This is a genomic window from Enterobacter sp. 301B, from assembly GCF_003850715.1.
Classification (GTDB): Bacteria; Pseudomonadota; Gammaproteobacteria; order Enterobacterales; family Enterobacteriaceae; genus Enterobacter; species Enterobacter intestinihominis.
The window spans coordinates 168,633-250,281 of sequence record NZ_PQTC01000006.1 but is presented as its reverse complement, the minus strand read 5'-3'; the positions used below and the strand labels follow the sequence as shown (position 1 = coordinate 250,281).

The window sequence follows — 81,649 nt, the reverse complement described above, 5'->3', positions numbered from 1 at the left end:
CGCGATCAACAACCTGTTTGACTGCTTCAGTTTTAAACTCTTCGGGATAACGCTTACCGCTCATGGGCACCTCTCTTTAAGCCATCTTAAATGACTCTGAGGTGTCTGTTAAACCCGTGGCGATTCAGAGGCAGATATAAATTTCCGCGTCAGGAAAGCGCAGTTTGGTGATGGATATGAGCAGGTTTCAGGGGATGGATTGAATACCAGAACCCAGCAGTGGACGCTCAACTTTACTGGCAACGAAACCTACATTTCCGCCATTAAATCTTTTCTCGACAGGCATGAAGGGACGAAAGCCTTTCAGTGGAAGCCACCGCTCGAACCTTTGGGTTTGTATCGTTGCGAAACGTATAAACCCACCGGGCTCGGCGCTGGGAAATTCAACCTTGAAGCAACATTCATCCAGGCATTTAAACCATGAGCTTAAACGCAGACTATCAGAAGCTGGAATCAGGAAACGACGTTCGTCTGATTGAGGTGGACGGTTCTTCTTTTGGACTGACGGACGTTCTCCGGTTTCACAATTACAACATTCCCCACACCGAAGCGGAAATAGTCGCCGCCGGCGGGGATGAGGCCAAGCTCCCGGCGAAACCAATCTGGTGGCAGGGTAATGAATATTCTGCCTGGCCTTATCAGCTGGAAGGGCTGGAGAAATCGACCAGTGGCAGCAATGCGACGCCATCACTGACGGTCGCGAACATCGAAAGCTCTATTTCTGCCCTGTGTCTTGCGTATGACGATTTGCTACAGGCTAAGGTCACTATTCACGACACAAAGGCAAAATATCTCGATGCGAAAAACTTCGCAGGCGGTAACCCTACAGCAGATCCGACTCAGGAGAAAATTCAGGTCTGGTATATCGACGGGAAAACGACCGAGCTTGCCGGCGAAACCATCGAGTTTGTACTGTCCAGCCCTATGGATCTTCAGGGGCAAATGATCCCGACACGGCAGCTTCATTCCCTGTGTACATGGTGCATTCGTAATAAGTACCGCACCGGCGATGGTTGCGACTATGCCGGTACGCGTTATTTCGACAAAAACAACAACCCGGTAAGCGATCCGTCACTGGATGAATGCAACGGAACGCTGACGGCCTGCAAACTTCGGTTCGGTGAAAACAACGAGCTCTCGTTTGGTGGGTTCCCGGGTACGTCGCTGATCAGGAGCTGATATGCGTCAGAAAACAATTGATGCGATTATGGCGCATGCTGCCACTGAATATCCTCGTGAGTGCTGTGGTGTGGTGGCGCAGAAAAGCCGCGTTGAACGTTATTTTCCTTGCCGGAATCTTGCCGCGGCGCCGGAGGACAATTTTGTCCTTTGCCCCGAAGATTACGCATCCGCTGAGGACTGGGGTACGGTGATCGCCATCGTTCACAGCCACCCTGACGCCACTACGCAGCCGAGCGAACTGGATAAAGCGCAATGCGACGCAATGCTTTTACCCTGGCATATCGTGAGCTGGCCGGAGGGGGATTTACGCACCATCCAGCCGCGCGGAGAGCTGCCGTTGCTGGAGCGTCCTTTTGTGCTTGGTCACTTTGACTGCTGGGGGCTGGTAATGAGCTATTTCCGGCAAACGCATGGTATCGAACTCCACGATTACCGGGTTGATTATCCCTGGTGGGAAAACGACTATCCGGACAACTTCTATCAGGATTGCTGGTACGAGTGCGGATTCCGTGAATTCGACGGGCCGCCGAAACCTGGCGATATGGTGATCATGCAGGTGCAGGCTGATAAGTGGAACCACGCGGGTATATTGCTGGAGGGCAATATGCTGCTGCACCACCTGTACGGTCACCTGAGTCAGCGAGTACCATATGGCGGTTACTGGCAGGAACGAACGATGAAGATTCTCCGTTACAAATCTCTGTGCTAACCTTTTGCAAAACGAAAAAAGGGGTTAGGGATATGAGGAAATTTCTTTCGATATTAGCGTGTAGCCTGATTATTGTTGGTTGCACACCTTCTGAAAAGGATTTTATTGACATGGGGGAGTCCTTGGTCAAAGACACCCTTAAAGATCCGGACAGTGCCAAGTTTGAATCATTTTTCCGTGATTTTGGTGAAAATTCTGGATATGTTTGCGGTTATGTGAATGCTAAAAATTCATACGGCGCATACACGGGTAAAAAACCATATTATGTGCGGATTGAGGTCAAAGATGGAAAGGTCAATAATCATGGACCAATCATCATTATTAATGACCAAGACCAGAAGAAAATTGATTCCTATGAGTCAATCTGTCAAAGGGACTGATGTGCCATGAAAAAGATTATCCTCCCAATTTTTATCTTCCTGCTGATGGGATGTTCTGTTTCTTCACTAGAAGAACAAAAACCTATCCTATCAGAGCATTCAACAAAAACTGTTGATGAGGTTAATCGTTGCCTTGCTCCTAAATGGGTGGAGCTACGATCTTCAAGCTCAAGCATACCCACTGAATCAGGATACAAAATCACAGCATCAGACGATATATTCGGTGCTCTTTCAGTGGTGAATATCGATAAATCAGCGACAGGCGGAAGCGATATAAAGGTTTATGCCGTCGCGAAAGGATGGAACGACCACTGGGCTACGGCCGCCAGATCATGTCTTTGAAAACCCTAAAATAATCTAAGCCACCTTCGGGTGGCTTTTTTTATGGAGAATGAAAATGTCAGAGGTTATGACCAGAATTGAGCTCGGCGGTGTTTTGGGTAAAACCTACGGGAAGGTTCACCATCGTCTAATAAGAACAACCGCAGAAGCGATAAACTCACTTACAAAAACAATAGACGGGCTGGAGAAATTTTTGATAACCAGCAAAGCAAGGGGCCTGACCTACGCCGTCTTTAAAGATAAAAAAAATATCGGAAAAGATGATTTTGGTTTTCCGGTAACAGGTGAAGTTATTCGAATTGTCCCTGTAGTGATCGGAAGTAAAAAAGCTGGAGTTTTACAGACAATTCTTGGAGCTGTTCTTGTCGTTGCGGGGATTGCAGTTGGAATGCTTTCTGGTGGAACACTATCTGCTGTTGGTTACGGAGCCGCGAAGTTTGGTGCAGCTATGATCGCTGGTGGAGTTGTTCAGATGCTTTCGCCTCAACCCGGTGGCCTGGCCAGCAAACAAAGCGCAGATAACCGTGCATCGTATGCGTTCGGTGGGGTGACAAACACCGCCGCACAGGGTTACCCGGTTCCGCTCCTTTACGGCCGCCGGCGAATCGGCGGGGCAATTATTTCCGCCGGGATTTATGTCGAAGATCAGCAGTAGATAACAAACCTTTTTACAAGCCACCTTCGGGTGGCTTTTTTTATGGGCGCGATATGGCGAATAAAATTACCGGACGAAAAGGGGGGAGCTCCAGTTCCCGAACTCCTACCGAACAGCCTGATGATCTGCAATCTGTAGCGAAGGCAAAGATTCTCGTTGCGCTTGGGGAAGGGGAGTTTGCTGGACAGCTCACCGGGAAGGATATCTACCTGGACGGAACGGCGCTGGAGAACGCCGACGGCTCCCAAAACTTCAGCGGCGTTACGTGGGAATTTCGCGCGGGTACACAGGCCCAGAAGTACATTCAGGGCATTCCCGGTACCGAAAACGAAATCAGCGTGGGAACCGAGGTAACGAGCGCTACAGCGTGGACACGAACCTTCACCAATACACAGCTTTCAGCGGTTCGTTTACGCCTGAAATGGCCATCGCTTTTCAAGCAGGAGGACGATGGCGATCTGGTTGGTTACTCGGTTAATTATGCGATTGACTTGCAGACGGACGGCGGGACATGGCAGACAGTCCTCAATACCAGTGTGACCGGGAAAACGACCTCAGGTTATGAGCGTAGCCATCGTATTGATTTACCTCAGGCGGGCAGCACCTGGACAATCAGACTACGCAAAATTACCGCTGACGCCAACAGCGCGAAAATCGGCGACACGATGACGCTACAGAGCTTCACTGAGGTGATTGATGCGAAATTGCGATATCCGAACACCGCGCTGCTGTACATCGAATTCGACTCCAGCCAGTTTAATGGCTCTATACCTCAGATCTCCTGTGAGCCTCGTGGCCGCGTTATTCGGGTTCCTGATACTTACGACCCAGAAACCCGCTCTTACAGCGGGACATGGACCGGGGCGTTTAAGTGGGCATGGACGGATAACCCTGCGTGGATATTTTACGATCTGGTTGTTTCTGACCGGTTCGGACTCGGTCACCGTTTGACTGCTGCTAACATCGATAAATGGACGCTTTATCAGGTCGCCCAGTATTGCGATCAGATGGTTCCGGACGGTAAGGGTGGCGATGGAACAGAACCACGCTATACCTGCAACGTGTACATCCAGGACCGAAACGACGCTTACACAGTCCTGCGTGATTTTGCGGCCATATTCCGTGGCATGACGTACTGGGGTGGCGATCAGATCGTTGCTCTGGCCGATATGCCCCGTGATGTGGATTACAGCTACACGCGCGCTAATGTTGTTGGCGGTCGCTTCACCTATTCAAGCAGCACCACGAAAACCCGCTACACTACAGCGCTGGTTTCATGGTCCGATCCCGGTAACGCCTATGCTGACGCGATGGAACCCGTATTCGAGCAGGCGCTGGTGGCGCGGTACGGCTTCAATCAGCTGGAAATGACAGCCATCGGCTGTACCAGGCAGTCAGAAGCGAACAGAAAGGGGCGCTGGGGTATTCTCACCAACAACAAGGATCGCGTTGTTTCGTTTGATGTCGGGCTGGACGGAAACATACCGCAGCCAGGCTATATCATCGCTGTGGCAGACGAGCTGCTTTCCGGAAAGGTTATGGGCGGTCGCATCAGCGCCGTTAACGGTCGCGTTATCAAACTTGACCGTGTAGCTGATGCAGCAGCAGGTGATCGTCTTATCCTTAACCTTCCCTCCGGAGCGTCACAGAGCAGGACCATTCAGGCGGTTAACGGGGAATCGGTCACAGTCACCACCGCGTACAGTGAGACGCCTCAGGCCGAAGCTGTCTGGGTTGTTGAGTCAAACGAACTCTACGCGCAGCAGTATCGTGTTGTGAGTGTCGCTGATAACGATGATGGCACTTTCACCATTACCGGTGCATGGCACGATCCGGATAAATATGCCCGAATCGATACCGGAGCCATCATTGACCAGCGGCCGGTGAGCGTGATCCCTCCGGGCAACCAGTCGCCGCCTGCGAACATCGTGATCAGCTCGTTTTCGGTGGTGCAGCAAAATATCAGCGTCGAAACGATGCGCGTGAGCTGGGACCAGGCGCAGAACGCTATCGCCTATGAAGCGCAATGGCGCCGCAATGATGGGAACTGGGTTAACGTGCCGCGCAGCTCCACCACGTCATTCGACGTCCCCGGGATTTATGCCGGGCGCTACCTGGTGCGCGTGCGCGCAATCAATGCCGCAGAAATCTCGTCCGGATGGGGCTATTCAGAAGAGAAAACGCTGACGGGGAAAGTGGGCAATCCACCGAAGCCGGTCGGCTTCATTGCTTCTGAAAACGTGGTATTCGGTATTGAGCTGAACTGGGGATTCCCCGCGAATACCGACGACACGCTGAAGACGGAAATTCAGTACAGCCTGACCGGTACCGAAGACGATGCGATGCTGCTGGCAGATGTACCCTATCCGCAGCGCAAGTATCAGCAGATGGGCCTTAAGGCAGGGCAAATTTTCTGGTACCGCGCGCAGCTGGTGGACCGCAGCGGAAACGAATCAGGGTATACAGACTTTGTGCGCGGACAGGCCAGCATTGATGTATCCGATATCACCGATGCCATTCTGGAGGACATGAAAGGCTCCGATACGTTCAAAGACCTGATCGAGAACGCGGTGGACAGCAATGAAAAAATTGCTGGCATGGCAAACGACATCAAACAGGCCAACGACGAACTGGAGCAACAGGCGCAGAAAATTGCCCAAAATGCCCAGGATATCGGGAAGGTTCAGACCAGCGTTACAAACCTGTCGAGCAAGGTCGGAGATGTGTCTTCTTCTTTGAGCGAGCTTGAGCAGACAGTGGCAACGGCTGATACCGCGCTGGGCCAGCGCATCGATAACATCAGCGTGTCTGTGGACGGCATGGCGGGGGGGGTGAAGAACTCCGCCATCGCGATTATTCAGGGCAACCTGGCGCAGGTGGCCGCGCGCAAAACACTGTCTGCATCGGTCGCCGGTAACAGCGCGCAGCTGGACCGCATTGATGAGGTGATCGTCAACGAGAAGGAGGCAACGGCGCGTTCGCTGCTGAGTTTGCAGACTGACGTGAACGGCAACAAGGCATCCATCAACAGCCTGAACCAGACGTTCTCCGATTACCAGCAGGCCACGGCCACGCAGATAAACGGCATCACAGCGACCATCAACGGGCATACGTCAGCCATTACCACTAACGCTCAGGCCATCGCGAACGTTAACGGGGACCTGAAGGCGATGTACAGCATCAAGGTCGGGTTATCCAGCAACGGCCAGTACTACGCCGCAGGGATGGGGATAGGCGTGGAGAATACGCCGTCCGGCATGCAGTCGCAGGTTATCTTCCTGGCTGACCGCTTCGCCGTAACGCACCAGGCCGGAGCGACCGTTACGCTTCCTTTCGTTATCCAGAATGGGCAGACCATAATTCGGGACACGGTCATTGGAGACGGGACGATTGGAAACGCCAAGATCGGCAGCTACATTCAGTCGACAACCTGGGACGGCACCGGGAACGTTGGCTGGCACATCAACAAATCAGGCTACGCGACGTTCAACAACGTGACCGTTCGCGGCTCGATTTACGCCACAAACGGTAATTTTTCTTTCAATGGCTCCGGCAACACAACGGTGATCAATGGCAACGGTGTAACCGTCAACATTCCCGGTGGTGGTCGGATCGTTCTGGGGACGTGGACATAAAATGCCAACAGGATTATTGATAGAGCTTAATGATGGTGGAAAGCGCATGGAGATAACGGCGGGCCTGCGGTGCCCGTCGTTTGGAGCCAACTTTGACAGTGGCTACCAGAAAGCCAAGTACGCTGATATTGCCGGTTATGTTTCCGGGGCGCAGGTGCTGTTTATCCCGCATGCGACAGCTTACCTTGATTCAGGGCTGCTTCATAAAATGAACTCGGTCACCATATCCGGTGGCCGTGTGACGCAGAACTCCACGATGAAGGATGTAAGCATCAGTGAGCGTGAGAGTACTTACACGTTTCCCGGAAGCATCTGGCAGATATTTCCGCCAGGCCAACGTAAAGGCGAAGGCCTGCTTATTGGTGACAGCACCGACTTCCTGGCGATTACCAATGCCACGCAGTCAGGGCAGTGTATCTGGAAGGGTACCGTCAATGTCCCCACAGGCGGCTGGGCAGTTCCCACGATAGCGGGGTACGACAAGTCCAAATATATCGTCTTTGGGCGCTGCAATAGCGGTAACACAGTCGATTTCGATGGCAACACGGTCAGATTCTTCAGCCCTCCTTCCACGAATGATGACGCTCCGACGACCGGCACGATAGATATTGTCATTTTCGCCAGTGGCGTGGCGCCGCAGCCGGGCGCGGGGCTCAATATCTTCAATGCTGCCGGAGTCTGCACGTTTTCAACGACGAGACGGCCTTTCGTCTACCTCAATCAGCTCTGGACGCCTTCAAAAAATGCCGTGAGCATCGGCAGCGGGTATGTTCCGCTGGGCAGATTCGGGCTGATGGCTCACGAAGTTAATGGCATGTACGTGTATCGAATGTTCGGAATAAAAATACAGAACGGCAGCGCTTCAGTTCAGGGTGGGAAATATCTGGGGCGCGAGCGGTATGCAATTTTTGGTAATGACACGGTAACGCCACTGAACCTTCCCGTTCTCCCCGATATGTACGTCTGAATAAACTGTCTTTTTAATCAACCTCGCTCCGGCGGGGTTTTTTATTGCCTGGAGAAAATATGCTTTATAACACTGGCACCATCGCCATTAACGGAAATACAGCCACCGGCACCGGCACGAACTGGACGGCACCAGCCAGCCAGATTCGGGTTGGCCAGACGTTGTTTGTTCTATCTAACCCGGTACAGATGTTTCAGATCACCGCCATCAACAGTGCGACATCACTGACGGTTACGCCTGCCGCGTCTCCGGCGTTGAGCGGCCAGAAGTACGGCATTCTTGTTACTGATAGTCTCTCGGTCGACGGCCTGGCGCAGAGCATATCTCAGCTCATTAACGAGTACGACGAGAATATCGGCGCCTGGGAGACGTTCGCCACCACCTCAGCAAACCAGAGCATCACCGTGACCATCAACGGCGCTCGTGTAACTATTCCGGCGATCGGTAAACTGGTCCAGAAAGGGAGCAATGGGGCGGTTGGAGTTTCGGACGGCGGGACCGGGGCAACGAATGCCGCTGACGCTCGCACAAACCTCGGTTTGGGAAGTAGCGCCACGAAGGACGTTGGAACAGCCGCAGGAAACGTCATGCAGGTAGGCGCATTCAACCTTGGCGCTATCCAAGGGGACGGTCCAACCCTCGATAATATGGACGGGTTCACGCCTACCGGATTTACCTCACATCAAAATGATGGTCTGACTCAGTTGGGCCTGACATCGAATACAGGACTAACTTCCATCATTCTCAATCGGGGCAACAGGCCAACCAGAATACATCAGGCATACTCTCTACGTCGTACCTGGTTTTCATATTACAGCGGGATCGCATGGGCCTATCACGAAGCTTACACGACTGGTAATACGACAAAATCAAGCGATGGTACTTTGAAGGCGGCGTCCCCTGTCGCCCGTATTGTAAAATCCCGTGAGGACTGCCAGCGTGAGGACATTGATTCTGACGGTTTCAGCTGGTGTGGAGGTGGAACTGCCAATGAAGAAGCTGAAGGGATCAAGATTTCAAGACTGGATGTTGGTGTTTATGTCCTGACTGGTTCAGCGGGACTGGCCTCTGAGGGCTGGCAGTTATTGCCACCAATGGACCCTGGCGGCATGGGGGAACTGGGTGTAGTTGAAGCTGAGCAGACAGAAGGCGGTGGGCTGACGATTCGGCTTTTTAAGCGGAAATACATACTCAACGAAGAAGGCGAAATTGTTAAAACGAAAGGGGCTCCTATAGATGTTCCTGCCAACAGCTGGATCGACGTTCGCCTCGATATGCCTGATGATTCTGCCTTTAATCAGAGGATGAGTCAGGGACTTGAGCCATAGCCGCACGTTGATTCCAGATACTGTTTTGCGGCATCTCTACACGGACACTGACAAACTGATCGGCCGGAATGTCGGCCGCTTCGCCATCTGCGAGACCTTCCCGGGAGTTCCTCGCAAATATCGGTGCCGTCGAGTATTCCCGGTGGAATGTTTTCACGAGCACTGACCCGTCGGCATTTACCTCATAGTCAAGCCAGATCAGGGCCTGCCCGTTGCGATCTTTAGGAATATCAAAACCGCCATCAATCCCACCCCACGCCGCATCAGAGTTCATACCCATGCAGCCCTCGATCAGATACTCTCCGGCTTTCAAACGAGTTACAGAACAGCCTTCTGATTCGTCATTAGTTTCAAACGAACCGTCTGCAAAAAGCTTAACTACTGGGGATGCTGCCTTAAGAGTTCCGTCGCTGGCTTTTGTAGTGTTCTGCGTCGAATAAAGGGTATGCGTCGTGGAGAACCCGACGTTAGCATTGCCCTGAATTGTTCCATTACCCTGACGATACTTGAGCCCCTGAGAGGTTGAGGCAAGCTGCCACGACACATAGCCACCACCTGACGGATCATGCCACCCACGTAGCGTTAGCATGCCCGTATATGTATCTACTCCACTACCTCCTCCCCACGCATTGCCACCGGACTGAATACCGAAGGACATACCGAGAGGATATTGGGCTATAGCGTCGTAAGAGGCGAGACTGCGATAATCACGATGACATTGCGCCATTACAGCGGCGCCATTAAGGTACGAAATTCCTGGGGCAAACTGACTATCAACATCTCGTGTAGCGCTGTTTCCTAAACCGACGTTTTATAGATTGCCCTGCGGCAGCCATGCCGATAACTTCACCTGATTTTTTTGCAGAAATAACTGGGTGGAAAATATGCAAATTGGCTATGTAAGGGTGTCAACAAATGACCAAAATACGGATCTTCAGCAGCAAGCACTCGAACGCGCAGGATGTGAACAGATTTTCGAAGAAAAAATGAGCGGTACCGTGGCAAACCGACCAGCGCTTAAAAAGCTTCTGAGAACGCTGAATGAGGGCGATACGCTTGTGGTCTGGAAGCTGGATCGTCTTGGTTGTAGCATGCGTAATTTGGTGCTGCTGGTGGATGAACTACGTCAGCGTGGCATCCACTTCAAGAGCCTCACGGACAGCATTGATACATCAAGCCCGATGGGCCGCTTCATCTTTCATATCATGTCAGCTCTGGCTGAAATGGAGAGGGAGTTGATAGTGGAGCGCACTCGGGCTGGGTTGGCCGCAGCCCGTGAGAAAGGGCGAATCGGTGGGAGGCGGCCAAAATTGACACCTGAGCAATGGGCTCAGGCTGGCAGGTTGATCGCAAACGGAGTGGATCGGAAGCAGGTGGCGATCATTTACGATGTGGCCGTTTGTACTCTATATAAAAAATTCCCAGTAAATAAAGACGTTACACGAACTTCAACACATTAAAATTCATCCGGGTTATTCGATGTGCTTATGCCAATTTTGATCAGGCTCAATACTATCAAGCCAAGAGCAACAACTACGGTACTTGCGATTATAAACGTTGCCATGTTGAACCTTTTTTATGAACTTTTCATTTAGACAATACGGAACTGCAAACGTTCAGAACAAAAAATTCTTAGTATGAGAGCAGGATGTTTGATGTTTCGGACAGCCATATGTAAAAATGAGCTACGGTTGCTGGGCACTGTTCGGTAATTCGAATATTGAATGTTACAACCATGAAGATTCTGTTTGTACATAAGCTTCATGTAACAAGAGGATCTACTGAAAGGAATGATGAGAGATGTGTGGGGGCTTACCGTAGTTGAATTTATTGCTATCAAGCGGAATCTTGAGAATATTTCTGATACATGGTCAGATCTCTGGGCAATGTTGTATCTGAGTCAGGCTAAGCCCGGACAGCTTCTTGGGGCAAAGTTTGATGATGTGAGCCATGATATTCTTGTTCTTTCAGCCACAAAAGGACTGAGGGAAAGATGCATTGCTCTTAAGCCAGGAGTTAAAAGAATTCTCCACTCCCGCAGGGAGAAGTATCCTGAAGATGTGTTTTTGTTTCAGAGCCATTCACATCGTACCAAGACAACTCCAAGACCGGTAACGTTAGTTGCATTTAATGCGGCACTGAAAAGGGCATCTATTGGAGTGACCGCAAAAACAGTGAGTAGTAAAAGTGCTTATTATTTAACGCCACTAAGATGAAGTGCCGTTCAATATCGGAAAAGTACGATGGGTAGTGGTGCATGTCTGCGTAGTTGAAGGTATGCACGAAGCGAACACGGGCTTTGCTAATCATTCACCAGCCACATATTTGCGTCTTCAAACATTTCCTCCAGCATGCGGTTCAGCTTTTCCCGATCGCTTTTGCTGGCATCGCTATTCAAGCCGTTCGCCTGCATCGGCTTCACCCTCACTTCGGCATCAGGGAAGATCTGGTGCACTCGCTTCGTCAGCTCTGCCAGAATAATCTCTCTGGCGCCAACCAAACCATCAACATTACGCTTGTCATAGACCAGCTCAACGAACATAAAGACCTCCGGAAACGACTGTATTTTTAAAGAGAATTTATACTGGTTATTTGTACAGTGTCAACGGTTAGGTATATAGCATTTCAGAAGAGAGCTATGGGGCATGGATGGGGCAAAAAAATTGTTTTTGAGACGGTTTGGGGCATGAGTGGGACATTTTTACTCATATGAACTTTGGTGATTTTCATATGAAGTTAATTTTATGTCATTGATAATCATAAAGAATACACATGCTCTTGGGCGTTCTTTAGTGATTTTTAAAATTGCCGCGTCACGCAGTTAAAGTGTCGGGCATACTCTTCAAGGCCAGTAATACCCAGGCGCACCCATTTCGGGTGCGACCACTGGGGCAAACCCACGTACATCATAGCGCGCTGAGGATCTCATCCGTGCTGCGCACGCGACCAATACGCGGGAAGATATGGGTCATGCTGCCCTGATGCTGATCCGCAGAGGCTGCGCTGCACGCATCTTCCGCTATCACCAGGTTAAAGCCCAGCTCCCAGGCGTTACGGGCGGTGGATTCCACACCGATGTTGGTTGAGATCCCGCACAGAATAATAGTGTCTATCCCGCGACGGCGCAGCTGGAGCTCCAGGTCAGTGCCATAGAATGCGCCCCACTGGCGTTTGGTGACTTCTAAATCGCTGTCGCGTTTACCGAGCGAGACCGGGTATGTCCACCAGTTGTCCGGCAGCGCATGCGCCGGGGCCTGAGCATCAACTGGCTGCTTTAGCGCTTCGGCGAAATCAGTGGACCAGCCGACGCGCACCATGACGACAGGCGCACCGCTGGCCCGGCATTTTTCCGCCAGACGCGCAGCACGGCTTACAACATCGTCAGCGGTGTGTGGACCACCGGCAAAAGGCAGGATCCCTTCCTGTAAATCAATGACCACAAGGGCGGTTTTGGTGGCATCAAGCGTTAACATTGTCACTCCAGTAAAATTAATTGCTTTTTTACACCTTACGACGGGATGGCCTGTTATCGGTCGGATAATTTTGTTAATTTTTGTGAGAATAGACAATAAGAGCACAGCAAACACGCGTCAGGCCGTGCTTCGCTCTTATCGTGCGGCAGAATTTCCAGTATAATAGCCGCCTTTTTTCATCCAGTTGTGACATACAGAAAGCTGCGACATCGTAGCCTGTAAGACAGGCGACAATCAGCCTGCGGCTAATTAAGGGATATCTCATGCGTACAGAATATTGCGGGCAGCTGCGTCAGTCCCACGTCGGGCAGCAGGTCACCCTGTGTGGTTGGGTCAATCGTCGTCGCGATCTTGGTAGCCTTATCTTTATTGATATGCGTGACCGCGAAGGTATCGTTCAGGTGTTCTTCGATCCGGATCGCGCTGATGCGTTGAAGCTGGCCTCTGAGCTGCGTAATGAGTTCTGCATTCAGGTGACGGGCACCGTGCGTGCGCGTGACGAGAAAAACATCAACGCCGATATGGCGACCGGTGCTATCGAAGTGCTGGCGTCCGATCTGGTGATTATCAATCGCGCAGAAGCGTTGCCGCTGGACTCCAACCACGTCAACACCGAAGAAGCGCGTCTTAAATACCGCTACCTGGATCTGCGTCGCCCGGAGATGGCTCAGCGCCTGAAAACCCGTGCGAAAATCACCAGCCTGGTGCGTCGCTTTATGGATGACCACGGTTTCCTCGATATCGAAACCCCGATGCTGACCAAAGCCACGCCGGAAGGCGCGCGCGACTACCTGGTGCCATCCCGCGTCCATAAGGGCAAATTCTACGCGCTGCCACAGTCACCACAGCTGTTCAAGCAGCTGCTGATGATGTCCGGCTTCGACCGCTACTATCAGATCGTGAAATGCTTCCGCGATGAAGATCTGCGTGCAGACCGTCAGCCAGAATTTACCCAGATCGATGTGGAAACCTCCTTCATGACCGCCGAGCAGGTGCGTGAGGTGATGGAAGCCCTGGTGCGTAGCCTGTGGAACGACGTGAAAGGCGTTGAGCTGGGCGATTTCCCAATCATGACCTTCGCGGAAGCCGAGCGTCGCTACGGCTCCGACAAACCAGACCTGCGTAACCCGATGGAGCTGGTGGACGTGGCAGACCTGGTGAAAGCCGTTGAGTTTGCGGTCTTTGCTGGTCCGGCTAACGATCCGAAAGGCCGCGTGGCTGCCCTGCGCGTACCGGGCGGTGCTGCGCTGAGCCGTAAGCAGATTGACGACTACGGCAACTTCATCAAGATCTACGGTGCGAAGGGTCTGGCCTATATTAAAGTAACCGAGCGTGCTAAAGGTCTGGAAGGCATTACCAGCCCTGTTGCGAAATTCCTGAATGCGGACATCGTGGAAGCTATTCTGGAGCGCACCGGCGCGCAGGACGGCGACATGATCTTCTTCGGCGCAGACAACAAGAAAGTCGTTGCGGATGCGATGGGCGCGCTGCGTCTGAAGCTCGGCAAAGACCTGAACCTGACCGATGAAAGCAAATGGGCGCCGCTGTGGGTGATCGACTTCCCGATGTTTGAAGACGACGGTGAAGGCGGCCTGACCGCGATGCACCACCCGTTCACCTCGCCAAAAGACATGACGGCGGCGGAACTGAAGGCTGCACCGGAAGATGCGGTAGCGAATGCCTACGATATGGTTATCAACGGCTACGAAGTGGGCGGCGGCTCCGTGCGTATTCACAGCGGTGAAATGCAGCAGACCGTGTTCGGCATTCTGGGCATTAACGAGCAGGAGCAGCGCGAGAAGTTTGGCTTCCTGCTGGACGCCCTGAAATACGGTACGCCTCCGCACGCGGGTCTGGCCTTTGGTCTTGACCGTCTGACCATGCTGCTGACCGGCACCGACAACATCCGTGATGTTATCGCCTTCCCGAAAACCACCGCAGCGGCGTGTCTGATGACTGAAGCGCCAAGCTTTGCCAACCCGGCCGCGCTGGCTGAGCTGGGCATTGAGGTGGTGAAGAAGGAAGAGAAAAACTGATATGGCATATAAGCGTCCCGTTTCGGTTCTGGTGGTCATTTATGCAGAAGACTCGAAGCGGGTGCTGATGTTGCAGCGGCGCGACGATCCGGATTTCTGGCAGTCGGTTACCGGCAGTCTGGAAGAGGGGGAGTCCGCGCCGCAGGCCGCCGCGCGTGAAGTAAAGGAAGAGGTCGCCATTGACGTTGCTCGCGAGCAACTGACCCTGAAGGACTGTCAGCGCACGGTGGAGTTTGAAATTTTTAGCCATTTACGTCATCGCTATGCACCGGGAATTGAGCGCAATACGGAATCGTGGTTCTGCCTTGCGCTTCCCCATGAGCGGGAGATCGTGTTCACGGAACACCTGACCTACCGCTGGGTGGATGCGGCGGATGCCGCTGCACTGACCAAGTCATGGAGCAACCGGCAGGCGATAGAAGAATTTGTAATTAACGCTGCCTGAGAAGGCGCGATTTTTGGAGAACTTTTTATGGCAGGTCATAGTAAGTGGGCCAACACCAAACACCGTAAAGCGGCACAGGATGCCAAACGCGGTAAAATCTTTACCAAAATCATTCGTGAGCTGGTAACAGCGGCGCGTCTGGGTGGCGGCGATCCGGCCTCTAACCCACGTCTGCGCGCGGCGGTGGATAAAGCCCTGTCCAACAACATGACGCGAGACACCCTGAACCGTGCAATCGCACGTGGCGTGGGCGGTGATGAAGACGCGAACATGGAAACCATCATTTATGAAGGTTACGGTCCTGGCGGTACGGCGGTGATGGTAGAGTGCCTGTCCGACAACCGTAACCGTACCGTCGCGGAAGTGCGCCACGCGTTCACCAAAACCGGTGGTAATCTGGGCACTGACGGTTCCGTTGCTTACCTGTTCAGCAAAAAAGGCGTCATCTCCTTCGAGAAAGGCGACGAAGATGCGATCATGGAAGCGGCGCTGGAAGCCGGTGCGGAAGACGTTGTGACCTACGACGACGGCGCTATCGATGTCTACACCGCATGGGAAGAGATGGGTGCCGTGCGCGATGCGCTGGAAGCGGCAGGTCTGAAAGCGGATAACGCTGAAGTGTCCATGATCCCTTCCACAAAAGCGGACATGGATGCAGAAACCGCACCGAAACTGCTGCGTCTGATCGACATGCTCGAAGACTGCGACGACGTGCAGGAAGTGTATCACAACGGTGAAATCTCTGATGAGGTTGCAGCGACTCTCTAATGAGAGCCTGTAAACCGTTTACGGGAGACGCGTGATGTCGATTATCCTCGGGATTGACCCCGGCTCACGCGTCACCGGGTATGGCGTTATCCGTCAGGTGGGACGCCAGCTAACCTACCTCGGCAGCGGCTGTATTCGTACCAAAGTGGACGATCTGCCGTCGCGCCTGAAGCTCATTTATGCGGGCGTGTCGGAGATCATCACCCAGTTTCAGCCGGACTTTTTCGCCATCGAGCAGGTCTTTATGGCGAAGAACGCTGACTCGGCGTTAAAGCTCGGGCAGGCGCGCGGCGTGGCGATAGTTGCCGCCGTGAACCAGGACCTGCCAGTGTTTGAATACTCGGCCCGTCAGGTTAAGCAGACGGTGGTGGGCATAGGTAGCGCGGAGAAAAGCCAGGTGCAGCACATGGTGCGTACCCTGCTGAAGCTCCCGGCGAACCCGCAGGCCGACGCCGCCGATGCGCTGGCCATTGCGATTACCCACTGCCACGTCAGCCAGAACGCGATGCAAATGAGTGAGTCGCGGCTCAATCTGGCGCGAGGCAGATTACGATAATGACAAATCAGGCTGGATGTTTATCCAGCCTTTTTTTATTATGTCGGCAGTTAATTTCATCCAGAACGCAGGAGCGTCACGTGATAGGCAGACTCAGAGGCATCATCATTGAAAAACAACCCCCGTTAGTGCTGCTGGAAGTGGGTGGCGTGGGCTATGAAGTCCATATGCCGATGACCTGCTTCTACGAGTTGCCGGAGGCGGGCAAAGAGGCGGTTGTCTTTACCCAGTTTGTGGTGCGTGAGGACGCTCAGCTGCTGTACGGATTCAATAACAAACAGGAACGCACCCTGTTCCGCGAATTAATCAAAACCAACGGCGTCGGGCCCAAGCTGGCGCTGGCGATTCTGTCCGGTATGTCAGCGCCACAGTTTGTGAATGCCGTTGAGCGCGAAGATCCGGCTGCGTTAATTAAACTTCCGGGCATCGGCAAGAAAACCGCCGAGCGCCTGATTGTCGAGATGAAGGACCGCTTTAAAGGTTTGCATGGCGATCTGTTCACTCCGGCGGCCGATCTGGTGCTGACTTCACCGGGCGGGCCAGCGACGGATGATGATGCCGAGCAGGAAGCGGTTGCCGCGCTGGTGGCGCTGGGCTATAAACCTCAGGAGGCCAGCCGTATGGTGAGTAAAGTTGCCAAACCGGATGCCAGCAGTGAAACTCTGATTCGTGAAGCGCTGCGCGCTGCATTGTGAGGTAAAGGATGATTGAAGCAGACCGCCTGGTATCGGCAGGCACCATTCAGCCAGATGACGTGGTGGATCGCGCGATCCGTCCAAAACTGCTGGATGAGTACATTGGCCAGCCGCAGGTTCGTTCTCAGATGGAGATTTTCATCCAGGCGGCAAAGCTGCGCGGCGATGCGCTCGATCACCTGCTGATTTTTGGTCCGCCGGGGTTAGGTAAAACCACCCTGGCGAATATCGTCGCCAACGAAATGGGCGTTAACCTGCGTACCACCTCCGGCCCGGTGCTGGAGAAAGCAGGGGACCTGGCGGCGATGCTGACCAACCTCGAACCGCATGACGTGCTGTTTATCGATGAAATCCACCGCCTGTCCCCGGTGGTGGAGGAAGTGCTCTATCCGGCGATGGAGGATTACCAGCTGGATATCATGATCGGCGAAGGCCCGGCCGCGCGCTCGATCAAAATCGATCTGCCACCGTTTACCCTGATTGGTGCCACGACCCGCGCCGGCTCGCTGACCTCACCGCTACGCGACCGTTTTGGTATCGTGCAGCGTCTGGAGTTTTATCAGGTGCCCGACCTTCAGCATATTGTGGGGCGCAGCGCGCGCTACATGGGGCTGGATATGAGCGAAGAGGGAGCGTTTGAAGTGGCAAAACGTTCCCGCGGTACGCCGCGTATCGCCAACCGCCTGCTGCGTCGCGTGCGTGATTTTGCCGAGGTGAAGCACGATGGCACCATTTCGGCTGACATTGCTGCGCAGGCGCTGGATATGCTGAACGTTGATGCCGAAGGCTTTGACTATATGGACCGTAAGCTGCTGCTGGCGGTGCTGGATAAGTTCTTTGGCGGGCCGGTGGGGTTGGATAACCTGGCGGCGGCAATTGGCGAAGAGCGTGAGACTATCGAGGACGTGCTGGAGCCGTATCTAATCCAGCAGGGCTTCTTGCAGCGTACCCCGCGTGGTCGTATGGCGACGGTGCGGGCGTGGAATCATTTCGGCATTACGCCGCCCGCGATGCCGTAAGTAGCGATTAATGGTAGCCCCGGTAAGCGAAGCGCCACCGGGGACATGCTGACTACTGCGCGGTTTTTTTCATCATACTGAAAATAAACAACACCGCCGCGCACAATACCACCGACGGCCCCGCTGGCGTGTCATAAAACGCCGAGAAGGTTAATCCGCCCGTCACTGCGATCATCCCGATTATCACCGCGATACCGGCCATTTGCTCCGGCGTACGCGCAAAACGACGCGCCGTGGCGGCAGGGATTATCAACAGCGACGTGATGATCAGCGCGCCAACAAATTTCATCGCCACCCCGATGGTTAACGCCGTCACCAGCATCAAGAGCAGCTTCACGCGCTGAAGCTTCACGCCGTCGACAAAGGCCAGATCGGGGCTGACGGTCATTGCCAGTAAATTCCGCCACTGCCACAGCAGGATCCCGAGTACCACCACCACGCCAATGGCAATGGAAATCAGATCTTCGGGCGTGACGGCCAGCAGATCGCCGAACAGATAGGCCATCAGGTCTACGCGTATGTTTGACATCAGGCTCACCACCACCAGGCCCAGCGACAAGGCGCTGTGCGCCATAATGCCGAGCAGGGTATCAATTGCCAGATGAGGGCGTTTTTCCAGCCAGACCAGACCGGCGGCCAGCAGCAGCGTGACGACAATCACCGCATAAAACGGGTTTACGTCCAGCAACAAACCAAACGCGACACCCAGCAATGACGCATGGGCCAGCGTATCGCCGAAATAGGACATTCTGCGCCAGACGACAAACGAGCCGAGTGGACCCGCGGCGCAGGCAAGCATAATCCCGGCCAGCCAGCCGGGCAGTAACAGTTCAATCATGAGTGTCCATTTCCCCGACGCAGGACAATTCGTCCCTGTAAATCATGGCGGTGATTGTGATTATGGCGATAGATGCCCAGCTGTTCGGCGCCACGATGGCCAAACATGGAGATAAATTCGGGATGCATTGACACCACTTCCGGCGTGCCGGAACAACAGATGTGATGGTTCAGGCACAGCACTTCGTCGGTTTTGGCCATTACCAGATGCAGATCGTGGGAGACCATCAGCACCGCGCAGTTAAGCTCCCGACGGAGCTGGTCGATAAGATCGTACAGCGCAACCTGACCGTTGACGTCGACACCCTGCGTCGGCTCGTCCAGGACCAGCAGCTGAGGGCTGCTGAGCAGGGCGCGGGCAAGCAATACGCGCTGGGTTTCACCGCCCGACAGCTTTTGCAAAGGCGCCTCAACAAGATGTCCCGCCTGAACGCGTTTTAGCGCCGGTAGGATATCCGCTTTACGCGTACCGGGACGGAGACGCAGGAAGCGGCTCACCGTCAGGGGCAGGGTGGCATCAAGATGTAATTTTTGCGGCACATAGCCGATACGCAATTTGTCCTCGCGGACGATAACACCTGCGTCAGGGGCTACCAGGCCTAATACGACGCGCACCAGCGTCGATTTGCCTGCACCGTTAGGGCCGAGCAGCGTGAGTATTTTGCCGGGCTTCAGATTCAGCGACACGTCAGAAAGGACGCGGCGCTGGCCGAATGAGACCGAAACATTTTCAAGAGAAACTAAAGTCGTCATGTCAATTTAAGCTTGCAGAAGTCATCGAATGTTATAATATCACATTCCACGCATTCATTACGATGATTAGTCGCATTATGTTACAGAAAAATACGCTTCTTTTCGCAGCTTTATCCGCTGCTCTTTGGGGGACAACAGCACAAGATGTTAACGCTGCCGTTGTCGCTTCGCTTAAACCACTTGGCTTTATCGCCGCTGCCATCGCCGACGGTGTGACGGACACAGAGGTTCTTCTGCCTGACGGGGCCTCCGAGCATGATTATTCTCTGCGTCCGTCTGATGTAAAACGCTTACAGAACGCGGACTTAGTCGTCTGGATTGGTCCTGAGATGGAAGCGTTCATGCAGAAATCCGCTAAACAGGTCCCTGCGGAGAAACAGGTGACGATTGGTGAGCTGTCCGCTGTGAAACCGTTGCTGATGAAAGGGGCTGAGGACGAGGGCGACGAACACGACCACGACCATGCTCATGGCGAAAAAGGTGACGACCATCACCATCACGGTGAATACAACATGCATCTCTGGCTCTCCCCAGAGATAGCGCGGCTTACAGCGGTTGCAATCCACGACAAATTAGTGGAACTTATGCCGCAAAGTCGAATCAAACTCGACGCCAACCTGAAGGATTTTGAGGCTCAATTAGCTGCAACCGACAAACAGGTAGGTAACGAGCTCGCACCGCTTAAAGGAAAAGGGTACTTCGTTTTTCATGATGCCTACGGGTATTACGAGAAACATTACGGTCTGACCCCATTGGGGCATTTTACCGTCAACCCTGAAATTCAGCCTGGTGCGCAGCGTTTACATGAAATCAGAACACAGTTGGTTGAGCAAAAAGCGACATGCGTTTTTGCTGAGCCACAGTTCAGGCCAGCGGTCGTAGAAGCCGTGGCCAGGGGAACATCCGTGCGCATGGGAACCCTTGACCCGCTAGGTACGAACATCCAGTTGAGCAAAGCGAGCTATTCGCAGTTCCTCAGCCAACTGGCGAATCAGTATGCGAGCTGCCTGAAAGGAGATTAACGAGGAAGTGAATACGTGCAACAGATAGCCCGCTCTGTCGCCCTGGCATTTAACAATCTGCCTCGACCCCACCGCGTTATGCTGGGGTCGCTTACAGTTCTCACGTTAGCGGTCGCCGTCTGGCGGCCCTATGTTTACCACCCGAGTTCTGCCCCTATTATTAAAACCATCGAACTGGAGAAGAGCGAGATCCGCTCTCTGCTGCCTGAGGCCAGCGAGCCTATCGATCAGGCCGCACAGGAAGATGAAGCTATTCCCCAGGATGAGCTGGATGACAAGATCCAGAATGAAACCGGCATTCATGAATATGTTGTTTCTACTGGCGATACGCTGAGCAGCGTCCTGAACCAGTACGGTATCGACATGGGCAACATTAGCCAGCTTGCCGCATCCGATAAAGAGCTGCGTAACCTGAAAATTGGTCAGCAGCTTTCCTGGACCTTAACGCCCGACGGCGATCTGCAACGTCTGACCTGGGAGATGTCCCGTCGCGAAACCCGTACCTACGATCGCACCGCAAACGGTTTCAAAATGACCAGTGAAATGCAGCAGGGCGACTGGGTTAACAGCGTGATGAAAGGGACCGTCGGCGGCAGCTTTGTTTCCAGTGCCCGCGATGCTGGCCTGACCAGCGCTGAAATCAGCTCGGTGATCAAAGCCATGCAGTGGCAGATGGATTTCCGCAAACTGAAAAAAGGCGATCAGTTCTCTGTCCTGATGTCCCGCGAAATGCTGGACGGTAAGCGCGAGCAGAGCCAGCTGGTGGGTGTTCGTCTGCGTTCAGACGGCAAAGACTACTACGCCATTCGCGCGGAAGACGGTAAGTTCTATGACCGCAGCGGTACGGGCCTGGCAAAAGGCTTCCTGCGTTTCCCAACGGCGAAACAGTTCCGTGTCTCCTCCAACTTTAACCCGCGTCGTCTGAACCCGGTAACGGGTCGCGTAGCGCCGCACCGTGGCGTTGACTTCGCCATGCCGCAGGGCACGCCAGTGCTGGCGGTAGGGGATGGTGAAGTGGTCATGGCGAAACGCAGCGGTGCTGCTGGCTATTACGTTGCTATTCGTCACGGTCGCACGTACACCACCCGCTACATGCACCTGCGTAAACTGCTGGTCAAACCGGGCCAGAAGGTGAAACGTGGCGATCGCATCGCGCTGTCTGGTAACACCGGCCGGTCGACGGGCCCGCACCTGCACTACGAAGTGTGGATCAACCAGCAGGCGGTTAACCCGCTGACGGCGAAACTGCCGCGCACCGAAGGGCTGACCGGGAAAGATCGCAAAGATTACCTGGCGCAGGTGAAAGAGGTGATGCCACAGCTGCGCTTCGACTAAGCTAACACCCTCAAAAATAAGCCGGCGTCAGTGTGCGCCGGCTTTTTCTTTTGTACGCGGACGGCTGCCTCGCTACACTATCTGAATATATTTTTGCGTCACCAGACCCTGGAACCCGCATGGAAACCAAAAAAAACAATATTGAGTACATTCCCGAGTTTGAAAAATCCTTTCGCCACCCGCGTAACTGGGGCGCCTGGCTTGGCGTATACGCGTTTGCTGGCATGGCGTTGCTACCTGCTTCCCTCCGCGATCCGGTGCTCGGCAATGTGGGGCGCCTGGCAGGGCGCTTAGGTAAAAGCGCACGCCGCCGGGCGCAAATAAACCTTCTGTACTGTTTTCCGGATAAAAGCGACGCTGAACGCGAAGCAATCATTGATGACATGTATACCACCGCGCCACAGGCCATGGCGATGATGGCGGAACTGGCGCTAAAAGGGCCGGAAAAGATCGTCGACCGCGTTGACTGGAAAGGGCTGGAAATCATCGACGAGATGCGTCGCAATGATGAAAAAGTGATTTTCCTGGTGCCGCACGGTTGGGGGGTCGACATTCCGGCAATGTTAATGGCATCGCAGGGCCAGAAAATGGCGGCGATGTTCCATAATCAGGGAAACAAAATCTACGATTTCGTCTGGAATACCGTGCGCCGTCGCTTTGGCGGACGTCTGCACGCCCGAAACGATGGCATTAAGCCTTTCATTCAGTCGGTACGTCAGGGTTACTGGGGCTACTATCTGCCCGATCAGGACCACGGTCCTGAGCACAGCGAGTTTGTCGATTTCTTCGCGACCTATAAAGCTACGCTACCCGCGATTGGTCGCCTGATGAAAGTCTGCCGCGCCCGCGTGATCCCGCTGTTCCCGGTTTATGACGGTAAAACGCATCGCCTGAGCATTGAGGTACGTCCGCCGATGGATGATCTGCAGACCGCGGACGATCGCACCATTGCACGCCGCATGAATGAAGAGGTGGAAGTGCTGGTGGGGCCACATAAGGAGCAATATACGTGGATCCTGAAGTTGCTCAAAACGCGTAAACCTGGCGAAACAGAGCCGTACAAGCGTAAGGAGCTTTTCCCGAAGAAATAGGAAACCTTCACCCCTCTCCCCTTAGGGGAGAGGGGATCGGAGCTTACTCTACGGTCAGTACGCGGGTGGTATTGGTTGAGCCGATGGTGCTCATCACGTCACCCTGCGTCACGATAACGATATCACCGGATACCAGATAACCTTTGTCGCGCAGCAGGTTCACAGCATCGTGCGCGGCGGCCACACCGTCATTGGTGCTGTCGAAGTAGACTGGCGTCACGCCGCGATACAGCGCCGTCAGGTTCAGCGTACGCTCGTGACGGGACATGGCGAAGATCGGCAGACCGGAGCTGATGCGAGACGTCATTAGCGCGGTACGGCCAGATTCGGTCATGGTGATGATCGCCGTGACCCCTTTCAGGTGGTTGGCTGCGTACATCGCGGACATCGCAATCGCTTCTTCCACATTGTCGAACTGGATATCCAGGCGGTGCTTGGAGACGTTAATGCTTGGGATCTTCTCCGCACCCAGGCAGACGCGCGCCATGGCGGCCACGGTTTCCGCCGGATACTGACCCGCAGCGGTTTCTGCTGACAGCATCACCGCGTCAGTACCATCCAGCACGGCGTTCGCCACGTCCATGACTTCCGCACGGGTTGGCATTGGGTTGGTGATCATGGATTCCATCATCTGGGTGGCGGTGATCACCGCGCGGTTCAGCTGACGCGCGCGACGGATCAGCGCTTTCTGGATACCGACCAGTTCAGGGTCGCCAATTTCCACGCCCAGATCACCACGGGCAACCATCACCACGTCAGACGCCAGGATCACGTCGTCCATCGCGTCCTGATCGCAGACCGCTTCAGCGCGTTCCACTTTCGCAACGATTTTCGCATCGCAGCCTGCATCACGCGCCAGGCGGCGAGCATAGTTCAGATCTTCGCCGCAGCGGGGGAAGGAGACGGCCAGATAATCCACGCCGATCTGCGCTGCGGTCACGATATCCGCTTTGTCTTTATCGGTCAGCGCTTCGGCAGACAGGCCACCGCCGAGTTTGTTGATGCCTTTGTTGTTGGAGAGCGGGCCGCCGACGGTCACTTCGGTGAACACCTTCATACCCTGAACTTCCAGCACTTTCAGCTGTACGCGTCCGTCGTCCAGCAGCAGGATGTCGCCAGGCACAACGTCAGCAGGCAGACCTTTGTAGTCGATACCCACTTTTTCCTTATCGCCTTCGCCTTTGCTCAGGTTGGCATCCAGCAGGAATTTATCGCCGATGTTGAGGAAGACTTTGCCTTCTTTAAAGGTCGATACGCGGATTTTTGGACCTTGCAGGTCACCGAGGATAGCAACATGGCGGCCCAGTTTAGCTGCGATTTCACGCACTTTGTCGGCACGTAATTTATGGTCTTCTGGCGTACCGTGAGAGAAGTTCATGCGCACCACGTTGGCACCCGCGGCGATAATCTTTTCGAGGTTATTATCGCGGTCGGTGGCCGGGCCTAGGGTGGTGACGATCTTGGTTCTGCGAAGCCTTCTGGACATGTAATACTCCGTTGACTGAAACAACTTTGGTGTTGCGTGAACATAGAATCGGCCTTCATCTATCGCAAGGCAGTAGCGAGGGGACCGAATGCCGTAAATCGTACATCGTCGTTATTAGGGAACATCGCTCTTTATAAGCAATTCTTTATCAAAACGCGATTCTTTCAGGGCTTCCTTGACCCGCTTCAAGTTATCCCGGAATTTTGCGCCCCGGCGTAAAGTAAAACCGGTCGCCAGCACGTCGATGACCGTCAGCTGCGCCAGGCGGGAGACCATCGGCATGTACATGTCGGTGTCTTCCGGTACGTCCAGGGTAATGGCGAGCGTTGCTTCCCGGGCCAGCGGCGTACCTGCCGTCGTCAGGGCGATGACCATCGCATCGTTGTCACGCGCGAGTTGCGCCAGCTCCACCTGGCTCTTGGTGCGGCCCGTATGGGAGATGAGTACCACGACATCATCTTCGCTACAATTCATACAGCTCATGCGTTGCAGCACAATGTCATCGGAGTAAATCACCGGCACGTTAAAGCGAAAGAACTTATTCATGGCGTCATGCGCCACGGCGGCGGACGAGCCAAGGCCAAAGAAGGCAATCCGTTTGGCCTGCGTAAGAAGATCGACCGCGCGATTCACTGAACTCATGTCCAGAGACTGGCGAACATGGTCGAGCGTGGCCATTGCCGATTCAAATATTTTTGCGGTGTAAGCATCAACACTGTCGTCTTCATCTACATTGCGATTAACATACGGGGTACCGTTTGCCAGACTTTGTGCCAGATGCAGTTTAAAATCAGGAAAGCCGCGGGTGTCCAGACTACGACAGAATCGATTGACCGTCGGTTCGCTGACGCCCGATTCCTGTGCCAGAGCGGCGATGCTTGAATGAATCGCCTGAGCGGGCGCGGCGAGAATAACTTCGGCCACTTTGCGCTCGGATTTGCTAAGGTGTTCCAGTTGAAACTGGATTTTTTCCAGCATGTTCATTGTTAACAAGACGCTCATGAGGGCATAAACGATTTCATAGAGATGAAACCTTGATTCGATTTAGCCGATATTACCCCCGGGACACCCGAAAGGGTAATCGTCGACAAGAAATGTTGTTGTTTTTTTTCATTACTTGATCGACGTCGGGTTTTGCTCTGACCCTGTTGCGCAAAGAATCGACGTTTGTTGCGTCACCAGACGGGCGTAATGGCCCGCGCGACGAAAAATCACCGTATCGCACGCGTCGTTAAGCGCTAATGGTTTCAGGAAACGCGTAAAAGCAGTACAGTGCATTGTAATAAAATTACAACGATACCTGGCAGAGTACCAGGAGATCTAACTGAGGAGAATGACATGGCGGTAACGCAAACAGCCCAGGCATGTGACCTGGTCATTTTCGGCGCGAAAGGCGATCTTGCACGCCGAAAATTGCTGCCTTCCCTGTATCAGCTCGAAAAAGCGGGCCAGATCCATCCCGATACCCGAATCCTTGGGGTAGGGCGCGCCGACTGGGATAAGGAGGCTTATACCAAAGTCGTGCGCGAGGCGCTCGAAACCTTCATGAAAGAGAAAATCGATGAAAGCCTTTGGGATAAGCTGAGCGGGCGTCTCGATTTCTGCAATCTGGACGTCAACGATGTAAGCGCCTTTACCCGTCTGGGTGAAATGCTGGACCAGGAAAATCGCGTCACCATTAACTATTTCGCCATGCCGCCAAGCACCTTCGGCGCCATCTGCAAAGGTCTGGGCGAAGCGAAGCTGAACGCCAAACCGGCGCGCGTGGTGATGGAGAAGCCGCTGGGTACGTCGCTTGCAACCTCGCGTGAAATCAACGACCAGGTGGGCGAGTTCTTTGAGGAGTGTCAGGTTTACCGTATTGACCACTATCTGGGTAAAGAGACGGTTCTGAACCTGCTGGCGCTGCGTTTTGCCAACTCCTTGTTTGTGAACAACTGGGACAACCGCACTATCGACCACGTGGAAATTACCGTGGCGGAAGAGGTGGGCATCGAAGGCCGCTGGGGCTACTTCGACCAGGCCGGCCAGATGCGTGACATGATCCAGAACCACCTGCTGCAAATTCTGTGCATGATTGCCATGTCTCCACCGTCAGATCTGACGGCCGACAGCATTCGTGACGCCAAAGTGAAAGTGCTGAAATCACTGCGCCGTATTGACCGCTCCAACGTGCGTGAGAAAACCGTGCGCGGCCAGTACACCGCAGGTTTTGCCCAGGGGAAAAAAGTCCCTGGCTATCTGGAAGAAGAGGGCGCGAACAAGTCCAGCAACACCGAGACGTTTGTGGCGATCCGCGTGGATATCGACGACTGGCGCTGGGCCGGCGTGCCGTTCTACCTGCGTACCGGGAAACGTCTGCCGGCAAAATGTTCCGAAGTGGTGGTCTACTTCAAAAATCCGGAACTGAACCTGTTCAAAGAATCCTGGCAGGAACTGCCGCAGAACAAACTGACCATCCGTTTACAGCCGGACGAGGGTGTGGATATTCAGATCCTGAACAAAGTGCCGGGTCTTGATCACAAACACAACCTGCAAACCACCAAGCTCGACCTGAGTTACTCTGAAACTTTCAACCAGACGCATCTGGCCGATGCTTACGAGCGTCTGCTGCTGGAAACCATGCGTGGTATCCAGGCGCTGTTCGTCCGCCGCGATGAAGTGGAAGAGGCGTGGAAGTGGGTGGACTCAATCACCGAAGCGTGGGCAGCCGACCAGGACGCGCCAAAACCGTATCAGGCGGGAACATGGGGACCTGTCGCCTCCGTTGCGATGATCACCCGTGATGGCCGCTCCTGGAACGAGTTTGAATAACCCCTATCTCTAGCCCAAAGGTGTTATTTTACCGGTAACATGATCTAACACAGCAAGTGGCATAATTTTTAATCTTTTAAGCTCCGCGTGGATTCACCCGCGGAGCTTTTTTTATTACACTCCCTTCAGACATTTTGCCCCTGTGCTCCGGATATCAGGCGTTTCAGCGTTGTTAACAACCGTCAGAAACTGTGTAAACTCCCGAGCCTGGACAGATAAATTAGAGGAGCTTTTATGAATCCGACATTGTTACGCGTAACACAACGCATCGTTGAACGCTCGAAAGAGACCCGTGCTGCCTACCTTGCCCGCATCGAACAGGCGAAGAGTGAAACGGTACATCGCTCACAGCTGGCCTGCGGGAATCTGGCCCACGGCTTTGCCGCCTGCCAGCCTGGTGATAAAGACGCGCTGAAAAGCATGCTGCGTAACAATATCGCCATCATTACCTCCTATAACGACATGCTTTCAGCCCACCAGCCGTATGAGGTTTACCCGTCTATCATCCGCAATGCGCTGCACAGCGTGAACGCGGTGGGCCAGGTTGCAGGCGGCGTGCCGGCCATGTGTGATGGCGTGACTCAGGGACAGGACGGTATGGAGCTGTCTCTGTTGAGCCGCGAAGTGATCGCCATGTCGGCGGCAGTGGGCCTCTCTCACAATATGTTTGATGGCGCGCTCTACCTGGGCGTATGCGACAAAATCGTCCCGGGGCTGGTGATGGCCGCGCTGTCGTTTGGCCATCTGCCAGCGATTTTTGTGCCGTCAGGCCCGATGGCAAGCGGTCTGCCAAACAAGGAAAAAGTCCGTATCCGCCAGCTGTATGCCGAAGGAAAAGCGGACCGTCAGGCGCTGCTGGAAGCGGAAGCCGCGTCCTATCACGCGCCGGGCACCTGTACGTTCTACGGTACGGCTAACACCAACCAGATGGTGGTGGAGTTTATGGGGATGCAGCTGCCGGGCTCGTCGTTCATCCAGCCGGATGCGCCACTGCGTAAAGCGCTGACCGAAGCCGCAGCCCGTCAGGTGACGCGCCTGACCGGTAACGGCAACGAGTGGATGCCAATGGGCAAAATGGTCGATGAAAAAGTCATCGTCAACGGGATTGTCGCCCTGCTGGCGACCGGCGGTTCAACCAACCATACCATGCACCTTGTCGCGATGGCGCGCGCGGCGGGCATTCTGATCAACTGGGATGACTTCTCCGATATCTCCTCCGTGGTACCGCTGATGGCGCGTCTGTACCCGAACGGTCCGGCGGACATCAACCACTTCCAGGCCGCGGGCGGCGTGCCGGTGCTGATGCGCGAGCTGCTGAAAGGCGGCCTGCTGCATGAGGATGTCAACACGGTGGCGGGCTTTGGCCTGCATCGCTATACCCTTGAGCCGTGGCTGAACAACGGTGAGCTGGACTGGCGCGAGGGGGCGAGCAACTCGCTCGATCCTCAGGTTATCGCGACCTTCGAACAGCCGTTCTCTCCTCACGGCGGCACCAAAGTGCTGAGCGGTAACCTTGGGCGTGCCGTAATGAAAACTTCTGCCGTGCCGGAAGAGAATCAGGTTATCGAAGCCCCGGCGGTGGTGTTTGAAAGCCAGCACGACGTTTTACCTGCCTTCGACGCGGGTCTGCTTGATAAAGACTGCGTAGTCGTGGTGCGTCATCAGGGACCAAAAGCGAACGGGATGCCAGAATTACATAAACTTATGCCGCCGCTTGGTGTATTATTGGACCGCCGTTTCAAAATTGCGCTGGTGACCGATGGACGCCTCTCGGGGGCATCCGGTAAAGTGCCTTCAGCGATTCATGTCACCCCGGAAGCCTACGACGGCGGCCTGCTGGCGAAAGTCCATGATGGAGACATGATCCGCGTTAACGGTCAGACAGGCGAGTTAACCCTGCTGGTGGACGAAGCAGAGCTGGCGGCGCGTCAGCCATATATTCCTGACCTGAGCGCATCCCGCGTGGGTACCGGACGCGAAATGTTTGGTGCGTTGCGTGAGAAACTCTCTGGTGCGGAGCAGGGCGCAACCTGTATTACGTTTTAAGACGACTTGATTTTAACGATCTGGCGAGAGAAAACTCTGATGAAAAACTGGAAAACAAGTGCAGAAGCAATCCTGACTACTGGCCCTGTCGTGCCGGTTATTGTGGTAAACAAACTGGAGCACGCTGTCCCAATGGCGAAGGCGCTGGTTGCGGGTGGCGTTCGTGTTCTGGAAGTGACCCTGCGTACTGCCTGTGCGATGGATGCGATTCGCGCTATCGCCAAAGAAGTGCCGGAAGCGATCATCGGTGCTGGTACGGTTCTGAATGCGCAGCAGCTGGCGGAAGTGACCGAAGCGGGCGCACAGTTTGCCATCAGCCCGGGCCTGACCGAGCCGCTGCTGAAAGCCGCAACCGAAGGTACTATTCCGCTGATCCCGGGTATCAGCACCGTTTCTGAACTGATGCTGGGCATGGACTACGGCCTGAAAGAGTTTAAATTCTTCCCGGCTGAAGCGAACGGCGGCACCAAAGCGTTGCAGGCGATTGCAGGCCCATTCTCCCAGGTGCGTTTCTGCCCAACGGGTGGCATCTCTCCGGCCAACTACCGCGACTACCTGGCGCTGAAAAGCGTGCTGTGCATCGGTGGCTCCTGGCTGGTTCCGGCGGATGCGCTGGAAGCAGGCGACTGGGATCGCATTACTAAACTGGCTCGCGAAGCGGTAGAAGGCGCGAAACAGTAACAAATGCTCAATGCATAAAGCAGGCCCTCTGGCCTGATGCTGGTCACTTTATGTGACCAGCATGTATAAGTTCTTCTTCTTCTCCCCACAAACATTTTTAATATCCCTAACCCCAGGCGTATCATTCTTCATTATTAAATAATCCCTCACTTATATATTTGATGAATAATTCATTCTTAATTTATCTGTGATGAGATTGCCTGGGCTCTTTTTATTTATTCTGTGAATAATATTACTTCCTTTGAGTCAATTCAACTTGAGGTTGGGTATTTTAATAGGAAAGCGATAGGTGTATTGTTTTTAATAAACGGAATGTTTGTTAAAAGGATAGATAATAATGTCAGGGGAATCTGAGGTGGCTCAACGGTGGGACACGTTAAACAGATATTTATTGTATTTCCCGCGTAGCAAAAATGTTATTTCTGATGTTCATTCTTTTACAGGAAAAGAGATATTAAGCGAGCCTTATCGCTATACCATTCGCTTTACCAGTCCGGATCAAAACATTGCCATTAATGCTGTTCTTAATCAAAGGGCTGAGTTTATTCTGCGTGCACCCAATCTGGAAGCCTCATGGCATGGGCAAACCTCCTGGCTGCCGGTTCGCCAGATTAATGGCACGATCACCCAATTTTCCCGGCTGATGTCTTCAGGTGACGAAGCACTGTATGAATGCGTGCTGGAGCATGAGCTGGCGCTGCTGGATCAAAATTACCGTTCTGCGGTTTACATGAACATGACAGTCCCGGAGCTCGTTACAAAGCTGATGAAGGACAGTGGTCACTTTGACGGCTACAACATTGATTTTGACCAACTGAGCCACAGTTATCCACGACGGGAAATGATCGTTCAGTGGAAAGAAACCGATTTGCGGTTCATCCGTCGGCTGCTGGCAGAGATAGGGATCTGGTTCCGTTTTGAGAATCACAACAAAGTGAAAACGGAAACCGTCGTTATTTTTGGGGATTCTGCGCGTCGTTACAACTTCAGCGACAAACAGATGCCTTATGTCCGACATTCAGGCATGACCAGTTATAACGAATACATCACCGATCTGGAGGAGCAGCACGGCCTGATCCCAAAAAATGTGTTGGTTCGCACCTATAACTACCGTGACCCGCAATCGCCGCAGACGGATAAGACCGTTAAAACGAGCGATATTCCCGAAGGTGTAACGACAGGCCAACACTATCACTATGCCGATCACTATCTTGCTGCGGGGGATTTTCACGGTGAAGAGGCGGAAACCGCCGCATTTTACGCCCGTCTGCGTTATGAACGCCTGTTGAACGGACAGAGTATTCTGGGGGCGACAACCAGTGATCCCGAGCTTCAGCCAGGCATTATGTTTTATCCTGCAGGGCCTGTACCTGACGGGTTTAAGTCCGGGTTTGTGATAACTGCGATGATTATCCGCGGCAGCCGTGCTGAACACTATCGCGCCGTACTTTCTGGGATCCCCTATATCCACGGCTATAGCTTCCGTTCTGAATACATATCCCGGCCGGTGATAGCCGGAACGGTGCCCGCCAGAGTGATGGCTATCGGGGGAAATAAAACCTATGCCGGACTTGATGCGGTTGGACGCTACCGGGTTAAGTTCGATTTTGACCTTGATGAAAAACGGGTCGGATTTGAAAGCGCCCTGGTACGCCTCGGCAGGCCGTACGCCGGTGACACTTTTGGTATTCACTTTCCGTTGCTGGAGGGGACTGAAGTTGCCGTTGGTTTTGAAGGCGGCGACCCGGACAGACCTTTTATCGCCCATGTCATGCACGACGGCAGCCACCCGGATTTAGTCACAAACCGTAACGATACCCGAAACGTGATCCGCACGGCCGCGTTGAACAAGATCCGTCTTGAAGATCGTCGCGGGCAGGAACACATCAAAATCTCTACCGAGTACGGCAAAGGGCAAGTGAGTGTGGGCCACCTGGTTGATGCTGAGGGCAAAAAGCGCGGGGAAGGTGTGGAGGCTCGCACCGACGACTGGATGGCGCTGCGTGCTGCCAAAGGCGTGATGATCACCACGGAAGCACAGCCCTGCGCGGGGGGTAAGCAACTGGATATGACAGCGGCTATTGCACAACTCGAAAAGGCGTTATCGCTGGCGATGACCCTACAACAAAGTGCGCTTACGGCAGGTGCGAGTAATGTGGAAACCGATCGGCAAAATGCGCTCAGCCAGACGCTGAGTCATCTCGCGGAGCCCGGTATTTTGGCATATGGAAAAAGTGGAATTGCGCAGGTTACGCCGGACAGCCTGCAATTGTCAGCCGGGAAAGACCTGATTGCCACAGCGGGCGGGAATGCCAGCGTGAATGTGGTGAAAAAATTCTCGCTGGCCGTAGGGGAAAAACTGTCGCTGTTTGCCCGCAAACTCGGCATCCAGATGATTGCCGGTGCGGGGGATATTACGACGCAGGCGCAGCGGGGCGAAATGCACATGCTGTCGCAGCAGGATTTCACGCTGACGAGCACCGCCGGGAAAATGAACGGCAGTGCCAGAAAGGGAATGCAGTTTGTCTGCGGGGGCGGCGGGATCCGGATCAGCCCGACCGGACTGGTCACGATTTTCTCGCCGACGGGCATTGAACTCAAAGCGCCGAGCCTGAAATACGACGGTCCGGAAAGTGTGTCGGTACCGACGCCATCCTTTGACAAAGGCGCCTTTAAACTTCGCTACAAACTGCACGCCGGCGATGATCCGGAGCAAATTCTGGCAAACAAAAAATTCAGGCTGACCAGTGCATCCGGACAGGTGGTGGAAGGCGTGACGGACAGCTGCGGTCGTTCACCCCTGCTCGATGCTGACGACCTCGACAGCTATAAAATGGAGATAATGGAATGACGGAGGCGAAGACAAAACCCTACGCTCCACGGGTGGTATCAGAAGGCGATATTCCGGTACACAAAACCCTGGGCGAAGTCGCCCAGACGCGCAACGTCGGGATACCGCGTCCGATGCCCGGCATTGTGATCCTCGTCCATGGCGTGAACGACGTGGGTGAAGCTTACCAGAATCAAGAGAAAGGAATACTTGTCGGGCTGGGTAAGCGACTCAACCGGCAGGATTTTTACGCCCACGAATGGAAAGACTACAGAATTATCACTCCCGGGCGTTCCCCCATCATCCCGTTTTACTGGGGATATAAACCGGTTACGCATGCTGACTACCGGGCGGACCAGAAGCGCTACCGGGAGGAAGTCGGGAAGCTGAGTGACAAAGCGCATCTTCCCTATGATGCGTACCAGGAAGATAACGAGACGAATAAAAAGTCGCTGGGTAATGACGGAAAAGGGCCGTTTCAGTACCAGAACGATAACTTTAAGAACGCACTTGATAAGAGTTTTGCCAAGGGGGGCGGGACCTTTGCCAACGCGACGACGACGATCCCGGATATGCTGGGGCCCGGCGCCGGTGGCTTCGGCGTTGCCGCTGCGGGATTTGCCTCGCTGCACTTCAATGATGGCGATTTTACCCATCCCATTTATGAAAACCCGCACCGCATTTACCAGTTTTTTGCCGCTCAACGGCTGGCGGATTTGATTATTCAGATTCGTCAGCCGTTAGTAACTCAAAACGATGTTATCAATATCGTCGCTCACAGTCAGGGCACGATTATTACTATGCTGGCAAATATGCTGGTGAAACAGGCCGGATACGATCCGGTAAATTGTGTGATTCTTAATCACTCACCATATTCTCTTGAGTCGCGCGTGGCTGAAAATATTCAGCCGGGCTATCAACAGACCGACGACGCCAGACAGCAGACATTTAAAAATTTCTGTCGCCTGATGCATACGCAATGGAAAGGGGGTGGGAAAATGGCAGAGAGCGAATTACTTGCTCTGGAGGCCTCCTGTACCCTGCGTAAACCTTCCGATAATCCGCTGCGAACGGATGGCAGATATTGCCGAAGCAACGACGGTAAAGTGTATAACTACTTTTGCCCGAACGATGGCGTCGTGTCGCTGGAGAATGTGCAGGGGTTTGGCTGGCGGGGCATTCCTCAGAATATTGCCAGTGATATACCGAATCTGTTTCAGCGTGTGTTTTACCAGCATGGTGAAGTAGGAAACATCCCTGACGCTAACCCCTTTGAGTTACAGCCGCGAAATGAGGGGGATGCAAAATATGCCTTTCTCACGAACGCCAGTTACAGCGCTCGCGATGTGGTGATAAATGGTGAGGAGTTACCGGAACCTTTTATTTTCAAACTTCAGGGGGAGGATAATCACCCGGATAACGATCCTAAAACCAGTGATAAACCGTATACCTATTATGTCGATCCGGACAGCCCGGACGCCTACATTTCCTATTCCGCCAAAGCCAGCGCCATTAAGCGCACAGTAACGACAACCTTTGCTGTGAACCGCTATCAAAATATTGGCTGGCAGCCTGGTCACGTTTTATCTGCTTCAGAGCTTAAAGAAGAGAGTTTTGAACGCAAGCATGAAGTTATTTATGGTGAGGTGTCAGGTTCGCGTGATTTTCAGTTAGTTACCCTTACCTGGAAGAAAACACCGGAAGAACTGCAAGCGGAATGGCAGAAAATTGACCCGGTAGGCTACAGCCAGCACTCCTCTATTGTGATGAGTGAATTTGTGCCATCGCACGCTATGGCGTTTGATTTGGCTATTGGGCAGTGCAAATCATTCGATTATCAGGCGGGGAAATTTTGGGAAGGGTTGCTACATCGGGCAGACTGGCGCGATCCGCAGAACGGTTATCCTGCCGCTAAAGAATATTACCGTACCGGAATGCTAGATGAACAGCGTACGAAATGGTTTATGAATAAGCCTGATGAGGTGCTTCCAAAAGGGGAGTACGGTGTGGAAAACCACTTTAATAATGCCTCGCCAGCCATGCCGTCACGCGAACTGTCCATCAGAAATCAGGATGTGGCAAATTTGCAATGGGATATGCCAAAGCCCATGAGTGATAGTCAACTGGCTAAAGGATAGAGCATGAAAATATTTTTTATCGGCCTGACGACCTTAGCTGTTTTGCTTGTGACCGGATGCCTGGCTAAAGAACCGCCGACGCAGGTAGTTTATCGATTCGATGATCATCGTTATCTCGAACTGAAAGGGTGGGATTGTGAAGGCGAACTCTGGTACACGGATACTAAGCGAGGCATTCACACCGAACCAGTTAGTCAGTTTTATCGACTCTTTACCCGTAAATTTATTCATCCATCAGAGCGATATATTGCACTGACGGGATGGGGAGTGAGTGGATTCATAGTATCTAAGGACTATGGGAAAACGTGGCGCTCAGTAGCGTTTTCACCAAATCATAATGAACCCAATGGTGATGACTACGCGCCGTATGAGGATATTATTTCTTTCACCGTCGTCAACGATCAGGGCTTTTTACTAACCAAGCACCGGCTGTATATGTCATCAAAGCCATTTGAAGACCCGCGCATTCTGCCCGGTGGGCCGGGGATTGCCTATACCGTGGATGACGGAATGGGAAATAAAGTCAGCGGGAAGCTGGAACCCCGTTCCCCTGGCTGGGCTTGGGGAATGGTCTACATGACTAAACAGGGGCTTGAGGGCAGCACGCAGCAACTTAAGGCAAACTGGCAAGATTTACCCGACAGCGTACCCGAAGTGAAGGAGTACACCGGCTGGGATCATATGCGCTGTGATATGGATGCGGGGCGATAACTGATGAAAGGATTATGTACCGTTCTCGCAGCTACGTCCGTTGTGCTGGCAACCGGATGCCAGGCGAAAGAACCGCCGACACAGGTTGTTTACCGGTTCGATGATCATCGTTATCTTGAGTTAAAAGGCTGTGGCTGTGAAGGCCAGCTCTGGTATACAGATACGAAAAGGGGTATTCATTCACAGCCTTATTTTCAATTTTATCGAGTATTTACCCGTAAGTTTATTCATCCATCAGAACGATATATCTCAATTCCTAACTGGGAGGTGGATGGGTTTCATGTATCGAAAGACTATGGCGAAACATGGAAAGCTGTCGGTTTTTCCCCAGCGGGTAATGAACCAAATGGAGATAACAGAGCACCCGCAGAAGATGCAGTGTCTTTCACCGTCGTCAACGATCAGGGCTTTTTACTAACCAAGCACCGGCTGTACATGTCGTCAAAACCATTTGAAGACCCGCGCATTCTGCCCGGTGGGCCGGGGATTACCTATACCGTGGATGACGGAATGGGAAATAAAGTCAGCGGGAAGCTGGAACCCCGTTCCCCTGGCTGGGCCTGGGGAATGGTCTACATGACTAAGCAGGGGCTTGAGGGCAGCACGCAGCAACTTAAGGCTAACTGGCAAGATTTACCCGACAGCGTACCCGATGTGAAAGGCTATACCGGCTGGGATCATATGCGCTGTGATATGGATGCGGGGCGATAACTGATGAAAGGATTATGTACCGTTCTCGCAGCGACGTCCGTTGTGCTGGCAACCGGATGCCAGGCGAAAGAACCACCCACACAGGTTGTTTATCGGTTCGATGATCATCGTTATCTTGAGTTAAAAGGCTGGAGCTGTGAAGGCCAGCTCTGGTATACAGATACGAAAAGGGGTATTCATTCACAGCCTTATTTTCAATTTTATCGAGTATTTACCCGTAAGTTTATTCATCCATCAGAACGATATATCTCAATTCCTAACTGGGAGGTGGATGGGTTTCATGTATCGAAAGACTATGGCGAAACATGGAAAGCTGTCGGTTTTTCCCCAGCGGGTAATGAACCAAATGGAGATAACAGAGCACCCGCAGAAGATGCAGTGTCTTTTACCGTCGTCAACGATCAGGGCTTTTTACTGACCAAGCACCGGCTGTACATGTCGTCAAAACCATTTGAAGACCCGCGCATTCTGCCCGGTGGGCCGGGGATTACCTATACCGTGGATGACGGAATGGGAAATAAAGTCAGAGGTAAGCTGGAACCCGGTTCTTCTGGCCCTGCTTGGGGGCTGGATTACATCACCAAAGAAGGTCTGCACGAAGATATAGCTCAATTTAAGACAAACTATCAGGACCTACCCGACAGCGTACCCGAGGTGAAGGGCTATTCCGGCTGGGATCATATGCGCTGTGATATGGATGCGGGGCGATAACTGATGAAAGGATTATGTACCGTTCTCGCAGCTACGTCCGTTGTGCTGGCAACCGGATGCCAGGCGAAAGAACCGCCGACACAGGTTGTTTACCGGTTCGATGATCATCGTTATCTTGAGTTAAAAGGCTGGGGCTGTGAAGGCCAGCTCTGGTATACAGATACGAAAAGGGGTATTCATTCACAGCCTTATTTTCAATTTTATCGAGTATTTACCCGTAAGTTTATTCATCCATCAGAACGATATATCTCAATTCCTAACTGGGAGGTGGATGGGTTTCATGGATCGAAAGACTATGGCGAAACATGGAAAGCTGTCGGTTTTTCCCCAGCGGGTAATGAACCAAATGGAGATAACAGAGCACCCGCAGAAGATGCAGTGTCTTTCACCGTCGTCAACGATCAGGGTTTTTACTAACCAAGCACCGGCTGTACATGTCGTCAAAACCATTTGAAGACCCGCGCATTCTGCCCGGTGGGCCGGGGATTGCCTATACCGTGGATGACGGAATGGGAAATAAAGTAAGCGATACGCTGGACCCCCGTTTCCCTGGCTGGGCCTGGGGAATGGTCTATATGACTAAGCAGGGGCTTAAGCACAGCACGCAGCAATTTAAGGCTAACTGGCAAGATTTACCCGACAGCGTACCCGAAGTGAAGGAGTACACCGGCTGGGATCATATGCGCTGTGATATGGATGCGGGAAAATAGGGAGATAAAGCGATGAAAGGCGTCATTAGGTTAAACGATCCGCTGATAAGCGGAGGAAAAGTCACTAAGGCCTCTGGGGCAGACTTTATGGGTCAGCCCGTGGCCTTGAAAGATGATCTTGTGCAGTGTCCGCTCCATAAAGGGACGTTCCCAATCACTGAATGTCACCCAACCTGGACCATGCATGGCCGTGGGGTTGTGGTAGATGGCTGTCGCGCGGCGTGTGGATGTGAAATCAAAAGTACCTTACCTGTGGCGGGAGCTTCGTAATGCGCGCGTGGTGGTTATACAAAAAACAGCCAGACCCGGATTCCACTGTGCCAGTCGTCATGATTGTTTTCCTCTATGTGATAGCCGTCGCAATGGGCCTCGCGATCCGGGCTCTAACCTGGCCTGAACAGGAACACGTTACGGCTCTCTTTTTTGTGCCTTCAGTTATTCTGCCCATCTGTGTTGTGTCGTTGTTAGTTTTTACAAGTTTCATATTTCATGACGCCAACATTCATTATGCTGAAACCCGAAAATTCATAGCAAAAGAGCAGGAGATTAATTTAAAGGCGTATGCGCGGAAAAATATGGCTATCGCAGCATGGTCTTCAATAACCCCCCTGGAGCAACCCGCGCTGAATATGTTGAAACTGGAAGGCGAATTTCCGCTGGCACCGAAAACGCCGGTTAACATTCAGCTGGAAGATCGCTTCGACCAGACCAGGAATGAACAGATGTTTTACCGCTTACTGGACCCGATGGCAGAAAAATTGAAGGGCTATAACTACCGTATTTTTGAAACCGTTGTCTGGGTTCGCGGAGGGAGTGGATCCTGCATTGATGAACTGAGACGCACTCTGGAGCGGTTGGGTATTGAAACGGCCAGCACGTGTAAAATTGAGTACAGCACAGAATGCCCTGACTACGCGATCGTTAGCCAATGGATGAACTTATCTGATTACAGAGTTGAAAACCGGCTGATTGTTATCGTTCATTTACATGAAGAAAGCGGCGAATCAAAGAGCATGGAAAATGCATGTGCATTCCTGCTGACCAGTCATTATGTCCGGGAGGAGGGCGAAAAACCGGTATATTTATATCAGCCTATGTCTGATGTGACCGATGTAGAGGACAAAATGGCGGTCTTCCTTGAGACGGGTTCGGTACTTACGCCGAAAAGTCTCTGGTATACCGGGCTGTCCCGTATTGAAAAATATCCATTAATGCAGGCACTGGACAAAAAAGCGCTCACGGTGGAACGGCTGGATATCGATGCCTCTCTGGGCGCAAAGAGTGCCGGGTATCGGTGGCTGGCTCTGGCATTTGCGGCGGATGCGGTAAAATATGCCCAGGGGGAGCAACTGGTAGCATATTCAGACAAAAACAAATTTTGTATTACTGCGCTTTCCTCCATGAAGACAGCTATCCCAAAAAAACTTACCTGGTGTAACTGGAGTAATCCCCTTTATCCTGCGGGGATGGCGGCTTTATTCTGCGTGTTATCCCTCATTGCCTATCGTATCAGTTTCCTGGCGCAAAACGATCCGCCAGCAATCTGGGAACTGATTGCGAGCATAATCATTCCCTTCGTTATTTTTATAGGCCTCGGTAGTTTTGTTTTCATCTCGAAAACGAATGAAGCCTACGAGGACATGGAATACGAATGGAAGCGATAGAAACGAAACAACGTTAATCATGCTATGTGGCTGGTCGCTTACTTGACCAGCCTTTAGTTATTTACCCTGTCACTTTCACCGCAGTGGCCGCTTTTTTCGCTCTCGCGACGGCTTCGTCCACGTTTTCCCCGGTCGCTAATGCCACGCCCAGACGACGGCTTCCGTCGATCTCCGGTTTGCCGAACAGCCGAACCTGCAAGCCTGCGCCTACCGCACCTTCGACGTTATCAAAGGTGACATTCTGGCTGGTCAGCTGCGGCAGGATCACCGCCGAGGCTGCCGGGCCGTACTGACGGATGCCGCCAACCGGCAGGCCGAGGAAAGCACGTACGTGCAGCGCGAACTCAGAGAGATCCTGCGAAATCAGCGTGACCATCCCGGTATCGTGCGGGCGAGGGGAGACTTCGCTGAAGATCACCTCGTCGCCGCAAACAAACAATTCCACGCCGAACAGGCCGTAGCCGCCCAGCGCCAGCACCGTTTTGCGGGCGATCTCCTGCGCGCGTGCCAGCGCCAGCGCGCTCATCTGCTGCGGCTGCCAGGATTCGCGATAATCGCCGTCTTCCTGGCGATGACCAATCGGGTCGCAGAAATAAACGCCATCCACGGCGCTGACGGTGAGCAGGGTAATTTCAAAATCAAACTTCACCACGCCTTCTACGATGACGCGCCCGGCACCGGCACGGCCGCCCTGCTGGGCATAGTCCCAGGCTTTGTCCAGCGTGCTGCTGTCGCGGATAAAGCTCTGCCCTTTGCCAGAGGAGCTCATTACCGGCTTAATGATGCACGGGTAGCCAATCTCCTCTACGGCCTGGAGAAACGCAGCTTTATCCCCGGCAAAACGGTAGCTGGAGGTCGGGAGCTGTAATTCTTCTGCCGCCAGGCGACGAATGCCTTCCCGGTTCATGGTCAGTTTTGCCGCTGTGGCACAGGGCACCACGCGCTGGCCTTCCTGTTCAAGGGCAACCAACATCTCAGTGGCAATGGCCTCAATTTCAGGTACCACGAAATCCGGTTTTTCGTCGGCAATTAACGCCCGCAGGGCATTACCGTCAAGCATATCGATGACGTGCGAGCGATGCGCGACGTGCATGGCGGGCGCATTCGCGTAACGGTCCACCGCAATCACTTCCACACCCAAACGCTGGCATTCAATGGCCACTTCTTTACCCAGTTCACCCGATCCCAACAGCATGACGCGCGTCGCGGCAGGACGCAGCGCGGTTCCTAAACGAGTCATAAAAATCCCCCTGAAAAAGATGCGGGCAGTATAAACGAAAACGTTTGCGTATGTCTTGTATGGCAATAACCGGACACGGGGGAAATTTGCGCTTCTTTAGCACTGACAGACATTTCCTGACACCCGCTCGCTTAGGCTGTGAAGGTTACGCACTGTTACGTGAGGAAAAATATGTCAGGTTGGATGAATCAACTGCAATCCCTGTTGGGACAAAAAGGCTCGTCGTCCGGCGAACAGGGTCTGAGCAAGCTGCTTGTGCCGGGTGCGCTCGGCGGGCTGGCCGGTTTGCTGGTTGCCAATAAATCATCGCGGAAACTGCTTACCAAATACGGTACCGGCGCGCTGCTGGCGGGCGGAGGGGCTATTGCAGGCTCCGTCTTATGGAACAAATACAAAGACAAGGTGCGCAACGCGCATCAGGATGAACCGCAGTACGGGAAGCAGGTATCTCCGTTAGATTTACGCACCGAGCGTCTGATCCTCGCCCTGGTCTTTGCAGCCAAGAGCGACGGGCATATTGATGCCAGTGAACGTGCCGCAATTGAACAGCAGATGCGGGAAGCGGGCGTTGAGGAGCAGGGCAGGGCGCTGGTGGCGCAGGCCATCGAACAGCCGCTCGATCCGCAGCGTCTGGCGCAAAGCGTGAAAAACGAAGAAGAGGCACTGGAACTCTATTTTCTGAGCTGTGCTGCCATCGATATCGATCACTTTATGGAGCGCAGCTACCTGAACGCCCTGGGTGATGCGCTGAAGATCCCACAGGACGTTCGTGAGGGAATTGAGCAGGATATTCAGCAGCAGAAGCAGACCCTCGCGGGCTAGAAGGCCATGTTTCGCTTGCATCATACGCGTGTTTTGCCAACCTTATAGGATGTAAAACGAAAAAGTAAGAATGCCATGCCTCCAAAAGCCCGACGTACTCCTTATGCGATCACCACGCATGGCGATACGCGTATCGATAACTACTACTGGCTGCGGGACGATTCTCGTTCCCGGCCAGAGGTGCTCGACTATCTGCACGAGGAAAACGACTATGGCCGCCAGGTCATGGCCAGCCAGCAGGCGCTTCAGGATCAGCTCCTGAACGAAATGGTGCAGCGTATCCCCCAGCGTGATGTCTCTGCCCCGTGGTGCAAAAACGGTTATCGCTATCGCCATATTTATGAGCCGGGAAACGAATATCCCATCTACCAGCGCCAGTCTGCGCTGAGCGCCGAGTGGGACGAATGGGAGATCCTGCTGGATGCTAACAAACGTGCTGCCCACAGTGAGTTTTATACGCTGGGCGGCATGTCCATTTCCCCCGATAACGCCATTATGGCGCTGGCTGAGGATTACCTCTCCCGCCGCCAGTACGGTTTGCGTTTCCGCAATCTTGAAACGGGAAACTGGTATCCCGAAATGCTGGATAATGTCTCCCCCGATTTCGTCTGGGGTAACGATTCAGAAACGGTCTACTACGTTAAAAAGCATGCCTCAACGCTGCTACCTTATCAGGTCTGGCGTCATACGGTGGGGACCGATTCCGCCGATGATGAGCTTGTGTATGAAGAAAAAGACGAGACGTTCTACGTCAGCCTGCATAAAACCTCGTCTCGCCACTACGTGATTATCTTCCTTGCCAGCGCCACCACCTCTGAGGTGCTGCTGCTGGATGCCGAACTGCCGGATGCCCAGCCGCTGTGCTTCCTGCCGCGCCGTAAAGATCATGAGTACAGTCTGGATCACTTCCAGCACAGCTTTTACCTGCGTTCGAACCGCGAGGGCAAAAACTTTGGCCTTTATAAAACCAAAGTGCGCGATGAACGGAAGTGGGAAGTGTTAATTCCTGCGCGCGATCAGGTGATGCTGGAGGGGTTCACCCTGTTTACCGACTGGCTGGTGGTGGAAGAGCGTCAGCGCGGACTGACCAGTATCCGCCAAATCAACCGCAAAACCCGCGAAGTGGTGGGCATTGCGTTCGATGACCCGGCTTACGTGACGTGGATCGGCTTTAACCCGGAACCGGAATCGTCCCGCCTGCGGTACGGCTATTCGTCAATGACTACCCCGGACACGTTGTTTGAGCTAGATATGGACACCGGGCAGCGTCAGGTGATTAAACAGGCTGAGGTCCGGGGATTTGAGTCGGAAAATTATCGCAGTGAACACCTGTGGGTGACCGCGCGCGACGGCGTTGAAGTCCCCGTGTCTCTCGTCTACCACAAGGATCACTTCAACAAAGGTAAAAACCCCATCCTCGTCTACGGTTACGGCTCCTACGGATCCAGCATGGACGCCGATTTCAGCAGCAGCAGGCTGAGCCTGCTCGACCGCGGTTTTGTTTATGCGATTGCCCATATTCGCGGCGGCGGCGAGCTGGGTCAGCACTGGTATGAAGACGGAAAATTTCTCAAAAAGAAAAATACCTTCAATGACTACCTTGATGTCTGCGATGCGCTGATCGCGCAGGGTTATGGCGATCCGCAACTCTGCTTTGGCATGGGGGGCAGCGCCGGAGGCATGTTAATGGGAGCCGTGGTAAACCAGCGGCCTGAACTGTTTAAAGGCGTTATCGCTCAGGTGCCGTTTGTGGACGTGGTGACGACCATGCTGGACGAAACCATTCCGCTGACCACCGGGGAGTTTGAGGAGTGGGGGAACCCGCAGGATGAAACCTATTACCGCTACATGAAAGAGTACAGCCCGTACGATAACGTCGAGGCGAAAGCCTATCCGCATATGCTGGTGACCACCGGCCTGCACGATTCCCAGGTGCAGTACTGGGAGCCCGCGAAATGGGTGGCGAAGCTGCGTGAGCTAAAAACTGACGATAATCTGCTGCTGCTGTGTACCGATATGGACTCGGGGCACGGAGGGAAATCAGGGCGATTTAAATCCTATGAAGGGGTGGCGCTGGAGTACGCCTTTTTGATTGGCCTGGCGCAGGATACGCTGCCAGGCCGCGCGGGAACTCAGGCTTCGCCTAAATAATGCTTCAGCGTCAGGCGCAGTTCCGGGCTCATTCTGTCGAGGTTGTTGTACAGCCAGCGCAGATAGCCCGGATCGTTGTCCGCCACTTCCGATACCGGTTTTCCACGATATTTACCGAACGTGAAGGTGGTCAGTAGGGCGGGGCGGCCGGTAATGGTCGCCATATCGTCCGGCGTCCAGCCGGAAGTATTCATGATATCAATCAGGAGCGCTGCGGTGATGTAGCAGTCATAGAGGGCGCGGTGATGATGCAGCCCTTCCGGCGTCCGCACGCTTAGTTTGCGCGACTTATACAGCGCCATATTGCTGTATTTGATCCCCGGCCACAGACGGCGCGCCAGCTTCATGGTGCAAATCCATTCACCGGGCATCTCCGGCAGCACGCGGCGGTCAAAGCTGGCGTTATGGGCGACATACCACTGGCTACCGTGGTAAAGAGGGATGATCTCTTCAATCCACGGCTTATCCGCCACCATCGATTCCGTAATGCGATGAATTGCCATCGCCTGCGCACTGATGGGACGGTCCGGGCGCACCAGGTGGCTCATTGGATTGACTATCTTTCCGTCAACCACGTCGACAGAGGCGACTTCCACAATTCCACCCTGCAAATCGCAGGTTTCGGTATCGATAACGCGCAGCATTGATCGCTCCTGATCCTAAAATGCCTAGCCTAATGGAATGATATCCCCTTGCCAACCCTGTCGGCCCAAAGAACCGGTTAACAGCAACTCTCCCTTATCGGCACGCACGATCAGCTGACCTTTTTCATCCCATAACGCGCTACCGCTGCGCGCGTTCGCCATTAATACCGCGATGGCGTACTTATGCGCGAAGCGTTGTAACGAACTGATGGATTGCCGCCAGCGTTGCTCACCCACCGCCAGGCTGCTGGTGAACAGCGTTGCCTCTGGGTCCAGTTCCGGGGCGTCAGCCTGATTATCAACGATGGTTAACCGTTTATTGCCAGGAATAACACCCGCACCGTTACCCTGCGGATAACGCCGGATGGTCGACAGGTTAGGGGTGAATAGCGCGAGTCCTTTCTGTTGCTGGAGCGTAATACCGGCAATCACCGTGATGAAACGTGACTGCGCCGCGTGAAGGAGGGGGGCAAGCTGCAAATCGTCAGGGGGTGGGGGTAAGGTTGTTCCGCCAGGGCCAGTAAGCGAAAGCTCCGGAAAGACGACTAAATCGCACCCATGCGAGGCAGCCTCGTCAATAAAGTGCAGGTGATGTTTTACGTGCTCATCAACACAGTTGTGCCGCGGAGCATACTGAGCCGCGGCAATAGTCCATCGTGACATCGTGACTTCTTATACACTAAGTCGCTGGGATTTTAAGATTACACCTAAATTTATCAGGGTTTTCTTATCCTGCCACATAACGCGTAAGGAAGTGTAACGGGACGTTAAGCTTATTTAACTTTAGGTTCGTACGGCAGGCGCGAGAGATTAACGGAGGCGAGGCGATGCGCAATAAGACGTTCGCGGAACCAGTCGCGCAGATGCGCGGGTTGTTCACGCTCTACCACTTCAGCCACGACGGGCATGTTGTAACGCTCTTTGAATGCGACCCCCGCGGCGGCGAGATCGACATTCACTTTGTCCATCTCGTCCTGAGGAAGGGCGGCCAGGTTAACGTTCATTTCCTTCTCCTTTTTCTGCGGCGGCAACGTTACCGCGATTGTTCAACGATGACAAGGGAGCAAATGATGTTCCTCGACTCGTTAATTATACAGAGTTATTCTTTAGCATTCAGGCATAACGAAAAGGAATGATTGTGATGCACTTTACCCCTTCCCGCGTCGCGTGTGCGCTGGTGTTTCTGCTCTCTTCGGCAATCGCGCCATCAGCTCTGGCCCATGCGCACCTTAAGCAACAATCCCCGCAGGAAAATACCGTCGCGACGGCACCCGACGTCATTACCCTGAATTTCTCGGAAGGCATTGAACCTGCCTTCAGCGGCGTCGTGGTGACGGACGCGCAGCAGCACAAAATCCAGACCGGCGCGGTGAAGCGTGACGAGAAGGATAACGCAAAGCTGATTGTTCCTCTTGAGAAACCGTTGACGACCGGCACCTATACGGTGGACTGGCATGTGGTCTCCGTGGACGGCCACAAAACCAAGGGCAGCTATCACTTTAGCGTGAAATAGTATGCTGGCCCTGAGCTACGTAGCGTTTCGCTTTATCCATTTTGTTGCGCTGATACTACTGTTCGGCAACGCGCTATACAGTGTCTGGTTTGCACCGTCTTCGTTGCAGCGCCTCATGACGCAGCGTTTCCAGCGCCAGCAGAATATCGCGGCCTTAATCAGCCTGATGGCTGCTCTGCTGATGTTCGGCCTGCAAAGTGGGTTAATGGGCAACGGCTGGGGTGATGTCATTCGCCCGGCGGTCTGGCGCAGCGTGCTGGGCACGCAGTTTGGTGGCGTCTGGCTGTGGCAAATGGTGCTGGCCGCTGTGACCGCGGGTGCTGCATGGCTTACCCCACAAAAGGGCTCACGGCTGTTACTGCTCGCGATGGGGCAAATGGTGGTGCTGGCGGGCGTGGGACATGCCGCGATGAACGGTGGCGCGCCGGGTGCGTTGCATCGTCTGAACCATGCGCTTCACCTGCTCTGCGCCGCCACCTGGGTGGGCGGTTTACTGCCGCTGCTGTTCTGTATGCGGCTGGCGAAAGGCCGCTGGCAGCCAGCCGCTATCTTTACCATGATGCGCTTCTCCCGCGTGGGGCATTATGCCGTGGCGGGCGTGCTGCTGACCGGGATAATCAATACGCTCTTTATTGTGGGCATAGACGTGCCGTGGGAAGCGCCTTATGTACGGCTGTTGTTGTTCAAATGTGCGCTGGTCATCATGATGGTGGCAATTGCGCTGGCGAATCGGTATTTTCTTGTGCCACGCTTTCGCCCTGATGCCGGGCGGGAACAACAGATTTTTATCAGGATGACACAGGCAGAAGTGGTGCTGGGCGCGCTGGTACTGGCGGCCGTCAGCCTGTTCGCGACCTGGGAACCCTTCTGACAAGGTTTAATAACTTATGAAAAAGACACTGCTTTCTCTTTTACTTCTCACCTGTGCCAGCAGTGCGCTGGCCGCGCCGCAGGTCATCACCGTCAGCCGGTTTGAAGTGGGTAAGGACAACTGGGCATTTAATCGTGAAGAGGTCATGCTCACCTGCCGTCCCGGTAACGCGCTGTATGTCATCAATCCCAGTACGCTCGTGCAGTATCCGTTAAATGACGTAGCGGAGCAGCAGGTTGCCAGCGGGAAAAGTAACGGACAGCCTGTCAGCGTGATCCAGGTGGATGACCCGGCAAACCCCGGGCAGAAGAAAAGTCTGGCACCGTTTATTGAGCGCGCTAAAAAGCTCTGCTAGCCGTCAGGTTTCCAGTAAAAAAAAACCGCAGGTGCTTGTAAAAGCTCTGCGGTTTTTCACATTTAGTGATGTTCTGACGCTTTTTTTCAGACCACTTTTACTGTGGACTGGAAAACCTGACGTCGTCATCTATTCTTAAAGGGCAAGGCGATTGAGCCTGCATTAATGCCAACTTTTAGCGCACGGCTCTCTCCCAAGAGCCATTTCCCTGGACCGAATACAGGAATCGTATTCGGTCTCTTTTTATCTGCATGAAAATAAACGATAAAATCCGGTTTTCGTCTCAGCAGAAGGTTCACTTCCTGTGCGCCTGCTTCAAACATACCACAACCCGGCAGGCGTAAGTCCAGTCCTTTTTGGCTGTTTTGTTAAATTTTTGTTTGTATTTTGCCTGAGACGACTGCGGGATCAATGCGCGCATGTACGGAAGCCGCAATATCATCAAGTAACGCAAAGCGGCGACGGTATTCGGCGCGTTTTTTGCTGGCAATCTCCTCCAGTGCTTTACGCTCCATCTGGAGCGGCAACTGCCAGCAGAAGGGGGAGAGTTTCTTTCCGTTCAGGCCTTCCCAGAACTCGTCGTAGCTGGCGTGAAAATGACGCCCTTTGCTCAGACGGTAGCGCAGCGCGCGGAAAACATGGCCTTCATCGCTGACGGCAAAAATCGCGCTGATGTTCGAGCGTGAGGCAAGCTGGAAGATCACCTCCATCAGCACGCGTTTCGGGAAAAGCCCATGGCAGGCACGGGTAGCCTGCTTAATCACCTCCCGTGAAACATGACGACGGGGACCCTGGAGGCCGCCGATCACCAGCACCATACGGCCGTTACTGCGTGCGACACAGAACGTCAGGCTGGCAAGCAGCGTGTTGTCATTGTCATGCAGCCAAAGCGTGCTTTCGCCTTCACGTTCAGCCTTACCTGCGGACGAGGCGTGGACGGTATAGATTTCGCCGTTTTTTGCCTCGAACCGGACAACCGGCACCTCTTGCGGATTGGTCAGCGCGTGGGCGAGGGCGGTATTTGTCAGACTATCAATCCACTGATAGTGGCTGACGATAGCATCGGCCCGGTCGTTTGAGTTCAGGCCACGCATCAGATACTGGCGGTGAGTTTTGCTCGGCAAGGTAATTTGAGAGGTGATCAGCCTGTCGAAATCATCGCGCCCGGATAGCGCCTCCAGCATGCGATGGGTGGAGGACCAGAATAAAAGCGAGCGCAGAAGGAACTTTAACCGGTAATCACGTTTGTGCCAGATTGGGCCGGGAACGCGTTTCCCTCTCACCAGTTCAGAAATAATATTTGTGCGATGCGGATAAAAAACATCGTTTTGCAGGTGTATGTTTGACACGTGAAAATCCCTCTTTTTATTCCGCATTATTTTAAAGGCCAGGGAATAAGGGATTAATAGCGCAGCGATCTTTATTTCCGGCTGGTTTATGGTTTGTTTGGATTCGCGATATCGATCGTCGGCTCATGACATTTTCTGTGGCAGCTATACTTCTTACAGGAGGCGTTATGTATCAGAAAATAGAGGGAGAACACTGGCGTCATGTCTGGGTTGTCAGCGATATTCATGGTTGTTATCAGTGGCTTATGGATGAACTGAAACGACGGCATTTTAATCCTGATGCGGATCTGCTTATCTCGGTGGGGGATATTATCGACCGCGGTCCCGACAGCATGAAATGTTTACAGCTGATGCAGGAAAAGTGGTTTTATGCGGTACGCGGTAATCACGAGCAAATGGCGTTAGATGCGCTTGAAAATAATGATTTTAGTCTCTGGAAGATAAATGGCGGTAACTGGTTTACCGGGCTTACGGTCGCTCAACAAAAGCAGGCGAAGGATTTACTCGACGCGTGTCGGGACTTACCGCACATTATTGAAATAACCTGCAAAAACGGTCTGAACGTGATTGCTCATGCGGATTATCCCGCCGCCGAATATGCCTGGCATAAGCCGGTAGATGCCCAGCGGGTGCTGTGGGATCGCGACCGGTTAATGGGCTTTATGGTGGGTAGAGGGCAGGGCATTAGCGGCGCGGATCACTTCTGGTTCGGACATACGCCTGTGGACAAGCGCTACGATTTCAACAATCTGCACTACATTGATACGGGAGCGGTGTTCGGGGGCTTTCTGACGCTGGCGCAGCTTCAGTAATAAATAACCCGCCTTCGGGCGGGTTCTCTTTGGGTTATGCAAGACGCAAGACCCAGGCATCGGTTTTACTGTCGTAATGTTCACGGTACAGAACGGAATGTTCCCCATCAAGGATCGCCGGGACGCTGGTATCTGCATCCCAGGCGTCCAGTTGCATGCACAAATCCGGATCGGATTTGCAGGGAATACTTAACGTTCGTTCGCCTTGTGCTTCGCCGCGCAATTCAGCGTCGTCGATTTCAAAAGCGCCAATGCGTACGCTGGTTTTCGTCATAATGCTCTCCGATTTGTTGCCCAAAATCTGGTATGACCAGTGCAGTCATCCATTTTTGATCCTAGACAAGGAGAGAGAAATCGCCAGTAAAAAAATGCGTTTTTTCAGTCAGTGCGGCTGTTACCGGTAAACAGGCGACCATCGCGTACCAGTTCACGCGGATAGCTATTTTTCAGCCGCGAGCCGACTTTTTTCGCCAGCCCGAGCGGATAGCCCTGATACGTCACGATGACTTCATCCTGTGACGGGCCGTCTTCCGGGTAAACGTCACGACCGCGATACCACTCTTCCGCTTCATGATGCGTCAGGGCGAAGGTGTTCTCATTGCCTGCCAGCGCAATGACCGCTTCGTGCTGCCAGCGATAGCCTTTGTTGTGGATCTCCGCCAGGCGAATACCGAGGCGGGAGAAACGCACCTTACCAATCAGCGGTTCGATGTTGACCGGGAACAGCCACAGCTCTTTGTCACGCATCCAGAGGCGCAGGCTCTCATCCCAGTGCAGTCCCACTTTGTTGGCAGCCGCTTGCGCCTGTGCCGCCTCACGGCCTTTGACCGGCGCGAACGGGAAGTTGCCGACCTTAAACTTAGGGACAGGCAGCGGATCGACGGCGCGGGTTTTACGCAGTCGTGCGACAAAGAACCCCTCGCAATCGTAAATCTGCGGGAAGACGTGCAGGAAGCCTTCAGGGGTGGCCGCGTGACTGGCCGAATCGAAGAGGGTGTCCAGCGGCAGAAACTCGACGGCATCCGCATAGCGTTGCCTGAGCCATAGGCAGACGTCCTCGTTTTCATCGCGGTTCAGCGTGCAGGTGGAGTAAACCAGCGTTCCACCGGGGCGCAGGGCATGAAACGCACTGTCGATCAGTTCACGCTGCGTGGCGGCGATCTCCAGATTGCTTTCAACGGACCAGTTTTTTAACGCATCAGGATCTTTACGCACTACGCCTTCGCCGGAGCAGGGCGCGTCGAGCAGGATGGCATCAAAAGCTTCCGGCAAGGCAGCGCCAAACACGCGACCGTCGAAGTGTGTTAACGCGACGTTGTGGATCCCGCAGCGGCTGATATTGGCGTGCAGGACTTTGACGCGGCTGGCGGAAAATTCGTTGGCGAGGATCGCGCCGCGGTTGTTCATCCGGGCGGCAATTTGCGTGGTTTTAGAGCCCGGCGCCGCCGCGACATCCATCACCCGCTCAGGCTGGTTTCCGTCGGCAAACAGCGCGGCAACCGGCAGCATGGAGCTGGCTTCCTGAATATAAAACAGCCCGCTCAGGTGCTCGGCGGTGCTGCCGAGCGGCAGGCTCTCCTCGTCATCCCGCTCGATCCAGAACCCTTCCTCACACCACGGCACCGGCGTCAGCTGCCAGCCGTAGGAGGAGACGAGATCCAGAAACGCTCCGACGCTGATTTTCAGCGTATTGACGCGAATACTTCGACGCAAAGGGCGCTGGCAGGCGGCGACGAAATCGTCGAAAGAGAGATGAGCAGGAAGCGCCTCGCGCATCTGTGCGAGGAATTGTTCAGGAAGAAATACGGAGTTTTGAGCCACGGGCACACCACAGGGAAACATTCAGGCGCGCAGTGTAACATAAAGGCTCCGGCGCGTTGACACCGGAGCCTGCGAGATTAACGCGGCAGCGCCGTTCCCCATTCGCGCCACTCTTTCGGTTCACTTTCCAGCAGCAGGAAGTGTTTTCCTGCCTGCGCCTTAGGCGCCAGAGGCGTGCCAGGCGGCGTCGCGAAGGCAATGCCGCCGCGAATGAACTGGTTAAAGGTCCCCGTTTTGACCACGCCACCGGTCAGGCCGAAGTCCAGCGAGTAGCCTGAAGCGAGCCAGAACACTGAGTTGTTGCGAACCAGATGCTGATAACGCTGGCTGATGCGCAGGCCGACCATCACGCGGTCGGACAGATTACCCAGCGTCAGGCTTGTTACTGTCCCCACTTCAATACCGCGGAACAGGACCGGCGTACCGATGCCCAGCGAACCGGCTTCCGGTACTTCAACCACAATGCTCAGACCGTCCAGATAACGGGAATCGGTGATGGTCGCCTCCTGCAACTCAAACTCACGACGCGCGTTGCCCCGACCCGGTTCAACGTTAATGTACGGCTGAAGTATGGTGTCGAGATGCTCAACCCCTGCGGCAGAAATTTGCGGCGTAACCACCGAGAAGCGCGAGCCTGCCCGGGCGAACGTCTGTACATATTCCGGATAAAGCACGGCGGTAGCCTGAACTTCATTGCGCGCGGTGATCAGCGTCAGCTTCTGAACCTGCCCGATATCAATTCCGAGATAGCGGATAGGCATGCCTTCTGCCAGTTTACCGGCATCAAAGGTGTGCAGGGTAATCTGTCCCCCGACGGCGCGCGCCGCGGTTTCAGACGGGAAGAGGATCCGCTTGTCACCTTTACGCATGTTGCCGCCCGCGCCGCTCAGGTTATCGAAGCTGATCGCACCGCGCAGGGCACGGGAGAGGGGAGACGCCTGTACGGTCAGCCCGTTGCCATTGAGCTGCACTTTCGCGCCGCCTTCAGCCCAGAACACGCTGTTTGGCGTGAGCAGCTTGCGATACTCCGGCTTGATATGCAGTTCGATATCAAACGCGTCCGCACGAGGACGAACGGTGATCACTTCTCCGACCTCAAACTTACGATAAAGCACGACGGAGCCTGCCTGGACATCCGGCAGCGTTTCAGCGCTTAAGGTCAGCGTGGTGGTCGGCAGGTCGCCGAGGCTGTTTTCAATGGCTTTGTCCAGATTGGCGAACAGTGGATAGCTCTCACGCAGCGCGCCTTTGCTGCCCGGCAGAATGCGGATCCCGCCGTTAACCCACTCGCTGGCGCTGGCGCCGAGGAACTCAACGCCGTCCAGACCCACCTTCACGTCGACCCGGCTGTTCACCACAAATTTACTGTCGCCGTGCACAAGGTTGCCGTACTGCGGATCGATGGCGGCGGAGAAGGAGACCCCTTTTTCCGTCAGCTTTCGTTCCAGAACCTGACCCACCTGCACACCGTGCAGGATTAGCGGTTGACCGGCTTCGATACCATAGCTTTCCGGCGCATTCAGCTTAACCGTCAACACGCCCGGTTTTTGCAGCAGAGCTTTATCCGCCGGCGCGATGACAAAGTTTTTATTCGGCGCACCTTCACCGGGGATCAGCTCAAAGGTGCTTCCCGTCAGCAGGGAACTGATGCTGGCGTCGCTGAGGGAGAGCTTCGGATTACGCAGCTCGATGCGTGTTTTTTCCCGCAGGAGGTCCACAACGCTCGGATCCACCGTCATTTCGCCGGTAACGGAGCCGCCCGCGTTGAGGGTTAATTTTGTCAGTTGCCCGACCTCTAAACCCTGGTACATCAGCGGGGTCGAACCGGCTTTCAGGCCTTTGGCATCCGGCAGGGTCAACTTGACGATGACACCGCGCTGGCTGTGCGCCAGGTCGGCGTACAGACCAAAGGTATCCTCTGCGGCGGCAGGGCTGGAGTCAGCAGGTGAGTCGAAGGCGATAGCGCCATTCACCAGCGCCGCCAGGCTCTCAAGCTTCACTTTCGCACCGCTTAAGCTCAGGTCAGCATCGACGCCGGAGACGTTCCAGAAGCGGCTGCCTTTTTTTACCAGGTTGGTAAAACGGCGATCGATCAGTACATCAATGGTCACGCCATCTTTGTTCGGGTTAATGGCGTAGTCGTAAACGCGGCCAACCGGAATTTTGCGGAAATAGACCAGAGAACCACTGTTCAGCGAGCCCAAATCCGGCGCGCGGAGGTGGATCATCAGATCGCCGTTATTCAGCCGATATTTCGGCTGGGTATCCAGCGCAACAAAGTGATCCTGTGGCTCACCTTTGCCAGGCATCATGCCGATATAGTTACCGCCCACAAGCGCATCCAGCCCGGAAACGCCGGCCAGCGAGGCTTTAGGCGTGACCAGCCAGAACTGCGTTTCGGCGCGCAGGGCATCCTGCATGTCAGACTTAATGCTCGCCCGGACCTGGATTTTGTTCAGCCCTTTGCCGAGGGAAATATCCTGCACGGTACCCACTTCCACCCCCTGAAAGCGAACGGGGGTACGTCCGGCGACAATGCCGTCCGCAGACTGGAAATCAATCGTGATGGTACTTCCGCGATCTTCATAGCTCGTCCAGATAAGCCAGCCTGCGATCATCAGCGCGATGACAGGCAGCAACCAGAATGGCGAAATGCGGCGTTTTGTTTTAATTCTCGCTTCAGTCGGCGAAGCGGGCGTTTCCTGACTCATGTGCGTCCCAAAGTAAGCGGCTGTCCAGCCATTCCACTGCAAGAATAGTCAATATCACCGCAGAGCCGAAATAAAAAGCTGCGGGTCCCATGGTAAAAGCAAGTAACTGATCGCGATTGATGAGCGACATCATCAGCGAAATCACGAACAGATCCAACATCGACCAGCGACCAATCCAGGTCACGAATCGCAGAAGCAGGATGCGGGTGCGTAGTCCTTGTTCGCATTTAAAGTGAATGCTGATAAGTAGCGTAAACATCACCACCACTTTGGTAAAGGGCACCAGAATACTGGCGATGAACACAATGGCGGCAACCCCCACGTTACTGTGCGCCAGAGAGATAATCCCCGAAAGGATAGTATCTTCCTGTCGGGCGCCGTTCACATAAATTACGGAGATCGGCAGCATATTGGCCGGGAATAAAAATATCAGTGAGGCGATAAGCGCCGCCCAGCATTTTTGCAGGCTGTTGTTGCGCCGCAATCTTAACGGAATGTGGCAGCGAGGACACCTTCCGCGTTTATCCGGAAAACCGGTGTAATGGCACCCCAGGCAGACGCGCAGGTTTTCATCAGGCCGGGTCGCGGGACGCTGAGGGTAAAATCGCTCCCAAAGCTGTTCAACATTCAGATGAATCAGGGTCAAAATACTCAGCAGGACCAGTGAAATAAACGCAAAAAGGCCAATGCCGGGTTGTAAAAACGCATAATCCTGCACCTTAATGGAGGCCACGCCGACGCCCACCAGGTAGATGTCCAGCATCACCCACTCCTTGAGCTTTTCCAGCATGAGCAGGACAGGGCGCAGGTTCATCCCCAGAATGTTGCCAAACCACAGGTAGGCAATTGCCGCGACCAGCACCAGCGGTGCGCCGACGACGCAGAACAGCACCATAGCGCCGGTGAGCGGATCGCCCTCGCGCGTCATCTGCCAGATCCCCTGCAATACGTTAGCGTCAATACGCACGCCAAGCAGGTAGAGCTTTAACAGCGGCTCGGTCCAGGCGAACGGCATCAGCAGCAGCATGGTAACCGCCATTGCCGCCAGACGCGTCAATGACCAGTCCCGGCCGTCGCGAATTTTGGCATCGCAGCAAGGGCAAAAAGCACTTTGGTGCGATTTCATCTTCGGCAACATAAAAAGCGTATCGCACTGGGGACAACGCTGATAATGTGCACGAGGCAGAGCCTGGCTTACCGTACGGACAACGATCTTTCTTGTCGGCGTAATTTGGGGTGTTTTTAGGGCCATCAGTCGCACACAGATAAGTATTGTTGAAAGTTATAATAACTCATGAACGGATTCATCTTGAGCATGAGCGCATTTAATGCTTATTTTAATAGGCTATGCGGTAATTATGTAAGATAACTAAGTGATTGAATAATGAACAAAACAGAATTCTACGCGGATCTGAATCGCGATTTTAAGGCATTAATGGCAGGGGAAACCAGTTTCTTAGCCACTCTGGCAAATACCAGTGCGTTACTGTTCGAACGCCTTTCTGACGTGAACTGGGCGGGCTTTTATCTGCTGGAAGGCGACACGCTGGTGCTGGGGCCTTTCCAGGGGAAACTCGCCTGCGTACGCATCCCGGTAGGTCGCGGCGTGTGCGGTACCGCAGTGGCGACCCGTCAGGTTCAGCGTGTCGAAGATGTACATGCGTTTGACGGCCACATTGCCTGCGATGCCAGCAGCAATTCTGAAATCGTACTGCCGCTGGTGGTTAAAAATCAGATTATTGGCGTTCTGGATATCGACAGCACGGTCTTCAGCCGCTTTACTGCCGAGGATGAGCAGGGGCTGCGCGCGTTGGCCGCAAACCTGGAAAATGTTCTGGCAGAGACCGATTATCATAAATTCTTTGCGAGCGTCGCAGGATAATCAACGGATAACGTAGCATTTACTGATAGCGTCATTATAATGTCGCCTGTTCATGCCTGCGCTTGTTGGCAACGTCCGTTGTAATCAGGAAATTTCATGGAAAATCAACCTAAGTTGAATAGCAGTAAAGAAGTTATCGCATATCTGGCCGAGCGTTTCCCGCAGTGCTTCAGCGCTGAAGGTGAAGCGCGTCCTCTGAAAGTCGGTATCTTTCAGGATCTGGTCGCGCGCGTTGAGGGGGAGATGAACCTCAGCAAAACGCAGCTTCGTTCTGCCTTGCGCCTTTATACCTCGAGCTGGCGTTACCTGTACGGTATCAAGCCGGGTGCGACCCGTGTCGACCTTGACGGCAACCCGTGTGGTGAGCTGGACGAGCAGCACGTAGAACATGCGCGTAAGCAGCTTGAAGAAGCCAAAGCTCGCGTTCAGGCACAGCGTGCTGAACAGCAGGCCAAAAAACGCGAAGCCGCAGCGGCAAACGGTCAGGAAGACGCCCCTCGTCGCGAGCGTAAACCGCGTCCGGCACCGCGTCGTACTGAAAATAACGATCGCAAACCGCGTGCTGACAAACCAGCAGCTAAAGCCCCACGTGCGCCGCGCGAAGAGCCGCGCCACACCCCAGTTTCGGACATCAACGCCCTGAGCGTAGGTCAGTCTCTGAAGGTTAAAGCGGGTAACAATGCGATGGATGCCACCGTACTGGAAATCACCAAAGATGGCGTTCGTGTACAGCTGACTTCTGGTATGTCAATGATTGTACGCGCAGAACACTTGTTGTTCTGAAACGGAGGCCGAGCCTGGCATGAACACTTTTTTTAAGCTCACCGCGCTGGCTGGCCTGTTTGCTATAACAGGCCACGCTTTCGCTGTGGACGATATTACGCGTGTTGATCAAATTCCGGTTCTTAAGGAAGAAACTCAGCACGCGACGGTGAGTGAGCGCGTGACGTCGCGCTTTACTCGTTCGCACTATCGTCAGTTCGATCTCGATCAGGCCTTTTCGGCCAAAATCTTTGACCGTTATCTGAACTTGCTGGATTACAGCCATAACGTACTGCTGGCCAGCGATGTCGAACAGTTCGCTAAACGCAAATCCGAAGTGGGTGATGAGCTGCGCTCCGGAAAGCTGGATCTTTTCTACGATCTGTACAACTTATCGCAAAAGAGCCGTTTTGAGCGTTATCAATACGCGCTGAAAGTGCTGGAACGTCCGATGGACTTCAGCGGCAACGACACCTTTAATCTGGACCGCAGCAAAGCGCCATGGCCGAAAGATGAGGCTGAACTGAATGCGCTGTGGGACGGAAAAGTCAAATATGACGAACTGAGCCTCAAGCTCACAGGCAAAGACGAGAAAGAGATCCGTGAGACGTTAAACCGTCGCTACAAATTCGCAATTCGTCGTCTGGCGCAGACCAACAGTGAAGATGTTTTCTCGCTGGCGATGACCGCGTTTGCGCACGAAATTGATCCGCACACTAATTATCTCTCTCCACGTAACACCGAACAGTTCAATACCGAAATGAGCCTGTCTCTGGAAGGTATCGGTGCTGTGCTTCAGATGGATGATGACTACACCGTTATCAACTCCATGGTGGCCGGTGGCCCTGCGTCGAAAAGCAAAGCGATCAGCGTAGGCGACCGTATTGTCGGTGTAGGTCAAACCGGAAAGAGCATGGTGGACGTGATTGGCTGGCGACTTGATGACGTAGTTGCGTTGATCAAAGGGCCGAAGGGCAGCAAAGTTCGCCTGGAGATCCTGCCAGCCGGAAAGGGGACCAAAACCCGTATCGTTACTCTGACACGTGAGCGTATCCGTCTGGAAGATCGCGCGGTGAAAATGTCGGTGAAAACCGTGGGTAAAGAGAAGGTTGGCGTTCTGGATATCCCTGGCTTCTACGTTGGCCTGACCGATGATGTAAAAGTGCAGCTCCAGAAGCTTGAAAAGCAGAATGTCAGCAGTGTGATCATCGACCTGCGCAGCAACGGCGGCGGGGCATTGACCGAGGCCGTCTCGCTCTCAGGGCTGTTTATCCCGTCTGGCCCGGTGGTTCAGGTGCGCGATAACAACGGTAAAGTGCGTGAAGATGCCGATACCGATGGCGTGGTCTACTATAAGGGTCCGCTGGTGGTGCTGGTCGATCGCTTCAGCGCCTCTGCATCGGAAATCTTCGCTGCTGCCATGCAGGATTACGGCCGGGCGTTAATCGTCGGCGAACCGACGTTTGGCAAGGGCACCGTTCAGCAGTACCGCTCTCTGAACCGTATTTACGACCAGATGCTGCGTCCTGAATGGCCGGCGCTGGGCTCAGTACAGTACACCATTCAGAAGTTTTACCGTGTTAACGGCGGCAGTACGCAGCGCAAAGGCGTGACGCCGGACATCATGATGCCGACAGGTACCGAAGAGACGGAAACGGGCGAGAAGTTTGAAGATAACGCGCTGCCGTGGGATAGCATTGATGCCGCGACATTCGTGAAATCGGGTGATATGAATCAGTTCGGTCCGGAACTGCTGAAAAATCACAACGACCGCATCGGGAAGGATCCGGAATTCCAGTACATCATGAAGGACATCGCGCGTTTCAACGCTCTGAAAGCGAAACGGAACATTGTCTCTCTGAACTACGCCCAGCGTGAGAAAGAGAACAATGAAGATGACGCGACACGTCTGGCGCGTATCAACGATCGCTTCAAACGTGAAGGCAAGCCTCTGCTCAAAAAACTGGACGATCTGCCTAAGGATTACCAGGAGCCCGATCCGTATCTGGACGAGACGGTGCATATCGCGCTTGATCTCGCGAAGCTGGAAAAAGAGAAACCTGCCGTACAACCTGCTCCGACAAAATAATCCCCCAACAGGCACAAGAAATTGTGCCTGTTTCTTTTTGTTCCTCATCCTTCCGTCAGGCAGATTTCCAATTGTGTAAAGTTGTGTCTTTCTGGTGACTTACGCCGTCTGGATGCTTGAAAATAGCCGCAATACCCATACGATGTGGGTAATCGCATAGTGCGTTTTGTTAAACTGAGGTTAAAAGAATATTATGATGCGAATCGCGCTCTTCCTGCTCACCAACCTGGCGGTGATGGTGGTATTCGGGCTGGTGCTAAGCCTGACGGGAATTCAGTCGAGCAGCGTTCAGGGTCTGTTGATTATGGCGCTGCTGTTTGGTTTCGGCGGCTCTTTCATTTCACTGCTGATGTCGAAGTGGATGGCACTGAAATCCGTGGGCGGTGAAGTTATTGAGCAGCCGCGTAACGATATGGAACAGTGGTTGATGAGCACGGTTGCTCAGCAGTCAAAGCAGGCGGGCATAGCCATGCCGCAGGTGGCGATCTACCACGCGCCGGATATCAACGCGTTTGCTACCGGTGCGCGTCGTGACGCGTCCCTGGTGGCCGTCAGTACCGGTCTGCTGCAAAACATGAGCCGTGACGAAGCGGAAGCGGTTATTGCTCACGAGATCAGCCACATCGCTAACGGCGATATGGTCACCATGACCTTGATCCAGGGCGTGGTGAACACCTTCGTTATCTTTATTTCCCGTATTCTGGCGCAGATTGCTGCCGGATTTATGGGTGGCAACCGTGATGAGGGTGAAGAGAGCAACGGTAACCCGCTGATCTATTTTGCTGTTTCAATGGTGCTGGAGCTGGTGTTCGGTATCCTGGCAAGCATCATTACCATGTGGTTCTCCCGTCATCGTGAGTTCCACGCGGATGCCGGTTCTGCGAAACTGGTGGGTCGTGAGAAGATGATTGCTGCGCTGCAACGTCTGAAAACCAGCTACGAGCCGCAGGAAGCAAACAGCATGATGGCCTTCTGCATCAATGGTAAATCAAAGTCGCTGAGCGAGCTGTTTATGTCACACCCGCCGCTGGATAAACGTATTGAAGCGCTGCGAAGCGGCGAATACCTGAAGTAATACCCGCCGGATGAAAAAAAACCGGGCAGGAGACAATCTCCGCCCGGTTTTTTTATGCCTGCGCCTTTGGCTGGGTCACACGAAGGCCGCTAATGATAGCCGCGAGGGTCGCCAGTGTCCCTGCGGTAATCAGCGCAACGTGTGTCGCATTTTGCCCGGCAAGGTTAAACATCAACGCCACCATTGCGGCCCCGGTGCTTTGCCCTAACAGTCTTGCCGTACCCAGCATCCCGCTGGCACCACCGCTGCGATGACGTGGGGCAGAGGTGATAATTGTGTGGTTGTTAGGTGACTGGAACAGACCGAAACCTGCCCCGCACAGGATCATGCGCCAGATAATATCCAGATCCCCCGGCGAGGAGGGCAGGAGCGACAGCGCAAACAGTCCTGCTGCCATGACGATCAGCCCGATAGCCCCCAGCAGTCCGGCATGAACGCGCTCAATAAGGTACCCGGCCAGCGGGGCCATCACCATGGTTGCCAAAGGCCAGGGTGTGAGCAGCAAGCCTGTTTCCACTTCCGAACGGCCAAGCACGCTCTGCAAAAAGAATGGCAGCGCAACCAGCGCCAGCATCTGGGCGCAGAACGAGCAAATGGAGGTACAAATTGATAGCGAAAACAGCGGAATACGCAGCAAATCGACCGGCAGTAACGGCACGGGCAGCGCCAGCTGGCGTCGTACAAAGAAAAAGCCGATGATAAGCAGGGCAACGATTTCTGCGGCAATGAGCGACAAAGACTGTCCCTGCGCAAATCCGCTCAGCGCAGTAATCAGCAGGCCAAAGGTCAGCGCGTTCATCACAGCGCTGGGCAGGTCAAAACGTGGCATGGTGTTTTTCGGACCATTTTCCGGAAGATAGCGCAGGGCGAAGAAGATCGCCACAATGCCCAGCGGCACGTTAATGGCAAACAGCCACTGCCACGAGGCAACGGACAGAATGGCGGCGGCAATCGTCGGCCCGGCGGCGGACGACACGGCCACAATAAAGGAGTTAATGCCCATGCCGCGCCCCAGATGGCGATGAGGATAGATAAGCCGTATCAGGGCCGTGTTCACGCTCATTAGCGCCGCACCGCCAAAACCCTGTGCGATACGCGCAAGCGTAAGGGTGTGCAGTGAATCGGAAAGGGCACAGAAGAGCGAGGTGAGAGTAAAGACCACCAGCCCGCACTGATAAACCCGGCGATAACCAAACATATCGCCCAGGAAAGAGAGTGACAAAAGGGAAATCACAATCGCTATCTGGTACGCGTTCACAATCCAGATGGAGCTTGCCGGAGAAGCATTAAGGTCTTTGGCAATGGTAGGAAGAGCCACATTGGCAATCGCACCGTCAAGGACAGCCATCGAAATGCCGATGACAATAGTGGCAATTGCCCCGTACCGCTGTGGTAAGGGCAGGCCATCAGAAACGTTTTTTTGCATGGGAAAAGAATGACTCAGTGTGAAATTATTTTCAGAGTAACTATTTTAGCATCGTTATTTCGGTTTTATGTCGCAGATTTGTAACGAAGTAAACCCAGATAGATTGCAGCGCGCATCACACGAATTTATAATAAAAACCGGTTCTGATTTTTATAAAACACTCTCCATGAGGTGATAAATGGCAATCGCAGATTTGGATAAGCAGCCAGATTCTGTTTCTTCCGTGCTGAAGGTGTTTGGCATCTTGCAGGCGCTCGGAGAAGAGCGTGAAATTGGTATTACAGAGTTGTCGCAGCGTGTGATGATGTCGAAAAGCACCGTTTATCGCTTTTTGCAGACGATGAAATCATTGGGTTATGTCGCGCAGGAAGGAGAATCAGAAAAATATTCTCTGACCCTGAAATTGTTTGAATTGGGCGCCCGCGCCTTGCAGAACGTGGATCTGATCCGCAGCGCTGACATTCAGATGCGTGAACTTTCGCGGTTGACGAAAGAGACCATTCACCTCGGCGCACTGGATGAAGACAGCATCGTTTACATCCACAAAATTGACTCCATGTACAACCTGCGCATGTATTCACGCATCGGTCGTCGTAACCCGCTGTACAGTACCGCAATTGGTAAAGTCCTGCTGGCCTGGCGCGATCGTGAAGAGGTTAAGCAAATCCTTGACGGTGTGGAATACAAACGCAGCACCGATCGCACGATTACCAGTACGGATGAACTGCTGAGCGTGCTGGATAAAGTGCGTGAGCAGGGTTATGGGGAAGATAACGAAGAGCAGGAAGAAGGGTTGCGCTGCATCGGTGTGCCGGTGTTTGACCGCTTCGGCGTTGTCATTGCGGGACTGAGCATCTCTTTCCCAACGCTGCGTTTCTCCGAAGAGCGTCTTCATGAGTATGTGGCAATTCTGCATACCGCAGCGCGCAAAATATCAGAGCAGATGGGCTATAACGAATACCCGTTCTGATCAATGCCTCCAATAAAAACGCCGCACTCTTGCGGCGTTTTTGTAAGCGAAATTTAGCTCTGATTAGCCGTTATCAACCACAACAGATGATTTACGCAGCACAGGACAGTTGGTTAACCCGATGATCCCGCTGTCGGAATGGATGTACTGAGCCGTGCTTACCCCCTGGGCGGTGAGATATTTACACTGAATACCCAAACCCGCGGCATTCTCTTTGCTTCCCATTAATACGCCATACCCACTTAACAGCAGGCCGATCCACACAAGTGCCAGTACAATTATCGTACGAACGAGTAAACGCATCGATGCCTCTTTTTTCTTTGTTGTCATGGAGTAAGCGTAACGGGTTTACGCAGTGAAACAAGTGCACGATTCCGAAAAGCGTCTGTTGAAGGTACAGTTAGCCCCTGTTTAAGATAGCCGTGATAACCTGGCTACATCAGGTCATAAGACGGAGTGTGGAGTGAAAAAAATACGCTGGGTAATTCTGATTATAGTGCTGATAGCATGCGTGGTGCTGTGGACGCAGACTATCAATGTGATGTGCGATCAGGATGTACAGTTCTTTAGCGGCATTTGTTCAATCAATAAGTTTATCCCCTGGTAGTGGCTATTTTTGCACTGAGCGATGTCCTTACGTGGCTGCAGTGGTAAAATGACTGTTTTTACTGAGGTGGTGAAATGGGTGAGTTAATGAATTCGGGGCTGCTGAGCATTGCATCCCTGGTAATGTCTTTAGTGGTGCTGGTTGTTGGACTGGTGCTGTGGTTCTTCGTTAATCGCGCCAGCTCCCGCACAAACGAGCAGATTGAGCTGCTGGAAGCATTGCTCGATCAGCAGAAACGGCAGACTGCGTTGCTGCGTCGTCTGTGCGAAGCCAACGAGCCGGAGGAGAAAGCGGTGCCGAAGGAAGCTGATGCTCAAAAACAAGACGAGGAAGAGTTCATTCGCCTGGTGGCCGAACGATAGTCTGCCCGGAACGGGGAGGTGGCCTGACGTGCGGCGTAAATCTCCTCCCTTATCAAATGTGACCCATAACATCCCAACATATAATTAAGCAGCAGTTAACTACTGTTTCAGTATACTGAAAACTGGCGAATATTTATCCTTATACAAGTCGTACCGTTTCGTTGAATAAATTGTGAGCTTTAACTTTCCTGAAGTGTTTTATTTTTATCGAAACGTTTTGCTTGCCTTGTTTTGAGGCAGAGTCATAAAAATTTCATTATTTTGGTGCAGAATAACGCTTATTAAATGGTGGATTTTAATACAGTTAGCAAAATGTATTTAACATTGTTTATTCACTGTCACACTCTGGTGCATTGCGATGTTTTCAGCATAACTTTTCACAAAATGTTCTAACTCAGTCATTCCTTTAAAGAAAATCAGGGATTGGGATGGACGCTTTGAAATGATTGAGCTATGTTTAAAAAGTCTTTGATTACAGGGCGCGCCAGCGCACCCTGTGGGCGGTGAGGTCAGGTGGCGCTTCATTTGACAATTCGCATAACTGTGCAGATTGTTATGGAGTAACGCCTGAATTTGTGCGGCGGATCGAGACACGTTTAAAAATGGCTTGCCATATTAAACGTTGTGTGTGATAACACGTTTTGGGTCAAACGAGGTACAGTTCTGTTTATGTGTGGCATTTTCAGTAAAGAAGTCCTGAGTAAACACGTTGTCGTTGAATACCGCTTCTCTGCCGAACCTTATATTAGTGCCTCAAGCAGTAATGTCTCAGTTTTATCTATGTTAAAGCCTGCGGGCTAAGAAAACACTCTAAGGAATTTTGCAAATGGCAAAGATTAAAGGTCAAGTTAAGTGGTTCAACGAGTCTAAAGGTTTTGGTTTCATTACTCCTGCTGACGGCAGCAAAGACGTGTTCGTACACTTCTCTGCAATCCAGGGTAACGGCTTCAAAACTCTGGCTGAAGGCCAGAACGTTGAGTTCGAAATTCAGGACGGCCAGAAAGGCCCAGCTGCGGTTAACGTAACTGCTATCTGATCGAATCACTGCTGACTGAAGCGCTTAGCGCTTCGATCTCAGACATAAGCCTCGCCGATGCGGGGCTTTTTTATTCACTTATTTTTCAAAATGTTACGTATTCCTCCTCTGTTATTATCTTGTTGCAAACCCGCGAGATTATTAGCATTGTTTTCCCGCCTTATTATCCCTTTTTCCCGTTAAATCAGGGCGTTGATTAACAGCCCTGGGGTTAAAGTGAAAAAAAAGACAATAACGGCCAACGGAAACTTTACACCGGCACGTTTTGCACTTCTGTGTCTCGCCATCTTTTGTAGCCTTGCTTTTCTGTTAGGCCGCGTGGCATGGCTACAAATTATCAAACCGGATAATCTGGTGAAGCAGGAGGATATGCGTTCTCTGCGCGAAGTGGCGATAGACGCCCCGCGTGGGATGATTGTTGACCGTGAAGGGCGTCCCCTTGCGGTAAGCGTACCTGTCCAGGCCGTCTGGGCCGATCCCAAAACTGTGCTTGATAAAGGGGGGATCGGCTTTGATTCGCGCTGGCAGGCCCTGGCAAATGCTTTACACCTTTCTCTGAGCACGCTCGCATCGCGAATAAACAGCAATCCGCACGGGCGATTCATTTATCTAGCTCGTCAGGTTGATCCCTCCCAGGCAAAGTGGATTGATAAGCTGCGTCTTCCCGGTATCAACCTACGCGATGAGTCCCGTCGCTTTTATCCTGCCGGACACGTGGCGGCAAACCTGATTGGCTTCACTAATATTGATGGTCAGGGTATTGAGGGCGTCGAGAAAAGCTTTAACACGCAGCTCACCGGGAAGGCAGGCGTGCGGCTGGTCAGGAAAGATCGCTACGGGCATGTGGTTGAGAACCTCACGGAGGTGGCGCCCGTACCGGCACATAATATCCAGCTTAGTATCGATGAACGCCTGCAAACTATCACCGAAGACGCGCTGGATAATGCCGTGGCGTGGAATAAAGCCGAGTCAGGCGCGTCGGTGCTGATTAATATCCAGACGGGCGAAATTCTGGCGATGGCGAGCTTCCCTGACTTCAACCCCAACAATCGGGAAGGGGCAACGCTGGATGACTTTCGTAATCGCGCGATCAGCGACACCTTTGAACCGGGTTCGACCGTTAAGCCTCTGGTGCTGATGACGGCGCTACAGCAGGGGCTGGTGCAGCCTGACAGCGTGATAGACACGCATCCCTACACCATTGATGGTCATCGTATTCGCGATGTGGGTTACTACCCCGAGCTGACCATGACCGGGATCCTGCAAAAATCCAGCGACACGGGCGTATCCCGTCTTTCTCTCGCGATGCCCGTGCAACGGTTACTTGATACCTATAAAAACTTTGGTTTTGGCGAGAGTACCGGGCTTGGCTTAACGGGAGAAAGCTCAGGTTTACTGCCGCAGCGAAAATTCTGGAGTCAGTTAGACAGGGCGACCTTTGCCTTTGGGTATGGCCTGATGGTTACCCCCCTCCAGCTGGCGCATGTGTATGCCACCATCGGTAGCTATGGCATTGAACGGCCTCTGTCCATCACCCGTATCGATCCCCCCGTGATTGGCAAACGGGTGATGCCCGGGGAGATTGTTCACGAGGTGGAACACATGATGGAGAGCGTCGCGTTACCCGGCGGTGGCGGGATCAAAGCGGCGGTGCGTAACTATCGTGTGGCGATTAAAACCGGGACGGCCAAAAAAATCGATGAACACGGTAAGTATGTGGATAAATACGTCGCCTACACAGCAGGCGTTGCGCCCGCCAGCGATCCCCGTTTTGCACTGGTGGTGGTGATCAACGATCCGAAAAACGGAGCCTACTACGGCGGGGCCGTTTCCGCGCCCGTGTTCAGCGAAATTATGGGTAACGTCTTGCGCCTGGAAAACGTGAAGCCAGACGGACTGCCGGCAGATTCTGACCATCTGATCGTGATGCGTCACCCAGCCGTTTATAACCCTGGCGAATAGCGGTACACTTCGCCTTTTGGTTTTCGCCCTGGAGCTGTCATGTCTTTCAGTTGTCCCCTTTGCCACGCGCCGCTGACGCGCGCGGAGAAAACGTTTATCTGTCCACTGGGACATCAGTTTGACCGGGCTAAAGAGGGCTATGTCAATCTTCTGCCGGTACAGCACAAGCGCTCCCGGGATCCGGGTGACAGCGCGGAGATGATGCAGGCGCGCCGGGCGTTTCTTGACGCCGGGCACTATCAACCGCTCAGGGATGCCGTTGTCGACTTACTCCGTCAATATCTGACAGAAGGCGCATCCGCCATGCTGGATATCGGCTGCGGTGAGGGCTACTACACCGCCACGTTTGCTGACGTCGCGGCTGGGAAGGGCGCCGAAACTTACGGGCTGGACGTGTCGAAAGTGGCTATCCGTGCAGCAGCAAAACGCTACTCAGCGGTAACGTTCTGCGTGGCCTCCAGCCACCGCCTGCCGTTTGAGGAAGCGAGTATGGACGCCGTGGTGCGTATCTATGCCCCGTGCAAGGCAGAGGAGCTGGCGCGCGTCGTTAAGCCCGGCGGGTGGGTTATCACCGTTACGCCGGGACCGCGTCATCTGCTGGAGCTAAAAGGGCTGATCTATGATGAAGTTCACCTGCATGCGCCGCACTCTGAACAGCTGGCGGGCTTCGCGTTAAAGCAGACGCAGTCAATGGCGTATGAGATGACGTTGCAGGGAAGTGAAGCGGTGGCGTTACTGCAAATGACGCCGTTTGCGTGGCGGGCAAAACCAGAGGTGTGGGAAACGCTGGCAGCACAGACAGAATTTCGCTGCCAGACGGATTTCAGCATCCATTGCTGGCAGCGCGAAGATTAACCCGCGAAGTGTGCCCAGAGTATTTGGGCACCAATCCCGATCAACACGATACCGCCCAGAATTTCGGCGCGTTTGCCTAACAGCGGGCCAATGAACCGCCCCACCATCATCCCCAGCGTTGACATAATCAGCGTGGCGCAGCCAATCGCCAGCGCGGTGGCGATAATATTGACCTGCAAAAACGCCAGACCGACACCGACGGCCATTGCGTCCAGGCTGGTTGCGATAGCGGTTGTCACCAGAAGCCAGAAGCCGTGGCGTTGCAGCGGCGCATCATCTTCATCGCTGTTGCCACGAAAACCTTCAATTACCATGCGTCCGCCGAGGAACACCAGCAGCACGAAGGCGATCCAGTGGTTCCACTCCAGCACAAACTGGCTGGCGAGCATCCCCAGACCCCAGCCAATAAGCGGCGTCAGCGTTTCGATTGCGCCAAAGATGAGACCGGTGCGCAGGGCTTCGGAAAATTTAGGTTTATGGAGGGTGGCACCTTTACCGATAGAGGCGGCAAATGCGTCCATGGACATGCCAAAAGCCAGAAGGATCGTAGCGGAGATATTCATAAGTGCGTCCAGACCGGGGATATCCATATGACACATCACTGCCCCCAGTAAACAGCAGTTGATGTATCTATGGTCTCGCCTGATCGCTTTTGGCACAGTAAGTGTGCTGAAAACGATCCGTACGCGCCACGTTTTGCAACGAGTATGTTGACACGTACATTTCCCGCAGGCAGGAAATCGGCTACTCCCCAACGACGGGCGCAACCTTAACATATTTTGAGAATATAAAACAACAACGAAGATGGCTTTATAAAGCCACTATGTTGATAACGATTTTCATTTAGGTTTATGCGTAAAAGTATCGTTAATAAATATAAGTTAATTCGCAGGGGAGATATAGCATCGGCTATATTGCTGGTTTGAGAATAATACAATACATAGCCGATGCTATAAAATTAATTCATTGAGTTTTAAGGAGTAATTTGTAGATTTTTTCCAGGTCGTCAATATTTTTGACGCGAATGAGCAGGCGGCGTTGTTCTAATTGCATCACCAGAACTCCGTCTTCGGATAAATTCATCTCTTTAATGCGGTTATATTCTATCCAGACATTGGCGAAGAAGAATCCGTGTTTTTTAAAAATGAGTTTTGGCGAGCGGATCCAGAACAGGTAAATCGCCATTAATGCCAGCGCACATAATAACCATGTGGTTAATATTGCGCCGTGGCTGGTCACATTATTGTAAATCAGGATGACTACCAGACCGGCGAAGATAAACGCATCAATGCGCCCACGGCGTAAGAGGGGAAGGGTCAGCAGCGTCTCGCCGTGGCGGCGAGGCATAATGAACTCGTCATAGATCGCGTAAGCCAGAAGGGCAACAATAAATAAAACCAGTACGGTGTCCGTGACAGTCATTCATCCTCCAGATAAAAAGACCGGGGGCAAGCCCCCGGTCGGTAACGCATTTTATTACAGACCCAGCAGGCCGACGGCGTAGCCCGCGATACCGATGACGAAGAAGCCAACGATGATCCACAGCGGGTTCACTTTCTTACGCAGCAGCCACATACAGGCGAAGGTTAACAGCAGCGGTACCAGGCCAGGCATCAGCTGGTCCAGAATGGTCTGCACGGTGGTGACGCGCGTCTGACCATCCTGACCGGTGATCGTCGATACCACCAGCGGGATGTTCACGTGCGTCCACTTGTTAACCAAAGCCCCCATTACAAACAGGCCGAGGATTGACGCCCCCTCAGTCAGTTTTTGCAGGAAGCCGCCGCCCATATCCTTAACGATATCCACCCCTTTACGGTAACCGTATGCCACGCCGTAGTAGCGGGTCAGCAGACGCACCGCGTTGAACAGGATAAAGAACAGCAGGGGACCAAGCAGACTGCCGCTCATGGCGATCCCGGCGCCCAGTGCCGCAAAGACCGGACGCACGGTACCCCAGAAGATCGGGTCGCCCACGCCTGCCAGCGGCCCCATCAGACCGACTTTAATACCGTTGATAGCACCATCGTCGATCTCAGCCCCGTTTGCACGCTGCTCTTCCATCGCCAGCGTTACGCCCAGAACAGGCGCCGCTACGTAAGGGTGGGTGTTGAAGAATTCCAGGTGACGCTTAATTGCCTGACGGCGTGCTTCGTTGTTTTCCGGATACAGGCGTTTGATTGCCGGCACCATGGAGAAGCAGAAGCCGAGCGCCTGCATACGTTCGAAGTTCCATGAACCCTGAAACAGGTTAGAACGGATGAACACGCCACGAATATCACCCGGAGTGAGTTTTTTCTCAGTGGTAGTTTTTGTCATATCAACCATTTCGCTCACCTGTTAGTCCAGTTCGTTATCGAGATCGTTGTTACCAGCAGCCTGCGCAGGGGCACCCGCGACACGGTTGTATTTCGGGCTGAGCTGGATATAAAGAATCGCCATCACCGCACCAATCACACCCAGCGCAACCAGGTTGAAGTTGGTGAATGCAGCGGTAACGAAGCCAAGGTAGAAGAACGGCATCAGATAGCCTGCGCGCATCATGTTGATGACCATCGCGTAACCTACGACCACAATCATACCGCCCGCGATATTCAGACCGCCGGTGACCACTTCTGGTATGGCGTTCAGCATACTTTGAACTTCACTGGTCCCAACGGAAATCGCCACGATAACGGCCGGAATAGCGATACGCATCGCCTGCAGGAACAGGGACGAGACGTGGATCCAGGAGAGCGCTGTCAGGTTGCCGTTATCGGCCGCCTTATCCGCCGCGTGCTGGAAGGCAACGGTGATGGTACGAACAATGATGGTCAGCACCTGGCCTGCCGCGGCTAGTGGAATGGCCAGCGCGATACCGGCACCGATACTCTGATGACCGGCGATAACCAGAACGGTCGAAATAATGGACGCCAGCGCGGCATCTGGCGCAACTGCCGCACCGATGTTCATCCAGCCGAGGGCGATCATTTCCAGGGTACCACCGATGATGATACCGGTTTTCATGTCACCGAGAACGGCGCCAATCAACGTACAGGCCACCAGAGGGCGGTGGAACTGAAATTCATCAAGTACGGACTCCATACCCGCAATACACGCGACGATGAACACCAGCACAATCTGAAGAGTAGTAATCTCCATTGCACTTCTCCTATTACATAAGCTCTATATGAAAAACCGGCCCGGGCTTATTTCCCCACTTTGCCGATCAAATCCATCATTTTCAGTTTCTGATCCGTGGAAACCTTACGGGCTTCCAGCTCGATACCGCGTGCATTCAGCTTGTTGAAGGCCTCGATATCTTTCGCATCCACTGAAATCGCATTGTTGACCTGCGTTTTGCCCTGACGGAAAGCCATACCGCCAATGTTAACGGAGGTGATTTTCACGCCGCCTTCAACAATGCGTTCAACGTCTGTCGGGTTGGTGAACAGAAGCATCACGCGTTCGCCCGCATATTTCGGGTTGTTGTAAACGCGGATCATTTTGGCGACATCCACGACGTGCGCGGTGACGCCCGGCGGTGCAACCTGGGTAAGAAGGGTTTTACGGACAGTGTCGGCGGCCACTTCGTCACTGACCACGATGATGCGTTGTACGTTGGTCTCTTTGGTCCAGCGCGTCGCCACCTGGCCGTGGATCAGACGGTCATCAATACGCGCAAGGCCGATAACCATGTAATCGTTCGGACCCATTGGCTTCGCCGGTGCCGCGGCTTTTGGTGCAGCAGGGGCAGGGGCAGGTTTTTCAACCGCCTGTGCTTTCAGCGCCTTCACGCCTTCGCGACCGGTTTCCACCGCCAGCGCCACCAGCTCGTCAAAGCCTGGGTTGTCGTCACGCGCCATGAAGGTTTCCACCAACATTGGGATATTTACCCCGGCGACGACTTCATAATGCTCTTTATCGACGACAATGCGGCTGGCAGCGTTGAACGGGCTGCCGCCCCATGTATCCACGAGAAACAGCACGCCTTTGCTGGTATCCAGCTTCTCAAGCTGAGCAGTGTACTTTTCAATCAGCGTCTCGGCGTTTTCACCGGGAACGAAATCGATCCAGCCAACGTTTTCCTGCTCGCCCAACAGCATTTCTGCCGTTTTGAGTAACTGCTCCGCAGCCCAACCATGTGTGCCTATGACAATAGCAATGGTCACTTGCTACCTCCTATTATTATCATTTATACGTCTGCCAGGCAGGCGTACTGAGAATCGTATTGGCGAACCGAATCGATTCAGATAAGGGTTAGAGTTCTAAAAAACCAAGACTTCCGCGAATTATTTTAGATAGTGAAAAAATAATTTATGTGATGAAGATCCGTAATTTAGCTACGCCTTACAGATTTTTCTGTAAGATAAACCACGTGTGTTACAGAAGTTTGCAAAGGAACGTAAATCTTTGCTAAAAACCCATTGTCTCTGATATGTTTAGCGTCCGTTTAATTATTCAGGAGTATAGGGCTACAGCCCACTATATGGACCGTCACCGACGTCAGTCATCTTCCAGGCCATCCCGCGCCTTATTCACCGGCGACCTTCGCCACGCATTGACCCCCATTCCCTTTGAAATGCCCGAAATTAGCGGGGCACCGTTTTGTCATTCCTTTAGCAGGAGCGTGTCATGGAATTCTTAATGGACCCGTCAATCTGGGTAGGCTTGCTTACGCTGGTCGTGCTGGAGATCGTTCTCGGTATTGATAACCTGGTGTTTATTGCCATTCTTGCGGATAAGCTGCCGCCGAAACAGCGTGATAAAGCCCGTCTGATCGGCCTCTCGCTGGCGCTGATCATGCGACTGGGCCTGCTGTCCGTGATCTCGTGGATGGTTACGCTGACTAAGCCTCTGTTCACCGTCATGGATTTCACCTTCTCCGGCCGTGATTTAATCATGCTGGTGGGGGGGCTTTTCCTGCTGTTCAAAGCTACAACAGAGCTGCATGAACGGCTGGAGAACCGGCAGCATGATGATGGCCACGGTAAGGGGTATGCCAGCTTCTGGGTGGTGGTCCTGCAGATTGTGGTGCTTGATGCGGTCTTCTCACTGGATGCGGTGATTACAGCGGTTGGCATGGTGAACCATCTGCCGGTGATGATGGCGGCGGTTGTGATTGCGATGGCGGTAATGCTGCTGGCGTCGAAACCGCTGACGCGTTTCGTCAACCAACATCCGACGGTCGTCGTGCTGTGTCTGAGTTTCCTGTTGATGATTGGTCTGAGCCTGGTGGCAGAAGGTTTTGGTTTCCATATACCGAAAGGCTACCTGTACGCCGCGATTGGCTTCTCGATTCTGATCGAGCTGTTTAACCAGATTGCGCGCCGTAACTTCATTAAGCAGCAGTCGAATCAGCCGCTGCGCGCGCGTACCGCCGATGCGATCCTGCGCCTGATGGGCGGGCGTCGTCAGGTGAACGTGCAGGCGGATAACGAGAACCGTAACCCGGTTCCGGTGCCGGAAGGCGCGTTTGTGGAAGAAGAACGCTACATGATCAACGGCGTGCTTTCGCTGGCCTCCCGCTCCCTGCGCGGCATTATGACGCCGCGCGGTGAAATCAGCTGGGTGGACGCCAACCTGAGCGTCGACGAAATTCGCCAGCAGCTGCTCTCCTCGCCGCACAGCCTGTTCCCGGTCTGTCGGGGCGAGCTGGATGAGATCATCGGTGTGGTGCGCGCGAAAGAGATGCTCGTGGCGCTGGAAGAGGGCGTCAACGTCGAGGCCGTAGCGGCCGCGTCGCCTGCCATCGTGGTGCCGGAGACGCTGGATCCGATTAACCTGCTGGGCGTGTTGCGTCGTGCTCGCGGGAGCTTTGTTATCGTCACCAACGAATTTGGTGTGGTACAAGGTCTGGTAACGCCGCTGGACGTGCTGGAAGCCATTGCCGGTGAATTCCCTGATGCGGATGAAACGCCAGAAATCGTTGCCGACGGTGACGGCTGGCTGGTGAAAGGCACCACCGACCTGCACGCGCTCTCGCACACGCTGGGCGTCGAAAACGTGGTCAATGACGATGAAGACATCGCCACGGTAGCGGGGCTGGTGATTGCCGTTAACGGGCAGATCCCGCGTATCGGTGATGTGCTTGAGCTGCCGCCGCTGCAAATTACCATCGTTGAAGCCAACGACTATCGCGTTGATATGGTCCGTATTGTTAAAGAGCACTCTGTACACGACGAAGAAGAGTAACGCTATCTAGCGTAACGGCAATAAAGGCACGATGTGTCCGTTGTGACGGGCTGGCGGAGGGTTACTTTCCGCCAGCCATTTCGGAAACTCCCGCAGCGGCATCGGCCGCGCATACAAGTACCCCTGCAAAATATGTACGCTGTGGCGGCGCAAATAGCGTGACTGCTCCTCGGTTTCAACCCCTTCTGCAACCAGTTCAATATTCAACCTCTGGCCCAGCGCAATAATAATATCCGTTACCGTTGAGTTCACGGCGTCGGTGCCGATCGCGGTGGTGAAGGATTTATCAATTTTCAGCACGTCCGGGTGAAGTTTTTCAAGCCACGAAAGAGAACTATTGCCCGTACCAAAATCATCAATCGCAAGCTTCACCCCTTTGCGATGCAGCTCCCGCACGATGCGGTAATCCACATCGAGCAACGCATCGCGTTCGGTTAACTCTACAATCAACTTTTGAACAGGGTTCGCCTTAAACCAGATGCGGTTGAGATCCCGGATCAGCGCAGCGCGGCGAAAATGGCTGGCGGCCACGTTGATGCCAATATGGAAATCCCGTGAGGCCGGGAAAAAGCCTATCTGCCGCACCGTTTCGCTGATGACGTAGCGGGTAAGCGGAACAATCAGGCTATGTTCTTCAGCCAGGGGGATAAAGACATCGGGAGAAATCCAGCCCTGACGCGGGTTGTTCCAGCGCAGGAGGATCTCGACGCCAACGCATTCCCGGGTGCGGGCGTTTACCAGCGGCTGGCAGAAGAGTTCAAACTCCCGGGCAGCAATCCCCATATTAATTTCCCAGGTGAAACTTATGCGTCGCGCCGTGGCAAGCCAGGCGATATAGCCCATCAGTAAACTGAGCATCAACGCCAGCGGTAGCTGGGTGGGCAGATTTTTCAATGCCATTTGGCCTGCCCCCGGGCCGCTGACCGTGACGCTGAAAGGGTAGTGCTGTGAAGACTGTTCCAGCAGGGAGGCGTGTTCATCGAAGGTCGGCGTATTCGTCACCTGCTGCCCGTCGCGGAGAAAATTATCGCCTACTCTCAGGACCACGTCGGTGATTTGTGGCCGCTGTGGCTCCAGAATCATTTTGGTGATGAGATCGATATTCACTACCTCCATCAACCCGTCACTGCCGTCGCCCGCAAGGGGTGACCACTGAATCAGTACCGGACTGCCCTTTAACAGCCACCGATCGGTCAACAAGATCAGCCTGGGTTCACTGGACGGAAGCATCGGCTCAATGTCACTGACGGGCATATTTCGGCTGCCAAATACGCTCGAGCAATACAGTATTCCGTCTTTGACGAGGGCGATGGAGCGCACGGTCTGGAGGATCGCCGCCTGTTTTCGCAGAATCGGATTCGCTTCAGCGCAGGGCATATCAACCAGAAAACGTAGAGTTTCACGCTGGGTTTCTAACGCAAGAAGCACCTTATCAAGCGCACGCACGGTGTGGTGAGTAAAGTCGTGGATCCGATCCTGATTAATGTTGCGCTGTGAAATAAAGCGAATGCCCAGCGTCAGGACGAGCGTAACGAGCGCAACCGTAACACAGACGATAACGCGTTTTCGGCGATAGTCTTTAATGATCGTTTGTGCAGTTTGCATGAACGGTCGCCTGATAAGCACCGGCCGGAAAAGCCAGACGCAACAGTGACAGTGTAGTGGGGAATACGTGAAGCGACGAGAGGCGGTGGGAAAATTCGCCCATCTGTTGCAGATGGGCGAAAAGGAAGGTTTAGTCGCACTGCACCTTAATGGCCAGACCGCCGCGCGAAGTCTCACGGTACTTCGCGTTCATGTCCTTGCCGGTTTCGTACATGGTTTCAATAACCTTATCCAGTGACACGCGTGGCTCGCTGGTACGGCGCATCGCCATACGCGAGGCGTTGATCGCTTTGACGGAGGCGATGGCGTTACGCTCAATGCACGGTACCTGCACCTGGCCGGCAACCGGGTCACAGGTCAGACCGAGGTTGTGCTCCATGCCGATTTCCGCCGCCACGCACACCTGCTCAGGGCTTGCGCCCAGCAGTTCCGCCAGACCGGCCGCCGCCATAGAGCAGGCCACGCCCACTTCACCCTGACAGCCTACTTCGGCACCGGAGATGGAGGCATTCATCTTGTACAGCGCGCCGATAGCGCCTGCCGCGAGGAAATAACGGATATAGATCTCCGGTGTCACGGGCTCAATAAAGTGATCGTAGTAGGCCAGCACCGCCGGAACGATACCGCACGCGCCGTTGGTTGGCGCCGTCACCACGCGACCACCCGCTGCGTTCTCTTCGTTAACCGCCAGCGCAAACATGTTCACCCAGTCAACCACATTCATAGGGTCATTGGAGAATTTGTCGGTGGTGACCAGCATACGGCGAAGCGCAGAGGCACGACGCGGCACACGCAGTGGCCCAGGCAGAACCCCCTCGGTGTTCATCCCGCGGTCAATACAGGCGCGCATGGTTTGCCACACGTTAGCAAAATAGTCTTCGATCTCTTTCTTGCTGTGCAGCGCCAGTTCGTTCTGCATCACCATGCCGGAGAGGGAGAGACCGGTCTCTTTGCAATAGGCCAACATCTCGGTGGCAGATTTAAACGGATAGGGCACATTCACATCGCCCGCGCTCTCTTTGCCAAAGTGTTCTTCGTCAACGATAAAGCCGCCGCCGATGGAGTAGTAGGTTTTACTGTAGATCTCTTTTTCGCCGCTCCAGGCGTGGATGGTCATACCGTTTTCATGCAGCGGCAGGTTGTCGCTACGAAAACGCATCCCGTCATCCTGCGGGAAGTCCACTTCGTGCTGACCGTTAGCCAGCAGCAGACGACCGCGCGTTTCCACGTCGCGGATAAATGCCGGAATGGCATCAATATCAACTGTGTCCGGCATATTGCCCGCCAGACCCATAATAATGGCGATATCGGTGTGGTGGCCTTTACCCGTTAATGACAGTGAACCGTAAACGTCTACGGCGACACGGGTAACGCTTTCCAGTAATCCTTTTTCGACCAGATCATCGACGAACTGTTTACCGGCCTTCATCGGCCCTACAGTGTGGGAAGAAGATGGACCAATCCCCACTTTGAACATGTCGAATATACTAATCACTTTCACACTCCTGACAGGGTTACTGGGGTTCCAGTAACGATGTTATAACTGCGCATAGTGTAAGAGGGAACACTAACCTCGGCTTAACTATTCACATGAATTAAACTAATGGTTAACGATGGTTTAGCTAATAGCGCGACGCCGATCGCAAACCTGCCAGAAAAGGGTGGAATGTAAAGTATAGTCAAGGCTTCAGGCCGATTTGTAGCGCAAGCTCACGAATGATGCCTGCCGTCATGCCCCAGACAAAATAATGCTGATACCACGACAGCCAGACCCGATGATCGTGCCCGCGGCGGTGAATATCCAGAGGATGATAGCGGCCCAGACGAAGGGCCTCTTCAAGCGGCATTTCGAACACCGCTGAAACTTCATCGACGCTGGCGTGATACTGAAGATCGGGCGGAATAATGCCGACGACCGGCGTAACCTGAAAACCGGTTACGCTGTCCACTGGCGGCAGCACGCCAATTACCTCGACCGCCTCCGGGGGGATCGCCACCTCCTCATGCGCTTCGCGCAGCGCGGCGGCAATCAGGGAAGCATCGGTGCTGTCCACCGCGCCGCCCGGAAACGCAACCTGACCGGCGTGTTTTCGCATATGCGGTGAGCGCTGGGTAAGCAACAGACCCGGCTGTTCACGACGCACGACCGGGATCAGTACCGCCGCCTGACGTTGATTCAGCGCGGCGCGGTTAACCTGGGGCCGCAGAAGCTGAAAACGCGACAGAAAATCATCCAGCGTCAGGTTGTCTTTCTTCACCGTGAGTTCTCCAGTTGTTTCAGGATACGATTCACTTTATCAAAGGTTTCCTGATATTCCGCCCCGGCCTGGCTGTCGGCTACAATGCCGCCGCCTGCGGAACAGTAAAGGTTACCATCGCAGGCCGTCAGGGTGCGAATAGTGATGCTGGTATCCATGGTTCCGCACAGGCTCACATAGCCGATGCTGCCGCACCAGGCGTTGCGGCGATGCGGTTCCAGTTCGTCGATGATCTCCATCGCGCGGACCTTCGGCGCGCCGGTGATGGAGCCGCCCGGAAACGCGGCGCGGAGCAGATCGCAGGCGGTCCGCGAGGCCGGCAGGCGTGCAGTGATAGTACTGACCAGATGATGTACCGCCGGGAAAGGCTCCACAACGAACAGCTCCGGCACGCGCACGCTGCCCGGCTCGGCGACGCGGCCAATATCATTGCGCATCAGATCGACAATCATCAGGTTTTCAGCGCGATCTTTCGGCGAGGCCGCCAGCGTCTCCGCCTGCTGGCGGTCGGCGTTAGCATCGGCAAGGCGCGGCAGGGTGCCCTTGATCGGGCGGGTCTGAATAATACCGTCAGCCAGATGAATAAAACGCTCAGGCGAAAGGCTGAGGATGGCGCCGTGTTCAAGGCGTAAAAATGCGCTAAACGGGGCCTTATTGCTGGCATTGAGGCGAGTAAATGCCTGCCATTCGTCTCCCCGGTACGCCGCCTGGAAACGCTGGGCAAGGTTGACCTGATAACAGTCGCCGCTGTGAAGATACGCCTGCACGCGAGAGAATTTTTCCGCATATTCCGCCGCGCTCATGTTCGAGTGCCAGCCGGAGGTCAGCATAAAGTGTTCCGCTGTGGCGGGCCGTTGCGCCTCAAGCCAGGCCAGACGCGCCTGCACGTCTCGGTGGCTAAGCAGGGAAACAGTCTGCTTACGGTGATCCACGATTAGCGCCCAGTCATACAGCCCCACCGCCATATCCGGCAGGGAAATATCCGCCTGCGCATGCTCGGGCAGCTTTTCGAAACGGCGACCCAGATCGTAACCAAACAGGCCCAGCGCGCCCCCCTGGAAAGGCAGATCCGGATCCGGTGTGGCAGATAAGCCCAGAGCATGGATCTCGTTCTGAAGCCGCATCAGCGGATCGTCCGTGGGTGACAGCGCATCGGTCGTCAGCGTTTTAACCGGGTCGGCCACCAGAATATCAAAGCGGCTGTAGGGGTGATCCGCATGCCCGGAGTGCAGCAGCATGGCAAAAGGAAGGTGGCTCAGACGGGCAAACCAGAACTCGGCGGCGTCTGCACGCCAGGGTAAGGTCATAACAGTGGGGAAGCGCATGTTCATGTATGGCATACTACCGGGTAGCGTGAAATAATTAGCGCGAATAATTTAGCAGGAGTTAACGATGTTTGCAGGTTTACCTTCTCTCAGTCATGACCAACAGCAGAAAGCGGTAGAGCGGATTCAGGAACTGATGGGCCAGGGTATGAGCAGCGGAGAAGCGATCACCGTCGTCGCTCAGGAAATTCGCGCCAGTCATACCGGCGAGCGGATAGTGGCGCGATTTGAAGATGAAGATGAATAACCGGGCTTAAACTGCCGCGATAATCTTAATCTCCACCTTATACTCCGGTTTCATCAGCGTGGCCTGTACGGTGCAGCGTACAGGCGCGTGACCCGCCACTACCCACGCATCCCAGGCTTTATTCATCTCCGCGAAGTCGTCTTTATTCGCCAGGAAAATCGTCGCGTCCAGAATGCGGGATTTATCGCTGCCCTGTTTTTCCAGTACGGCGTCGATCTGCGCCAGGGTGTTAGCGGTTTGCTCGAAGGCGTCGGCGTCCAGATTGGCAGGGACACCGGTGTAGTACAGCGTCTGGTTGTGGATCACCACATCAGACCAGCGGGCTTCGGCATCAATGCGCGTAATTGTCATAAACGTATCCTCGTTATCTTTCATCGTCAGGCGGCAAGACTGCCATATTGTTCCGCCGTCGTCACTATTTAGGGTGGCACCGGAGAGAAGGGGCTGACATAATCCCTGTGCAAAAATACAGTGAGAGAACACCGTGGCAGACGATTTTTCCCCTGAAGGTCAGTTAGCACAGGCAATTCCCGGTTTTAAACCGCGCGAACCCCAACGTCAGATGGCGCATGCCGTCGCACACGCCATCGACAAGGCGCAGCCGCTGGTTGTGGAGGCCGGCACCGGTACGGGGAAAACCTACGCTTACCTCGCTCCTGCGCTGCGGGCGAAAAAAAAGGTGATCATCTCTACGGGATCAAAAGCGCTCCAGGATCAGCTCTACAGCCGCGACTTACCCACGGTGGCGAAAGCGCTAAAATACAAAGGGCGTCTGGCCTTGCTGAAAGGGCGTTCTAACTATCTGTGTCTGGAGCGTCTCGAACAGCAGGCACTGGCGGGCGGTGACCTGCCGGTACAAACACTCAGCGATGTGATCGTCCTGCGCGCCTGGGCCAACCAGACGGAGGAGGGGGACATCAGCACCTGTGCGAGCGTGCCGGAAGACTCCCCGGCCTGGCCGCTGGTGACCAGCACCAACGACAACTGCCTCGGCAGCGACTGCCCGCTGTATAAAGACTGCTTTGTGGTGAAAGCGCGTAAAACGGCGATGGAAGCCGATGTGGTGGTGGTGAACCATCACCTGTTTCTTGCGGATATGGTGGTCAAGGACAGTGGTTTCGGCGAGCTGATCCCGGAGGCGGAGGTGATGATCTTCGATGAAGCCCATCAGCTACCGGACATCGCCAGCCAGTATTTTGGCCAGTCGCTCTCCAGCCGTCAGCTTCAGGATCTGGCGAAAGATATTACCATTGCCTATCGCACCGAGCTCAAAGATACCCAGCAGTTGCAGAAGTGCGCGGACCGCCTGGCGCAGTGCGCACAGGATTTCCGCTTACAGCTTGGCGAGCCGGGCTATCGCGGCAACCTGCGCGAACTGCTCGCGGACAAAAATATCCAGCGCGCGCTGCTGCTGCTCGATGATGCCCTTGAACTCTGTTACGACGTGGCGAAGCTGTCCCTCGGACGTTCAGCGCTGCTGGACGCCGCCTTCGAGCGGGCCACGCTCTACCGTGGGCGGCTGAAGCGGCTGAAAGAGATCAACCAGCCGGGCTACAGCTACTGGTATGAATGTACCTCGCGCCACTTTACCCTGGCGCTCACGCCGCTGACCGTTGCCGATAAATTCAAAGAGGTGATGGCGCAAAAGCCCGGCACCTGGGTCTTTACCTCGGCCACGCTGTCGGTCAACGACGATCTGCACCACTTTACCGAGCGTCTCGGCATTGAGCAGGCTGAATCCTTACTCCTCCCAAGCCCGTTCGACTATGAGAAACAGGCGCTGCTGTGCGTGCCACGCAATCTGCCGCTGCCTAACCAGCCAGGGGCGGCGCGCCATCTGGCGGCCATGCTAAAGCCGATGATTGAGGCCAACAACGGACGCTGCTTTATGCTCTGCACCTCTCACGCCATGATGCGCGATCTGGCCGAGCAGTTCCGCGCGACCATGACGTTGCCGGTGCTGTTGCAGGGGGAAACCAGCAAAGGCCAGCTGCTCCAGCAGTTTGTCAGCGCCGGTAATGCCCTGCTGGTGGCGACCAGCAGCTTCTGGGAAGGGGTGGACGTGCGCGGCGATACGCTCTCGCTGGTGATTATCGATAAGCTGCCATTCACATCGCCGGACGATCCGCTCCTGAAAGCACGCATGGAGGACTGCCGTCTGCGCGGGGGCGATCCGTTCGACGACGTCCAGTTGCCGGACGCGGTTATCACGCTTAAACAGGGGGTAGGGCGACTGATACGCGACGTCACCGACCGCGGAGTGCTGGTGATCTGCGACAATCGCCTGGTGATGCGTCCCTACGGCGCCACCTTCCTCGCCAGCCTGCCGCCTGCGCCGCGCACACGGGATATTAAACGCGCGGTCCGCTTCCTGGCGAACCCGACGGCGGAGTAATTCTTCCCGGAGTGTGTTAAGATGCGCGCCATTTTGTGACTGACCATTGCGAGAGCGCGACGACTGATGCGAATTCTGGCTATTGATACCGCGACAGAGGCCTGTTCCGTTGCCCTGTGGAACGACGGTACGACTTTTGCTCATTTCGAAGAGTGCCCACGGGAACACACCCAACGTATTCTGCCCCTGGTAAAAACCATTTTAACCGAGGGCAACACCGCCCTGACTGACCTCGACGCGCTGGCCTACGGCCGTGGCCCGGGCAGCTTTACGGGCGTACGTATCGGGATTGGCATTGCGCAGGGGCTGGCGCTGGGCGCTGACCTGCCGATGATCGGCGTTTCAACGCTTGCGACTATGGCTCAGGGTGCCTGGCGCATGACCGGTGCCAGCCGCGTGCTGGCCGCGATTGATGCCCGCATGGGTGAAGTCTACTGGGCGGAGTACACCCGTGACGAAAACGGCGTCTGGCACGGCGAAGAGTCGGAAGCCGTGCTTAAACCTGAAGCCGTCACCGAGCGCCTGAAACAGCTCACCGGTGAGTGGGCGACGGTCGGAACCGGCTGGCCGGCATGGCCTGAGATGGCGAAGGACACCGGC

General features: G+C 54.0%; 78 protein-coding genes and 4 pseudogenes (1 of these 82 running past the window's edge). 52 read left to right on the top strand and 30 right to left on the bottom strand.

The genetic code is table 11. The features are described 5' to 3' along the window. Positions 1 to 121: 121 nt before the first annotated feature. From C3451_RS09565 to C3451_RS09525, 9 genes and pseudogenes are all read left to right on the top strand, one after another. Positions 122 to 424, top strand: a pseudogene (locus C3451_RS09565) (phage tail protein); the annotation flags it as partial. Then, positions 421 to 1,179 (top strand): phage minor tail protein L, encoded by a 759-nt coding sequence (locus C3451_RS09560; protein ID WP_063139382.1) that lies wholly within the window; start codon positions 421 to 423, stop codon positions 1,177 to 1,179. The pseudogene C3451_RS09565 and the gene C3451_RS09560, both read left to right, overlap by 4 nt. 1 nt (position 1,180) lies before the next feature. Continuing rightward, positions 1,181 to 1,891: a C40 family peptidase gene (locus C3451_RS09555; protein WP_063139383.1), complete on the top strand. Its 711-nt coding sequence runs from the start codon at positions 1,181 to 1,183 to the stop codon at positions 1,889 to 1,891. Positions 1,892 to 1,923: 32 nt separating this feature from the next. Next, a complete protein-coding gene (locus C3451_RS09550; protein WP_032622495.1) occupies positions 1,924 to 2,271 on the top strand; it encodes a hypothetical protein in 348 nt (115 codons plus the stop codon). 6 nt (positions 2,272 to 2,277) lie between these two features. Continuing rightward, entirely contained in the window at positions 2,278 to 2,613 is a 336-nt protein-coding gene (locus tag C3451_RS09545) for a hypothetical protein (protein ID WP_032622494.1), read from the top strand. Between the two features lie 55 nt (positions 2,614 to 2,668). Beyond that, positions 2,669 to 3,268, top strand: a complete 600-nt coding sequence (locus tag C3451_RS09540) for a tail assembly protein (protein ID WP_047720006.1) — start codon at positions 2,669 to 2,671, stop codon at positions 3,266 to 3,268. A gap of 53 nt (positions 3,269 to 3,321) precedes the next feature. Continuing rightward, a complete protein-coding gene (locus tag C3451_RS09535; RefSeq protein ID WP_063139384.1) occupies positions 3,322 to 6,903 on the top strand; it encodes a phage tail protein in 3,582 nt (1,193 codons plus the stop codon). A 1-nt stretch (position 6,904) separates the two neighbouring features. Next, entirely contained in the window at positions 6,905 to 7,870 is a 966-nt protein-coding gene (locus C3451_RS09530) for a DUF6453 family protein (RefSeq protein ID WP_026080692.1), read from the top strand. A 59-nt stretch (positions 7,871 to 7,929) separates the two neighbouring features. Further along, positions 7,930 to 9,198 carry a hypothetical protein gene (locus C3451_RS09525; RefSeq protein WP_063139385.1) on the top strand — a complete coding sequence of 423 codons (1,269 nt, stop codon included), beginning with the start codon at positions 7,930 to 7,932 and terminating at the stop codon, positions 9,196 to 9,198. Here the strand turns inward: C3451_RS09525 and C3451_RS24520 are convergent. Next, positions 9,164 to 9,742 carry a hypothetical protein gene (locus C3451_RS24520; RefSeq protein WP_227440729.1) on the bottom strand — a complete coding sequence of 193 codons (579 nt, stop codon included), beginning with the start codon at positions 9,740 to 9,742 and terminating at the stop codon, positions 9,164 to 9,166. The two genes, C3451_RS09525 and C3451_RS24520, sit on opposite strands and share 35 nt — an antisense overlap. 340 nt (positions 9,743 to 10,082) lie before the next feature. Between C3451_RS24520 and C3451_RS09515 the strand changes: the two genes are divergently transcribed. Together C3451_RS09515 and C3451_RS09510 are read left to right on the top strand one after the other, a co-directional pair. Beyond that, positions 10,083 to 10,658 (top strand): recombinase family protein, encoded by a 576-nt coding sequence (locus tag C3451_RS09515; protein ID WP_063135683.1) that lies wholly within the window; start codon positions 10,083 to 10,085, stop codon positions 10,656 to 10,658. 330 nt (positions 10,659 to 10,988) lie between these two features. Beyond that, a complete protein-coding gene (locus C3451_RS09510) occupies positions 10,989 to 11,414 on the top strand; it encodes a hypothetical protein (protein ID WP_123906383.1) in 426 nt (141 codons plus the stop codon). Positions 11,415 to 11,500: 86 nt separating this feature from the next. On the opposite strand, the gene C3451_RS09505 is transcribed toward C3451_RS09510, so the two are convergent. The 3 genes and pseudogenes from C3451_RS09505 to C3451_RS09495 all read right to left on the bottom strand — a co-directional run bounded on the left by C3451_RS09505 (position 11,501) and on the right by C3451_RS09495 (position 12,671). Next, positions 11,501 to 11,740, bottom strand: coding sequence for a DinI family protein (locus tag C3451_RS09505; RefSeq protein ID WP_017384354.1), 240 nt, complete (start codon positions 11,738 to 11,740; stop codon positions 11,501 to 11,503). A gap of 272 nt (positions 11,741 to 12,012) precedes the next feature. Next, a pseudogene (locus C3451_RS24515) lies at positions 12,013 to 12,108 on the bottom strand (hypothetical protein); the annotation flags it as partial. Beyond that, complete coding sequence (locus C3451_RS09495; protein WP_022648490.1) at positions 12,105 to 12,671, bottom strand: hydrolase; 567 nt, start codon at positions 12,669 to 12,671, stop codon at positions 12,105 to 12,107. The pseudogene C3451_RS24515 and the gene C3451_RS09495, both read right to left, overlap by 4 nt. Before the next feature lie 263 nt (positions 12,672 to 12,934). On the opposite strand from C3451_RS09495, the gene aspS reads away from it, so the two are divergent. From aspS to ruvB, 6 genes are all read left to right on the top strand, one after another. Then, positions 12,935 to 14,707, top strand: a complete 1,773-nt coding sequence (gene aspS / locus C3451_RS09490; protein WP_023300446.1) for an aspartate--tRNA ligase — start codon at positions 12,935 to 12,937, stop codon at positions 14,705 to 14,707. A gap of 1 nt (position 14,708) precedes the next feature. Further along, on the top strand, positions 14,709 to 15,152 hold the full coding sequence (gene nudB, locus C3451_RS09485; protein WP_023300445.1) for a dihydroneopterin triphosphate diphosphatase: 444 nt from the start codon (positions 14,709 to 14,711) through the stop codon (positions 15,150 to 15,152). Between the two features lie 27 nt (positions 15,153 to 15,179). Further along, on the top strand, positions 15,180 to 15,920 hold the full coding sequence (locus C3451_RS09480; RefSeq protein WP_003859747.1) for a YebC/PmpR family DNA-binding transcriptional regulator: 741 nt from the start codon (positions 15,180 to 15,182) through the stop codon (positions 15,918 to 15,920). 34 nt (positions 15,921 to 15,954) lie between these two features. Then, entirely contained in the window at positions 15,955 to 16,476 is a 522-nt protein-coding gene (ruvC, locus tag C3451_RS09475) for a crossover junction endodeoxyribonuclease RuvC (RefSeq protein ID WP_124304297.1), read from the top strand. An 80-nt stretch (positions 16,477 to 16,556) separates the two neighbouring features. Next, positions 16,557 to 17,171 carry a Holliday junction branch migration protein RuvA gene (gene ruvA / locus C3451_RS09470; RefSeq protein WP_022648487.1) on the top strand — a complete coding sequence of 205 codons (615 nt, stop codon included), beginning with the start codon at positions 16,557 to 16,559 and terminating at the stop codon, positions 17,169 to 17,171. An 8-nt stretch (positions 17,172 to 17,179) separates the two neighbouring features. After that, entirely contained in the window at positions 17,180 to 18,190 is a 1,011-nt protein-coding gene (gene ruvB / locus C3451_RS09465) for a Holliday junction branch migration DNA helicase RuvB (protein WP_006811035.1), read from the top strand. 52 nt (positions 18,191 to 18,242) lie between these two features. Here ruvB and znuB read toward each other — a convergent pair whose 3' ends face one another. Both znuB and znuC read right to left on the bottom strand, forming a co-directional pair. Continuing rightward, positions 18,243 to 19,028 (bottom strand): zinc ABC transporter permease subunit ZnuB, encoded by a 786-nt coding sequence (znuB, locus tag C3451_RS09460; RefSeq protein ID WP_022648485.1) that lies wholly within the window; start codon positions 19,026 to 19,028, stop codon positions 18,243 to 18,245. Next, positions 19,025 to 19,780 (bottom strand): zinc ABC transporter ATP-binding protein ZnuC, encoded by a 756-nt coding sequence (gene znuC, locus C3451_RS09455; protein WP_003859757.1) that lies wholly within the window; start codon positions 19,778 to 19,780, stop codon positions 19,025 to 19,027. Before znuC ends, znuB begins: the two co-directional genes overlap by 4 nt. A gap of 77 nt (positions 19,781 to 19,857) precedes the next feature. Between znuC and znuA the strand changes: the two genes are divergently transcribed. From znuA to lpxM, 3 genes are all read left to right on the top strand, one after another. Continuing rightward, the gene (znuA, locus tag C3451_RS09450; RefSeq protein WP_032622452.1) at positions 19,858 to 20,802 is read left to right on the top strand and encodes a zinc ABC transporter substrate-binding protein ZnuA; all 945 of its coding nucleotides are present in this window, start codon (positions 19,858 to 19,860) and stop codon (positions 20,800 to 20,802) included. Positions 20,803 to 20,817: 15 nt separating this feature from the next. Further along, entirely contained in the window at positions 20,818 to 22,137 is a 1,320-nt protein-coding gene (gene mepM, locus C3451_RS09445) for a murein DD-endopeptidase MepM (RefSeq protein WP_022648483.1), read from the top strand. 119 nt (positions 22,138 to 22,256) lie between these two features. Then, on the top strand, positions 22,257 to 23,228 hold the full coding sequence (gene lpxM, locus C3451_RS09440) for a lauroyl-Kdo(2)-lipid IV(A) myristoyltransferase (RefSeq protein ID WP_045621065.1): 972 nt from the start codon (positions 22,257 to 22,259) through the stop codon (positions 23,226 to 23,228). Between the two features lie 43 nt (positions 23,229 to 23,271). Here lpxM and pyk read toward each other — a convergent pair whose 3' ends face one another. Both pyk and C3451_RS09430 read right to left on the bottom strand, forming a co-directional pair. Further along, positions 23,272 to 24,714, bottom strand: a complete 1,443-nt coding sequence (pyk, locus tag C3451_RS09435) for a pyruvate kinase (protein ID WP_003859767.1) — start codon at positions 24,712 to 24,714, stop codon at positions 23,272 to 23,274. Between the two features lie 114 nt (positions 24,715 to 24,828). After that, positions 24,829 to 25,698, bottom strand: coding sequence for a MurR/RpiR family transcriptional regulator (locus tag C3451_RS09430; protein ID WP_003859769.1), 870 nt, complete (start codon positions 25,696 to 25,698; stop codon positions 24,829 to 24,831). 354 nt (positions 25,699 to 26,052) lie between these two features. Here C3451_RS09430 and zwf point away from each other — a divergent pair, with 354 nt between their 5' ends. The 11 genes and pseudogenes from zwf to C3451_RS09375 all read left to right on the top strand — a co-directional run bounded on the left by zwf (position 26,053) and on the right by C3451_RS09375 (position 39,730). Next, entirely contained in the window at positions 26,053 to 27,528 is a 1,476-nt protein-coding gene (gene zwf / locus C3451_RS09425; protein WP_022648481.1) for a glucose-6-phosphate dehydrogenase, read from the top strand. 234 nt (positions 27,529 to 27,762) lie between these two features. Beyond that, complete coding sequence (gene edd / locus C3451_RS09420; protein ID WP_045621066.1) at positions 27,763 to 29,574, top strand: phosphogluconate dehydratase; 1,812 nt, start codon at positions 27,763 to 27,765, stop codon at positions 29,572 to 29,574. A gap of 39 nt (positions 29,575 to 29,613) precedes the next feature. Continuing rightward, the gene (kdgA, locus tag C3451_RS09415) at positions 29,614 to 30,255 is read left to right on the top strand and encodes a bifunctional 4-hydroxy-2-oxoglutarate aldolase/2-dehydro-3-deoxy-phosphogluconate aldolase (protein ID WP_023300441.1); all 642 of its coding nucleotides are present in this window, start codon (positions 29,614 to 29,616) and stop codon (positions 30,253 to 30,255) included. 337 nt (positions 30,256 to 30,592) lie between these two features. Beyond that, a complete protein-coding gene (gene vgrG / locus C3451_RS09410; RefSeq protein WP_045623258.1) occupies positions 30,593 to 33,106 on the top strand; it encodes a type VI secretion system tip protein VgrG in 2,514 nt (837 codons plus the stop codon). Between the two features lie 113 nt (positions 33,107 to 33,219). Then, positions 33,220 to 35,223, top strand: a complete 2,004-nt coding sequence (locus C3451_RS09405) for a DUF3274 domain-containing protein (RefSeq protein WP_233161281.1) — start codon at positions 33,220 to 33,222, stop codon at positions 35,221 to 35,223. A gap of 3 nt (positions 35,224 to 35,226) precedes the next feature. Beyond that, on the top strand, positions 35,227 to 35,934 hold the full coding sequence (locus tag C3451_RS09400; protein ID WP_045623257.1) for a hypothetical protein: 708 nt from the start codon (positions 35,227 to 35,229) through the stop codon (positions 35,932 to 35,934). 3 nt (positions 35,935 to 35,937) lie between these two features. Beyond that, on the top strand, positions 35,938 to 36,645 hold the full coding sequence (locus tag C3451_RS09395; protein WP_124304296.1) for a hypothetical protein: 708 nt from the start codon (positions 35,938 to 35,940) through the stop codon (positions 36,643 to 36,645). 3 nt (positions 36,646 to 36,648) lie between these two features. Next, the gene (locus C3451_RS09390) at positions 36,649 to 37,356 is read left to right on the top strand and encodes a hypothetical protein (protein WP_045623646.1); all 708 of its coding nucleotides are present in this window, start codon (positions 36,649 to 36,651) and stop codon (positions 37,354 to 37,356) included. Between the two features lie 3 nt (positions 37,357 to 37,359). After that, a pseudogene (locus C3451_RS09385) lies at positions 37,360 to 38,066 on the top strand (hypothetical protein). Between the two features lie 12 nt (positions 38,067 to 38,078). After that, a complete protein-coding gene (locus C3451_RS09380) occupies positions 38,079 to 38,336 on the top strand; it encodes a PAAR domain-containing protein (protein ID WP_022648473.1) in 258 nt (85 codons plus the stop codon). Continuing rightward, a complete protein-coding gene (locus tag C3451_RS09375; protein ID WP_045623254.1) occupies positions 38,336 to 39,730 on the top strand; it encodes a hypothetical protein in 1,395 nt (464 codons plus the stop codon). Before C3451_RS09380 ends, C3451_RS09375 begins: the two co-directional genes overlap by 1 nt. Before the next feature lie 61 nt (positions 39,731 to 39,791). Here the strand turns inward: C3451_RS09375 and purT are convergent, their stop codons facing one another. Further along, the gene (gene purT / locus C3451_RS09370; protein ID WP_023300436.1) at positions 39,792 to 40,970 is read right to left on the bottom strand and encodes a formate-dependent phosphoribosylglycinamide formyltransferase; all 1,179 of its coding nucleotides are present in this window, start codon (positions 40,968 to 40,970) and stop codon (positions 39,792 to 39,794) included. A gap of 171 nt (positions 40,971 to 41,141) precedes the next feature. Between purT and C3451_RS09365 the strand changes: the two genes are divergently transcribed. Beyond that, positions 41,142 to 41,792, top strand: a complete 651-nt coding sequence (locus C3451_RS09365) for a tellurite resistance TerB family protein (protein WP_022648470.1) — start codon at positions 41,142 to 41,144, stop codon at positions 41,790 to 41,792. A gap of 75 nt (positions 41,793 to 41,867) precedes the next feature. Beyond that, the gene (gene ptrB / locus C3451_RS09360) at positions 41,868 to 43,943 is read left to right on the top strand and encodes an oligopeptidase B (RefSeq protein ID WP_045623253.1); all 2,076 of its coding nucleotides are present in this window, start codon (positions 41,868 to 41,870) and stop codon (positions 43,941 to 43,943) included. Here the strand turns inward: ptrB and exoX are convergent. The 3 genes from exoX to C3451_RS09345 all read right to left on the bottom strand — a co-directional run bounded on the left by exoX (position 43,925) and on the right by C3451_RS09345 (position 45,591). Continuing rightward, positions 43,925 to 44,587 (bottom strand): exodeoxyribonuclease X, encoded by a 663-nt coding sequence (gene exoX, locus C3451_RS09355; RefSeq protein ID WP_022648468.1) that lies wholly within the window; start codon positions 44,585 to 44,587, stop codon positions 43,925 to 43,927. The genes ptrB and exoX overlap by 19 nt on opposite strands. A gap of 24 nt (positions 44,588 to 44,611) precedes the next feature. Then, a complete protein-coding gene (locus tag C3451_RS09350) occupies positions 44,612 to 45,250 on the bottom strand; it encodes a nitrilase-related carbon-nitrogen hydrolase (RefSeq protein ID WP_045623249.1) in 639 nt (212 codons plus the stop codon). A 110-nt stretch (positions 45,251 to 45,360) separates the two neighbouring features. Next, positions 45,361 to 45,591 carry a DNA polymerase III subunit theta gene (locus C3451_RS09345; protein ID WP_003859784.1) on the bottom strand — a complete coding sequence of 77 codons (231 nt, stop codon included), beginning with the start codon at positions 45,589 to 45,591 and terminating at the stop codon, positions 45,361 to 45,363. A gap of 137 nt (positions 45,592 to 45,728) precedes the next feature. Between C3451_RS09345 and yobA the strand changes: the two genes are divergently transcribed. The 3 genes from yobA to C3451_RS09330 are packed head-to-tail and all read left to right on the top strand — an operon-like array spanning position 45,729 to position 47,326. Further along, positions 45,729 to 46,100 (top strand): CopC domain-containing protein YobA, encoded by a 372-nt coding sequence (gene yobA, locus C3451_RS09340; RefSeq protein ID WP_023300433.1) that lies wholly within the window; start codon positions 45,729 to 45,731, stop codon positions 46,098 to 46,100. 1 nt (position 46,101) lies between these two features. Continuing rightward, positions 46,102 to 46,971 (top strand): copper homeostasis membrane protein CopD, encoded by an 870-nt coding sequence (copD, locus tag C3451_RS09335; protein ID WP_045623248.1) that lies wholly within the window; start codon positions 46,102 to 46,104, stop codon positions 46,969 to 46,971. Positions 46,972 to 46,987: 16 nt separating this feature from the next. Beyond that, positions 46,988 to 47,326, top strand: coding sequence for a YebY family protein (locus C3451_RS09330; protein WP_022648464.1), 339 nt, complete (start codon positions 46,988 to 46,990; stop codon positions 47,324 to 47,326). A gap of 125 nt (positions 47,327 to 47,451) precedes the next feature. Here the strand turns inward: C3451_RS09330 and C3451_RS09325 are convergent, their stop codons facing one another. Next, positions 47,452 to 47,649, bottom strand: a complete 198-nt coding sequence (locus C3451_RS09325) for a hypothetical protein (RefSeq protein WP_032609507.1) — start codon at positions 47,647 to 47,649, stop codon at positions 47,452 to 47,454. Positions 47,650 to 47,694: 45 nt separating this feature from the next. Beyond that, complete coding sequence (locus tag C3451_RS09320; protein ID WP_045623245.1) at positions 47,695 to 48,675, bottom strand: VirK/YbjX family protein; 981 nt, start codon at positions 48,673 to 48,675, stop codon at positions 47,695 to 47,697. Between the two features lie 167 nt (positions 48,676 to 48,842). Between C3451_RS09320 and pphA the strand changes: the two genes are divergently transcribed. Continuing rightward, positions 48,843 to 49,487, top strand: a complete 645-nt coding sequence (pphA, locus tag C3451_RS09315; RefSeq protein WP_038416258.1) for a protein-serine/threonine phosphatase — start codon at positions 48,843 to 48,845, stop codon at positions 49,485 to 49,487. 34 nt (positions 49,488 to 49,521) lie between these two features. Here pphA and C3451_RS09310 read toward each other — a convergent pair whose 3' ends face one another. The 4 genes from C3451_RS09310 to yebS form a co-directional block, all read right to left on the bottom strand. Further along, positions 49,522 to 49,761 carry a YebV family protein gene (locus C3451_RS09310; protein WP_006811010.1) on the bottom strand — a complete coding sequence of 80 codons (240 nt, stop codon included), beginning with the start codon at positions 49,759 to 49,761 and terminating at the stop codon, positions 49,522 to 49,524. 104 nt (positions 49,762 to 49,865) lie between these two features. Next, the gene (rsmF, locus tag C3451_RS09305; protein WP_074142918.1) at positions 49,866 to 51,308 is read right to left on the bottom strand and encodes a 16S rRNA (cytosine(1407)-C(5))-methyltransferase RsmF; all 1,443 of its coding nucleotides are present in this window, start codon (positions 51,306 to 51,308) and stop codon (positions 49,866 to 49,868) included. Between the two features lie 77 nt (positions 51,309 to 51,385). Then, the gene (locus tag C3451_RS09300; protein WP_022648460.1) at positions 51,386 to 54,019 is read right to left on the bottom strand and encodes a PqiB family protein; all 2,634 of its coding nucleotides are present in this window, start codon (positions 54,017 to 54,019) and stop codon (positions 51,386 to 51,388) included. After that, the gene (gene yebS / locus C3451_RS09295) at positions 53,988 to 55,271 is read right to left on the bottom strand and encodes a membrane integrity lipid transport subunit YebS (RefSeq protein WP_022648459.1); all 1,284 of its coding nucleotides are present in this window, start codon (positions 55,269 to 55,271) and stop codon (positions 53,988 to 53,990) included. The genes C3451_RS09300 and yebS overlap by 32 nt, the downstream gene beginning before the upstream one ends. Positions 55,272 to 55,403: 132 nt before the next feature. Between yebS and C3451_RS09290 the strand changes: the two genes are divergently transcribed. The 4 genes from C3451_RS09290 (at position 55,404) to htpX (ending at position 59,827) form a co-directional block, all read left to right on the top strand. After that, positions 55,404 to 55,901, top strand: a complete 498-nt coding sequence (locus C3451_RS09290) for a GAF domain-containing protein (RefSeq protein ID WP_006811006.1) — start codon at positions 55,404 to 55,406, stop codon at positions 55,899 to 55,901. 96 nt (positions 55,902 to 55,997) lie between these two features. Further along, positions 55,998 to 56,684: an RNA chaperone ProQ gene (gene proQ / locus C3451_RS09285; RefSeq protein ID WP_045623240.1), complete on the top strand. Its 687-nt coding sequence runs from the start codon at positions 55,998 to 56,000 to the stop codon at positions 56,682 to 56,684. A gap of 19 nt (positions 56,685 to 56,703) precedes the next feature. Beyond that, positions 56,704 to 58,752, top strand: a complete 2,049-nt coding sequence (gene prc / locus C3451_RS09280; RefSeq protein WP_124304295.1) for a carboxy terminal-processing peptidase — start codon at positions 56,704 to 56,706, stop codon at positions 58,750 to 58,752. Positions 58,753 to 58,945: 193 nt separating this feature from the next. Beyond that, positions 58,946 to 59,827 carry a protease HtpX gene (htpX, locus tag C3451_RS09275; protein ID WP_003859899.1) on the top strand — a complete coding sequence of 294 codons (882 nt, stop codon included), beginning with the start codon at positions 58,946 to 58,948 and terminating at the stop codon, positions 59,825 to 59,827. 52 nt (positions 59,828 to 59,879) lie between these two features. Here the strand turns inward: htpX and C3451_RS09270 are convergent, their stop codons facing one another. Further along, positions 59,880 to 61,253, bottom strand: coding sequence for an MFS transporter (locus C3451_RS09270; protein ID WP_022648456.1), 1,374 nt, complete (start codon positions 61,251 to 61,253; stop codon positions 59,880 to 59,882). Between the two features lie 178 nt (positions 61,254 to 61,431). Between C3451_RS09270 and kdgR the strand changes: the two genes are divergently transcribed. Beyond that, the gene (gene kdgR / locus C3451_RS09265) at positions 61,432 to 62,223 is read left to right on the top strand and encodes a DNA-binding transcriptional regulator KdgR (protein WP_022648455.1); all 792 of its coding nucleotides are present in this window, start codon (positions 61,432 to 61,434) and stop codon (positions 62,221 to 62,223) included. A gap of 63 nt (positions 62,224 to 62,286) precedes the next feature. On the opposite strand, the gene C3451_RS09260 is transcribed toward kdgR, so the two are convergent. Next, on the bottom strand, positions 62,287 to 62,526 hold the full coding sequence (locus C3451_RS09260; protein WP_022648454.1) for a YobH family protein: 240 nt from the start codon (positions 62,524 to 62,526) through the stop codon (positions 62,287 to 62,289). Between the two features lie 160 nt (positions 62,527 to 62,686). On the opposite strand from C3451_RS09260, the gene mgrB reads away from it, so the two are divergent. The 6 genes and pseudogenes from mgrB to rlmA all read left to right on the top strand — a co-directional run bounded on the left by mgrB (position 62,687) and on the right by rlmA (position 67,045). After that, positions 62,687 to 62,830 (top strand): PhoP/PhoQ regulator MgrB, encoded by a 144-nt coding sequence (gene mgrB, locus C3451_RS09255; protein ID WP_003859906.1) that lies wholly within the window; start codon positions 62,687 to 62,689, stop codon positions 62,828 to 62,830. A gap of 74 nt (positions 62,831 to 62,904) precedes the next feature. Next, complete coding sequence (locus C3451_RS09250) at positions 62,905 to 63,192, top strand: YebO family protein (protein ID WP_023300358.1); 288 nt, start codon at positions 62,905 to 62,907, stop codon at positions 63,190 to 63,192. Between the two features lie 669 nt (positions 63,193 to 63,861). After that, positions 63,862 to 64,006 (top strand): annotated as a pseudogene (locus C3451_RS09245) (DUF2627 domain-containing protein). Positions 64,007 to 64,018: 12 nt separating this feature from the next. Next, on the top strand, positions 64,019 to 64,228 hold the full coding sequence (gene cspE, locus C3451_RS09240) for a transcription antiterminator/RNA stability regulator CspE (protein WP_001062678.1): 210 nt from the start codon (positions 64,019 to 64,021) through the stop codon (positions 64,226 to 64,228). A gap of 216 nt (positions 64,229 to 64,444) precedes the next feature. Continuing rightward, positions 64,445 to 66,190: a peptidoglycan glycosyltransferase FtsI gene (gene ftsI / locus C3451_RS09235; protein WP_023300357.1), complete on the top strand. Its 1,746-nt coding sequence runs from the start codon at positions 64,445 to 64,447 to the stop codon at positions 66,188 to 66,190. 39 nt (positions 66,191 to 66,229) lie between these two features. Next, positions 66,230 to 67,045: a 23S rRNA (guanine(745)-N(1))-methyltransferase gene (gene rlmA, locus C3451_RS09230; RefSeq protein WP_038416252.1), complete on the top strand. Its 816-nt coding sequence runs from the start codon at positions 66,230 to 66,232 to the stop codon at positions 67,043 to 67,045. Here the strand turns inward: rlmA and mntP are convergent. From mntP to manX, 5 genes are all read right to left on the bottom strand, one after another. Continuing rightward, a complete protein-coding gene (mntP, locus tag C3451_RS09225; RefSeq protein ID WP_032622454.1) occupies positions 67,042 to 67,608 on the bottom strand; it encodes a manganese efflux pump MntP in 567 nt (188 codons plus the stop codon). The genes rlmA and mntP overlap by 4 nt on opposite strands. 400 nt (positions 67,609 to 68,008) lie before the next feature. Then, positions 68,009 to 68,467, bottom strand: coding sequence for a DUF986 family protein (locus C3451_RS09220; RefSeq protein WP_022648449.1), 459 nt, complete (start codon positions 68,465 to 68,467; stop codon positions 68,009 to 68,011). Between the two features lie 54 nt (positions 68,468 to 68,521). After that, complete coding sequence (locus tag C3451_RS09215; RefSeq protein ID WP_006810994.1) at positions 68,522 to 69,373, bottom strand: PTS mannose transporter subunit IID; 852 nt, start codon at positions 69,371 to 69,373, stop codon at positions 68,522 to 68,524. 12 nt (positions 69,374 to 69,385) lie between these two features. Further along, positions 69,386 to 70,186 (bottom strand): PTS mannose transporter subunit IIC, encoded by an 801-nt coding sequence (manY, locus tag C3451_RS09210; RefSeq protein ID WP_022648448.1) that lies wholly within the window; start codon positions 70,184 to 70,186, stop codon positions 69,386 to 69,388. Positions 70,187 to 70,233: 47 nt separating this feature from the next. After that, a complete protein-coding gene (gene manX, locus C3451_RS09205) occupies positions 70,234 to 71,196 on the bottom strand; it encodes a PTS mannose transporter subunit IIAB (protein WP_045623238.1) in 963 nt (320 codons plus the stop codon). A gap of 463 nt (positions 71,197 to 71,659) precedes the next feature. Between manX and yoaE the strand changes: the two genes are divergently transcribed. Continuing rightward, on the top strand, positions 71,660 to 73,219 hold the full coding sequence (gene yoaE, locus C3451_RS09200) for a CNNM family cation transport protein YoaE (protein WP_023300354.1): 1,560 nt from the start codon (positions 71,660 to 71,662) through the stop codon (positions 73,217 to 73,219). 6 nt (positions 73,220 to 73,225) lie between these two features. Here yoaE and C3451_RS09195 read toward each other — a convergent pair whose 3' ends face one another. The 4 genes from C3451_RS09195 to pabB form a co-directional block, all read right to left on the bottom strand. Further along, the gene (locus tag C3451_RS09195) at positions 73,226 to 74,824 is read right to left on the bottom strand and encodes a cyclic diguanylate phosphodiesterase (RefSeq protein ID WP_023300353.1); all 1,599 of its coding nucleotides are present in this window, start codon (positions 74,822 to 74,824) and stop codon (positions 73,226 to 73,228) included. 130 nt (positions 74,825 to 74,954) lie between these two features. Beyond that, positions 74,955 to 76,319: an L-serine ammonia-lyase gene (gene sdaA / locus C3451_RS09190; RefSeq protein WP_022648444.1), complete on the bottom strand. Its 1,365-nt coding sequence runs from the start codon at positions 76,317 to 76,319 to the stop codon at positions 74,955 to 74,957. A 184-nt stretch (positions 76,320 to 76,503) separates the two neighbouring features. Then, complete coding sequence (locus tag C3451_RS09185) at positions 76,504 to 77,082, bottom strand: CoA pyrophosphatase (RefSeq protein ID WP_022648443.1); 579 nt, start codon at positions 77,080 to 77,082, stop codon at positions 76,504 to 76,506. Beyond that, positions 77,079 to 78,413 carry an aminodeoxychorismate synthase component 1 gene (gene pabB, locus C3451_RS09180; protein WP_032622420.1) on the bottom strand — a complete coding sequence of 445 codons (1,335 nt, stop codon included), beginning with the start codon at positions 78,411 to 78,413 and terminating at the stop codon, positions 77,079 to 77,081. The genes C3451_RS09185 and pabB overlap by 4 nt, the downstream gene beginning before the upstream one ends. A gap of 61 nt (positions 78,414 to 78,474) precedes the next feature. Here pabB and C3451_RS09175 point away from each other — a divergent pair, with 61 nt between their 5' ends. Further along, positions 78,475 to 78,654, top strand: a complete 180-nt coding sequence (locus C3451_RS09175; protein ID WP_022648441.1) for a YoaH family protein — start codon at positions 78,475 to 78,477, stop codon at positions 78,652 to 78,654. Positions 78,655 to 78,660: 6 nt separating this feature from the next. On the opposite strand, the gene C3451_RS09170 is transcribed toward C3451_RS09175, so the two are convergent. Then, positions 78,661 to 79,005, bottom strand: coding sequence for a RidA family protein (locus C3451_RS09170; RefSeq protein WP_022648440.1), 345 nt, complete (start codon positions 79,003 to 79,005; stop codon positions 78,661 to 78,663). Positions 79,006 to 79,138: 133 nt separating this feature from the next. Between C3451_RS09170 and C3451_RS09165 the strand changes: the two genes are divergently transcribed. Together C3451_RS09165 and tsaB are read left to right on the top strand one after the other, a co-directional pair. Then, complete coding sequence (locus C3451_RS09165; protein WP_023300349.1) at positions 79,139 to 81,049, top strand: ATP-dependent DNA helicase; 1,911 nt, start codon at positions 79,139 to 79,141, stop codon at positions 81,047 to 81,049. 66 nt (positions 81,050 to 81,115) lie between these two features. Then, positions 81,116 to 81,649: the 5' portion of a tRNA (adenosine(37)-N6)-threonylcarbamoyltransferase complex dimerization subunit type 1 TsaB gene (gene tsaB / locus C3451_RS09160; RefSeq protein WP_023300348.1), read on the top strand. The gene runs 162 nt beyond the window's last position; the window shows 534 of its 696 coding nt (coding positions 1-534); its start codon is at positions 81,116 to 81,118; its stop codon lies off the right edge, out of view.

Excerpts from the sequence above, each read along its gene's own strand:
- C3451_RS09560 (WP_063139382.1), top strand. The coding sequence starts at position 421 with ATGAGCTTAAACGCAGACTATCAGAAGCTGGAATCAGGAAACGACGTT.
- C3451_RS09555 (WP_063139383.1), top strand. The coding sequence starts at position 1,181 with ATGCGTCAGAAAACAATTGATGCGATTATGGCGCATGCTGCCACTGAA.
- C3451_RS09550 (WP_032622495.1), top strand. The coding sequence starts at position 1,924 with ATGAGGAAATTTCTTTCGATATTAGCGTGTAGCCTGATTATTGTTGGT.
- C3451_RS09545 (WP_032622494.1), top strand. The coding sequence starts at position 2,278 with ATGAAAAAGATTATCCTCCCAATTTTTATCTTCCTGCTGATGGGATGT.
- C3451_RS09540 (WP_047720006.1), top strand. The coding sequence starts at position 2,669 with ATGTCAGAGGTTATGACCAGAATTGAGCTCGGCGGTGTTTTGGGTAAA.
- C3451_RS09535 (WP_063139384.1), top strand. The coding sequence starts at position 3,322 with ATGGCGAATAAAATTACCGGACGAAAAGGGGGGAGCTCCAGTTCCCGA.
- C3451_RS09530 (WP_026080692.1), top strand. The coding sequence starts at position 6,905 with ATGCCAACAGGATTATTGATAGAGCTTAATGATGGTGGAAAGCGCATG.
- C3451_RS09525 (WP_063139385.1), top strand. The coding sequence starts at position 7,930 with ATGCTTTATAACACTGGCACCATCGCCATTAACGGAAATACAGCCACC.
- C3451_RS09515 (WP_063135683.1), top strand. The coding sequence starts at position 10,083 with ATGCAAATTGGCTATGTAAGGGTGTCAACAAATGACCAAAATACGGAT.
- C3451_RS09510 (WP_123906383.1), top strand. The coding sequence starts at position 10,989 with ATGATGAGAGATGTGTGGGGGCTTACCGTAGTTGAATTTATTGCTATC.
- C3451_RS09505 (WP_017384354.1), bottom strand. The coding sequence starts at position 11,740 with ATGTTCGTTGAGCTGGTCTATGACAAGCGTAATGTTGATGGTTTGGTT.
- C3451_RS09495 (WP_022648490.1), bottom strand. The coding sequence starts at position 12,671 with ATGTTAACGCTTGATGCCACCAAAACCGCCCTTGTGGTCATTGATTTA.
- aspS (WP_023300446.1), top strand. The coding sequence starts at position 12,935 with ATGCGTACAGAATATTGCGGGCAGCTGCGTCAGTCCCACGTCGGGCAG.
- nudB (WP_023300445.1), top strand. The coding sequence starts at position 14,709 with ATGGCATATAAGCGTCCCGTTTCGGTTCTGGTGGTCATTTATGCAGAA.
- C3451_RS09480 (WP_003859747.1), top strand. The coding sequence starts at position 15,180 with ATGGCAGGTCATAGTAAGTGGGCCAACACCAAACACCGTAAAGCGGCA.
- ruvC (WP_124304297.1), top strand. The coding sequence starts at position 15,955 with ATGTCGATTATCCTCGGGATTGACCCCGGCTCACGCGTCACCGGGTAT.
- ruvB (WP_006811035.1), top strand. The coding sequence starts at position 17,180 with ATGATTGAAGCAGACCGCCTGGTATCGGCAGGCACCATTCAGCCAGAT.
- znuB (WP_022648485.1), bottom strand. The coding sequence starts at position 19,028 with ATGATTGAACTGTTACTGCCCGGCTGGCTGGCCGGGATTATGCTTGCC.
- znuC (WP_003859757.1), bottom strand. The coding sequence starts at position 19,780 with ATGACGACTTTAGTTTCTCTTGAAAATGTTTCGGTCTCATTCGGCCAG.
- znuA (WP_032622452.1), top strand. The coding sequence starts at position 19,858 with ATGTTACAGAAAAATACGCTTCTTTTCGCAGCTTTATCCGCTGCTCTT.
- lpxM (WP_045621065.1), top strand. The coding sequence starts at position 22,257 with ATGGAAACCAAAAAAAACAATATTGAGTACATTCCCGAGTTTGAAAAA.
- pyk (WP_003859767.1), bottom strand. The coding sequence starts at position 24,714 with ATGTCCAGAAGGCTTCGCAGAACCAAGATCGTCACCACCCTAGGCCCG.
- C3451_RS09430 (WP_003859769.1), bottom strand. The coding sequence starts at position 25,698 with ATGAACATGCTGGAAAAAATCCAGTTTCAACTGGAACACCTTAGCAAA.
- zwf (WP_022648481.1), top strand. The coding sequence starts at position 26,053 with ATGGCGGTAACGCAAACAGCCCAGGCATGTGACCTGGTCATTTTCGGC.
- edd (WP_045621066.1), top strand. The coding sequence starts at position 27,763 with ATGAATCCGACATTGTTACGCGTAACACAACGCATCGTTGAACGCTCG.
- kdgA (WP_023300441.1), top strand. The coding sequence starts at position 29,614 with ATGAAAAACTGGAAAACAAGTGCAGAAGCAATCCTGACTACTGGCCCT.
- vgrG (WP_045623258.1), top strand. The coding sequence starts at position 30,593 with ATGTCAGGGGAATCTGAGGTGGCTCAACGGTGGGACACGTTAAACAGA.
- C3451_RS09405 (WP_233161281.1), top strand. The coding sequence starts at position 33,220 with ATGCCCGGCATTGTGATCCTCGTCCATGGCGTGAACGACGTGGGTGAA.
- C3451_RS09400 (WP_045623257.1), top strand. The coding sequence starts at position 35,227 with ATGAAAATATTTTTTATCGGCCTGACGACCTTAGCTGTTTTGCTTGTG.
- C3451_RS09395 (WP_124304296.1), top strand. The coding sequence starts at position 35,938 with ATGAAAGGATTATGTACCGTTCTCGCAGCTACGTCCGTTGTGCTGGCA.
- C3451_RS09390 (WP_045623646.1), top strand. The coding sequence starts at position 36,649 with ATGAAAGGATTATGTACCGTTCTCGCAGCGACGTCCGTTGTGCTGGCA.
- C3451_RS09380 (WP_022648473.1), top strand. The coding sequence starts at position 38,079 with ATGAAAGGCGTCATTAGGTTAAACGATCCGCTGATAAGCGGAGGAAAA.
- C3451_RS09375 (WP_045623254.1), top strand. The coding sequence starts at position 38,336 with ATGCGCGCGTGGTGGTTATACAAAAAACAGCCAGACCCGGATTCCACT.
- purT (WP_023300436.1), bottom strand. The coding sequence starts at position 40,970 with ATGACTCGTTTAGGAACCGCGCTGCGTCCTGCCGCGACGCGCGTCATG.
- C3451_RS09365 (WP_022648470.1), top strand. The coding sequence starts at position 41,142 with ATGTCAGGTTGGATGAATCAACTGCAATCCCTGTTGGGACAAAAAGGC.
- ptrB (WP_045623253.1), top strand. The coding sequence starts at position 41,868 with ATGCCTCCAAAAGCCCGACGTACTCCTTATGCGATCACCACGCATGGC.
- exoX (WP_022648468.1), bottom strand. The coding sequence starts at position 44,587 with ATGCTGCGCGTTATCGATACCGAAACCTGCGATTTGCAGGGTGGAATT.
- C3451_RS09350 (WP_045623249.1), bottom strand. The coding sequence starts at position 45,250 with ATGTCACGATGGACTATTGCCGCGGCTCAGTATGCTCCGCGGCACAAC.
- C3451_RS09345 (WP_003859784.1), bottom strand. The coding sequence starts at position 45,591 with ATGAACGTTAACCTGGCCGCCCTTCCTCAGGACGAGATGGACAAAGTG.
- yobA (WP_023300433.1), top strand. The coding sequence starts at position 45,729 with ATGCACTTTACCCCTTCCCGCGTCGCGTGTGCGCTGGTGTTTCTGCTC.
- copD (WP_045623248.1), top strand. The coding sequence starts at position 46,102 with ATGCTGGCCCTGAGCTACGTAGCGTTTCGCTTTATCCATTTTGTTGCG.
- C3451_RS09330 (WP_022648464.1), top strand. The coding sequence starts at position 46,988 with ATGAAAAAGACACTGCTTTCTCTTTTACTTCTCACCTGTGCCAGCAGT.
- C3451_RS09325 (WP_032609507.1), bottom strand. The coding sequence starts at position 47,649 with ATGTTTGAAGCAGGCGCACAGGAAGTGAACCTTCTGCTGAGACGAAAA.
- pphA (WP_038416258.1), top strand. The coding sequence starts at position 48,843 with ATGTATCAGAAAATAGAGGGAGAACACTGGCGTCATGTCTGGGTTGTC.
- C3451_RS09310 (WP_006811010.1), bottom strand. The coding sequence starts at position 49,761 with ATGACGAAAACCAGCGTACGCATTGGCGCTTTTGAAATCGACGACGCT.
- C3451_RS09300 (WP_022648460.1), bottom strand. The coding sequence starts at position 54,019 with ATGAGTCAGGAAACGCCCGCTTCGCCGACTGAAGCGAGAATTAAAACA.
- yebS (WP_022648459.1), bottom strand. The coding sequence starts at position 55,271 with ATGGCCCTAAAAACACCCCAAATTACGCCGACAAGAAAGATCGTTGTC.
- C3451_RS09290 (WP_006811006.1), top strand. The coding sequence starts at position 55,404 with ATGAACAAAACAGAATTCTACGCGGATCTGAATCGCGATTTTAAGGCA.
- proQ (WP_045623240.1), top strand. The coding sequence starts at position 55,998 with ATGGAAAATCAACCTAAGTTGAATAGCAGTAAAGAAGTTATCGCATAT.
- prc (WP_124304295.1), top strand. The coding sequence starts at position 56,704 with ATGAACACTTTTTTTAAGCTCACCGCGCTGGCTGGCCTGTTTGCTATA.
- htpX (WP_003859899.1), top strand. The coding sequence starts at position 58,946 with ATGATGCGAATCGCGCTCTTCCTGCTCACCAACCTGGCGGTGATGGTG.
- C3451_RS09270 (WP_022648456.1), bottom strand. The coding sequence starts at position 61,253 with ATGCAAAAAAACGTTTCTGATGGCCTGCCCTTACCACAGCGGTACGGG.
- kdgR (WP_022648455.1), top strand. The coding sequence starts at position 61,432 with ATGGCAATCGCAGATTTGGATAAGCAGCCAGATTCTGTTTCTTCCGTG.
- C3451_RS09260 (WP_022648454.1), bottom strand. The coding sequence starts at position 62,526 with ATGCGTTTACTCGTTCGTACGATAATTGTACTGGCACTTGTGTGGATC.
- C3451_RS09250 (WP_023300358.1), top strand. The coding sequence starts at position 62,905 with ATGGGTGAGTTAATGAATTCGGGGCTGCTGAGCATTGCATCCCTGGTA.
- cspE (WP_001062678.1), top strand. The coding sequence starts at position 64,019 with ATGGCAAAGATTAAAGGTCAAGTTAAGTGGTTCAACGAGTCTAAAGGT.
- rlmA (WP_038416252.1), top strand. The coding sequence starts at position 66,230 with ATGTCTTTCAGTTGTCCCCTTTGCCACGCGCCGCTGACGCGCGCGGAG.
- mntP (WP_032622454.1), bottom strand. The coding sequence starts at position 67,608 with ATGAATATCTCCGCTACGATCCTTCTGGCTTTTGGCATGTCCATGGAC.
- C3451_RS09220 (WP_022648449.1), bottom strand. The coding sequence starts at position 68,467 with ATGACTGTCACGGACACCGTACTGGTTTTATTTATTGTTGCCCTTCTG.
- C3451_RS09215 (WP_006810994.1), bottom strand. The coding sequence starts at position 69,373 with ATGGTTGATATGACAAAAACTACCACTGAGAAAAAACTCACTCCGGGT.
- manY (WP_022648448.1), bottom strand. The coding sequence starts at position 70,186 with ATGGAGATTACTACTCTTCAGATTGTGCTGGTGTTCATCGTCGCGTGT.
- yoaE (WP_023300354.1), top strand. The coding sequence starts at position 71,660 with ATGGAATTCTTAATGGACCCGTCAATCTGGGTAGGCTTGCTTACGCTG.
- C3451_RS09195 (WP_023300353.1), bottom strand. The coding sequence starts at position 74,824 with ATGCAAACTGCACAAACGATCATTAAAGACTATCGCCGAAAACGCGTT.
- pabB (WP_032622420.1), bottom strand. The coding sequence starts at position 78,413 with ATGAACATGCGCTTCCCCACTGTTATGACCTTACCCTGGCGTGCAGAC.
- C3451_RS09175 (WP_022648441.1), top strand. The coding sequence starts at position 78,475 with ATGTTTGCAGGTTTACCTTCTCTCAGTCATGACCAACAGCAGAAAGCG.
- C3451_RS09170 (WP_022648440.1), bottom strand. The coding sequence starts at position 79,005 with ATGACAATTACGCGCATTGATGCCGAAGCCCGCTGGTCTGATGTGGTG.